The organism is Streptomyces sp. S07_1.15, from assembly GCF_020739505.1.
In the GTDB taxonomy this organism is placed as follows: Bacteria; Actinomycetota; Actinomycetes; order Streptomycetales; family Streptomycetaceae; genus Streptomyces; species Streptomyces xinghaiensis.
The window spans coordinates 4595070-4707065 of sequence record NZ_JAJBZK010000001.1; the positions used below are offsets into that span (position 1 = coordinate 4595070).

Annotated in this window: 100 protein-coding genes, 2 tRNA genes and 4 pseudogenes (2 of these 106 running past the window's edge); 60 read left to right on the forward strand and 46 right to left on the reverse strand. The window is 73.2% G+C overall.

Annotation, left to right across the window (positions count from 1 at the left end; genetic code table 11):
• Positions 1 to 1143: the final stretch of a xanthine dehydrogenase family protein molybdopterin-binding subunit gene (locus LIX60_RS19755; protein ID WP_227959655.1), read on the forward strand. The gene continues 1197 nt to the left of window position 1, outside the view; only the last 1143 of its 2340 coding nucleotides appear in the window; the start codon falls outside the window, past its left edge; the stop codon is at positions 1141 to 1143.
• Between the two features lie 99 nt (positions 1144 to 1242).
• On the opposite strand, the gene LIX60_RS19760 is transcribed toward LIX60_RS19755, so the two are convergent.
• The 3 genes from LIX60_RS19760 to LIX60_RS19770 all read right to left on the reverse strand — a co-directional run bounded on the left by LIX60_RS19760 (position 1243) and on the right by LIX60_RS19770 (position 4314).
• Entirely contained in the window at positions 1243 to 2124 is an 882-nt protein-coding gene (locus tag LIX60_RS19760) for an alpha/beta fold hydrolase (RefSeq protein ID WP_227959656.1), read from the reverse strand.
• Between the two features lie 241 nt (positions 2125 to 2365).
• Positions 2366 to 3493 carry an alkene reductase gene (locus tag LIX60_RS19765; RefSeq protein WP_227959657.1) on the reverse strand — a complete coding sequence of 376 codons (1128 nt, stop codon included), beginning with the start codon at positions 3491 to 3493 and terminating at the stop codon, positions 2366 to 2368.
• 65 nt (positions 3494 to 3558) lie between these two features.
• Positions 3559 to 4314 (reverse strand): NADPH-dependent F420 reductase, encoded by a 756-nt coding sequence (locus LIX60_RS19770; RefSeq protein WP_227959658.1) that lies wholly within the window; start codon positions 4312 to 4314, stop codon positions 3559 to 3561.
• Positions 4315 to 4460: 146 nt separating this feature from the next.
• Between LIX60_RS19770 and LIX60_RS19775 the strand changes: the two genes are divergently transcribed.
• The 7 genes from LIX60_RS19775 (at position 4461) to LIX60_RS19805 (ending at position 11691) form a co-directional block, all read left to right on the forward strand.
• Entirely contained in the window at positions 4461 to 5060 is a 600-nt protein-coding gene (locus tag LIX60_RS19775; protein WP_227959659.1) for a TetR/AcrR family transcriptional regulator, read from the forward strand.
• A 174-nt stretch (positions 5061 to 5234) separates the two neighbouring features.
• On the forward strand, positions 5235 to 6974 hold the full coding sequence (locus LIX60_RS19780) for an MFS transporter (protein ID WP_227959660.1): 1740 nt from the start codon (positions 5235 to 5237) through the stop codon (positions 6972 to 6974).
• A 36-nt stretch (positions 6975 to 7010) separates the two neighbouring features.
• Positions 7011 to 7211: a ribbon-helix-helix protein, CopG family gene (locus LIX60_RS19785; RefSeq protein ID WP_030547207.1), complete on the forward strand. Its 201-nt coding sequence runs from the start codon at positions 7011 to 7013 to the stop codon at positions 7209 to 7211.
• Entirely contained in the window at positions 7208 to 7609 is a 402-nt protein-coding gene (locus LIX60_RS19790) for a type II toxin-antitoxin system death-on-curing family toxin (protein ID WP_227959661.1), read from the forward strand. Before LIX60_RS19785 ends, LIX60_RS19790 begins: the two co-directional genes overlap by 4 nt.
• A 109-nt stretch (positions 7610 to 7718) precedes the next feature.
• Complete coding sequence (locus LIX60_RS19795; RefSeq protein ID WP_227959662.1) at positions 7719 to 9509, forward strand: DEAD/DEAH box helicase; 1791 nt, start codon at positions 7719 to 7721, stop codon at positions 9507 to 9509.
• Positions 9510 to 9981: 472 nt separating this feature from the next.
• Positions 9982 to 10623 carry an IclR family transcriptional regulator gene (locus LIX60_RS19800; RefSeq protein WP_030547190.1) on the forward strand — a complete coding sequence of 214 codons (642 nt, stop codon included), beginning with the start codon at positions 9982 to 9984 and terminating at the stop codon, positions 10621 to 10623.
• A 276-nt stretch (positions 10624 to 10899) separates the two neighbouring features.
• A complete protein-coding gene (locus LIX60_RS19805) occupies positions 10900 to 11691 on the forward strand; it encodes a S16 family serine protease (RefSeq protein WP_227959663.1) in 792 nt (263 codons plus the stop codon).
• A 64-nt stretch (positions 11692 to 11755) separates the two neighbouring features.
• Here LIX60_RS19805 and LIX60_RS19810 read toward each other — a convergent pair whose 3' ends face one another.
• Positions 11756 to 12229 carry an Lrp/AsnC family transcriptional regulator gene (locus tag LIX60_RS19810; RefSeq protein ID WP_227959664.1) on the reverse strand — a complete coding sequence of 158 codons (474 nt, stop codon included), beginning with the start codon at positions 12227 to 12229 and terminating at the stop codon, positions 11756 to 11758.
• A 145-nt stretch (positions 12230 to 12374) separates the two neighbouring features.
• Here LIX60_RS19810 and hppD point away from each other — a divergent pair, with 145 nt between their 5' ends.
• Complete coding sequence (gene hppD, locus LIX60_RS19815; protein ID WP_019711595.1) at positions 12375 to 13520, forward strand: 4-hydroxyphenylpyruvate dioxygenase; 1146 nt, start codon at positions 12375 to 12377, stop codon at positions 13518 to 13520.
• Between the two features lie 145 nt (positions 13521 to 13665).
• On the forward strand, positions 13666 to 15033 hold the full coding sequence (locus LIX60_RS19820) for an FAD-binding oxidoreductase (RefSeq protein WP_227959665.1): 1368 nt from the start codon (positions 13666 to 13668) through the stop codon (positions 15031 to 15033).
• 123 nt (positions 15034 to 15156) lie between these two features.
• Here the strand turns inward: LIX60_RS19820 and LIX60_RS19825 are convergent, their stop codons facing one another.
• A complete protein-coding gene (locus tag LIX60_RS19825; RefSeq protein WP_227959666.1) occupies positions 15157 to 15600 on the reverse strand; it encodes an SsgA family sporulation/cell division regulator in 444 nt (147 codons plus the stop codon).
• A 323-nt stretch (positions 15601 to 15923) separates the two neighbouring features.
• On the opposite strand from LIX60_RS19825, the gene LIX60_RS19830 reads away from it, so the two are divergent.
• Together LIX60_RS19830 and LIX60_RS19835 are read left to right on the forward strand one after the other, a co-directional pair.
• Complete coding sequence (locus tag LIX60_RS19830) at positions 15924 to 17834, forward strand: RDD family protein (RefSeq protein ID WP_227959667.1); 1911 nt, start codon at positions 15924 to 15926, stop codon at positions 17832 to 17834.
• Positions 17835 to 17905: 71 nt separating this feature from the next.
• A complete protein-coding gene (locus LIX60_RS19835) occupies positions 17906 to 18673 on the forward strand; it encodes an RDD family protein (protein WP_227959668.1) in 768 nt (255 codons plus the stop codon).
• Positions 18674 to 18740: 67 nt separating this feature from the next.
• Here the strand turns inward: LIX60_RS19835 and LIX60_RS19840 are convergent, their stop codons facing one another.
• Positions 18741 to 19049: a hypothetical protein gene (locus tag LIX60_RS19840; protein ID WP_227959669.1), complete on the reverse strand. Its 309-nt coding sequence runs from the start codon at positions 19047 to 19049 to the stop codon at positions 18741 to 18743.
• A 427-nt stretch (positions 19050 to 19476) separates the two neighbouring features.
• Here LIX60_RS19840 and LIX60_RS19845 point away from each other — a divergent pair, with 427 nt between their 5' ends.
• The gene (locus tag LIX60_RS19845) at positions 19477 to 21867 is read left to right on the forward strand and encodes an immune inhibitor A domain-containing protein (protein ID WP_227959670.1); all 2391 of its coding nucleotides are present in this window, start codon (positions 19477 to 19479) and stop codon (positions 21865 to 21867) included.
• A 124-nt stretch (positions 21868 to 21991) separates the two neighbouring features.
• Complete coding sequence (locus LIX60_RS19850) at positions 21992 to 22312, forward strand: hypothetical protein (protein WP_227959671.1); 321 nt, start codon at positions 21992 to 21994, stop codon at positions 22310 to 22312.
• Between the two features lie 58 nt (positions 22313 to 22370).
• Here LIX60_RS19850 and LIX60_RS19855 read toward each other — a convergent pair whose 3' ends face one another.
• Together LIX60_RS19855 and LIX60_RS19860 are read right to left on the reverse strand one after the other, a co-directional pair.
• Positions 22371 to 22958, reverse strand: coding sequence for an isochorismatase family protein (locus LIX60_RS19855; protein ID WP_043471157.1), 588 nt, complete (start codon positions 22956 to 22958; stop codon positions 22371 to 22373).
• Positions 22959 to 23274: 316 nt separating this feature from the next.
• Complete coding sequence (locus LIX60_RS19860) at positions 23275 to 24603, reverse strand: nicotinate phosphoribosyltransferase (protein ID WP_227959672.1); 1329 nt, start codon at positions 24601 to 24603, stop codon at positions 23275 to 23277.
• 83 nt (positions 24604 to 24686) lie between these two features.
• On the opposite strand from LIX60_RS19860, the gene clpS reads away from it, so the two are divergent.
• From clpS to LIX60_RS19885, 6 genes are all read left to right on the forward strand, one after another.
• Positions 24687 to 24998: an ATP-dependent Clp protease adapter ClpS gene (gene clpS / locus LIX60_RS19865; protein ID WP_019711589.1), complete on the forward strand. Its 312-nt coding sequence runs from the start codon at positions 24687 to 24689 to the stop codon at positions 24996 to 24998.
• On the forward strand, positions 24998 to 25591 hold the full coding sequence (locus LIX60_RS19870; RefSeq protein WP_227959673.1) for a DUF2017 domain-containing protein: 594 nt from the start codon (positions 24998 to 25000) through the stop codon (positions 25589 to 25591). Before clpS ends, LIX60_RS19870 begins: the two co-directional genes overlap by 1 nt.
• A gap of 250 nt (positions 25592 to 25841) precedes the next feature.
• Entirely contained in the window at positions 25842 to 26267 is a 426-nt protein-coding gene (locus tag LIX60_RS19875) for a Mov34/MPN/PAD-1 family protein (protein ID WP_227959674.1), read from the forward strand.
• A gap of 89 nt (positions 26268 to 26356) precedes the next feature.
• Positions 26357 to 26458: a putative leader peptide gene (locus LIX60_RS31960; RefSeq protein ID WP_019711586.1), complete on the forward strand. Its 102-nt coding sequence runs from the start codon at positions 26357 to 26359 to the stop codon at positions 26456 to 26458.
• Between the two features lie 121 nt (positions 26459 to 26579).
• Entirely contained in the window at positions 26580 to 26909 is a 330-nt protein-coding gene (locus LIX60_RS19880; RefSeq protein ID WP_125624424.1) for a MoaD/ThiS family protein, read from the forward strand.
• Positions 26909 to 27859 carry a PLP-dependent cysteine synthase family protein gene (locus LIX60_RS19885; RefSeq protein WP_227959675.1) on the forward strand — a complete coding sequence of 317 codons (951 nt, stop codon included), beginning with the start codon at positions 26909 to 26911 and terminating at the stop codon, positions 27857 to 27859. The genes LIX60_RS19880 and LIX60_RS19885 overlap by 1 nt, the downstream gene beginning before the upstream one ends.
• A 48-nt stretch (positions 27860 to 27907) precedes the next feature.
• Here LIX60_RS19885 and LIX60_RS19890 read toward each other — a convergent pair whose 3' ends face one another.
• The gene (locus LIX60_RS19890; protein ID WP_227959676.1) at positions 27908 to 28441 is read right to left on the reverse strand and encodes a type II toxin-antitoxin system PemK/MazF family toxin; all 534 of its coding nucleotides are present in this window, start codon (positions 28439 to 28441) and stop codon (positions 27908 to 27910) included.
• A 274-nt stretch (positions 28442 to 28715) separates the two neighbouring features.
• Between LIX60_RS19890 and LIX60_RS19895 the strand changes: the two genes are divergently transcribed.
• Positions 28716 to 29468 (forward strand): MBL fold metallo-hydrolase, encoded by a 753-nt coding sequence (locus LIX60_RS19895; RefSeq protein WP_227959677.1) that lies wholly within the window; start codon positions 28716 to 28718, stop codon positions 29466 to 29468.
• Positions 29469 to 29673: 205 nt separating this feature from the next.
• Here the strand turns inward: LIX60_RS19895 and LIX60_RS19900 are convergent, their stop codons facing one another.
• Both LIX60_RS19900 and LIX60_RS19905 read right to left on the reverse strand, forming a co-directional pair.
• On the reverse strand, positions 29674 to 30921 hold the full coding sequence (locus LIX60_RS19900) for a PTS transporter subunit EIIC (protein WP_227959678.1): 1248 nt from the start codon (positions 30919 to 30921) through the stop codon (positions 29674 to 29676).
• Between the two features lie 371 nt (positions 30922 to 31292).
• Positions 31293 to 32564: a PTS transporter subunit EIIC gene (locus LIX60_RS19905; RefSeq protein WP_227959679.1), complete on the reverse strand. Its 1272-nt coding sequence runs from the start codon at positions 32562 to 32564 to the stop codon at positions 31293 to 31295.
• Between the two features lie 233 nt (positions 32565 to 32797).
• Between LIX60_RS19905 and LIX60_RS19910 the strand changes: the two are divergent.
• The 4 genes and pseudogenes from LIX60_RS19910 to rdgB form a co-directional block, all read left to right on the forward strand.
• Positions 32798 to 33067: pseudogene (locus tag LIX60_RS19910) on the forward strand (glucose PTS transporter subunit EIIB); the annotation flags it as partial.
• Between the two features lie 315 nt (positions 33068 to 33382).
• Complete coding sequence (gene rph, locus LIX60_RS19915; protein ID WP_227959680.1) at positions 33383 to 34129, forward strand: ribonuclease PH; 747 nt, start codon at positions 33383 to 33385, stop codon at positions 34127 to 34129.
• Positions 34130 to 34554: 425 nt separating this feature from the next.
• Positions 34555 to 34947 (forward strand): hypothetical protein, encoded by a 393-nt coding sequence (locus LIX60_RS19920; RefSeq protein ID WP_227959681.1) that lies wholly within the window; start codon positions 34555 to 34557, stop codon positions 34945 to 34947.
• Between the two features lie 261 nt (positions 34948 to 35208).
• A complete protein-coding gene (gene rdgB, locus LIX60_RS19925; RefSeq protein WP_227959682.1) occupies positions 35209 to 35820 on the forward strand; it encodes an RdgB/HAM1 family non-canonical purine NTP pyrophosphatase in 612 nt (203 codons plus the stop codon).
• Between the two features lie 72 nt (positions 35821 to 35892).
• On the opposite strand, the gene LIX60_RS19930 is transcribed toward rdgB, so the two are convergent.
• The 4 genes from LIX60_RS19930 to bcp all read right to left on the reverse strand — a co-directional run bounded on the left by LIX60_RS19930 (position 35893) and on the right by bcp (position 38011).
• Positions 35893 to 35976 (reverse strand) — tRNA-Leu (locus LIX60_RS19930).
• A gap of 55 nt (positions 35977 to 36031) precedes the next feature.
• Positions 36032 to 36703, reverse strand: coding sequence for an HNH endonuclease (locus tag LIX60_RS19935; protein ID WP_227959683.1), 672 nt, complete (start codon positions 36701 to 36703; stop codon positions 36032 to 36034).
• Positions 36700 to 37377 carry an HNH endonuclease signature motif containing protein gene (locus tag LIX60_RS19940; RefSeq protein WP_227959684.1) on the reverse strand — a complete coding sequence of 226 codons (678 nt, stop codon included), beginning with the start codon at positions 37375 to 37377 and terminating at the stop codon, positions 36700 to 36702. The genes LIX60_RS19935 and LIX60_RS19940 overlap by 4 nt, the downstream gene beginning before the upstream one ends.
• Before the next feature lie 154 nt (positions 37378 to 37531).
• Positions 37532 to 38011, reverse strand: a complete 480-nt coding sequence (gene bcp, locus LIX60_RS19945) for a thioredoxin-dependent thiol peroxidase (protein ID WP_227959685.1) — start codon at positions 38009 to 38011, stop codon at positions 37532 to 37534.
• Positions 38012 to 38226: 215 nt separating this feature from the next.
• Here bcp and LIX60_RS19950 point away from each other — a divergent pair, with 215 nt between their 5' ends.
• Both LIX60_RS19950 and LIX60_RS19955 read left to right on the forward strand, forming a co-directional pair.
• Positions 38227 to 38595 (forward strand): DUF3618 domain-containing protein, encoded by a 369-nt coding sequence (locus LIX60_RS19950; RefSeq protein WP_227959686.1) that lies wholly within the window; start codon positions 38227 to 38229, stop codon positions 38593 to 38595.
• Between the two features lie 316 nt (positions 38596 to 38911).
• Complete coding sequence (locus LIX60_RS19955; protein WP_039824184.1) at positions 38912 to 39256, forward strand: co-chaperone GroES; 345 nt, start codon at positions 38912 to 38914, stop codon at positions 39254 to 39256.
• A gap of 115 nt (positions 39257 to 39371) precedes the next feature.
• Here the strand turns inward: LIX60_RS19955 and LIX60_RS19960 are convergent, their stop codons facing one another.
• Positions 39372 to 42017 carry a transglycosylase domain-containing protein gene (locus LIX60_RS19960; protein WP_227959687.1) on the reverse strand — a complete coding sequence of 882 codons (2646 nt, stop codon included), beginning with the start codon at positions 42015 to 42017 and terminating at the stop codon, positions 39372 to 39374.
• 452 nt (positions 42018 to 42469) lie between these two features.
• Here LIX60_RS19960 and LIX60_RS19965 point away from each other — a divergent pair, with 452 nt between their 5' ends.
• The 4 genes from LIX60_RS19965 (at position 42470) to LIX60_RS19980 (ending at position 46184) form a co-directional block, all read left to right on the forward strand.
• Positions 42470 to 43213 (forward strand): ABC-2 family transporter protein, encoded by a 744-nt coding sequence (locus LIX60_RS19965; RefSeq protein WP_227959688.1) that lies wholly within the window; start codon positions 42470 to 42472, stop codon positions 43211 to 43213.
• A gap of 199 nt (positions 43214 to 43412) precedes the next feature.
• Positions 43413 to 44177: an ABC transporter permease gene (locus tag LIX60_RS19970; protein WP_227962838.1), complete on the forward strand. Its 765-nt coding sequence runs from the start codon at positions 43413 to 43415 to the stop codon at positions 44175 to 44177.
• A 10-nt stretch (positions 44178 to 44187) separates the two neighbouring features.
• Positions 44188 to 45285, forward strand: a complete 1098-nt coding sequence (locus LIX60_RS19975) for an ATP-binding cassette domain-containing protein (protein WP_265584895.1) — start codon at positions 44188 to 44190, stop codon at positions 45283 to 45285.
• A 146-nt stretch (positions 45286 to 45431) separates the two neighbouring features.
• Positions 45432 to 46184 (forward strand): DUF1707 domain-containing protein, encoded by a 753-nt coding sequence (locus tag LIX60_RS19980; protein ID WP_227959690.1) that lies wholly within the window; start codon positions 45432 to 45434, stop codon positions 46182 to 46184.
• Between the two features lie 101 nt (positions 46185 to 46285).
• Here the strand turns inward: LIX60_RS19980 and LIX60_RS19985 are convergent, their stop codons facing one another.
• Both LIX60_RS19985 and LIX60_RS19990 read right to left on the reverse strand, forming a co-directional pair.
• Complete coding sequence (locus tag LIX60_RS19985; protein ID WP_227959691.1) at positions 46286 to 47821, reverse strand: oxidoreductase; 1536 nt, start codon at positions 47819 to 47821, stop codon at positions 46286 to 46288.
• A 66-nt stretch (positions 47822 to 47887) separates the two neighbouring features.
• The gene (locus tag LIX60_RS19990; RefSeq protein ID WP_227959692.1) at positions 47888 to 49204 is read right to left on the reverse strand and encodes an SGNH/GDSL hydrolase family protein; all 1317 of its coding nucleotides are present in this window, start codon (positions 49202 to 49204) and stop codon (positions 47888 to 47890) included.
• A 242-nt stretch (positions 49205 to 49446) separates the two neighbouring features.
• Here LIX60_RS19990 and LIX60_RS19995 point away from each other — a divergent pair, with 242 nt between their 5' ends.
• Entirely contained in the window at positions 49447 to 50976 is a 1530-nt protein-coding gene (locus LIX60_RS19995; protein WP_227959693.1) for a DUF445 domain-containing protein, read from the forward strand.
• A 454-nt stretch (positions 50977 to 51430) separates the two neighbouring features.
• The gene (locus LIX60_RS20000) at positions 51431 to 52408 is read left to right on the forward strand and encodes a pentapeptide repeat-containing protein (RefSeq protein WP_374117984.1); all 978 of its coding nucleotides are present in this window, start codon (positions 51431 to 51433) and stop codon (positions 52406 to 52408) included.
• 101 nt (positions 52409 to 52509) lie between these two features.
• Here LIX60_RS20000 and LIX60_RS20005 read toward each other — a convergent pair whose 3' ends face one another.
• The 3 genes from LIX60_RS20005 to LIX60_RS20015 form a co-directional block, all read right to left on the reverse strand.
• Positions 52510 to 52761: a hypothetical protein gene (locus LIX60_RS20005; protein WP_227959695.1), complete on the reverse strand. Its 252-nt coding sequence runs from the start codon at positions 52759 to 52761 to the stop codon at positions 52510 to 52512.
• 223 nt (positions 52762 to 52984) lie between these two features.
• Positions 52985 to 53758, reverse strand: a complete 774-nt coding sequence (locus tag LIX60_RS20010; RefSeq protein WP_227959696.1) for a helix-turn-helix domain-containing protein — start codon at positions 53756 to 53758, stop codon at positions 52985 to 52987.
• Between the two features lie 183 nt (positions 53759 to 53941).
• Complete coding sequence (locus LIX60_RS20015; RefSeq protein WP_227959697.1) at positions 53942 to 54925, reverse strand: helix-turn-helix domain-containing protein; 984 nt, start codon at positions 54923 to 54925, stop codon at positions 53942 to 53944.
• 76 nt (positions 54926 to 55001) lie between these two features.
• On the opposite strand from LIX60_RS20015, the gene LIX60_RS20020 reads away from it, so the two are divergent.
• From LIX60_RS20020 to LIX60_RS20035, 4 genes and pseudogenes are all read left to right on the forward strand, one after another.
• The gene (locus tag LIX60_RS20020; protein ID WP_227959698.1) at positions 55002 to 55589 is read left to right on the forward strand and encodes a TIGR03086 family metal-binding protein; all 588 of its coding nucleotides are present in this window, start codon (positions 55002 to 55004) and stop codon (positions 55587 to 55589) included.
• Positions 55590 to 55948: 359 nt separating this feature from the next.
• Entirely contained in the window at positions 55949 to 56521 is a 573-nt protein-coding gene (locus LIX60_RS20025; RefSeq protein ID WP_227959699.1) for a hypothetical protein, read from the forward strand.
• A gap of 678 nt (positions 56522 to 57199) precedes the next feature.
• A complete protein-coding gene (locus LIX60_RS20030) occupies positions 57200 to 58831 on the forward strand; it encodes a glycoside hydrolase 43 family protein (protein ID WP_227959700.1) in 1632 nt (543 codons plus the stop codon).
• Between the two features lie 132 nt (positions 58832 to 58963).
• Positions 58964 to 59974: pseudogene (locus LIX60_RS20035) on the forward strand (endo-1,4-beta-xylanase); the annotation flags it as partial.
• 198 nt (positions 59975 to 60172) lie between these two features.
• Here LIX60_RS20035 and LIX60_RS20040 read toward each other — a convergent pair.
• A complete protein-coding gene (locus tag LIX60_RS20040; RefSeq protein WP_227959702.1) occupies positions 60173 to 62482 on the reverse strand; it encodes a xyloglucanase in 2310 nt (769 codons plus the stop codon).
• A 338-nt stretch (positions 62483 to 62820) separates the two neighbouring features.
• Here LIX60_RS20040 and LIX60_RS20045 point away from each other — a divergent pair, with 338 nt between their 5' ends.
• Positions 62821 to 63567, forward strand: a complete 747-nt coding sequence (locus LIX60_RS20045; protein ID WP_227959703.1) for a hypothetical protein — start codon at positions 62821 to 62823, stop codon at positions 63565 to 63567.
• 22 nt (positions 63568 to 63589) lie between these two features.
• On the opposite strand, the gene LIX60_RS20050 is transcribed toward LIX60_RS20045, so the two are convergent.
• The 8 genes and pseudogenes from LIX60_RS20050 to LIX60_RS20085 all read right to left on the reverse strand — a co-directional run bounded on the left by LIX60_RS20050 (position 63590) and on the right by LIX60_RS20085 (position 67475).
• Positions 63590 to 64177, reverse strand: coding sequence for a hypothetical protein (locus tag LIX60_RS20050; protein ID WP_227959704.1), 588 nt, complete (start codon positions 64175 to 64177; stop codon positions 63590 to 63592).
• A gap of 170 nt (positions 64178 to 64347) precedes the next feature.
• Positions 64348 to 64605, reverse strand: coding sequence for a DUF397 domain-containing protein (locus LIX60_RS20055; protein ID WP_374117884.1), 258 nt, complete (start codon positions 64603 to 64605; stop codon positions 64348 to 64350).
• Positions 64602 to 65126, reverse strand: coding sequence for a DUF6879 family protein (locus LIX60_RS20060; protein WP_227959705.1), 525 nt, complete (start codon positions 65124 to 65126; stop codon positions 64602 to 64604). The genes LIX60_RS20055 and LIX60_RS20060 overlap by 4 nt, the downstream gene beginning before the upstream one ends.
• Positions 65107 to 65299, reverse strand: a pseudogene (locus LIX60_RS20065) (hypothetical protein). Before LIX60_RS20065 ends, LIX60_RS20060 begins: the two are co-directional and overlap by 20 nt.
• Before the next feature lie 243 nt (positions 65300 to 65542).
• The gene (locus tag LIX60_RS20070; RefSeq protein ID WP_227959706.1) at positions 65543 to 66052 is read right to left on the reverse strand and encodes a DUF6879 family protein; all 510 of its coding nucleotides are present in this window, start codon (positions 66050 to 66052) and stop codon (positions 65543 to 65545) included.
• A 37-nt stretch (positions 66053 to 66089) separates the two neighbouring features.
• A complete protein-coding gene (locus tag LIX60_RS20075) occupies positions 66090 to 66299 on the reverse strand; it encodes a DUF397 domain-containing protein (protein WP_227959707.1) in 210 nt (69 codons plus the stop codon).
• 154 nt (positions 66300 to 66453) lie between these two features.
• Positions 66454 to 66672 (reverse strand): DUF397 domain-containing protein, encoded by a 219-nt coding sequence (locus tag LIX60_RS20080; protein WP_227959708.1) that lies wholly within the window; start codon positions 66670 to 66672, stop codon positions 66454 to 66456.
• Positions 66672 to 67475 carry a helix-turn-helix domain-containing protein gene (locus tag LIX60_RS20085; protein ID WP_374117985.1) on the reverse strand — a complete coding sequence of 268 codons (804 nt, stop codon included), beginning with the start codon at positions 67473 to 67475 and terminating at the stop codon, positions 66672 to 66674. The genes LIX60_RS20080 and LIX60_RS20085 overlap by 1 nt, the downstream gene beginning before the upstream one ends.
• A gap of 261 nt (positions 67476 to 67736) precedes the next feature.
• Here LIX60_RS20085 and LIX60_RS20090 point away from each other — a divergent pair, with 261 nt between their 5' ends.
• Positions 67737 to 68486 (forward strand): ATP-binding protein, encoded by a 750-nt coding sequence (locus LIX60_RS20090; RefSeq protein ID WP_227959710.1) that lies wholly within the window; start codon positions 67737 to 67739, stop codon positions 68484 to 68486.
• A gap of 212 nt (positions 68487 to 68698) precedes the next feature.
• Here the strand turns inward: LIX60_RS20090 and LIX60_RS20095 are convergent, their stop codons facing one another.
• Both LIX60_RS20095 and LIX60_RS20100 read right to left on the reverse strand, forming a co-directional pair.
• Positions 68699 to 68938, reverse strand: a complete 240-nt coding sequence (locus tag LIX60_RS20095) for a hypothetical protein (protein WP_227959711.1) — start codon at positions 68936 to 68938, stop codon at positions 68699 to 68701.
• Between the two features lie 93 nt (positions 68939 to 69031).
• Positions 69032 to 72169: a DUF3427 domain-containing protein gene (locus LIX60_RS20100; protein ID WP_308102077.1), complete on the reverse strand. Its 3138-nt coding sequence runs from the start codon at positions 72167 to 72169 to the stop codon at positions 69032 to 69034.
• 403 nt (positions 72170 to 72572) lie between these two features.
• On the opposite strand from LIX60_RS20100, the gene LIX60_RS20105 reads away from it, so the two are divergent.
• Positions 72573 to 73331: a 5-formyltetrahydrofolate cyclo-ligase gene (locus tag LIX60_RS20105; protein ID WP_227959712.1), complete on the forward strand. Its 759-nt coding sequence runs from the start codon at positions 72573 to 72575 to the stop codon at positions 73329 to 73331.
• Between the two features lie 355 nt (positions 73332 to 73686).
• On the opposite strand, the gene LIX60_RS20110 is transcribed toward LIX60_RS20105, so the two are convergent.
• On the reverse strand, positions 73687 to 73980 hold the full coding sequence (locus LIX60_RS20110; RefSeq protein WP_227959713.1) for a hypothetical protein: 294 nt from the start codon (positions 73978 to 73980) through the stop codon (positions 73687 to 73689).
• A 298-nt stretch (positions 73981 to 74278) separates the two neighbouring features.
• Between LIX60_RS20110 and LIX60_RS20115 the strand changes: the two genes are divergently transcribed.
• The 5 genes from LIX60_RS20115 (at position 74279) to LIX60_RS20135 (ending at position 78951) form a co-directional block, all read left to right on the forward strand.
• Positions 74279 to 74662, forward strand: coding sequence for a hypothetical protein (locus LIX60_RS20115; protein ID WP_227959714.1), 384 nt, complete (start codon positions 74279 to 74281; stop codon positions 74660 to 74662).
• 314 nt (positions 74663 to 74976) lie between these two features.
• Positions 74977 to 75318 (forward strand): DUF6412 domain-containing protein, encoded by a 342-nt coding sequence (locus LIX60_RS20120; RefSeq protein WP_227959715.1) that lies wholly within the window; start codon positions 74977 to 74979, stop codon positions 75316 to 75318.
• A gap of 121 nt (positions 75319 to 75439) precedes the next feature.
• Positions 75440 to 76228 carry a membrane protein insertase YidC gene (locus tag LIX60_RS20125; RefSeq protein WP_227959716.1) on the forward strand — a complete coding sequence of 263 codons (789 nt, stop codon included), beginning with the start codon at positions 75440 to 75442 and terminating at the stop codon, positions 76226 to 76228.
• A gap of 230 nt (positions 76229 to 76458) precedes the next feature.
• Complete coding sequence (locus tag LIX60_RS20130; protein WP_227959717.1) at positions 76459 to 78237, forward strand: DUF2207 domain-containing protein; 1779 nt, start codon at positions 76459 to 76461, stop codon at positions 78235 to 78237.
• Between the two features lie 105 nt (positions 78238 to 78342).
• A complete protein-coding gene (locus LIX60_RS20135) occupies positions 78343 to 78951 on the forward strand; it encodes a GNAT family N-acetyltransferase (RefSeq protein ID WP_374117885.1) in 609 nt (202 codons plus the stop codon).
• A gap of 185 nt (positions 78952 to 79136) precedes the next feature.
• Here the strand turns inward: LIX60_RS20135 and LIX60_RS20140 are convergent, their stop codons facing one another.
• The gene (locus tag LIX60_RS20140; protein WP_227959719.1) at positions 79137 to 80399 is read right to left on the reverse strand and encodes a YncE family protein; all 1263 of its coding nucleotides are present in this window, start codon (positions 80397 to 80399) and stop codon (positions 79137 to 79139) included.
• 319 nt (positions 80400 to 80718) lie between these two features.
• Between LIX60_RS20140 and LIX60_RS20145 the strand changes: the two genes are divergently transcribed.
• A complete protein-coding gene (locus LIX60_RS20145) occupies positions 80719 to 81420 on the forward strand; it encodes a hypothetical protein (protein WP_227959720.1) in 702 nt (233 codons plus the stop codon).
• 352 nt (positions 81421 to 81772) lie between these two features.
• On the opposite strand, the pseudogene LIX60_RS20150 reads toward LIX60_RS20145, so the two are convergent.
• Positions 81773 to 82249 (reverse strand): annotated as a pseudogene (locus tag LIX60_RS20150) (heme-degrading domain-containing protein); the annotation flags it as partial.
• Between the two features lie 17 nt (positions 82250 to 82266).
• Positions 82267 to 83415 (reverse strand): Gfo/Idh/MocA family oxidoreductase, encoded by a 1149-nt coding sequence (locus LIX60_RS20155; protein WP_227959721.1) that lies wholly within the window; start codon positions 83413 to 83415, stop codon positions 82267 to 82269.
• Positions 83416 to 83821: 406 nt separating this feature from the next.
• Between LIX60_RS20155 and LIX60_RS20160 the strand changes: the two genes are divergently transcribed.
• The 3 genes from LIX60_RS20160 (at position 83822) to LIX60_RS20175 (ending at position 88475) form a co-directional block, all read left to right on the forward strand.
• Positions 83822 to 84901 (forward strand): hypothetical protein, encoded by a 1080-nt coding sequence (locus tag LIX60_RS20160; RefSeq protein ID WP_227959722.1) that lies wholly within the window; start codon positions 83822 to 83824, stop codon positions 84899 to 84901.
• A gap of 704 nt (positions 84902 to 85605) precedes the next feature.
• Positions 85606 to 86385, forward strand: coding sequence for an HAD-IIA family hydrolase (locus LIX60_RS20170; RefSeq protein WP_019711529.1), 780 nt, complete (start codon positions 85606 to 85608; stop codon positions 86383 to 86385).
• Between the two features lie 1049 nt (positions 86386 to 87434).
• Positions 87435 to 88475 carry a glycoside hydrolase family 6 protein gene (locus LIX60_RS20175; protein WP_227959723.1) on the forward strand — a complete coding sequence of 347 codons (1041 nt, stop codon included), beginning with the start codon at positions 87435 to 87437 and terminating at the stop codon, positions 88473 to 88475.
• A gap of 131 nt (positions 88476 to 88606) precedes the next feature.
• Here the strand turns inward: LIX60_RS20175 and LIX60_RS20180 are convergent.
• Positions 88607 to 88680, reverse strand: a tRNA-Lys gene (locus LIX60_RS20180).
• A 495-nt stretch (positions 88681 to 89175) separates the two neighbouring features.
• On the opposite strand from LIX60_RS20180, the gene LIX60_RS20185 reads away from it, so the two are divergent.
• Both LIX60_RS20185 and LIX60_RS20190 read left to right on the forward strand, forming a co-directional pair.
• A complete protein-coding gene (locus LIX60_RS20185) occupies positions 89176 to 90297 on the forward strand; it encodes a winged helix DNA-binding domain-containing protein (RefSeq protein WP_227959724.1) in 1122 nt (373 codons plus the stop codon).
• A gap of 237 nt (positions 90298 to 90534) precedes the next feature.
• On the forward strand, positions 90535 to 90993 hold the full coding sequence (locus LIX60_RS20190) for a nuclear transport factor 2 family protein (RefSeq protein WP_227959725.1): 459 nt from the start codon (positions 90535 to 90537) through the stop codon (positions 90991 to 90993).
• Positions 90994 to 91111: 118 nt separating this feature from the next.
• On the opposite strand, the gene LIX60_RS20195 is transcribed toward LIX60_RS20190, so the two are convergent.
• The 4 genes from LIX60_RS20195 to LIX60_RS20210 form a co-directional block, all read right to left on the reverse strand.
• Entirely contained in the window at positions 91112 to 91345 is a 234-nt protein-coding gene (locus tag LIX60_RS20195) for a hypothetical protein (RefSeq protein WP_227959726.1), read from the reverse strand.
• A 37-nt stretch (positions 91346 to 91382) separates the two neighbouring features.
• Positions 91383 to 92318 carry an MBL fold metallo-hydrolase gene (locus LIX60_RS20200; RefSeq protein WP_227959727.1) on the reverse strand — a complete coding sequence of 312 codons (936 nt, stop codon included), beginning with the start codon at positions 92316 to 92318 and terminating at the stop codon, positions 91383 to 91385.
• 32 nt (positions 92319 to 92350) lie between these two features.
• Complete coding sequence (locus LIX60_RS20205) at positions 92351 to 92947, reverse strand: flavin reductase family protein (protein ID WP_227959728.1); 597 nt, start codon at positions 92945 to 92947, stop codon at positions 92351 to 92353.
• Between the two features lie 134 nt (positions 92948 to 93081).
• Complete coding sequence (locus LIX60_RS20210; RefSeq protein ID WP_227959729.1) at positions 93082 to 93930, reverse strand: SDR family NAD(P)-dependent oxidoreductase; 849 nt, start codon at positions 93928 to 93930, stop codon at positions 93082 to 93084.
• A gap of 201 nt (positions 93931 to 94131) precedes the next feature.
• Here LIX60_RS20210 and LIX60_RS20215 point away from each other — a divergent pair, with 201 nt between their 5' ends.
• Complete coding sequence (locus LIX60_RS20215) at positions 94132 to 94599, forward strand: SRPBCC family protein (protein WP_227959730.1); 468 nt, start codon at positions 94132 to 94134, stop codon at positions 94597 to 94599.
• Between the two features lie 242 nt (positions 94600 to 94841).
• A complete protein-coding gene (locus tag LIX60_RS20220) occupies positions 94842 to 95990 on the forward strand; it encodes a hydrolase (protein ID WP_227959731.1) in 1149 nt (382 codons plus the stop codon).
• 121 nt (positions 95991 to 96111) lie between these two features.
• Here LIX60_RS20220 and LIX60_RS20225 read toward each other — a convergent pair whose 3' ends face one another.
• Entirely contained in the window at positions 96112 to 97449 is a 1338-nt protein-coding gene (locus LIX60_RS20225; protein WP_227959732.1) for an NAD(P)/FAD-dependent oxidoreductase, read from the reverse strand.
• Between the two features lie 10 nt (positions 97450 to 97459).
• The gene (locus LIX60_RS20230; RefSeq protein ID WP_227959733.1) at positions 97460 to 98332 is read right to left on the reverse strand and encodes an LLM class flavin-dependent oxidoreductase; all 873 of its coding nucleotides are present in this window, start codon (positions 98330 to 98332) and stop codon (positions 97460 to 97462) included.
• A 239-nt stretch (positions 98333 to 98571) separates the two neighbouring features.
• Here LIX60_RS20230 and LIX60_RS20235 point away from each other — a divergent pair, with 239 nt between their 5' ends.
• Positions 98572 to 100146 (forward strand): alpha/beta fold hydrolase, encoded by a 1575-nt coding sequence (locus LIX60_RS20235; RefSeq protein WP_227959734.1) that lies wholly within the window; start codon positions 98572 to 98574, stop codon positions 100144 to 100146.
• Between the two features lie 90 nt (positions 100147 to 100236).
• On the opposite strand, the gene LIX60_RS20240 is transcribed toward LIX60_RS20235, so the two are convergent.
• Together LIX60_RS20240 and LIX60_RS20245 are read right to left on the reverse strand one after the other, a co-directional pair.
• Complete coding sequence (locus LIX60_RS20240) at positions 100237 to 101769, reverse strand: MFS transporter (RefSeq protein ID WP_227959735.1); 1533 nt, start codon at positions 101767 to 101769, stop codon at positions 100237 to 100239.
• Positions 101766 to 102818, reverse strand: coding sequence for an NADP-dependent oxidoreductase (locus LIX60_RS20245; protein WP_227959736.1), 1053 nt, complete (start codon positions 102816 to 102818; stop codon positions 101766 to 101768). Before LIX60_RS20245 ends, LIX60_RS20240 begins: the two co-directional genes overlap by 4 nt.
• A 262-nt stretch (positions 102819 to 103080) precedes the next feature.
• Here LIX60_RS20245 and LIX60_RS20250 point away from each other — a divergent pair, with 262 nt between their 5' ends.
• The 4 genes from LIX60_RS20250 (at position 103081) to LIX60_RS20270 (ending at position 108605) form a co-directional block, all read left to right on the forward strand.
• Positions 103081 to 104103, forward strand: coding sequence for an LLM class F420-dependent oxidoreductase (locus tag LIX60_RS20250; RefSeq protein ID WP_227959737.1), 1023 nt, complete (start codon positions 103081 to 103083; stop codon positions 104101 to 104103).
• Complete coding sequence (locus LIX60_RS20255) at positions 104103 to 105656, forward strand: alpha/beta fold hydrolase (protein ID WP_227959738.1); 1554 nt, start codon at positions 104103 to 104105, stop codon at positions 105654 to 105656. The genes LIX60_RS20250 and LIX60_RS20255 overlap by 1 nt, the downstream gene beginning before the upstream one ends.
• Before the next feature lie 4 nt (positions 105657 to 105660).
• Positions 105661 to 106554 carry an SDR family NAD(P)-dependent oxidoreductase gene (locus LIX60_RS20260; RefSeq protein ID WP_227959739.1) on the forward strand — a complete coding sequence of 298 codons (894 nt, stop codon included), beginning with the start codon at positions 105661 to 105663 and terminating at the stop codon, positions 106552 to 106554.
• 281 nt (positions 106555 to 106835) lie between these two features.
• Positions 106836 to 108605, forward strand: a complete 1770-nt coding sequence (locus tag LIX60_RS20270) for an MFS transporter (protein ID WP_227959740.1) — start codon at positions 106836 to 106838, stop codon at positions 108603 to 108605.
• 130 nt (positions 108606 to 108735) lie between these two features.
• Here the strand turns inward: LIX60_RS20270 and LIX60_RS20275 are convergent, their stop codons facing one another.
• Positions 108736 to 110229: an MFS transporter gene (locus tag LIX60_RS20275; protein ID WP_227959741.1), complete on the reverse strand. Its 1494-nt coding sequence runs from the start codon at positions 110227 to 110229 to the stop codon at positions 108736 to 108738.
• Between the two features lie 148 nt (positions 110230 to 110377).
• Here LIX60_RS20275 and LIX60_RS20280 point away from each other — a divergent pair, with 148 nt between their 5' ends.
• Together LIX60_RS20280 and LIX60_RS20285 are read left to right on the forward strand one after the other, a co-directional pair.
• Positions 110378 to 110701 carry a 2Fe-2S iron-sulfur cluster-binding protein gene (locus LIX60_RS20280; protein WP_227959742.1) on the forward strand — a complete coding sequence of 108 codons (324 nt, stop codon included), beginning with the start codon at positions 110378 to 110380 and terminating at the stop codon, positions 110699 to 110701.
• A 145-nt stretch (positions 110702 to 110846) separates the two neighbouring features.
• Positions 110847 to 111996 carry the 5' portion of a vanadium-dependent haloperoxidase gene (locus LIX60_RS20285; protein WP_227959743.1) on the forward strand. The gene runs 374 nt beyond the window's last position, so the window shows 1150 of its 1524 coding nt (coding positions 1-1150); the start codon lies at positions 110847 to 110849; the stop codon falls past the right edge of the window.

Consider the following 111996-nt stretch of genomic DNA (forward strand, 5'->3'; position numbering starts at 1 on the left):
CTGCGGATGCGCAATGTGATGGCCACCGGCGACCTGCTGCCCACCGGCCAGACGGTGACCTGCCCGGCCCCGGTGGCCGAACTCCTCCAGGCCGTACGGGACGCGCCGCTGCCCGCACTCCCCAAGGACACCCCGGAGGAGGACTGGCTGCTGCCCGGCGGCCCGGAGGGAGCCGGCGAGCCGGGCGCGGTCCGCCGCGGCGTCGGCTACGCCCTGGGCATGGTGCACGTCCTGGGCGCGGAGGGGACGGACGAGGTCTCCACCGCCACGGTCAAGGTCAACGACGGGGTGGCCACGGTCATCTGCGCGGCGGTCGAGACCGGCCAGGGCTTCTCGACGCTGGCCCGCCAGATCGTGCAGGAGACGCTGGGCGTGGAGGACGTGCACGTCGCCTCCGTCGACACCGACCAGCCGCCGGCCGGCCCGGCCGCGCACGGACGCCACACCTGGGTCTCGGGCGGGGCGGTGGAGCGCGCGGCGAAGATGGTCCGCACCCAGCTGCTGCAGCCGCTCGCGCACAAGTTCGGGATGTCCACGGAGCTGCTGTCCATCGCGGACGGCAAGATCACCTCGTACGACGGGGTCCTGAGCACCACCGTCGCGGAGACCCTGGACGGCAAGGAACTGTGGGCGACCGCCCAGTGCCGCCCGCACCCGACCGAACCGCTGGACGAGACGGGCCAGGGCGACGCCTTCGTGGGGCTGGTCTTCTGCGCCGTCCGCGCGGTGGTCGACGTCGACATCGAGCTGGGCTCGGTACGGGTCGTGGAGATGGCCGTGGCGCAGGACGTCGGCCGCGTGCTCAACCCGCGCCAGCTGGCGGCCCGGATCGAGGCCGGGGTCACCCAGGGGGTCGGGGCGGCGCTGATGGAGAACCTGCGCACGTCGAAGGGCGTCGTCCGGCGCCCCAACTTCACCGGATACCCGCTGCCGACCGCGCTGGACGTCCCGGACATCCGCATCGTCAAGCTGGTCGAGGAGCGGGACGTGGTGGCGCCGTTCGGAGCCAAAGCGGCCAGCGCGGTGCCGGTGGTGACATCCCCGGCAGCGGTGGCCTCGGCGGTACGGGCGGCGACGGGCCGCCCCGTCAACCGCCTCCCGATCCGCCCGCAGGCGGCGGTCGCGGTGCCGGACCGGCACTGAGCCCAAAGGCGCAGGCGCGGACGGCCGCGTTCCGCTCCCTTCCCGGGCGGGCGCGGTGGACCGGCGTGCGTGCCGTGGGGCGGCTTCGCCGGGCGCCGGTCACGCGGTGCCGGGCGGGCTCCCGGTCAGGAAGTCCTCGACGAGGGCGCGGAGTTCGTCCGGTTCGTCGAGCCACGGGTAGTGGCCGGAGTCCTTGAGGACGTGGGACCGGGCCCGGGGGAAGGACTCGGCCACCAGTTCGCCGGACCGCAGGCCCGTCACCGCGTCCAGGGCGCCGGTGACCACCAGCACCGGGAAGCCGGTCTCTCCCAGGTGTTCCAGGATCGCCTTCCGGGCCGGTTCGCCCACGCCCTGCCAGAAGCCGGCGCGGGGCACCGGGTTGAGCTGCCCCGGCTCCGTGGCGGCGTGGGCGCGCTGCGGCTCGTCCCAGTGGGCGTACGCCATCGGTGCGGCCCGGAGCAGCAGGTCCCGTACCTCTTCGAAGTCCGCGACCCGCGCGAGCCGTTCGACGGCGGCCGCCGCGTCCGGCCACCACGGTTCGTCGCGCCGGGATTCGAAGATCTCCCGTGCGTCGTCCGGCAGTTCGCCCTGGAGCCGGGCGCCGGGGCAGAGCAGGACGAGCCGGCTCAGCCGGTCGGGGTGCGCGGCCGCGTAGGCCTGGGCGGTCGCCGTGCCCGCGTCGTGCGCGAGCAGCGCGAACCGTTCCAGGCCGAGATGTTCGCGCAGCGACTCCAGGTCCTGGGCGAGGGCCGGGAAGGCGTAGGCGGACGGGTCGGCCGCGGCGGGGGAGTCCCCGGTGCCGCGCGCGTCGGGGAGGACCAGCGGGCGGTGGGCGTCGAGACCGCCGAGGTTCCCCAGGTACGCGGCGTCGCGCGCGGGGCCGCCTGCGAGGCAGAGCAGGGGCGGGGTCGACGCGCCGTCGCGGCTGTCCAGGACGCGGTAGGCGAGCTCGGTGTCGTCGTACGAGCGGTAGCGGGGCATGTCCTGCGGGTGCCCCGCGACCGGTCGCACACCCCTCGGGGGGACGCGGGATCACCCGGGAGGACGACCGGGCACGGCCTGGAACCGACGCCCGGCGGGCTCGGGCATCGCATCGATCACCTCACGATGGTTCCGCCACCGGCCACCGGCCACCCCGTCTCGGCGTCCGGTCCGGGGCAACGGCTCGATCCGCGCCCACCGTGCGTCAGTCAACGGCACACCCGGACCGGCGACCGGCCGATCACAACGACAGGGCCTGGTACCCGGTCACGGTGGGGTAGTCCGTGTATCCCTCCACACCACCGGCGTAGTACGTGTCGCGGTCGCCGGCGGCAACAGGATGACCGTGGGTGAACCGATCGACGAGGTCCGGGTTGGCGATGAAGGGAGCACCGAAGGAAACCGCGTCAGCCAGCTCTCGTTCGAGGAGCTCGTTGCCGGTCGCCTGCGTGAAGCCGAGATTGGCGATGACGGCACCGCGGTAGTGGGTGCGGAAGCGGGTGAACGCGGTGAAGGTGTCGTCGGTGCCCGTGTGGGGTTCCGGCCCCACGAGGTGGAGATAGGCCAGGTCGGTGTCGCTGAGGCGGTTGAGGAGCAGGTCGTAGTCGGCCAGTATCTCGGCGTCCGCGGTGAAGGCCGGCTCGCTACGCCAGTAGGGGGACAGTCTGACGCCGATGCGGTCGCTGCCCCACACGCTGCTGACGGCGTCCACGACGTCGAACAGGAACCGGGCCCGCTTCTCACTGCTGCCGCCGTAGGCGTCGGTGCGCTGGTTCAGGCGGGGGTTGAGGAACTGGGCCACGAGGTGGGATGCCTGCGCGTGGATCTCCAGGCCGTCGAAGCCGGCGCGCAGAGCGTTGGCGGCGGCCTGCCGGTAGGTGCCGATCGTGGTGGCGATCTCCGCCGCGGTCAGGGCGCGGGGCGTGACCGTGTCCTTCGGGCCGTCGGGAGTGAAGGACATTTCCCGGGGGTTGATCGCCGAGGGACCGGCGGGGAGGCGGCCACCGAGGTGGTCGGGATGGGAGACGGCGCCGACGTGGCCGATCTGCGAGATGATCCTGCCTCCCGCGGCGTGCACGGATTCGGTGACCCCGGCCCAGCCGGCGGTCTGAGCGTCCGTGTAGATGCCGGGGACGTTGATGAAGCCGATCGCGTCCGGGCTGACCCAGGTTCCTTCGCTGATGATCAGGCCGGCGCCGGCACGCTGCGTGTAATAGGTGGCGTGCAGGGCGGTGGGGGCCAGTTCCGCGTTGGTGGCCCGGGAGCGTGTCATGGGAGCCATGACGACGCGGTTGGGCAGTTCGAGCGCGCCCAGTCGAACGGGCCGCAGGAGGGGCTGGGTGCCGGATGCCGGAGTCGGGTCGGACATGAGGGTCTCTTTCGTGAGGGAAGGCGCTCCTCGCGGACGCGGGGAGTACGAGCGGCTGGGTGGGATCAGTCCTGCTGGAGGGCGTGGAGGCCGGACAGGGGCCCGCCGAGCTGGATGAGGCGGCCTCCCTCGCGCAGCGTTCCGAGGTCGACGGGCGCGAAGCCGAACTGGGAGGCCAGGCCGCTTACGGTGTCCTTGGCGTCCGTGTCGTCGCCGGCCAGGAACAGCACCTGACGCCCGGCCGCGTGACGGGGATCGGGTGCGATGAACTGTGCGAAGAGGGCGTTGAAGGCCTTCACCACGCGTGCGCCGGGAAGCAGGGAGGCCACGTATTCGCTTCCGGTGAGATCGCCCAGGTCGGCGATCTTCGCGTTCGGGGGAGGGGAGTCGAACTGGTTGGTGGCGTCGATGACGACGGTCCCGTCCAGGGGAGGGAGTTGGGCGGCGAGGCCGGGGACTTGCGGCCAGCCGACCGCCAGCACGACGAGGTCTGCGACAGCAGCCTCGGCGGGGGGTGCGGCCGTCGCGCGTGCGCCGAGATCCTGCACCAGCGGAGCCAAGGAGGCGGGCCCCCGGCTGTTGCTGAGCACGACTTCGTGGCCGTGCCGGATCGCGTGCCGGGCGATGGCCTGGGCGATGGTCCCGGCTCCCAGCGTTCCGATCTTCATCGGGCCCGCCTGCCCGGGGTTGGCCGCCTGCGGTGTGGTGAGCAGGACGGTCCCGGTCCCGGCCGGGCGGCGGGCATGTCCGATGGCCGCCTCGAAGTCGGCGAGGTCGTAGCCGGCCGCGACTTCGAGCAGGTCCGGCGTGTTCCGTGCCAAGTCCGGGGCGAAGGCGACGTCCTGGGCCGGGTGTGCACCACGGTGCGCATGGCTCCTCCACTCATCTATTAATGATGGGCAACATTAAAATAATGATGAGGGGTAACCTTGAAAAGGTCAATCACAGTCGAGGCGGGAGGGCGGGCATGCCGCGGATCACCAGGGAAGAGAAGGCCAGGAATCGGCAGAACATCGTCGAGGCGGCCGGGCGCATGTTCCGCGCGCAGGGCATCGACACCGTCGGTATCGCGGACCTGATGAAGGAAGCGGGCCTGACCCACGGCGGCTTCTACAACCACTTCGCGTCCAAGGACGACCTGGCCGCCGAGGTGTGCAACGCCTCGTTCACGGCGTCTCTGGGCGTCCTGGAGCAGGCCGTCGAGGCAGGGGACGATCCCGCCGGCCCACCGCTGAGGCGAGTGGTGGACGACTATCTCTCGGTCGCCCATCGCGACGCTCCGGACGGCGGCTGCCCCTCCGCCTCCCTGGTCACCGACGCCGGGCGGCACAACGACACGATCCAGCGCTCGTACGCGGCCGGCGTGGAAGGGTATCTCGCGGGCTTCGCCGCAGAACTCGCCCGCGAGCAGGACGGGGAGATCGCCCCACGGCAGGCGCGGGACCGGGCGGTGCTGCTGCTCAGCAGGCTGGTCGGGGCGATGGTGCTCGCCCGGGCGGTCCGCCATGTCCGGCCCGGACTGTCCGACGAGATTCTGCGGACCTGCCGCGCCCACGCTCTCGACTGATCAGCTCGGGTGGCACCGCCGGCGGCGGCGTGCCGAAAGGACGCTTTCCCGACCACTGGGCGACTGGGCGCCGTCCTGCGACCTGATCCGTACGACAGGCCTAGGACGGACGGCCGAGTGCACGACCGACTTTTGACAGGAGCCAGTGTCGGTTGAGCCCCTTACGCTGACGCCATGACCGTTCCGGATCCCGGTGACGGCGTCGACACCGCCGGCGCCGTCGACGCCCCCCTCGAACCCGCCGCCCCCGCCACCCCCTCCGCCGCCCGGCACACCACCCCGTCCGCCCCCACGCGGGCGAGGACGGCCACGGCCGGCCGGGCCGGCACGACGGGAACCGGCGTGACCGGGCAGCCTCCCCCGTCCCCGCCCGCCGGCCGCGGCAGACGAGGCGCGGGCCCGGGCGAGGGCAAGGGGCCGGGGACGGCCGGGCCGGAGCGGGAGACGATCTGGCGGCGGCCCTTCCGGGGGCTCACCCTCGGCATCATCTCGGTGGTCTCCCTCATCGCCTTCGAGGCGAGCGCCGTGCACACCGCCATGCCCGCGGCGGCCCACGCGCTGGACGGCATCCCGCTCTACGCCTACGCCTTCTCCGGCTACTTCACCGCCAGCCTCTTCGCCATGGCCCTCTCCGGCGAGTGGTGCGACCGCAAGGGCCCGCTCGTGCCGCTGTTCACCGGGGTGGCCGCGTTCGGCGGCGGTCTGGTGATCTCCGGGGCGGCGCGGGACATGTGGACGTTCGTCGGCGGGCGGGCCGTGCAGGGCATCGGCGGCGGGCTGGTGATCGTCGCGCTGTACGTGGTCGTCGGCCGGGCGTACCCGGAGCGGCTGCGCCCGGCCGTGATGGCCTCGTTCTCCGCCGCCTGGGTGCTGCCCGTGATCGTCGGGCCGCTGGTGGCCGGCACGGTCACCGAGAGCCTGGGCTGGCGCTGGGTGTTCCTGGCGATCCCCGTGCTCGTCCTGCTGCCGCTCACGGTGATGCTGCCCGCTCTGCGGAGGCTGCCGGAGAACGGCGGCCGTACCGCGGCTGTGAACCGGCGCCGCGTGCTGCTCGCCCTCGCCGTCGCCGCCGGGGCGGGGCTGCTCCAGTACGCGGGCCAGGACCGGAGCGCCGCGGCCCTCCTCCCGGCCGCCGCAGGTCTGGCGCTGCTGGTCCCCTCGGTGCTGCGGCTGCTGCCGCGCGGGACGTTCCGCGCGGGCCGGGGGCTCCCGTCGGTGGTGCTGCTGCGCGGGCTCGCCGCCGGGTCCTTCCTCGGGGCGGAAACGTTCGTGCCGCTGATGCTGGTGACCGAACGGGGGCTGCCGGTGACCCTGGCCGGCTTCGCGCTCACCGGCGGCGGCCTGACCTGGGCCCTCGGCTCGTACACCCAGAGCCGGCCGCGGCTGGAGCCCCACCGGGAGCGGCTGATGCAGCTCGGTATGGCGCTGATGGCCGTCGCCATCGCCGGCCCGGCGCTGGCGCTGCTCGACGGACTGCCGGGCTGGGCGCCCTGGACGCTGGTCGCCGCCTCCTGGGCGGTCGGCGGCTTCGGTATGGGGCTGACCATCTCCAGCGCCAGCGTGCTCCTGCTCCGGCTCTCCAAACCGGAGGAGGCGGGCTCCAACTCGGCGTCCCTGCAGGTCTCCGACGCGCTGGGCAACATCGTGCTGGTCGGGCTGAGCGGCATGCTGTTCGTCGGCCTCGGCGGCGGTTCCGTCACGGCCGGGGCGCACACGGCCGGGGTGGCGCGGGGAACCGCGGCCGCGGGCTCCACCGGCCACGCCACGGCGTTCGCCGCCGTCTACCTGGCCATGGCGGCCGTCGCCCTGGCCGGCGCCTGGGTCGCCACCCGGCTGAGCCCCCGTACGGAGTCCGCGCCCCGGCGGGAAGGCTGTGAACGGGGCTCTGCGCGGAAGGTTGATGACCTCTGGTGACCCCAATATGACCCCACGCGCTGGTACCATTCCGGTATGGCTATGAATCTGCGACTCCGTGACGAGCAGGCCCATGCGCTGAGGCAGAGGGCCGAAGAAGAAGGCGTCAGCATGCACGCCATAGCGCTCAAGGCGATCGACGACTACCTCGCCCGGACCGCACAGCAGTCCATGGTGCGGAAGACCGCCCTGGAGCAGGCCGCCAAGTGGCGTGAGCTCATGGAGCGGCTCAAGTGACGCCCATCTATCTGACAGCGGAAGATGTCCTCGTCATCGCCGACTGCGCCTGCGATGACATGGAGGTGGTCGTCCGGGACGCAGGTCTGCTCGAATCTGCGGTACACCGTCCCTCGGCGGCCATGTACGGCGAGGAGGCCTATCCGGACATCTTCGACAAGGCTGCCGCTCTCCTGCAGTCTCTGGCGGTCAACCATCCTTTCTTCGACGGGAACAAGCGCACGGCCTGGCTGTCGTGCGCCACTTTTCTGGCGATCAACGGGATCCAACTCAGACCGGATATCGACGCTGCGGAACGGTTGGTGATCGCTGTTGCGACCGGCGAGGCGGACGACGTGAAGCACATCGCGCAAGGACTCGCCGACCTCGTTGACCGTAGTGCCGGCGGGCCAATGTGACCTGTCTCCCACCCGGAGGCGTGACCGGGTCGCAGTGCCGGAGAGCCCGCCGGGCCCCCGATAGGGTGGCCCGGTTGTCGTACGTACCCGAGGGCCCGAACCGGAGACCGTGACTACCACCGCCACCACCTCCCATCACCTCTCGCCCGCCTTCCCGGGCCGTGCCCCGTGGGGTACGGCCAACAAGCTGCGCGCCTGGCAGCACGGGGCGCTGGAGTCGTACATCCAGAAGCAGCCGCGGGACTTCCTCGCCGTCGCCACCCCCGGCGCCGGCAAGACGACCTTCGCGCTGACCCTCGCCTCCTGGCTGCTGCACCACCATGTCGTCCAGCAGGTGACGGTGGTCGCGCCGACCGAGCATCTGAAGAAGCAGTGGGCGGAGGCGGCGGCCCGGGTCGGCATCAGACTCGACCCCGAGTACTCGGCGGGCCCGCTGGGCCGGGGGTACCACGGCGTGGCCGTCACCTACGCGGGCGTCGGCGTCCGCCCGATGCTGCACCGCAACCGCGTCGAGCAGCGCAAGACCCTGGTGATCCTCGACGAGATCCACCACGCCGGCGACTCCAAGTCCTGGGGCGAGGCGTGCCAGGAGGCGTTCGAGCCGGCCACCCGGCGGCTGGCCCTCACCGGCACGCCCTTCCGCTCGGACACCAACCCGATCCCGTTCGTGGCCTACGAGGAGGGCCCCGACGGCATCCGCCGCTCCTCCGCCGACTACACCTACGGTTACGGCAACGCGCTCGCCGACGGCGTCGTCCGGCCCGTCATCTTCCTCTCCTACAGCGGCAGCATGCGCTGGCGCACCAAGGCGGGTGACGAGATCGAGGCGCGGCTCGGCGAGCCGATGACCAAGGACGCCGTCTCCCAGGCCTGGCGCACCGCGCTCGACCCGCGCGGCGACTGGATGCCCAATGTCCTGAAGGCCGCCGACCACCGCCTCAGTGAGGTCCGCAAGGCCATCCCGGACGCGGGCGGCCTGGTCATCGCCGCCGACCAGGACTCGGCGCGGGCCTACGCCAAGCTGATCCGCGAGATCACCGGGACGAGCCCGACCGTCGTCCTCTCCGACGACACCGGCGCCTCGCAGCGCATCGACGACTTCAGCCACTCCGAGGACCGCTGGATGGTCGCGGTCCGCATGGTCTCCGAGGGCGTGGACGTGCCGCGGCTGGCCGTCGGCGTCTACGCCACGACGATCTCCACCCCGCTGTTCTTCGCGCAGGCCGTCGGCCGGTTCGTCCGCTCCCGGCGGCGCGGCGAGACCGCCTCCGTCTTCCTGCCCACCATCCCGGACCTGCTCGGCTTCGCCAACGAGATGGAGGCCGAACGGGACCACGTCCTGGACCGGCCGAAGAAGGACGGCGAGGAGGACCCGTACGCCGAGGAGGAGAAGCTCCTCCGGGAGGCCGAGAAGGAGCAGGACGAGGACACCGGCGAGCAGGACACCCTGCCGTTCGAGGCCCTGGAGTCGGACGCGGTCTTCGACCGGGTGCTGTACGACGGCGCCGAGTTCGGCATGCAGGCCCACCCCGGCAGCGAGGAGGAGCAGGACTACCTCGGCATCCCCGGGCTGCTGGAGCCGGACCAGGTGCAGATGCTGCTGCAGAAGCGGCAGGCGCGGCAGATCGCGCACAGCCGGAAGAAGCCGGCCGAGGAGGCCGATCTGCTGGAACTCCCGGCGGAGCGGCGGCCGGTGGTCACGCACAAGGAGCTGATGGAGCTGCGGAAGCAGCTCAACGGCCTGGTCGGCGCCTACGTCCACCAGAGCGGCAAGCCGCACGGGGTGATCCACACCGAACTGCGCCGGGTGTGCGGGGGGCCGCCGAGCGCGGAGGCCACGGCGGGACAGCTCCGGGAGCGGATCAAGAAGGTCCAGGAGTGGGCCACGCGGATGCGCTGAACCGGCGGCGCGGCGGGCTCCGGAGCGCCCGGGCGGAGCCCGCTCCCGTCACGCCGGCCGCGGCTCACCGTGTGCCCGTTCCCGTTCCCGTTCCCGTCCGCGTCCGCGTCCGCATCCGCCGTCACCGTCCCCGTCCCCGGAGGCCGGTGATCCGTGTTCCCCGCCGGACGGCCGGCGCATGCCTTCCCACGGGCCGGCCGTGCTCCGGTCCGTGCTCCCATCCGTGCTCCCATCCGTGCTCCGGGCCGGCCCGGAAGCGGATAAATGGGTACGGGAGTGCCCGGATTCTGGACGGCCTCTTCCGCTGAGCGGGACAGGTCAGTAGCGTTCCGCTCACTCAGACGTACCGTGGCAACCCCGCCATGGTGCAAGCCGGTGCCAAGCGACCGGCGGCCTCTCCGCGCGCTGCCGCTGGGACCGGCATCGCACCTGCCGTGAGAAGCCGCCGCCACTCACCCGAGGAGGGGGCGTCGTGACCGCGGAGACGTCTCAAACGCTCGACCGAGGACTGAGAGTCCTCAAATTGCTCGCCGATACCGACCACGGACTCACCGTGACCGAGCTGTCCAACAAGCTCGGCGTCAACCGGACCGTGGTCTACCGGCTCCTCGCGACACTGGAGCAGCACGCGCTCGTCCGCCGGGACCTCGGCGGCCGTGCGCGGGTCGGGCTGGGCGTACTGCGCCTGGGCCGCCAGGTGCATCCACTCGTACGGGAGGCGGCGCTGCCCGCGCTGCGCTCCCTCGCCGAGGACATCGGGGCAACCGCCCATCTGACCCTGGTCGACGGCAATGACGCCCTGGCCGTGGCGGTGGTCGAACCGACCTGGACGGATTACCACGTGGCCTACCGGGCCGGGTTCCGTCATCCCCTGGAACAGGGCGCGGCGGGGAGGGCCATCCTCGCCGCCCGGCAGAACCCGGGCACCGACCCCGGTTTCTCGCTCACGCACGGAGAACTCCAGGCGGGCGCGAGCGGGGTCGCCGCCCCGCTGCTCGGGGTGACGGGGGTGGAGGGCAGCGTCGGCGTGGTGATGCTCGCCGACTCGGTGCCGGAGCGGGTCGGCCCGCGGGTCGCGGACGCGGCCCGGGAGGTCTCCGACGCCCTGCGCTGAGCACGGCGGGAGCGTGTGCGGCGGCGCGCGTGTGCGGTCGCGTCCGTGCGCGATGGCGTCCGTGCGCGACGGTGCGTACGGGCGGTGTGTGCGGGCGGTGTGTGCGGCGCGCACGGACGGTGTGACGTGGCGGGTCCGGGCCGGTGCCCGGACCCGTCGCACGTCTGTGCGCCTCCGTGCCGCGCGTCCGCGCACTGACGCGCCGCGCCCCCGGCCCGGTGCGGCCCTCGGCGGCCGGGCGGGCCCGGCCGCCCGCCGTCCACTAGATTCACCCCCATGCCCGTCGCTCTCGCCCGCCGCTCCCGCGTCCTCGCCGCCTGCGCGGTGCCCGTCGCCGCCCTGCTGGCGGTGGCGGTGTTCGCCCCGCTGCCGTTCAGCCTCGCGGAGCCGGGCCTGACCGCGGACGTGCTCGGCTCGAAGAAGGGCGAGCAGGTGATCACCATCTCCGGTGCCGAGCCCCGGAAGACCACCGGTGAGCTGCGGATGACGACGATCGCCGCGACGGGCCCGGACGCGGCGGTCGGCCTCGACGACGTCGTGGACGGCTGGTTCCGCGCGGACCGGGCGGTCATGCCGCGCGACTCCGTCTACCCGGTCGGCGAGAACACCGACGAGATCGAGGAGTACAACCGGGCCGAGATGCGGGAGTCCCAGGACACGGCCACGGCCGCCGCCCTGGACCACCTCGGCCGCTCCCCGAAGGACGTGAAGGTGACGCTGCGGCTGGCGGACGTCGGCGGCCCGAGCGCCGGCCTGATGTTCGCGCTGGGCATCGTCGACAAGCTCGACGGGGACGGCCGCGGCGGCGATCTGACCGGCGGCCGCACGATCGCCGGGACGGGCACGATCACCGCGGACGGCCGGGTCGGCCCGGTCGGCGGCGTACCGCTCAAGACCCGGGCCGCCGAGCGGGACGGGGCGACGGTCTTCCTGGTGCCGGCGGAGGAGTGCGGGGACGCCCGCGCGGAACTGCCCGAGGGCCTGCGGCTGATCCCGGTGACGAGCCTGGAGGGTGCCGTGAACGCGCTCACGGCCCTGGAACGCGGCGGCCGGGTCCCGCACTGCTGACCCGGCCGATCCAGCCGGTCCAGCCGGCCCGGCTGACCCGGCCCGGCCCGGCGGCCGCCCGGTCTCAGCCCCGGTCCGCGGCCGCCTGCCGTACCAGCGGGATGATCCGCAGCGGCACCGGGTTCTCCATGACGATCGCCGTGGAGGCCCGCACGATGCCCGCGTAGCCCACCACCAGGTCGATCACCCGCTGCAGGTCCGCGTTGGAGCGGGCCACCAGCCGGCAGAGCATGTCGCCCTCGCCGGTGGTCGTGTGCAGCTCCAGCACCTCCGGTACCCGTGCCAGATGCGCCCGCACCTCCGCTCCCTGGCCCTGCTTGATCTCCAGGGTCGCGAAGGCGGTCACGGGATAGCCGAGCGCCGCCGGGTCCACGTCCGGCCCGAAGCCGCGGATCACGCCGCCGGCCCGCAGCCGGTCGAGCCGCGCCTGCACCGTGCCCCGGGCGACGCCCAGCCGGCGCGAGGCCTCCAGGACGCCGATCCGCGGCTCCTCGGCGAGCAGTTCGAGCAGCCGTCCGTCCAGCGCGTCGATTCCCATGGCCCGCCCGCTCCGTTCTCGTCGCCGCCCGCTTCGATGGTCATCCTGTACAGATGGTCCGGCATTATCGCCATGATGCTGGTTGGGTTGTCCAGTGGAATCAGGAACTATTGCGCACCTTGTGGGTCGCGGAGACGCTGAGCGCATGACTGAGACGATGAACCAGACCCCTGACACGGCCCGGCAGGCCGACCCCTTCCCCGTGAAAGGGATGCACGCCGTCGTCTTCGCCGTCGGCAATGCCAAGCAGGCCGCCCACTACTACTCGACCGCCTTCGGCATGAAGCGCGTGGCCTACTCCGGACCGGAGAACGGCTGCCGCGAGACCGCGAGTTACGTCCTGGAATCCGGCGGCGCCCGCTTCGTCCTCACCAGCGTCATCAAGCCCGCCACCGAGCGCGGTCGCTTCCTGGCGGAGCACGTGGCCGCCCACGGGGACGGTGTGATCGACCTCGCCCTGGAGGTCCCGGACGTGCGCGCCGCCTACGCCTACGCCGTCGACCACGGCGCCACCGGCCTGGAGGAGCCGCACGAGGTCAGCGACGAGCACGGCACCGTCGTCCTCGCCGCCATCGCCACCTACGGCGAGACCCGGCACACCCTCGTGCAGCGCGTTGACTACACCGGCCCCTACCTCCCGGGGTTCGTGGCCGCCGGCCCGATCGTCGAACCCCCGGCCAAGCGCCTCTTCCAGGCCATCGACCACTGCGTCGGCAACGTCGAACTCGGGAAGATGAACGACTGGGTGGCGTTCTACAACACCGTCATGGGCTTCACGAACATGAAGGAGTTCGTGGGCGACGACATCGCCACCGAGTACTCCGCCCTGATGTCGAAGGTCGTCGCCGACGGCACCCTCAAGGTGAAGTTCCCGATCAACGAGCCGGCCGTCGCCAAGAAGAAGTCGCAGATCGACGAGTATCTGGAGTTCTACGGCGGCGCGGGCGTCCAGCACATCGCTCTGGCCACCAACGACATCGTCGCCACCGTGCGCGCCATGCGGGCCGCCGGGGTGGAGTTCCTCGACACCCCCGACTCGTACTACGACACCCTCGGCGAGTGGGCCGGCGAGACCCGTGTGCCCGTGGAGGTCCTGCGCGAGCTGAAGATCCTGGTGGACCGGGACGAGGACGGCTACCTGCTGCAGATCTTCACCAAGCCGGTCCAGGACCGCCCGACGGTCTTCTTCGAGATGATCGAGCGCCACGGCTCCATGGGCTTCGGCAAGGGCAACTTCAAGGCGCTCTTCGAGGCGATCGAGCGGGAGCAGGCCAAGCGCGGCAACCTCTGAGGCCGTCGGCGCGGCCGGGCCGGACCGGGGGCTGCGCCGTCTCCGGGCCGGGCGGCACCGCGCCGCCGCCCGGCCCCCGGTCCGGGCCCGCACCCGGCCGTCCGCGGATCTTCCCAGGCGGACGGCCGGGTGCCACCCTGAGCCCATGAGCCGCCTGATCGAACGCCTGCGCGGAGGACTGCCGGACGAGGCCCTCGTCACCGACCCGGACGTCACCGCCGGATACGCCCATGACCACGCGAGCTTCTGCCCCGCCGGCACCCCGGCCGTGGTCGTCCTGCCCCGGACCGTCGAACAGGTGCGGCACGTCATGCGCACCGCGACCGAACTGCGCGTCCCCGTCGTCCCCCAGGGCGGCCGCTCCGGGCTCTCCGGCGCCGCCAACGCCACGGACGGCTGCATCGTCCTCTCCCTCGTCAAGATGGACCGCATCCTGGAGATCGACCCCGTCGAGCGGACCGCCGTCGTCGAACCCGGCGTGATCAACGCCGTGCTCTCCCGCGCCGTCGCCGAACGGGGCCTGTACTACCCGCCGGACCCCTCCAGCTGGGAGATGTGCACCATCGGCGGCAACATCGGCACCGGCGCCGGGGGGCTGTGCTGCGTCAAGTACGGCGTCACCGCCGAGTACGTCCTCGGCCTGGACGTCGTCCTCGCCGACGGCCGCCTGCTCCGCACCGGGCGCTCCACCGCCAAGGGCGTCGCCGGCTACGACCTGACCCGGCTCTTCGTCGGCTCCGAGGGCAGCCTCGGCATCGTCGTCCGGGCCGTGCTCGCGCTCAAGCCGCACCCGCCGCGGCAGCTCGTCCTCGCCGCCGAGTTCCCCTCCGCGGCGGCCGCCGGTGACGCCGTCTGCCGGATCATGGCGGACGGGCACACCCCCGCGCTGCTGGAGCTCATGGACCGCACCACGCTCCGGGCCGTCAACAAACTGGCGAACATGGGCCTCCCGGAGTCCACCGAGGCCCTGCTGCTGGCCGGCTTCGACACCCCCGACCCGGCGGCCGACCTCGCCGCCGTGGCCCGGCTCTGCGCCGCGGCCGGGGCCACGGAGGTCGTCCCCGCCTCCGACGCGGCCGAGTCCGAACTGCTGCTCAAGGCCCGGCGCCTGGCCATCCACGCCCTGGAGTCCGTCCGCTCCGCGACGATGATCGACGACGTCTGCGTGCCCCGCGCCCGGCTCGCCGACATGCTGGAGGGCACCGCGGCCGTCGCCGCGAAGCACGATCTCGTCATCGGGGTGTGCGCGCACGCCGGGGACGGCAACACCCACCCCGTCGTCTGCTTCGACCCGCGGGACGCCGACGAGTCCCGCCGCGCCCTCGCCTCCTTCGACGAGATCATGGCCCTCGGACTGGAGCTGGGCGGCACGATCACCGGCGAACACGGGGTCGGCGTCCTCAAGAAGGAGTGGCTCGCCCGGGAGATCGGCCCCGTGGGGCTGGAACTCCAGCGCGGGATCAAGGAGTTGTTCGACCCGCTCGGTCTGCTCAACCCCGGCAAGCTGTTCTGACGGCGCCCGCACGGCTCCCGCGGAACCGGTCGCGCGGGAGCGCACGGGGGAGCGCGCAGAAGTGCGAGCCCGCGCGCCGGGGCGCGAGCGGGCGCGGACGGGACGGGTGGCCGCCGGGGCCGGTCACGCCGCCCCGTCGGAGCTCTCGTCGGACGGCGCCACCGCCAGCAGCTCGCTCAACGCCTCGTCGAACGCCACCTGTTCGAGCTCCTTCCCGGGCTCCACCAGCCGCAGGGTCCGCTCCAGCCAGGCGGACACCGGCGCCGCGGGGGCCTGCAGCAGCGCTTCCCCGTCGGGGGAGCGCAGGGCCAGGCGGATCACCGCGTGCCCGTCGGCCCTCCCCGGCCGGATCCGCACATCGCCCTCGCCGACCGGCCGGAAGACCCCCTCCACCAGCAGCTCCCGCGCGAACGTCCAGTGGACGGGCGCCTCGGAGCCGATGTGGAAGGTGATGTGGACCGCGTACGGATCGTCCGTGCGGTAGGCCAGCCGGGCGGGCACGGGGATGCTGCGCTCCGGTGTGAGCAGCAGGCCCAGTTCCAGTTCTCTCTCCACCACGGTGTGCATGAACTGCCGTCCTTTCCCTTCGGTGCGGCGGCCGGGCGCGGGCCGCACGGAGCGGAAGCCCGTTCTCACCGTTCAGTACGCGGCTTCCCGGAAAACTCTCGGAGATCCTCACCGGATGTGCCGGTCTCTCGCGCACACACATACGCGAAAGTGGTGCGTACCCCGGGACTCGCCCGGCAGGCCTCCCGTTCTGGTACATGTGGACACCGCACCGGGCCCGGGCCGTGAACGGGCGGTCCCGGGGCGACGTACACCACTCCGCGCCCGCCGCGGAGACGGAGAGCCACCGCACAGACGGCCGAGCAGATACGGGACCACGGACAATGAGCGCCCCAACCTCAGGATCCGCCGACGGCGGCCCCGCCCCGGGCTACTACCCCGACCCGTCCATCCCGGGCTACATCCGGTACTGGAACGGCGCCTCCTGGGTGCCCGGCACGAGCCGTCCGGCCCCGGGCGAGGGGGACGCGATGCCCGCCCCGCCGCCGGGAGCCGGCGCCCCCGGGCCGCCCGCGGCGGTCCCCGCGGCTCCCGCCGCGTCACCGTCCGCCTCCCCGCCGTCCTCCGCGTCCCCGTCCGGTGGCGGCTCCGTGCCCGCCCAGGACCGCACCGGCCCGATGTACTTCGACGAGATCGCCGGGGCCGCCGCCACGCGGAGCGCCGGAGAGGACGGACCGGGCGCTCCACCCCGCGAGGAGTCCGCCGCCGGTCCCGCGCCGGAGCCGGGGCCGGGAGACCGGCCCGCGCCCGGTGCCGGCCGGTGGCCCGGCGGACGGGAGGAGGCGGACGGGCCCCGGCGCGCCGGCGGCGATCCCCGCGCCGCCGCCCCGGACGCCGCCCCGGCCGCTTCCGCCCCCGGGGACCGGGCGCCGGCCGGCGGCCCCACCCTCGGCCTCGGCCCCGGCCGGGGGCCCGACGCACGCCGCCCCGGCACCGGAGGGCCCACCCTCGGTCTGGGGCCCGGCCGTTCCGGACCCGGCACGGCCCCCGCCGGGGGCGACGAGGAGGCCGGCGGCCCGCCCTCGGCCACCGCCGCCCGCGAGGGCACCATGACGCTCCGGGCGAGCGGCCCCGGCGGCCGCTCCCGCACCCCCGGCCCGGCGGACCCCCGCGCGGCGCACGGAGCCCCGGCCGCCGCCCCGGGCGAACGCGACGACCGCCCCGCGCCCGGCCGCGTCCCGGACCAGGGCGGCGGACAGGCCCCCGGCGCCCCGGCAGCGGGTGCCGATCCCCGGGCGGGCGCCGTGCCGCGCCCCGCCGGCGAGAGTGCCCCCGGTGAGAGCGTCCCCGGCACGCCCGGAGCCGCGGCCGCGCAGCCCTCCGCGCCCGCGCAGCCCCCCGCGGCCCGCCGGCCCCCGGCGGACGGCGGCGCCCCGCCGGTGCGCACACCCGGCGGCCCCGCGCCCGGCCCGGCCCCGCAGGGGCCGAAGCCCCACGGTCCGGACCCCCAGGGCCCGCAGCGCCGGACGCCCCGGCCCGAAGGCCCGGTACAGCGCCCCGCCCTCCCCGGGACCCGGCCCGGGCAGCCGTCCCCCAGCGCCTCGCCGCAGCCCGCGCCCGCCGCGGGTGCCGTGCCGCCGCAGTCCGCCGCCGGCGGGCCCGCCGGGCCGGCGGCCTCCTGGCCGCGGCAGGTGCAGCAGCTGGCACAGCCCGGCGGCCCCGCCGCAGCAGCGGACGGGGGCGCGGTCACCCCCTGGCGGCCCCCGGTCGAGGACCCCTTCCTGGCCGCCGTCCGCGCGCAGACGGCGGCCCGCCCGGCCGGGCTCGGGCGCCGCCTCCTCGCCCGGCTGATCGACACGGCCGTCCTCGGCGCGTTGCTGTCGGCCGCCGCGGTGCCGCTCGGCGTGCGCACGGCCGACCACATCGACGCCAAGATCGAGAACGCCGAGCTCACCGGTGAGACCGTCACCGTCTGGCTGCTCGACGGCACCACGGCCGGCTACCTCGGCATGTTCCTCGCGGCGCTGCTGCTCCTCGGCGCCGTCTACGAGGTGCTGCCCACCGCCCGCTGGGGCCGGACGCTCGGCAAACGGCTGTGCGGGGTGCGGGTGATGGGCATCGAGTCGCACGAGAACCCGTCGTTCGCGGAGTCGCTCCGCCGCTGGCTGGTCTACAGCCTGCTCGGGCTGCTGGTGGTCGGCGTCGTCAACGTGCTGTGGTGCTTCGTCGACCGGCCCTGGCGGCAGTGCTGGCACGACAAGGCGGCCCGCACCTTCGTGGCGTCCGGCGGCTGACCGGGCACCCGCTACCCCGGACAGCCCGCCCCGGGCTGCGCGCTCCACGCCGTCGCGGTCGACTGGCGGGTATGAACAGCGATCAGCCGGGGTCCCCGTCCGGTGAGCCGCCGGAGCACGACCCGTTCCGCAAGCGCCCGCCGGAGGGCGGAAACCCGCCGCCGGACCACGCCTCCGCGGGCGGCGGACCGGACAGCGCCGTACCGGGGGGCGGCCCGTACGGGTCTCCGCCGCCCGGCGGCCCGCCTCCCGGCCCGCCCCCGCCCGGCGGTTACGGCGCCCCGCCCCCCGGCGGCCCCGGCGCGCCCCCGCCCGGCGGACCGTACGGCGGCGCTCCCTACGGCAGCCCGTACGGCAGCCCGTACGGGGGGCAGGATCCGCTGGCCGGGATGCCCCCGCTGGCGAGCCTCGGCCGCCGTCTGCTGGCCCGCATCATCGACGGTCTGCTGATCGGCATCCCCGTGGGGCTGGTGGCGGGCGGGCTGATCGGCGGATTCGGCTACGGCTTCGGCGGCGACGACGACATGGGGGAGTCGACCGGCGTCCAACTGGCGATCCTGCTGGTCTACTTCGTCTACGAGGGGCTGATGCTGAGCCGGTCCGGCCAGACGGTCGGCAAGATGCTGATGAAGATCCGGGTGGCGATGGTCGCCAATGGGTCGGTGCCGGCCGGGAACCCGGGCTGGACGCGCGCGGCGGTCTACTCGCTGCCGCAGCTCGTGCCGTGCCTCGGCTTTGTCTTCTGGCTGGTCAACGTGCTCTTCTGCACCTGGGACAAGCCGTTCCGGCAGTGTCTCCACGACAAGGCGGCGAAGACGGTGGTGGTCTCCACGCGCTGAATCCGGCCGTCGCGGCCGGAATGCTCAGGAGCCCCCGGGCACGGTCCGGGGGCTCAGTGCTCTCCGGTCAGCGGTGGCCGGAGGACGGGGAGGCGCCGGCGCCGGCCCGGGGCCGCGCCGTGTGCTCGCGGGGTGCCGGGACGGAGACCGTCCGGCGGGGCGCGGGGGTCCGGTCGACGGCGCGCCGGGCGGCGGCGGGGACGGCGCGCGGCCCGGAGACCGTCACGGCGACGAAGAGGCCGAGTGCCAGCCCGGCGAGGGCGATCGAGGCGATGCCGGCCACGGACCGGGTCTGGGAGAGCACCAGCATGACCATCGTCGAGCAGACGACGGTGGCCGAACCGTAGGCGAGCTGTGCGGCAGTCGGACGCGGCATGGCGGATTCCGTCCTCGGAACAGGGTCTTGGGGGATGGTCGAGTCTTCGCGCACCCCGGGACGGCGGGACCGGCGGCGGGCCGGTATCGTCGTCAACTCCCCGGGAGAAACGCAGCGTTCGCGCCGTTTCATGACTCTACGGTGCTGTCTGCCCGAGCGGAACTTCCCGCAAGCGTGACCTGACCCTCACTCCAGGTGCACGGGGGGCGCACGGATTCATCGCCCGTTCCACGGGCTGAGATGGGTGCGCCTGTTCGGTTATCACCCATGGTCGGCGCCGGAAAAGTGTCCGATTATCGATCTTGAAAAGCCGGTGAACGTACACCTGTGGCGTGTTCAAGTCAAGATCTGTCTTTTCTGCGTCAAGTCGGATCCAATGCCCTGCGGAAGACGCAGCACTGGGTAACACCCGGGAGGACAGCGCCAAGTGAGAACCCATCGGAGAGTCGCCGGAGCCGCGGCTCTGGCCACCGTGGTCGCCGCCATGGGCGCGACCGCTCTGCCGGCCGTGGCGGCCGAGGCGGAGGACGGCCGGTCCGGCGCGATCGAGCGCCAGGACCCGGCGCCCGCCAAGACCCATGTCGAGCACGACCTGGAGGGCCCGTTCAGCGAGCGCCAGAAGGCGCAGCGGGAGAGCGCCCTCCAGCAGGTGCTGTCCGGCGAGGCCAGGACGACCAAGCGCGGCGCCTCGCGCGTCGTCAAGCTCGACCGCGGCAAGTACGTCGAGCTGGCCCGTGAGAAGACCGACAAGATCTTCACCATCCTGGTCGAGTTCGGCGACAAGGTCGACGAGACCACGATGTTCGACCCCGACGGCCCGGACGGGCCCGAGGAGCCGTTCCCCAAGTACGGCGGCACGCCCGGCCCGCTCCACAACGAGATAGCCGAGCCCGACCGCGCGGTGGACAACAGCACCGAGTGGCGCGAGGACTTCGACCGGGAGTACTTCCAGGACCTCTACTTCTCGGAGGAGAAGGGCGAGGAGTCCCTCAAGAAGTACTACGAGAAGCAGTCGTCCGGCCGCTACTCGGTCGACGGCACCGTCTCCGACTGGGTCAAGGTCGAGTGGAACGAGGCCCGTTACGGCTCGAACTACTGCGGCAGCAGCAACTGCGCCAACGTCTGGGACGCGGTGCGCGACGGTGTGACCGCCTGGGCCGCGGACCAGAAGGCGGCCGGCAAGACCACCGAGGAGATCAAGGCCCAGCTCGCCGAGTACGACACCTGGGACCGCTACGACTTCGACGCCGACGGCGACTTCAACGAGTCCGACGGCTACATCGACCACTTCCAGTTCGTGCACGCCGGTGAGGACGAGTCCGCGGGCGGCGGTGTCCAGGGCGGCGACGCGATCTGGGCGCACCGCTGGTACGCGTACGGCGTCAACGCGGGCAAGACCGGCCCGGAGAACAACAAGGCCGGCGGCACGGAGATCGGCGACACCGGCGTCTGGGTCGGCGACTACACCGTGCAGCCCGAGAACGGCGGCCTCGGCGTCTTCGCGCACGAGTACGCCCACGACCTCGGTCTGCCGGACCTGTACGACACCTCCGGCACCGGCGAGTCCTCGGTCGGCTACTGGTCCCTGATGTCCTCCGGCTCCTGGCTGGGCGACGGCGAGGAGTCCATCGGCAACCTGCCCGGCGACATGACCGCCTGGGACAAGCTGCAGCTCGGCTGGCTGGACTACGACACGGCCAAGGCGGGGAAGCGCTCGTACCACAAGCTGGGCGTGGCCGAGTACAACACCAAGGACGCGCAGGCCCTCGTGGTCGAGCTGCCGGACAAGTCGAAGACCACCACCGTGGTGAAGCCCGCCGAGGGCGCCACCCAGTGGTGGAGCGACATGGGTGACGACCTCAAGAACACCCTGTCCCGCCCGGTCGACCTGACCGGCAGGTCCGCGGCCTCCCTCCAGCTCAAGGGCTGGTGGGACATCGAGCAGGACTACGACTACCTCTACGCCGAGGTCTCCACGGACGGCGGCGCCAACTGGAAGCCGCTGGACGGCACCGCGAACGGCAAGGCCATCCCGCGCGACGGCGGCGACGAGCCGGCCCTGCACGGCGCTTCCGGCGAGTACCAGGACCTCGTCTACCCGCTGGACGCCTACGCCGGCCAGAAGATCGACCTCCGCTTCCGCTACCAGACGGACGGCGGCCTGGCGATGATGGGCTTCGCGGCCGACGCGATCTCCGTCACCGCCGACGGCGAGACGCTGTTCACGGACAACGCCGAGGACGGCGACAACGGCTGGACCGCCGACGGCTTCAAGCGCATCGGCGAGTCGTTCACCAACGAGTACCCGCAGTACTACATCGCCGAGAACCGGCAGTACGTCTCGTACGACAAGACCCTCGAGGTCGGCCCGTACAACTTCGGGTTCCCGGACCGGCCGAACTGGGTGGAGCACTTCCCCTACCAGAACGGCCTGATGGTCTGGCTGTGGGACACCTCGCAGCACGACAACAACGTGGGCGTCCACCCCGGTGAGGGCCTGATCCTCCCGGTCGACGCGCACGCCGTCCCGGAGAAGTGGAGCGACGGCACCCTGATGCGCAACCGCATCCAGGCGTACGACTCCCCGTTCAGCCTGTACCGGACGGACGGCTTCACCCTCCACAAGGACGGGGAGCCGGCCAAGGTGAAGGCCAAGAAGGGCGTCCGGGTCTTCGACGACCACAAGGGGACGTACTGGTACGAGTCCAACCCGACCGCCGGGGTGAAGGTTCCTGACACCAACACCCGCATCCAGATCCTCAAGGAGACCCGCAGCGGCTCCAAGATGATCCTGAAGGTCGGTCCCTCGACCAAGTAATCGGGTAAAATCGCAGGTCAAAGCGGCTTCGGCCGTCGCCCGTGACGGGCGGCGGCCGATTGCCGTCTAGGATGCGGGGACGAGCTTCTTATTGACACCCGCGCCACGCGGGGGAGGGAGGGACATGGCCGGCGGAGGATTCACCAGACTCCCGGGCGGCAGTGTCGTCGTCGCCCTCTCCCTGCCCCGGCCCGCGGCCCGCGGGACCGTGGAGACGTCCCGGGTGCGGGTCCTCGTCCACGCGGCGAACCGGCCCCGGGCCCTGACCCGGCTGAAGAACCACGGGCTGCGCGCCGTCCATCTGCGGGGCAACGCCGAGCCGCCCACTCCGGACGAGGTCACCGCCGTCCTGCACCATCCCGACGGCCTGCTGTGGCGCTCGGTGCCCGACGACGCCACGGAACTCTGGCACCCCATCGCGAGCCTCGTGCGCCCCGCGGCCTAGCCGCGGGCCCACCGGGCGCCCGGCCGGTCCCGGCACCTGCCGCGGGGGGAGCGGGCCGTCAGCCCACGACCGGCTTGCCCTGCAGCTCCACACCCGCCTCGCGCAGCTCCTCCAGGGCCCGCTCGGTGCTGTCCGGGGCGACGCCCGCCGTGAGGTCCAGCAGCACTCTGGTCCGGAAGCCCTCGCGCGCCGCGTCCAGGGCGGTGGCGCGGACGCAGTGGTCGGTGGCGATGCCCACCACGTCGACCTCCTCGATCTCCTTCTCGCGCAGCCAGTCGGCGAGCGGGACGCCGTTCTCGTCCCGGCCCTCGAAGCCGCTGTAGGCGGCCGCGTGTGCGCCCTTGTCGAAGACGGTGTCGATGGCGCCGGAGGCGATGGCGGGGGCGAAGTTGGGGTGGAAGCTGCTGCCCTCGGTGCCCGCGACGCAGTGGGCCGGCCAGGAGGTCTTGAAGTCCGGGTTGTCGGAGAAGTGGCCGCCCGGGTCGATGTGGTGGTCGCGGGTGGCGACGATGTGGCGGTAACCGGCCGTCGACTCCGCCACCAGATCGGTGATCTCGGCGGCGACGTCGGCGCCGCCGGCGACCGCGAGGCTTCCGCCCTCGCAGAAGTCGTTCTGTACATCGACGACTATCAGTGCACGGTGCATGGTGCGGGCCCTTCGGCTGGTCGAGCGGCGGGGACGGACCTCCGCGGGAGGCCGGACAACCGTCCCGTAACCCAGGGTAACGGACGGTGCCCGGACCCGTGGGGCAGGGGGCGGGGACCGCCCGGTGCCGCCCGGGCGGGTCAGGTCCCGGGGGTGCGCCCGCCGTGGGGGCGGGGTGGAGCGGGCGGCGTCGTTGCCGCCGGGGGTCGTACCGGGCGCGTGGGCGCCCCGCGGGCGCGGGGACGGTGGGATCCGCGGTGTGCCCGGAGCACTACCGCCGTACCCGCGCCGCACGGGCGCTACACGTCCCCGCCCGCTACACGTACTCGGTGGGGAGCACCGGCTCGCCGCTGCTCAGCTGCATCGCCGACAGCGGAAGGCGGGCGCGGACGGCGAGATGGCGGTCGCGCACGGTGTCCAGCGGCTCCCGGGCCAGCACCTCGCCGGCCCGTACCAGCTCCACCTGCAGCAGGCCGTCCTCGTGCTCCGGGGGCACCGGGCCGGTGCCGACGACCTCGGCCTCGGCGGTCCCCTCGGCGTCGTACCGGCGCGCCGCCCACTTCCGGCCGCCGACCGAGGTCTTGCCGCCCAGCGACTTCTTCGCCACCGGCACCAGGGGTGCCGCCGGGCCGGCCGACTCGGCGCGCGCCACGAGCTTGTAGACCATGGAGGCGGTCGGGTGGCCGGAGCCGGTCACCAGCCGGGTGCCCACCCCGTACGAGTCCACGGGGGCGGCGGCCAGCGAGGCGATGGCGTACTCGTCGAGGTCGCTGGTCACCACGATCTTCGTGTCCCGCGCGCCCAGGGCGTCGAGCTGCGCCCGCACCCGGTGGGCCACCAGGAGCAGATCGCCGGAGTCGATGCGGACCGCGCCCAGCTCCGGCCCGGCGATCTCGACGGCCAGCCGGACGGCCTCGGCCACGTCGTAGGTGTCGACCAGCAGGGTGGTGCCCCGGCCCAGGGAGTCGACCTGGGCGGTGAAGGCGTCCCGTTCGCTGTCGTGCAGCAGGGTGAACGCATGGGCGCTGGTGCCCACGGTCGGGATGCCGTACCGGAAGCCGGCCGCCAGTTCGGAGGTGGCGGAGAAGCCGCCGGCGTACGCGGCGCGGGACGCGGCCACGGCCGCCAGCTCGTGGGTGCGCCGGGCGCCCATCTCCAGCAGCGGACGGGAACCGGCCGCCACCGACATCCGGGACGCGGCGGCGGCCACCGCCGAGTCGTGGTTGAGGATCGACAGGATGACGGTCTCCAGCAGCACGGCCTCGGCGAAGCTGCCCTCGACGCGGAGGACGGGCGAGCCGGGGAAGTACACGTCGCCCTCGCGGTAGCCGCTGATGTCGCCGCGGAAGCGGTAGCCGGCCAGCCACTCCAGGGTCGGCTCGTCCACCACCCGCCGCTCCCGCAGGAAGCCGAGCATCTCGGGCTCGAAGCGGAAGTTCTCCACGGCGTCGAGCACCCGGCCGGTGCCGGCGACGACCCCGTAGCGGCGGCCCTCCGGGAGCCGGCGGGCGAAGACCTCGAAGACCGAGCGGCGGCCGGCGGTGCCCGCCCGCAGTGCGGCCTGCAGCATGGTCAGTTCGTAGTGGTCGGTGAAGAGCGCCGTCGACGGCACGGCCACCGGCAGCCCCAGGTCTGCTGAGTTCATGACAGCGATGCTAACCCCATCTCGTCACTTTGACGATTTCTGGGACCGGTCCGTTTGTGCGATGTACGCCACTGGATGGCAGCATGGACCCTGTGAGTGTCGCCCCCATCGAGATCGAGCAGACGGAGACCGGCGGAGCGCCCTCGGAGGTGCCCGAGCCCGATGTCCCCTGGGTGACGATCGTGCACAACGACCCGGTCAACCTCATGAGCTATGTGACCTACGTCTTCCAGGCGTACTTCGGCTACTCGAAGGACAAGGCGAGCAAACTGATGCTCGATGTACACCACAAGGGCCGCGCCATCGTCTCCAGCGGCAGCCGCGAGGAGATGGAGCGCGACGTGCAGGCCATGCACGGCTACGGCCTGTGGGCCACCCTGAGCCAGGACCGCTGATGCCGGGCATGTTCGAAGCCGTACCGGGCGGCGGGGCCGCCGTCGCGCTCGACCCGGTCGAGGTCTCCATCCTGCGCAGCCTCGCCGTGCAGCTGCTGGAGCTCGTCGGCCCGGGCGACGAGCCCGCCGACGGGGCCGACCCGCTGGACGCCCTCTTCGCCGACGGCCCCAGCGACCCCCCGTCCGACCCGGCCCTGGCCCGGCTCTTCCCCGACGCCTACGGGGACCCGGAGCGCGAGCCCGGCGGCGACGAGGAGAAGATCCGCGAGTACGCCGCCGAGTTCCGCCGCTACACCGAGAACGACCTGCGGGCCCGCAAACGCGAGGACGCCCTCGGTGTCGTCCGCGCCCTGGACCGGCTGCCCGCCGCAGAGGACGGCGAGGCCCTCCTCGAAATCGGCCCGGACGAGACCCGGCAGTGGCTCGGCACCCTCAACGACCTGCGGCTGGCCATCGGCGCCCGGCTGGAGGTCACCGAGGACGACCAGGAGCTGTACCGGCTGCCCGACAGCGACCCGCGCAAGCCGATGGTGATGGCCTACCTCTGGCTCGGCGGGCTCCAGGAATCCCTGATCGGGACGCTCACACCCTGACCGGCGCCGGCCGACCCCGGCCGCCCCCGTCCCCGCCCGTCCGCGCCCGGGCTCCGCCCCCGGTCCGGCACCGCCGGGTCCGCACCGTGAGCGGGATCACCCCGCCGGGCCCGCACACCCCCGCCCCCCGGCTCCTGCCCCTCCGTCCCGGGGCCCGCCCCGGACCCGTCCCACTCCGTGGTCCGGCACCGTCTCACCAGGAGGACACCTCCCTGCCGGTGCCCCCGGGTGCCGCCATACCCTAGGAGGCATGCTGACCATCACCCAGGATCTCCACGACCGGATCGTGGCCCACGCACGCGCCGACCACCCCGACGAAGCGTGCGGTGTGATCGCCGGCCCGGTCGGCTCCGGCCGCCCCGAGCGCTTCATCCCCATGCTGAACGCGGCCCGCTCTCCCACGTTCTACGAGTTCGACTCGACCGACCTGCTCAAGCTCTACCGGGAGATGGACGACCGCGACGAGGAGCCGGTGGTCATCTACCACTCCCACACCGCGACCGAGGCGTACCCCTCCCGCACGGACGTCAGCTACGCCAACGAGCCCGGCGCGCACTACGTCCTGGTCTCCACCGCCGAGTGCGGCAACGGCGAAGGCCCGGCGGAATTCCGGTCGTTCCGCATCACCGAGGGCGAGATCACCGAAGAGGACGTGAAGATCGTCCCCGCGTACTGAGCCCCGCCGGCGGCCCCGGCGTCCAGCGCACCGTCCACGCTGCGAGACGCGTATCCGGCACTCGGACGGGGAATCGATACGATGCCCTCATGGTTGTCCACGGCGTGAGCGACAAGACCCCGGGCCCGCTGCTCGTGGCGCGGCTGCACGTCGATCTGTGCCGCCTCGCCAGCGCGATCTGTCCCCGCTGAGCCTCCGGGGCCCCACCACCACGCCCCGGCACGGTCCCCGTCCGCGAACCGGCCCGGGACCCGCCCCGCCCTCGTCCCGCCGCGCGCACCCCGACCCCTCCCCGACAGGAGCACCCTGCCCATGTCCATCCAGGTCCGCATCCCGACCATCCTCCGCACCTACACCGACGGCCAGAAGTCGGTCGAGGGCAACGGCGCCACCATCGAGGAGCTCTTCACCGACCTCGAAGCACGGCACACCGGCATCCGCGAGCGCCTGGTCGACGACGGCAACCTGCGCCGGTTCGTCAATGTGTACCTGAACGACGAGGACGTCCGCTTCCTCGACGGCATCAACACCAAGCTCAGCGACGGCGACAGCGTCACCATCCTCCCCGCCGTCGCGGGCGGCTCGGCGCACGCCGGGCAGGACCGCGCCGGCCGGACGCACCGCCTGAAGCGGACCCGCTGATGCGGTACGACAGTCCGCTCGCCGCGGTCGGCCACACCCCCCTGGTGCGGCTGCCGCGGCTCTCGCCGTCCGACGACGTCCGCATCTGGGCCAAGCTGGAGGACCGCAACCCCACCGGCTCCATCAAGGACCGCCCCGCTCTGCACATGATCGAGCAGGCGGAGAAGGACGGCCTGCTCACCCCCGGCTGCACCATCCTGGAGCCGACCTCCGGCAACACCGGCATCTCGCTCGCCATGGCCGCCCGGCTCAAGGGCTACCGCATCGTCTGCGTGATGCCCGAGAACACCTCCGAGGAACGGCGCCAGCTGCTCGCCATGTGGGGCGCGGAGATCATCCCCTCCCCGGCCGCGGGCGGCTCCAACACCGCGGTCCGCATGGCCAAGGAGATCGCGGAGAAGAACCCGGACTGGGTCATGCTCTACCAGTACGGCAACCCCTCCAACACCGGTGCCCACTACGCCGGCACCGGCCCGGAGATCTACGAGGACCTGCCCTCCATCACGCACTTCGTCGCGGGCCTCGGCACCACCGGCACCCTCATGGGCGCCGGCCGCTACCTCCGCGAGCGGAAGCCCGACGTCAGGATCGTCGCCGCCGAACCGCGCTACGACGACCTGGTCTACGGGCTGCGCAACCTCGACGAGGGCTTCGTCCCCGAGCTCTACGACGAGTCGGTGCTCACCACCCGCTACTCGGTCGGCTCCGAGGACGCGGTCGTCCGCACCCGCCAACTCCTGCGCGAGGAAGGCATCTTCGCGGGCATCTCCACCGGCGCCGCGCTGCACGCCGCCATCGGCGTCGGCCGCAGGGCGGTCCGGGAGGGCGAGTCCGCCGACATCGTCTTCATCGTCGCCGACGGCGGCTGGAAGTACCTCTCGACCGGCATCTACACCGCCGCGACCACGGAAGAAGCCGTCGAGGCCCTCCAGGGCCAGCTCTGGGCCTGACCGGACCCGGCCGGCCTCCCGCGCACCGCGCGCGGGGGGCCGCCCCCGTCACCCCGCGAGATGCCGGACCCGGCTCCACACCGAACGGTCCACCTCGCCGACCCGGCGCCGGAACTCCGCCAGCGGCACGTCCCGCAGCTCGTCCGTCGTCAGATAGCTCCTCCGGCCCGCCCGGTCACCGACCGAGCCCGGCGGCAGCTCCACGACCCCCGGCCGCGCCCCCTGGTCCCGGCTGGTGATCTTCACGACCCGGGCCGAACCCCCGCGCACCGACAGCACCAGACAGGGCCGGTCCTTTGACCCCGGACCGTCCTCGTACGGCACGTCCGCCCACCAGATCTCCCGCGCCCGGGGCACCGGCGACGCCCCGGCGGGCCGCTTCCCCGGGCGGACGCCCGGACGGGTACGGGTACGGGGCCCGGGCCGCGGCCGCTCCCCGGGCCGCCCCGGCGGCCGGAGCCGCCCCCCGGGCCGGCGGCGGGCACGTCCCGGCGGCGCGCCCCGGCCCCAGCCGTCCACCACCGACGCCACCAGCGCCAGCACCACCACCACGGCCAGCGCCGCCCACACCCATGTGTCCATGACCACACCTTTCCCGAACCGGCCGCTTCCCGACCGTACGTCCCCACCGCGCCCGCACCGCGAACAGGACGTTCGGTCCGCGCCCCCGGAACCGAACCCTCCGCCGGTTTCACCCCCGTACCGGTGAAGCGCCGGGTGAGTTCCCCCACAACAGCCCGCCACAGAGGGGCGACCAGCCCTTTCGCGCCTTACGCTCGACAAACCGTACGGCCCCCGGATCCTCCCCCGCGCCGAGACCAGCCGGGGGACTGAAGCCCTCGGAGGTTCCCGCTTCATGAAGCTCACCGTCGTCGGCTGCTCCGGGTCGTTTCCCTCCGCGGACTCGGCCTGCTCGAGCTACCTCGTCGAAGCCGACGGCTTCCGGCTGCTCCTCGACATGGGCAACGGCGCCCTGGGCGAGCTGCAGCGCCACTGCGGTCTCTACGACCTCGACGCCGTGATACTGAGCCACCTCCACGCCGACCACTGCATCGACATGTGCGGCTATTTCGTGGCCCGCTACTACCGGTACGAGGGCGGCCGGCCCGCCGCCATCCCGGTCTACGGGCCCGAGGGCACGGAGCAGCGGCTCTCCGCCGCCTATGACGACGTGCCCTCCGAGAAGTCGATGAGTGAGGTCTTCGACTTCCGCACGCTCAAGCCCGGCACCTTCGAGATCGGCCCGTTCACCGTCCACACCGACGAGGTGAGCCACCCCGTGGAGGCCTACGGCTTCCGCATCGAGCACGGCGGCCGGGTGCTGACGTACTCCGGCGACACCGGCCCCTGCGAGGCGCTGACGGGCCTCTCCGAGGGCGCCGACCTCTTCCTCTGCGAGGCGTCCTTCACCCACGGCAAGGAGGATCTGCCGGAGCTGCACCTCAACGGCCGGGAGGCCGGGGAGCAGGCGCAGCGGTCCCGGGTGGGGCGGCTGGTGCTGACCCACATCCCGCCGTGGACGGACGCCTCCGTGAACCTCCGGGACGCACGCGAGGTCTTCGACGGCCCCGTCGAACTCGCCCGCCCGGGCGCCGTCTACGAGCTGTAGCCGGCGCGGGAACGCTCGGCGGGAGCGGTAACGGGATCCGGGTTCCATGGTCCCACCCGGGTCCCGTTTCCCCTCCTGCCGAGCCGTTCCCTCCGCCGCGGAAGCCGTTCCGCCCCGCCGCGGAAACGGCGGCGGCCGTGCCGGGGTGTCCGGCACGGCCGCGCTTCTCGTTCCCGTGAGGCCTTCCGTGAGGCCTTCCGTGAGGTCAGGCCTTGGTGAGGTCCTCGACCTCCTCCTCCGGTTCCCGGCCCGGGGTGGGCAGGTTGAACTTGGTGATGACGAAGCGGAAGACCACGTAGTAGACCACCGCGAACACCAGGCCGACCGGGATGATCAGCCACGGCTTCGTCGCCAGATGCCAGTTCAGCGTGTAGTCGATGAAGCCGGCGGAGAACGTGAACCCGTGGTGTACGCCGAGGGCCCAGGTGACCGCCATGGATATCGCCGTCAGCACCGCGTGCAGCGCGTAGAGCAGCGGCGCGATGAACATGAAGGAGAACTCGATCGGCTCGGTGATGCCGGTCACGAACGAGGTCAGGCCGACCGAGAGCATCATGCCCAGCACGGCCTTGCGGCGTTCGGGGCGGGCGCAGTGCGCGATGGCCAGCGCGGCGGCCGGCAGACCGAACATCATGATCGGGAAGAAGCCGGTCATGAAGAGCCCGGCGCTCGGGTCGCCGGCGAAGAACCGGTTGAGGTCACCGGTGACGGCGTCGGCCCCGTCCTTGAACGAGCCGATCTCGAACCAGGCCACCGTGTTCACGAACTGATGCATACCGACCGGGATCAGCGCCCGGTTGACCAGACCGAAGAGACCCGCGCCCAGCGCGCCCAGCCCGGTCAGCCACTCGCCGACCGCGTGGATGCCGTCCCCGATCGGACCCCACACCAGCCCGAACACCACACCCACCAGCGTGCCGACGAAGGCCATGATGATCGGCACCAGCCGGCGGCCGTTGAAGAAGCCGAGCCAGTCGACCAGCTTGGTGCGGTGGTAGCGCTGCCAGAACACCGCGGCCAGCAGACCCATCACGATGCCGCCCAGCACCCCCGGGTTGTGGTACTGCGCCGCGACGTCCGCGCCCTCCTTGACCTGCGCCTCCGCGACGGGGAACGCGGTCAGGACGTTCTTGTAGACGAGGAAGCCGACGAGCGCCGCGAGCGCGGTGGAGCCGTCCGCCTTCCTGGCGAAGCCGATGGCCACACCGATGCAGAACAGCAGCGGCAGATTGTCGAAGATGGCGCCACCGGCCGTGGCGAAGACGGCCGCGACCTTGCCCCACTCCAGGCCGTCCGCACCGAAGACGTCGGGCTGGCCGAGGCGGAGCAGGATGCCGGCGGCGGGCAGAACGGCGATGGGCAGCTGGAGGCTGCGCCCGACCTTCTGCAAGCCCTGCCACAAGCCGGAGCCCCGCTTTTTCGCGGGAGCCGCGTTGTCAGTCGTCGTACTCATCGGGTTCCTTCCGGAGCGGATGCGGACCCGGGACCCCGGCCCGTCGGGACACCACGCCGCGCGGTCTACACCAAGTGGTTTAGACCTCTTGTACCACGCTCCGAAACGCTGAGGAAGCCTCCGGCCAAAGCTTCGGCATCACAACTGTGCATACGTACGGAAGCCCCGGTTCCAGCGACGGGAACCGGGGCTCGGGCCTGCGGAAGGGCAAGTGGGGACGGCCGTCCGGGGGTTGGCGGCGCGGGGGGCCGCGGAGACGGGGCGCGGAACGGCCGGCGGGCGAGGCGGGGAACGCCCGTGGGCAAGGCGGGGAACGGCCCGTGGGCGAGGCGGGGAACGGCCCGTGGGTGAGGCGGGGAACGGCCGCCGGGCTACGGGGCCGTGGTCCCCTTGTCCATGGCCTCTCCCACCTCTTCCGGCTCCCGGCCCGGAGTGGCCAGGTCGAACTTGGTGATGGCGAAGCGGAAGACCACGTAGTAGACCACCGCGAAGCACAGCCCGATCGGGATGATCAGCCAGGGTTTGGTCGCCAGATGCCAGTTGACGATGTAGTCGATCAGGCCCGCGGAGAAGCTGAAGCCGGCGTGCACCCCCAGCGCCCAGGTGACCGCCATCGAGACCCCGGTCAGCAGTGCGTGGACGCCGTACAGCACCGGCGCGACGAAGAGGAAGGAGAACTCGATCGGCTCGGTCACCCCCGTGACGAAAGAGGTCAGACCGACCGAGAGCATCATGCCCGTGACCGCCTTGCGGTGCTCCGGGCGGGCGCAGTGCGCGATGGCCAGCGCGGCGGCCGGCAGACCGAACATCATGATCGGGAAGAAGCCGGACATGAACTGCCCCGCGTCCGGGTCCCCGGCGAAGTAGCGGGTCAGATCGCCCTGCACCGTCTCCCCCTCCGCGCCCTCGAACTCCCCGGCCTGGAACCAGAAGAAGGTGTTCAGGAACTGATGCATACCGATCGGGATCAGCAGCCGGTTGGCGACCCCGAAGATCCCCGCACCCCACTCGCCCATACCGATCAACTGCCGGGCCACCCACGTCAGCCCGTCGCCCACCGGCTCCCACAGCAGCCCGAACCCCACCCCCAGGATCGTGCAGAGGAACGCCATGATGATGGGCACCAGCCGGCGGCCGTTGAAGAAGCCCAGCCAGTCGACCAGTTTGGTGCGGTGGTAGCGCTGCCACATCACGGCGGTGAGCAGACCGATGAGGATGCCGCCGAGCACCCCCGGGTTCTGCGGCTCCCCCTCCGGCATCGCCTCGGTGACCGACCCCTCGACCGGGAAGGCCGCCAGGACGTTGTGGTAGACGAGGAAACCGACGACGGCGGCCAGCGCGGTCGAGCCGTCGGCCTTCCGCGCGAAGCCGATCGCCACCCCGATGCAGAACAGCAGCGGCAGCCCGAACGCCCCGTCCAGGATGGCGGTGCCGCCCCCCAGCAGCACCTGGGCGGTCTTCCCCCAGAAGTCGCCCCCGCCGTAGGCCTCGATCAGATTGCCGAGGCTGACCAGCAGGCCGGCCGCGGGCAGGACGGCGATGGGAAGTTGCAGACTCCGCCCGATCTTCTGCAGTCCCTGGAAGAGTACGGATGTCCAGGATTTCTGCGGCCGCCTGCCGGCGGTGGTGGCCTCCGAACTCATCCGGTCCTCCCGATCCACTCGCTTCGCACCGGTCCGCAACCCAGGGGTTGGCAAGCGCGGCATACTGGTGTAGACCAGTCGCCGGGTGCGTCTGACGCCACCGCACCCCCCGGGCGCGGCACCGGTGTCCGCCATCCTTCGCCAGATGGCGGACAGATGCCCGCGAAGGTGGGCCAAACGTGCGTTAGCGTGAGGAAACGGTCGGCGGGCCGCCGCAGTACCGAGAGAAGCGTGCTGAGACCAGCGTGCCGAGAACACCAGGAGTGGACATGGCCAGCAAGGCTGAGAAGATCGTCGCCGGGCTCGGCGGGCTCGACAACATTGAGGAGGTCGAGGGCTGCATCACCCGACTCCGCACCGAGGTGGCCGACCCCTCCCTCGTCGACGAGGCCGCGCTCAAGGCCGCCGGCGCCCACGGCGTCGTCAAGATGGGCAGCGCCGTCCAGGTCGTCATCGGCACCGACGCCGACCCCATCGCCGCCGAGATCGAAGACATGATGTAGCCGCTCCCGATCCCGGTCCCGGCCCAGGGCGCCACCCCGCTCCCCTGCGGCCCGGTCCGTCACCGGCCACCCGGCCCCGGACTCCCGAGGGTTCCGCTGCCCGCCGCCTCCCCGCGCCGGCCCGGAGCCCTCGGTGGCTCCCGGGGCCGGCCGGCCCGCCCCTGCCCGGAGGCCCGGACGGCCGGGCACCGGGGCCCGCCCCGGACCCGTCCCACGACCGCCCCGCCATCCCCGGGCCCACCGCGGACTCCCGCGGACTCCCGCGGACGAAACGAACCGGAACGGCGTCTCCCGCACAGCCGATAGGGTCGGGGCATGCTTCTCAACGATGGAGTCCGCATCGACGGCCGCGCCCCCGGCCAACTCCGCCCCGTCACGATCGAACGCGGCTGGAGCAAGCACGCCGAGGGCTCCGTCCTCATCGCCTTCGGCGACACCAAGGTGTTCTGCACCGCCAGCTTCACCGAAGGCGTGCCGCGCTGGCGCAAGGGCAGCGGCGAGGGCTGGGTCACCGCCGAGTACTCCATGCTGCCCCGCTCCACCAACACCCGCGGCGACCGCGAGGCCGTCCGCGGCCGGATCGGCGGCCGCACCCACGAGATCTCCCGCCTCATCGGCCGCTCGCTCCGCGCCGTCATCGACTACAAGGCACTCGGCGAGAACACCGTCGTCCTCGACTGCGACGTCCTCCAGGCCGACGGCGGCACCCGCACCGCCGCCATCACCGGCGCCTACGTCGCCCTCGCCGACGCCATCGGCTGGGCCCAGGGCAAGAAGCTGATCAAACCCGGCCGCAAGCCGCTCACCGGTTCCGTCGCGGCCGTCAGCGTCGGCATCGTCGGCGGCGTACCGCTCCTCGACCTCTGCTACGAGGAAGACGTCACCGCCGAGACGGACATGAACGTCGTCTGCACCGGCGACGGCCGCTTCGTCGAGGTCCAGGGCACCGCCGAGGGCCAGCCCTTCGCCCGCGAGGAACTCGACGGCCTCCTCGACCTCGCCGTCACCGGCTGCACCGAACTGGGCGCCGTCCAACGCGCAGCACTCGACTCCACGGCCTGACCCGCTGCGGCGGGGGCGCGCGGCGCGGGCGGGCGGCGCCGGGAGCGAGCGGTGCCGCGAGCGGGCGGTGCCGGGAGCGGGCGGTGCCGCGAGCGGGCGGTGCGTGCCGGGCACACGTCCGGCCCGGGCCCGACCGAAGCGTGCCCGCCGGGCTGAACCGCGCCCCGGGCTGAACCGTGCCGCGCCGTCCCGGCCCCGTGATGCGACGGGCCGGCCGCGCCCGTACCGAGGACGGCAGAGCCGGCCCGTACGCACCGGCCACGCCCACCGGCCGTTCCCCGGCCTTTCCCCGGCCTTTCCCCGGCCGGATCCGGGCGGGGAACGGCACCGGGGGCAACTCCGCCGCCCGGACATGCGTTAATACGGGTACGTACGGGCGTACGGGCCCCCGTCCGCCCACCCGCACCAGGGGAGGACCGCCGTCCATGGCACCGCGCCGCCGTACCACCACCGCCGTCACCGCTCTCGCCGCCGCGGCGCTCGCCGTACCGCTCCTGACCGGGTGCGGTGCCGTCGAGAAGGCCTTCGACTGCGCCCGGACCGCCGCCACGATCACCGAGGCCGTCTCCGACCTCCAGCGGGCCGCCACCGACGCCGCCGAGAACCCGGCCGAGTCCATCGACGCCCTCGACCGCATCGAGCGGAACGTCGACACCCTCGGCAAGGAGACCGACGACGCCGACCTCAGCAAGGCCGTTGACAAGCTCGACACGGCGGTCCAGGAAGCCCGCGACGCCATCAAGGACAACCGCACGCCGGACCTCACCCCCATCACGGACGCCGCGGGCGAGATCACCCAGGTCTGCTCCCCGGGCTGACGCGAAGCCGCACCGGCAGCCCGTCCTCCACCGACGGCGCCGACCCGGCCCGAACGGAAGCGGCGCGCCCCATCAGGCCCGGCGCGCCGCACCCGGCCCTGCCTCGCCCCGCCCCGGGCACGGCCCGGCCCCGGCCGCCCGCCGAGCCCGGCCGCCCGCCGGGGGCGGGACCCGCGGCGAAGCACCCCCGGCGGCGCCACGGCGGGCCGGTATCGCGCCCGGCCGGACCGGCGCGGGCGCGGGGCGGAATAATCGCTCCCCATGAAGCGCCTGATCCTCGCCACCCGCAACACCCACAAAGTGACCGAACTGCGCGCCATCCTGGCCGACGCGGGCCTCGGCGCCGAAGACGTCGAACTCGTCGGCGCCGACGCCTACCCCGAGATCCCGGACGTCAAGGAGACCGGCGTCACCTTCGCCGAGAACGCCCTCCTCAAGGCGCACGCCCTCGCCCGGGCCACCGGCCACCCCGCGGTCGCCGACGACTCCGGCCTCTGCGTCGACGTCCTCGGCGGAGCCCCGGGCATCTTCTCCGCCCGCTGGGCCGGCCGGCACGGCGACGACCAGGCCAACCTCGATCTCCTGCTGGCCCAACTCGCCGACATCACCGACGAACACCGCGGCGCCCACTTCGCCTGCGCGGCCGCGCTGGCCCTGCCCGACGGCACCGAACGCGTCGTCGAGGGCCGCCTCACGGGCACCCTCCGCCACACCCCGGCCGGCACCGGCGGCTTCGGCTACGACCCCGTCCTCCAGCCGGACGGGGAGACCCGTACCTGCGCCGAACTCACCCCGGAACAGAAGAACGCCATCAGCCACCGCGGCAAGGCCTTCCGCGCCCTGGCCCCGCTGGTACGCGAACTACTGGGCTGAGGCGGCTCCGAGCAGCGCGAATGCCGGGCACGGCCACTCGATGACTCGACGTGACCGGCCCGGCATCTCCGGTGCGGCCGGTGGGACTCGAACCCACACGGGATTTCTCCCACAGCGTCCTAAGCGCTGCGCTTCTACCTATTTAGCCACGGCCGCCGACTGTGACCATCGTAGCGGCCCGCAACCTGCTCGGTCATGGCGACAAGAACTGTCACAGCCGTACGACGTCAGCTCCGGCCCGGCCTCCACGGCACCATGTGCTCGTTACCGCATGACAGTTGGGGCAGAGCAGCCTCAGATTGCCCGGACGGTCATCGGTCCGGTCGCCGTTGATGTGGTCGATCTCCAGCGTCATCGGCTTCCCTTGCCACCGGGCCCCGGTTCCGCACTCCGCGCATCGCTCGGCCACGCCAATGGCCAGCAGGGCCCGCCTCAGCAGAGCCGTCCTGGTCCGGTGCCCTCCACTGCGCTTGACCAAAATCTCTTCCGGTTTCCTCTTCGGCACGGGACCGGGTCGGCCGCGCTGGTGGGCCTGTCCAAGGAAATGAGATGTGCTGATCCCGGCTTCCGCCGCCCACTGGTGAAGACGTCGGCGCGTCCGCTCGTGATCCGGGATGCCGAGCAACCGCAGCGCACCGGCGATGGAGACGGACTTCTCAATGGCCTGCCGCAGAACGTCCTTGCCGGGTGCCTGCTCGGCCGGCCCGGGACGGCGGCGCATATGGGATACATCGATCCCGAAGTGGGCGAAGCGGCGAAACAAGTGCCGTTCGAGGCCGTCATATGGCTTTGCGCCGACGAAAACCATCACTTCGCCGATGTCCGAGCAGGATTCCGCCGCAGCTGTCAGAAGGTCCTTCGTGTAGCGCCGGGAACCACTCACGACGCCGTCTCCGTGGAACGGTGCCGGTCGCGCGTGCCCCGAGGCCCCTTGTTACGGCCCCGGTAGGTATCCGTTGTCGCGTGACAGTTGGGACAGAGCAGCCGCAGATTCTGCAGCCGGTTGTTCCACCACCTGCCGTCGATGTGGTCCACTTCGAGCGGCAGACGCCGTCCTCGCCACATTGGCGCCATTCCGCAGAGGGCACAGAGGTGGGCAACACCGGCGTCGAGCATGCACTGTCTGAGCCGGTCACCGTGTACGCGCCGGGCACTTTCGGGATTCTGCTCGACCAGAACCTCCTCGGGCGTACGACGGCGGTGTTCCCGGTTGCCGGAGGTGCGTGCCGTGAAGTGGGACGTGTCGATGCCCAGTGCCCGGACCCGGTTGCTGATGTGGGTGTGGTGCCCGCCGACGATGCCCAGGCCGAGGCGGCGCAGGACTTCGTTCATGCTCGTAGAGGCCGCCACCGCCGGTTCGAGGATCTCTCTGGTCCAGCGTGCACCCTCACGCTCGAAGTGAGAGGTGTCGACTCCCAGGGCTCTCATCCGGGCGCTGAGGTAGCGCCGACTGCCGCTTTTCGGGTCCACACCGAGCTTCACAAGAGCCTGGCTGAGGGTGCGGGAGGACCTCACGGCTTCAAGCAGTCGGTCGCGTGTGTAGGGACTCGGCGGCATGGCAAACCCCCCCGGTTGAGAATCGAGTGCTCGCTGCGGTCTCGAACTCATCAACGAGAGGGGCGTGGCGGGGTTACGCCGTCCGGGGCCATCGATCGTGTCCGACGGCCCCGGACGTTGCCGAGACCGGTGCCGCCTACAGGGCGGGGAAGGATCAGACCCCCGGCTGGACGGACAGGTCCTTGAGGAGCTTGGCGACGTGGCCCGTGGCCTTGACGTTGTAGAGGGCGCGCTCCACCGTGCCGTTCTCGTCCACCACGACCGTGGAGCGGATGACGCCGGTCACCGTCTTCCCGTACAGCTTCTTCTCGCCGAAGGCGCCGTACGCCTCCAGGACCGACTTCTCCGGGTCGCCGACGAGGGTGACCCGCAGGTTCTCCTTGTCGCGGAACTTGGCGAGCTTCTCCGGCTTGTCCGGGGAGACGCCGATGACCTCGTAGCCGGCGCCGGCCAGCAGTTCCAGATTGTCGGTGAAGTCGCAGGCCTGCTTGGTGCAGCCGGGGGTGAGGGCCGCCGGGTAGAAGTAGACGATGACCTTGCGGCCGGCGTGGTCGGCGAGGGACACCGGCTTGCCGTCCGCGTCGGGCAGGGTGAAGGCGGGGGCGGTGTCGCCGGGCTGCAGTCGCTCGCTCATGGTTCTCCTCGGTGGTGACAGGCCGGACGGCCGGACGGCTCCGGGGCCCGGAGTGCCCCGGCGGCCGGAGGGCTCTCCCCGAGATTAACCGGGCGGTACGACGGATCGGCTGGGGTGCCGGGGGGCAACGCTGGGCAGGAGCTGACAGACTGTCCATCGCGGACGACCAGCACGGACGGAAACACCGATCAATTCAGGACGACGGAGGCAGCGCGGTGTCGGAAGCCAGGACCCCGGCGCAGATCGAGGCGGATATCGCCCGCAGGCGCCAGGAGCTCGCCGTGACGCTCGACGAGATCGCGGTGCGGGTGCACCCGAAGACGATCGTCGGGGACGCGAAGGTGAGGGCCGTGTCGGCCGTGGACCGTACGGCGGGGCGGGCCTATGTGGCGGTGAACCGTGCGCTCAACGACGTACGCGGCGCCTTCGTTTCGGAGAAGGGCGAGCCGCGGCTGGAGCGGATCGTTCCGGCGGCGGTGGCCGCGGTGGCGGTGGTGGGCCTGCTGGTGACGGTCTCGTCCCGGCGCGGTGGCGCCGGCGGGCGCTCCGGGGGACGGGGACGGGGGCGGGGACGGCGGAGCTGAGCCGGAGCTGAGCCGGGACGGGGCCCCGCCGTCCGGTCGTCCTCCCGGTGGCCCGGGCCGCCGCCCGCCGTGGCGGCCGTCTCTCGCTGCCGTGACGGACGGACCCGCCGCCGTGCCCCAGCCCCACCCCCCGCCGTGGACGGGACCGGGCAGGCCCGGGGCCGGTCGCCGTCGGAGCGCCCCGCCGGTCGCCGTCGGGCCGCCCGCCGGTCGCCGTCGGAGCGTGGCCGGCCCGCCTTCCCGGCCCGCCCTGCGCGGGTCCGGTGATGCCGGGCCCGTGGCGTTCCGGGGGCGCGGGGGCAGGTACCGTCATGGCGTGAGCCAGAACGTTACGCACGATGACAAGTTGCCCATCCGCATGCTGCACGACCGCGTGCTCGTCCGCACGGACATCGCGGAGGGCGAGCGGCGCTCCACGGGCGGCATCGTCATCCCCGCGACCGCCGCGGTCGGCCGCCGTCTGGCCTGGGCCGAGGTGGTGGCGGTGGGGCAGAACGTCCGGACGGTGGAGCCGGGTGACCGGGTGCTCTACGACCCGGAGGACCGGGCCGAGGTTGAGGTCCGCGGGGTGGCGTACGTCCTGATGCGGGAGCGGGATCTGCACGCGGTGGCGGCCGAGCGCCTGGAGGGCGCGGAGGATTCCACGGGGCTCTATCTCTGATCCGCGTCTCCGATCCGCGTCTCCGATCCGCCGGGCCCTCCCCGGGCCCGGGGACGGGGACGGCTCCCGGCCGTCCCCGGCCCGTCGTCGGACGGATCCCCGGCCCGGCGGCCCGTCAGGTGGTCGTGCTCGCCGTGTCCGCGCCCGCCGTGTCCGTGCCGCCCCCGCCGTCGGTGCCGCCGTCCGTTCCGCCGGTACTGTCCGTGCCGCCGGTGTCTCCGCCGGTTCCGCCGGTGTCACCGCCGGTGCTGCCTCCGCTGTCGGTGCCCCCGTCGGTACCTCCGTCCGTGCCGCCGGTGTCGCCGCCGCTGCCCTTGCCGTCGTCGGTGGGCGGGGGTTCGGAGGCGGTGGGCGGTGCGGAGGTCTCGGGGCCGTCCGTCCCGCCGGTCTCCCCGGTCTCCCCGGGGTTCTCGGCGGCGCCGGTCTCGTCGGTGTCCTCCCAGGGGCCCTCGGCCTCCCCGGCCTCTTCGAACGCGTCGCCCGGTGCGCCCGGGTCGGGGTCGTTCGCGCCCTCCATCGGCTTGAGGTCGAATTTCTTCGCCGGGCTGCCCTTGAGGGCGGCGGCGGTGTACTGGCCCCAGATCTGGGCGGGGTAGCCGCCGCCGTTGATCCGGGCCAGCCCGGTGGCTCCGTAGAGCTTTTTCTGCTCGCCGGTCTCGGAGTCCTGGCCCATCACCGCGACGACGGTGGCGAGGTCGGGGGTGTAGCCGGCGAACCAGGCCGCGCGGTCCTCCTCGGCGGTGCCGGTCTTGCCGGCGGCGGGGCGGCCGGCGGAGGAGGCGGCGGTGCCGGTTCCCTTCTCGACGACGCCCTTGAGGACGGAGGTGGTGGTGTCGGCGGCCTCGCGGCTGACGGCCCGCTCCGTCTCCTTCCGCGGCAGGTCGAGTTCCCGATCGCCCTTGGTGATCTTGGTGACGAGGACGGGTTCGCGGTGTTCGCCGTGGTTGGCGAGGGTGGCGTACGCCTCGGTCATGTCGAGGACGCTGGCGGTGGCGACGCCGAGGGCCACGGAGGGGTCGGGGGTGAGGTCCGGGGTGTCCTCGGGCAGCCCGAGGCCGACGGCGGTGCGGCGGACGGTCGCGGGGCCGACGTCCTGGGCCATCTGCGCGTAGACGGCGTTGACGGACTTGTCGGTGGCCTCGGCGACCGTCAGCCGCCCGTAGCTCCGCTCGTCCTCGTTCTCCGGCTTGTAGTCGGTCGCCCCGGACCGGGCCTGTACGGCGCGGCCGCTGGTGCCGTCGTAGCGGGCGTTCGGTGTGATGGGGCGGCCGTCGAGGGTTTTGGAGCCCTTGTCGACGGCGGCGGCGAGGACGAAGGGCTTGAAGGTGGAGCCGACCTGGTAGTCGCGCCGGGTGGCGTTGTTGACGTACTGCTCGGTGTAGTCGATGCCGCCGTACATCGCGACGACGTTGCCCGTCTTCGGGTCGATGGAGGCGCCGCCGGCCCGCACATAGCGGTCGACCTCGCGCTCCTTCTTGTCGAGCTTGGACATCAGCTGTTCGTCGACGGCTTCGACGAAGGCGTCCTGCCGCTTCCGGTCGATGGTGGTGGTGATGCGGTGGCCGCCCGCTTCGAGGGCGTCCTCGCCGATGATGCCGTGGGCGGAGAGGTACTGCTTGACGGCCTCGACGAGGTAGCCGCGCTGGCCGCTCATCCCGGAGGAGGGCCGCCCCTCGGCGGGGGTGGGGAACTCCATGCGGGAGCGCTCGGAGCGGCTGAGCCAGCCCTCGTCGACCATGCCGTCCAGGACGTAGTTCCAGCGGGCGAGGGCGCGGGCCTTGTTCTCCGGGTGGGTGGCGATGTCGTAGTAGCCGGGGGCGTTGAGCAGCGCGGCGAGGTAGGCGCCCTCGGCGGTGGTCAGGTCCTCGGCGTTCTTGCGGTAGTAGGCGTGCGCGGCGGCCTGGATGCCGTAGGCGCGGCGGCCGAAGTAGCTGGTGTTGAGGTAGCCCTCGAGGATCTCGTCCTTGCTCGTCTCGCGGTCGAGCTTGATGGCGATGATGAATTCCTTGGCCTTGCGGGTGAGGGTCTGGTCCTGGGCCAGGTAGTAGTTCTTCACGTACTGCTGGGTGATCGTCGAGCCGGACTGCTTGCCCTTGCCGGTGGCGGTGTTCCAGGCCCCGCGCAGCATGGCCTGCGGGTCGACGGCCGACTCGGTGTAGAAGTCGCGGTCCTCGGCGGAGAGGACGGCCTGCCGGACGTGTTCGGGCACCCGGTCCAGCTTGACGTTCTGGCGGTTGACGTCGCCGTCGGTGGCGAGCTGGGTGCCGTCGGAGTACAGGTAGACGTTGCCCTGCCGGACGGCGTGCTCGTTGGCGGCCGGGATGCCGACGAGCAGGTAGGCGGTGGCGAAGCCGCCGCTGAGGAGGAGGACGGTCAGCAGGACGCCGCCCAGCACCATCCGCCAGGTGGGCAGGTAGCGGCGGAAGCCGGTGCGCTGCGCGCGGCGGGCGGCGCCGGCTCCCGTACCGGCACCGGAGGCCCCGGCTCCGGCGGCAGCGGTACCGGCCTCGGCGGCAGCGGTACCGGCTCCCTGTCCCTCTCCGGTTCCGTGCGCGGCCCTGTCCGCGTCCTCGTGCCCGGCGTCCCCGGTGCTCCGCCCGTCGTCGCCGCCCGCTCCCGGTGCGGCCACCGGCTCGGTGGGCGCCGGTTCCGGTCGTGTCTCCGGCCCCGGCCCCGGCCCCGGCTCCGGCCCGTTCCCCGGTTCCCGCTCCGGCTCCGGTCCCGGGGAAGGCGGCTTCTGGTGCTGCGGCTCGTCGCTCATATGTCTGGGGACTCCTCGGCCGCCACCGAAGGTTGTACGGCGGCGATCACTGTCGGGCGGGCTGATCAGCGGGCCTGCGCCACGAGGCGGACTGTCGCGTCATCATTTCCGCGTGCTGGGGCCGGGGTGTCCGGCAGCACTGCCGGGACACACCGAAGGCCCTCCCGGGCCACCCTTACGGCTGACCGGATGGCGGAAAAACATGCACGCCCGTCGCACTCGCCGCGCTAGGCTCATCCATTTGGGGCGATTTCGGCGCCGTCCGGCGGCGGCCGACGGGGCCCGACGGGGCCCGGCTAGTGGTCGGTTGCGGCGGGGTGACGAGCGGGGGCGCGGTGCGCGGCGGCGGGGGAGTGCGGCGTGGCGGCGGGCACGGCGGCGGGCACGGCGGCGGGCCGCGGCTGTACGGGGCGGTGGCGGCGGGCGTCTTCCGGCGCCATACGACGTACCGGATGGCCACGGCGGCGGGTGTCTTCACCAACACGGTCTTCGGCTTCATCCTCACCTTCACCTACACGGCCCTGTGGGAGCAGCGGGACGGGCTCGGCGGCTACGGTCTGTCGCAGGCGCTGACCTATGTCTGGGTGGGCCAGGCGCTGCTGATGGCGATGGCCACGATGGGCGGCGGCTTCCAGGACGAGCTGATCGAGCGCATCCGCAGCGGCGACATCGCCGTCGATCTCTTCCGTCCCGCCGATCTCCAGCTGTGGTGGCTGGCGCACGATCTCGGCCGGGCGGCGTTCCATCTGCTGGGGAGGGGGGTGGCGCCGTTGCTGGTGGGCGGGGTGGTATTCGATCTGGCGTTCCCCGGCGGGCCGCTGCTGCGGGCGGCGTTCCTGCTGTCGGTGGTGCTGGGCGTGGTGGTGAGCTATGCGATCCGCTTCCTGGTGGTGCTGTCGGCGTTCTGGCTGCTCGACGGGCAGGGCGTCGTCCAGCTCTCGGCGCTGGTGGCGATGTTCTTCTCCGGGCAGCTGCTGCCGCTGACGGTCTTTCCCGGGGTGCTGGGGGAGGTGGCGCGGATGCTGCCGTGGGCGTCGATGCTCCAGGTCCCCGCGGATGTCTTCCTCGGGAAGTACGGGGGCTGGGAGCTGGCCGGGGCGTACGGGTTCCAGGCCGGGTGGGCGCTGGCGCTGCTCGCGGCTGGGCGGGTGCTGCAGTCGGTCGCGGTGCGGAGGGTGGTGGTCCAGGGTGGCTGACACGCGTCCGCGGACGGCCGGGCCGCCCGGCCCCGTGGCGGCCGGTCCGGCCGGTCCGGACCGGGGGGACCGGGGAGACCGGGGGGACCGGGAGAGCAGGAAGGCTCCGCGAGCGCGGAGGCGGACGCGGCGAGGGGCGGAGGCCGGTGTCCCGCACCGGGCGGCGGCGGGGCTGCGCGCCTATGTCCTGATCACCGCCATGTGGGTGCGCTCGACGATGGTGTACCGGACGTCGTTCCTGCTGACGGCGCTGGGCAACTTCGCCACGACCGCGCTCGACTTCGTCGCGATCCTGCTGATGTTCTCCCATGTGGAGGCCCTCGGGGGCTTCGGCTTCCGGGAGGTCGCCCTGCTGTACGGGACGTCGGCCACCGCCTTCGGCCTGGCGCATCTGCTGCTGGGCGGCATGGACGGACTCGGCGCCCGGGTCCGGCGCGGCAGTCTGGACGCGATGCTGGTGCGCCCGGTGCCGCTGCTGGCGCAGGTGGCGGCGGACGGCTTCAAGCTGCGCCGGATCGGCCGGCTCGCGCAGGGGCTGCTGGTGCTGGGCTGGTCGCTGGCCGTCCTGGAGGCGGAGTGGACGCCGCTGAAGGTGCTGATGGTGCCGGTGACGGTGGTGAGCGGCGCGGCGATCTTCGGCGCGCTGCTCGTCGCGGGCGGTTCCTTCCAGTTCTGGGCGCAGGACGCCGCGGAGGTGCAGAACTCCTTCACCTACGGCGGTACGACGCTGCTCAAGTACCCGCCGACGGTGTTCGCGCGGGAGCTGGTGGCCGGGACGGTTTTCGTGGTGCCGCTGGCCTTCGTGAACTGGCTGCCGGTGCTGTTCGTCCTGGGCCGCGACGATCCGCTGGGCCTGCCGGGCTGGGTCGATTTCCTGTCGCCGCTGGTGGCGGTGGTGTGCTGGGTGCCCGCCGGGCTGGTGTGGCGGGCGGGGCTGGGTTCGTACCGGAGTGCGGGGAGCTGAGAGGCGGAGGATGGACGGCGGGAGCGGCGGGAGCGGCGGGAGCGGGAGGCACGGCGGCAGCGGGAGGCACGGTGGCAGCGGCGGGGACGGCGTGAACGGCGGGGCCGGTCCGGGCGGCGCGGCCGGCGGCGGACCTCCGCTCATCGAACTGGACGGTGCGGAGAAGGTGTTCCGGGTCCGGCGCCGGGTGGGGCGGCTGCGCCGTGAGCGGCGCGAGGTGCGGGCGGTGGACGGCATCTCGTTCCGGGTGCGGCGGGGCGAGATGGTCGGCTACATCGGTCCCAACGGCGCGGGGAAGTCCACCACCGTCAAGATGCTCACCGGCATCCTGGTGCCCAGCGCCGGCCGGGTGCGGGTCGCGGGCGTCGATCCGTCGCGGGAGCGGATGCGGCTGGCGCACCGGATCGGGGTGGTGTTCGGGCAGCGCACCACGCTCTGGTGGGATCTGCCGCTGCGCGACTCGTACGCGCTGGCCCGCCGGCTGTACCGGATCCCGGACGGCCGCTTCCGGGAGAACCTCGACCGCTGTGTCGAACTGCTCGATCTGGGAGCGTTGTTGGACGTCCCGGTGCGGCAGCTCTCGCTGGGCCAGCGAATGCGCGGGGACATCGCGGCGGCCCTGCTGCACGATCCCGAGGTGCTGTATCTGGACGAGCCGACCATCGGCCTCGACGTCCTGAGCAAGGCGAAGGTCCGGCGGTTTCTCGCCGACGTCAACGCCGAGCGCGGCACCACCGTGCTCCTCACGACCCACGACCTCACCGATATCGAGCAGTTGTGCCGCCGGGTGGTGGTGATCGACCACGGCCGGGTGGTGTTCGACGGCGATCTGGACGGGCTGCACGCGGCGGGCGGCAGTGAGCGCGTCCTCGTCGTGGACCTGGAGCGGGAGCTGCCGCCGATCGACCTGTCCGGCGCGGGGCTGCCGGGGGTGCGGGTGGTGCGGACGGAGGGCCCGCGGCAGTGGCTGGCGTTCCCGGCGGGCGGGAGTGCCGCGCCGGTGGTGGCGGCGGTGGCCGCGGAGCATCCGCTGGTGGACCTGTCGGTGCGGGAGCCCGCGATCGAGGACGTCATCGCCCGGATGTACGCGGAGCGGGCGGCCTTCTGAGCCGCCGCCCGCGCGGGGAGGCCCGTCCCGCACGGTGCGCGGACGCGCTGCACGCATGGACGGTCTTCCGGGCCTTCCGGTGCGTTCCGGGCTTTCCCGGCCGGGAACGGTCCGTGCGGGGACGGGAATTGCCTAGGCTGAGGCCCATGATGAGTGAACCTCCTGAACTGCGGGCCTCCGACGCCGACCGTGAACGCGTCGCCGAGGTGCTCCGCGAGGCCGTCGCCGAAGGGCGCCTGACGATGGAGGAGTTCGACGAGCGGCTCGACGCGGCCTACCGGGCGCGCACCTACGCCGAGTTGGAGCCGCTGACCCGTGATCTCCCGGTGGGCGGTGCGGCGGGCCTGCCGGTGGTGCGCGCACCGGGGGAGCCGGCCGCCGCCGGAGCCGCCGGCGAGGTCTCCTGGCCGTCCCGGATCGGCGGCACGCCCAGCTCGAAGTGGGCGGTCGGCATCCTGGGCGGCTTCCAGCGCCGGGGCCGCTGGGTGGCGCCGCGCCGGTTCACGGCCGTGACGGTGATGGGCGGCGGGGAGATCGATCTGCGCGAGGCGCGGTTCGAGGACCGCGAGATCGTGATCCGCTGCTTCGCCGTCATGGGCGGGGTGAACGTGGTGGTGCCGCCCGGGATGGGCCTGGACGTCCGCGGCTTCGGTCTGATGGGCGGCTTCGACCAGAGCAAGGTGGACGAGGGCGATCCGGGTGCGCCGAAGGTCGTGGTCACCGGCTTCGCCTTCTGGGGCGGGGTCGGCACGGAGCGGAAGCTGCCCAGGGAGGAGCGCCGCCGGCTCAAGGCCGAGCGGAAGCAGCGCGAGCTGGAGGAGAAGCGGGAGAAGGGGAAGAAGGGGGACCGGGACCGGGACCGCCTGGAGAAGCGGGAACACCGGGAACTGGAGGACTGAGAGTCAAGACGGCCCGGCCGCCCCGGGGAGGACCACCGGAGCCCTGCGGCCAACCCCCGCCGACGGCCGTCGGGAGACGCGCGTCCGGACGGGGGCGCGGGTCAGGTCTTGTTCAGCGTGCGCGTCACGCCCGCGACGACGGCCGTCGTAAGGACCCACCCTGCCGCGATCAGGGCGTAGGCCAGCCACGCGGGGGCCCCTCCGGTCCAGTACCAGGCGTTGCGCTGGCCGAGACCGCCGATGGGGATGAGCAGGTCCAGGGTGTAGACGAGAGCACTGAACGGGGCGCCCTCGCCGGGCTGCGCCGCCACCGGGGTGTGGGCACCGAAGACGCCCGTGCCGAGGAGGGCCAGGGCCGCGAGCCACACTCCGGCGAGCCAGGGCCGGTAGCCGTAGCCGACGGTGCCGTCGAGCAGGTATCCCCAGGCGCGTCCGGCCGGGCGCAGGGTGCGGCGGCGATGGCGCTGCTTGGCCAGCAGGACCCGGCGGGTGTCGTCGTCGTGGCCGATCTGCCGGTACCAGCCGGCGAGTTGCTCATACGGCTGCGGGGCGTAGGCGGGTTCCCGCCGGATCCACGCCAGGCGGTGGCCGACGGCTTCCCGCCCGGCGTCGTCGTCGCCGTGCAGGTCGCCGTAGACGAAGCCCTGCAGGCGCACGGTGTCCGGCCAGGCGTCCCGGTGGTCGTGCAGCGCCGTGACGCGCGCGCCCCGGAGGTCCACCGCGCCCGACGGGGGGACGGCGGGGGTGAGGACGAGATCGTCCGCGTGCATCCGTGCGCAGTCCAGTGCGGTGTCCCCGCCGCCGAGGACGGCGCCGTCGAGGGTCAGCTGGCCGGATATGGTGGCGCCGCGCAGGCGCACCGCTCCCCGCGCGGTGAAGCCCTGTGAGCAGACCAGGGTCGCGATCGTCGCGTTGTCCGCGAGGAGGGCCGCGTCTCCGGGGTTGCGGCACTGCGCCTTCTCCATGAACAACCCGCCGGAAAGCTGCGCTCCCAGCAGCCGCAGACCGCCGTCGGCGGTGAATCCGCCGCGGCAGAACACGGCTCCGCCCATGACGAGGCCGCCGGCGAACAGCGCCCAGTCGCCGGGGGCGGACAGACGCGCGCCGCTGAGGATCAGCTCGCCGGTCACCTGCGCGTTCATGAGGGAGAGCCGGCCCCGGAGGGTTGATCCCCGCAGATCGAACCGGCCTTCGACGCGGGCCATCGCGGCGTCGATGCCGCGCAGTCGGCTGTGGGCGATCGTGATGGTCCGGGTGGAGGCTCCGTGGAAGCTGATGTCCTCCTCGAAGCGGCACTCCTCGAACCGGATCCTGTGCGCGATCTCCGCACCGCCGAGATCGAGACGGCCGCTGATCCGGGCGCCGGCCAGCCTCAGGGCCGGGACCGATCCCGGCTGCCCCGGGTGTCCGCCGAGCAGCAGGGCCGCCAGCACCGAGGCGCGGACCGTGCGCCCGGGTCCCCAGGGCTCATCTCCGTCTCCCGCTTCGGCCCCGTCCCCTTCGTCGGCTCTGGCCCCGGCGACGGCTCCGTCCGGGCCGTCGCCGTGCCGTCGCGGACGCAGGTCCACCGTACGGCCTTCGGGGAAGGCGTCCCACAAGTAGCGCTCGGGCGCGGTCAGTTCCTCGTAGGGCAGCACTCGGCCAGGGTATCGATCAACGCCCGGGGCGCCGGGCGCCCCCGGCAGCCCCCGGACCCGGGCGGCTCAGAGCCGGGCCGGGGCCGAGCCGCGCAGGTCGCTCAGCTTGATCGTGCGGGCCATCTCCCGGTAGCCGTCGTCGCTGGGGTGGAGGTGGTCGCCGGAGTCGTAGGCGGGCAGCAGCCGGTGCGGCTGGGACGGGTCGCGCAGGGCCAGGTCGAAGTCGGCGACGGCGTCGAACACCCCGCCCGCGCGGATCGCCTGGTTGACCTGCTGCCGTACGGCCTCGGTCCGCGGCCCGTACCCGCGGTGGCCGCCGAACGGCAGGAGCGTGCCGCCGACGACGGGCACCCCGCGCCCGTGGGCCTGCCGCACCATCTGCCGCAGCCCTTCGACGATCCGACGGGCGTCCAGCTGGCGCGGTGTCTTGAGGATGTCGTTGATGCCGAGTTGGACGACGGCCACCCGCACCCCGCTCCGGGCCATGACGTCGCGTTCGAAGCGGCTGAGCCCGCTGGGGCCGTTGTTGGGGGAGAAGCGGCTGCCGTCGATGAGGACGCGGTTGCCGCTGATGCCCTGGTTGAGCACGCCGTAGCGGGGCGCGCCCGATTCCTCGCGGAGCCGCTCGGCGAGGAAGTCGGGCCAGCGGTGGTTGGCGCCGGCGGTGGAGGTGATGCCGTCGGTGATGGAGTCGCCGAGGGCGACGAGGGTGCCCTGGGCCTCGGTGCTGTAGACGTCGACGCCGGTGAGGTAGCGCCAGTAGGGGCTCTGCTCGGTGTACGCGGTGCCGCGCGGGTCGCCCGTCCGGTCGCCCTCGGCGAGGTAGGAGGTCTGCCGCGCGTACGGGTGGTAGGTGACGGGGCCGGAGGGGGTCGGCGAGTAGGTGGAGACGAGCAGGTCGGCGGCGGCAGGAACGTTCAGCCGCACGGGGTCGCTGACCACGGCCTGCCCGGCCGGTATGGAGACCGACGGGCGGCCGGAGAACGTCAGCCGGCGCATGCTGCCGGAGGCCGCCGTCGGATTGCTGGGCGCCGCGGCCAGGGCGATGGTGGCCCCGGTGATGGAGAGCGGCCGGGTGCCGTAGAGGTTGGAGAGCTGGATGCGGGCGGCGCTGCCGCCGATGCTGGTGTGCACGACGTTGCGGATGGACTTGCCCGCGTGGCCGTGGAAGGAGTTGGGCTCGGCCGCGGCGGGTGCCGTGGCCCAGCTGCCGACCCAGCGGCCCGAGACGGCCGGGGCGGCCGAGTTGCGCTGCTGCCGGGTGGCGGCGCTCGGGTCGCCCACCGACCGGTCGCCGCCCACTCCGACGAATATGGTGACGGAGATGAGCACCACCACCGCCGCGAGGGCGGCGAGCAGGGCATAACCGTTCCGCTTGGTCACGCGCGGTTTGTCTCCTCGTACGAGGGAGCTGCCTGCTCCCGTTGGTGCGTTCCCCGGTCGGGGGCGGCGAGTTGGCGGCTCTCCGCCGGGTTGCTCCATGATCCCACGACGGGATCACGTTTCTGATAAGGGGCCGCTTCGATCAGCTCCGCCCGGGAAGACGCGGGGAACCCGTGGTGCGTTCCACTCGTGAGCGGTGCAGGGACAATGCGACGGAGGACAGGCGCGAACGGGTGGAGTGGATGGAACGGAAAGAGCCGGACGAATCCGGTGAAGCGGACGGCGCGGGCCGCACGGGCGGTACGGGCGGTACAGGCGGTGCGCGAGGTGCCCGAGGTGCGCGGGAAGGGCGCGGTACGGGACGCGGGGACGGCGCGGCCGGCCCGGCGGCCGGTGTGCCGGGTCCGCCCGGCGGCACCGGCGCGGCCGGGCGGACGGAACCCCCGGGGCCGTCCGGGTCCTCCGCGCTGCCCGGCCCGCCCGCGTCCTCCCGGGGCCGGGGAGGCGGCGGCCTCACCTACAGCGCCGCCGACGAGGAGAAGCGCCGCGGCGTCCGCCGGATGAAGACGACCGCGACCGGCCTGCTGGTGCTCGTCGCCGTGGTCTACGCCCTCGCCGAGTGGGCGCACTCCGCCGGGGCCGGGGCCTGGGCGGGCTATGTGGCGGCGGCCGCGGAGGCCGGCATGGTGGGCGCGCTCGCCGACTGGTTCGCGGTGACGGCCCTCTTCCGCCATCCGCTGGGCCTGCCCATCCCGCACACCGCGATCATCCCCACCAAGAAGGACGTCCTGGGCCGCAGCCTCGGCGACTTCGTGGGCGAGAACTTCCTCTCCTCCGAGGTCGTACGGACCCGGCTGCGCGCCGTCGGCATCAGCAGCCGCCTCGGCGGCTGGCTCACCGAGCCGGCCAACGCCGAACGCGTCACCGCCGAACTCGCCACCGCCCTGCGCGGCGCGCTGACCGTGCTCCGCGACTCCGACGTCCAGGCCGTGGTCGGCGAGGCGATCACCCGGCGCGCCGAGGCCCGGGAGATCGCGCCGAGCCTGGGCGTCATGCTGGACAAGGTCGTCGCGGACGGCGGCCACCACCGCGTCGTCGACCTGGTGTGCGTACGCGCCCACGACTGGTTGGTGCTGCACAACGAGTCGGTGATGACGGCCGTCGCGGGCGGCGCCCCCAACTGGACCCCGCGCTTCGTGGACCGCAGGGTCGGGGAGCGCGTCTACAAGGAACTGCTGCGCTTCTTCCGCGAGATGCGCGACATGCCCGACCACCCGGCGCGTGGCGCGGTGGACCGCTTCCTCACCGACTTCGCGGCCGACCTGCGCGACGAGCCGGACACCCGCGCCCGCGTCGAGCGGTTCAAGAACGAGTTCCTCAACCGTGACGAGGTGCAGGACCTGATCGCCTCCACCTGGAACGCCGTCCGCCGCATGGTCGTCGCGGCGGCCGAGGACGAGAGCAGCGAACTGCGGGTACGGGCCCGCACCGGGCTGCTGTCCCTCGGAACGCGGATCTCCACGGACGCGCGGATGCGGGAGAAGGTCGACGGCTGGCTGGAGGACGCGGCGGTGCACGTTGTCACGACGTACCGCGACGAGATCACCTCGCTGATCACGGAGACCATCGCGAGCTGGGACGCCAAACACACGACGAAGAAGATCGAGGCCCACATCGGGCGCGACCTCCAGTTCATCCGCATCAACGGCACGGTGGTCGGCGCCCTCGCCGGTCTGGTGATCTACACGGTGAGCCGGGGCTTCGGGGCGTAGCGGGGCCGGAAGCGGCCGGCTGCCGGGCACAGGGCGCGGGACGGGGGCGGGCCGGCGGGCCGGGCGGCCGCGGCCCGGCCGCCCGGGTCGCGGGCGCGGGCCCAGGACCGCAGGCCCAGGACCGCAGGCCGCGGGCGTGAGCCCGGGCGGTGCGGCGCACTGGCAGCCGCGCCCGTCCCGCGCCCGGTGGGGCGCAGGCGGCCCCCGGTCCGGGGCGTTGTCCCCGGGTCCGGCCGGGAGGCCGCGGAAAAACTTCCGCAGCTCACGGGCGTTCCGGGGGACACTGGGGAGCCCGGGCCACCCCCGGCAGCGTCCACCCTCCCGCAGGAGAACAACCACCGTGCCCCGCAAGCCCCGCAGCAAGCCCCGTAGCAAGCCCGGAGCCGTGAACCCGGGGGACTCCCCGAGCCCGGGGAACCCGGGAAACCTGCCGGGGATCGTCGGATCCGCCGATATCGCTGAGAACGCCGGGGCCGCTGAGAACGCCGGGGCCGCCGGGGCCGCCGAGTCCTCCGGGACCGCCAAGGCCGCCGGGACCCGGACGGCCGGGACCACCGGCAACGCCGGCAGCCCCGCGGACCAACCGGGCACGGCAGCACGGGGAGCCGCTCTCCCCGGACCGGACGACCCCGCCCTCCGCGCGGACTGCGCCAACTGCTTCGCCCTCTGCTGCGTGGCCCTCCCCTTCGCCGCCTCCGCCGACTTCGCCGCCGACAAACCGGCCGGCCGGCCCTGCGCCAACCTCCGCCGGGACGACTTCCGCTGCGGCATCCACACCACCCTGCGCGAGCGCGGCTGGTCCGGCTGCACCGTCTTCGACTGCCACGGCGCCGGACAGAAGGTGTCCCAGATCACCTTCGGCGGCCGCGACTGGCGCGGGCACCCGGGCGGCGCACGCCGGATGTTCGAGGTCTTCCCCGTGATGCGGCAGCTCCACGAACTGCTCCGGTATCTCGCCGAGGCGCTCGCCCTGCCGGTCACCCGCACCCTCCACGGCGACCTCCGCCGCGCCCTGAGCGAACTCGACGGCCTCACCCGCCGGGACGCCGAGACGCTCCTCGCCACCGACGTGGCGGCCGTACGGCACGAGGTCAATACCCTGCTGCTGCGCGCCGGCGACCTGGTGCGCTCCGAGGCCCCGGGCCGCGGCGGCCGTCCGCGCAACCACCGCGGAGCGGATCTCGCCGGCGCCCGGCTCCGCCACGCGGACCTGCGTGGGGCGAGCCTGCGCGGTGCCCTGCTCATCGCGGCCGACCTGCGCGGTGCCGATCTGCGCTCGGCGGACGTCATCGGCGCGGACTTCCGGGACGCCGACCTGCGCGGCGCCGACCTGACCGGCGCCGTCTTCCTCACCCAGCCGCAGCTCGACGCGGCCCGCGGAGACGCCGCCACCCGGATTCCCCCGGCCCTGCGGAGGCCGTCCCACTGGTGACGGCGGCAAGCGCGGAGCCCTGTGACCGGGCCCGTCCGTCCGTTGGCCGGTCACCGGCGGTGCGTCACGGCGCCGCCGTCACCGGCCTTTCCGCCACCGGCTCATCCGCGCAGCGCCTGGAGGGTCCGCAGCCGCTTCCCCGGCTGCTGTACGAGGCGGAGCCCCACCTCCACCAGCGTCCATCCGACGCGGTGGCGCAGCCGCAGCCGCAGTGGAGTCCGGCCCCGGTTCCGGTCCCCCGTACCGGAACCGGGGCCGGGTGGGGACTCGCGGAGCAGTAAGACGGTGCCGGCTTCGCGGCGCAGCTCGGCGGCCCGCAACTCGTGGAGCCGTAGGTGGACGTCGCAGTGCATGGGCGGGCCTCCGAAGGGCGGGAAAGTGAGAACGGTGGGCGAGGACGGGCTACCGGTACGGGCGCGGGCTAGCGGACGGGGTTACGGCCGGCCGCTGACCGCTGACGCGGACCACAGACCACGGACGGGAACAGGACATGACTCGGGGACGCCGACCGGGCGGAGGGCGGGCGGAGAAGGCCCGCCCCGGTGCATCAGCGTGCCGTCCCGGGCGCCCCGTTGGCTAAGGGTTTTTCCCGGCTTCCGGCTCTGCGGGCCCGTCCGGCTTCTCCTCCGCGCGCGGGAAGGCGTGCACATGGACGCGGACCGGAGCCGAGCCCTCCACCCCGGGCTCGACGGCCCGCTCGCGGTAGCCCTCAATGACCTGCTGGAGCTCCTGGTTCATCTCCTTGGCCAGCTCGGGCGTGAGCCGCAGGCTGTAGTCGCTCACCTCCCCGGCGTCGCGCCACTCGTCGGACCACTCGTGCAGGGTGCCGAGCCAGGTGCTCAGCTCCTGGGCGTGGATGGTCGCCACCTCGTGGAGGAGGAGGGCGAACGCGCCCCGCACGGCCGGGTCCGGGTGGCCGGCGAAGTCCCTGGTCCGTGACTGGATGCCCCGCTGCCCCGCCCGCCACCACCGCTCCCGCGCCGTGCCGAGCTCGGGTACGTCCACGACGAAGCCGTGTTCGGCGAGCTGCCGCAGGTGGTAGCTGGTGGCACCGCTGGACTCGCCCAGCCGGGCGCCGAGTTGGGAGGCGGTGGCGGGGCCGTACTCGCGCAGCGCGCCGAGCAGGCGGATGCGCAGCGGGTGCGCGAGCCCGCGCAGGGAGCGCGGATCGAGCGACCGGACGTGCTCCGGGATGCCGTCGCCCGGGTCCGGGTGGCCGGTCCCGGGGGCCCCGGGGGCCCCGGGAGCTTCGGCGTCCTCCCGGTGGCCGGTGTCCCCGGCACTCCCGAGATGGCCGGTGTCTCCGGTGCCGGCGGGGTCTTCCGGGTCCACGGCTTCGTTCTGGGTCATGGGTATCAGGCTAGGCTTGCAAAGAGTCCCTTGCAAGTGGTTCTTTGCAATCATTTCTTTGTATCGAGGAGGCAGGGCGCCGGCGTCGACGCCGAACCGGAACGGAGAGCCGGAACCGGACGGAACCGGACGGGACGGGACCGGACGGGACGCGGCGGGACGCCGGGACGGCGCTGCCACCGCTCAGCGCGCGTAAGCGGTCGGCGGCACGCCCACCGTCGCCGTGAACTCCCGTACGAGATGGGCCTGATCGCTGTAGCCGAGTTCGGCCGCGAGCCGGGCCCAGTCCACGGCCGTGTCCCTGGTCGCCCGCTCCAGGGCCTCGTGCACGCGGTAGCGCAGCAGCACCCACTTCGGGCTGACGCCCACGTACGCGGCGAACAGCCGCTGCAGCGAACGCACGGAAACCCCCTCCTCCGCGGCGAAGCCGGCGACCCGCCGGATGGTGCGGTCCGTACGGATGCGGTGGACGAGGCTCATCGCCAGATCCGCCTGCGGGTCCGGCTCCGGGCCGGCGGCGAGGAGGAAGGCGTCGAGGGCGGTGACGCGTTCGTCCTCGTCCGCCGGTCCGAGGACGGCGGCCGGGGCGTCCGCCGAGCCGGGGACGGCGAGCAGCCCGGAGCCCTCGGCGGCGCGGGCACCGCCGGCGGCGCGCGACGTGCCGGGGGTTCCGGGAGCCCCGGGACCGCCCCGGCCGCCGGGCGCGCCCCCGGACGCGTCGGGAAAGACCTCCGTGTGCGGCAGCCGCCGCCCGGTCCAGTGCGAGACCGGCCGGCCGGGCGCGAACGGCCGGAAGCCGCCCGGCCGGAACTGCACCCCGCACACCCGCCCCGTCCCCGCCAGCTTCCGGGTGGACAACTCCAGCCCGATGCCGGCGAGTTCACCGAACCCGGAGCCGGAGCCGGAGCCGAACCCGGAGCCGGAGCCGAACCCGGAGCCGGATCTGGAGCCGGGCTCCGCCCCGTACCGCTGGAAGACGAGATTGACGCTCGGATGCGGCACCACATGGGTGGCGTACGGCTCGGCCAGGTCCCAGTCGATCAGCCAGTAGTGCTCCACATACCGGCGCAGCGGCTCCGCGTACGGCTCGCGGCGCCGGAACCGTACGCGCGCGAAGAGTTCCGGGGCGTCCACGATGCCCCGGGTGTCACGCCGCGGACCTGCCATGACGACCTGCCATGCGCCGATCCTATGTCGCGTTTCTTCAAGCCGGCCCCGGCCGGGCGCCCGTAGCGTCGGACGCATGACGACGAAGATCAGCGAACTGCTCGAAGCGGCGGCCCGGCAGGCCGTCCCGGTCGTCCGGGGCATCCGCGACGACCAGCTCGGCGCGCCCACGCCGTGCCCGGACTACACCGTGCGCGACCTGCTCAACCACCTCCTCCATGTGGTCATCGGCTTCCAGGCGCTGGCCGCGCGGAAGGAGGCCGACTTCGCCACCACCCCCGACCACCTCGCCCGGACCGGCGACGGCTGGCGTGACGCCTTCGCCGAGGAGACGGCGCGTCTGGCCGCGGCCTGGGCGGTGCCGGGCGCGGAGGAGGGCCGCACCGGGGCCATGGACCTGCCGGCGCGCACCGTGGGCCACATGATCCTGCTCGACCTCACCGCGCACCCCTGGGACCTGGCCCGGGCCACCGGCCAGGACTTCGCCCCGGACCCGGACTGCGTCCGCGAACTCGCCGCGCCGGTGGCCGAGATGGCGCCGATGGGGCGGCGGTACGGGGCGTTCGGCGAGCCCGTACCGGTGCCGGACGGCGCCTCGGAGTTCGAGCGGCTGCTCGCCCTGACCGGCCGGGACCCCCGCTGGACCCCGCCCGGCCGGGGCTGAGCGGCGGCGTATACGTCCGGAAGTGCGGCGTGGCCCCGCTGGGTGCGGCCGGGCCGTACGCGGTCGCGGCGGGCCGGGGGCCGGATGAACGGCTCGGGGGCGGTCCGGGCCGGGCGGTGGGGGGCCGGGAGAAGCCGGGGGGAGCCAGAAAGAGCCGGGGAAGCCGGGGGGAGCCGGCCGGCCGCCCACTGCCGCTCACCACCGCCGAAATAGCCCGGAATGCTCCGTTCGGGTGTCCCGGTGCAACCGCATTCGTCGGCTATGTGTCTCTCTGCCCAGAGGGGTGAAAGAGGCGTTTTCCGGCGGTACGGCAGTTCCGTCCGGCCGCCGCGCCCGCTCCTCCGGACAGAAGGAGACACATGAGGTATCGACACCACCCGGACCGGCCGGAACGACCCGGGCCGTGCACGGCCGCCGAGGAGCCGGCCCGCAGCCGCCGCGGCGACCGCAGGCGCCTGGCCACCCTGCTCGCCGTGACGGCCCTGTGCGGCGCGGCGCTGCTGCCCGGGGCGAGCGGCGCCACGGCGACCGAGTCCAGGGGAGCGGTGGAGACGGGCGGGGCCACCGGGGCCGCCGACATCGGCCCCTACCGGCACTACGGGACGGAGCGGATCGCGTCGGCCGCGCTGGGCGACGACCGCCTGATCACGCTGACGGCGGTGCGTTCCCGCGTCGACCGCCTGGCCGCCACGGTCCGGCTGGCCATCCACACCAAGGTGCGCGGCCGCTGGATCGAGGAGGACCGGGCGGTCGTCGGGGAGCGGAACGGCTGGTTCTGGTACCCGCTGACGGGCAGGTCGTCGGTCTGCGAGTTCTCCACGTCCAACGCCCAGTTGGAGCCGATCGGGGTCAGCCTGCTGATCACCCCGTCCATCGGCTGCTCCGCGGTGCACCGCTTTCATGTGGAGGACGGCCAGCTGATCCCGGACTGAGCGCGTGGCGCACGGGGAGGGCGGGGAACGGCGAGGTGACCTCGGGGGATGGTGGCAAACGGTGAGGTGCCACGGCTGAACGACGGGGGGCGCGGCGGAGCCGGCCGGCTGACGGCGGCTCCGCCGCGACCTGTCTCCGCCGCCCCGTCCCGCCGGGACCGAGGCGGCCTCCCCGGGGTCCCGGGTCCCGGGTCCCGGGGTCCGCTGTCACCGCCGGCCGCCACCGCCAACCGGCCGCCCGTGGCGGAGGCGGTCAACGACGGCCGATGCGCCACGTATTGACGAACTCTCTGAAGCTTCTATCATCCTGACTGTCCGAAGTCACGACCAATGTTCGGTATGCCGAACATCAGGCTTCGGGGTCCGTGCTGCGCGTACCGCCCGGGCCGAGTACGACCGCACAGCATCATCCGTTCCCGGTAAGGCCCCCCACGCGCGCCACCGTGCCGGAGTCGCGAGGTCGCACCCGGTGTCCGTGTGCGGCGGGCCCTACCCGCCTCCTTGGAGTCCGGTATGCCCGTAACCGCCGTCCACGCAGGCCGCCGCCCCGCCGGCGCGCCCCGCGGCTCCACCGTCCGTCCGGCGCGCGGCGCCTGACGGACGCACCCCCGCGGCGCGGGCCCGACCACGCTCTCCCGGGCCCGCGCTCCCCCCTCCGCCATGTAAGGAGACGCACCCATGTCCTGGCTCCAGCATCCGTTGAGCCGAAGAGGGCTGCTCACCACCGCCACGGGTCTGGCGGTGGTGTCGGCCACCCCCGGCGCGCACGCCGCGTCCCCGGCCGCCGCCCCCACCGCGCAGGGGCCGGCGGGACCCCTCGCCGCCTTCACCAACCCCGTTCTCTGGCAGGACTTCGCGGACATCGACATCATCCGCGTCGGGGACACCTACTACTACTCGGCCTCCTCGATGCACTATTCGCCGGGCGCCCCGATCCTCCGCTCGTACGACCTGGCCAACTGGGAGTTCGCCGGGCACTCACTGCCCTCGCTGGACTTCGGGGCCAAGTACGACCTGAACGGCGGCCGGGGCTACGTCCGCGGGGTCTGGGCCTCCTCCCTGGCCTACCGCCGCAGCGACAGCACCTTCTACTGGCTCGGGCAGATCGACTTCGCGCGGACGTACCTCTACACCGCCCGCTCCGTGGAGGGCCCCTGGAGCCGGCACGCGGAACTCCCGCAGGTCTACTACGACGCGGGCCTGCTCGTCGACGACGACGACAGCCTGTACGTGGCCTACGGCAACACCACCATCAGCGTCGCGCAGTTGTCCGCCGACGGGCGCAGCCAGATACGCAACCAGCAGGTCTTCTCCACACCGTCGAGCATCGGGACACTGGAGGGCGCCCGCTTCTACAAGATCAACGGCCGGTACTACATCTTCCTGACCCGCCCGGCCAACGGCCAGTACATCCTGCAGTCGACGAGCGGGCCCTTCGGCCCCTACACCCTGCGCGAGGTCCTCCTCGACCTGCGCGGGCCGGTGTCCGGGGGCGGAGTGCCCCACCAGGGCGGGCTGGTGCAGACACAGAACGGCGCCTGGTTCTACATGGCCTTCGTGGACGCCTATCCGGGCGGCCGCATCCCCGTTCTGGCGCCGGTCTCCTGGACCGGGGACGGCTGGCCGCGGATCCAGCTGGCGGGCGGCGCCTGGGGCACCTCCTACGACAGCTCGCTGCCCGCCCGCCCGGTCGCCCCCATGACCGGTGCCGACACCTTCGACGGCGCCGGCCTCCAGCCGAAGTGGGAGTGGAACCACAACCCGGACAACAGCAGATGGTCCGCCGGCGGCGGCCTCACCCTGCGCACCGCCACGGTCACGAACGACCTGTACTGGGCCCGCAACACCCTCACCCACCGTATCCAGGGCCCCACCTCCACCGCGACGATCGAACTCGACTTCGCGGAGATGCGGGACGGCGACCGAGCCGGGCTCGCGCTGCTGCGCGACTCCTCGGCGTGGATCGGCGTCCGGCGGGACGGCGGCGCGGCGCGCGTGGTGATGGTGAACGGGCTGACCATGGACACCAACTGGAACACCACCGGTACCGGCAGCGAAGCGGCGAGCACCACGATCTCCGGCACCCGGGTCTGGCTGCGGGCCCAGGCCGACATCCGGCCCGGCGCGCCCCGCCCGGGCACCTTCTCCTACAGCACCGACGGCACCACCTTCACCCGTCTGGGACCCGCGTTCACCATGGGCAACGACTGGCGGTTCTTCATGGGATACCGCTACGCGATCTTCAACTACGCCACCCAGGCGCTCGGCGGCTCGGTGCGCGTGCCCCGGTTCGACCTCTCCACACCCTGACCGGCAGGCACGCCAACGACGCCCACGCCGGTGCCCGCACCGGGCACCGGCTCACCCCCACAGCGGCGAGCCGGCGGCGGGTTCCTCCCGTCCCGTCGTCCCGGCGGCGCCACACTCCCGAAGGAGCGACAGATGACGTTACGACTCGGCCGGCGCCGGTTCCCGGCCCTGGCCCTGCTGGCGGCCGCGGTCCTCACGCTGCCCCAGGCCGCGACCGCCGCTCCGGCGACGGCACAGGCCGACACACTCGGCGCGCAGGCGGCCCTGTCCGGGCGGTACTTCGGTACCGCCGTGGCCGCGGGCCGGCTGGGCGACTCCACGTACGCGGGGATCGTGGACCGTGAATTCTCCAGCGTCACCGCGGAGAACGAGATGAAGTGGGACACCGTTGAACCGTCCCGCGGTTCGTTCAACTTCGGCCCCGGCGACCAGATCGCGAACCGCGCCCAGGGCCGAGGGCAGCAGGTCCGCGGCCACACCCTGGTCTGGCACTCCCAGCTGCCCGGCTGGGTCGGCTCCATCCGCGACGCGAACACCCTGCGCAGCGTGATGAACAACCACATCACCACGGTGATGAACCACTACCGGGGCAAGATCCACTCCTGGGACGTGGTGAACGAGGCGTTCGCCGACGGAGGCAGCGGCCAGCTCCGCGGCTCCGTCTTCCGGGACGTGCTGGGCGACGGCTTCCTGGAAGAGGCGTTCCGCACCGCCCGGCAGGCCGACCCGAACGCCAAGCTCTGCTACAACGACTACAACATCGAGAACTGGAACGACGCCAAGACCCAGGGCGTCTACCGCATGGTGCGCGACTTCAAGGCACGGGGCGTGCCCATCGACTGCGTCGGCCTCCAGGCGCACTTCGGCGCGGGCGGCCCGCCGGCCAACTTCCAGACCACCATCTCCAGCTTCGCCGCGCTCGGCGTGGACGTGCAGATCACGGAGCTCGACATCGCGCAGGCCTCCCAGAGCGCGTACGCGAACGCCGTGCGCGCGTGCATGAACGTCGCCCGCTGCACCGGCATCACCGTCTGGGGTGTCCGGGACAGCGACTCCTGGCGCACCGGCCAGAACCCGCTGCTCTTCGACAACGCGGGCAACAAGAAGCCCGCTTACCACTCGGTGATGTCCGTACTGGGCGGGGCGTAGCCCCCGCGGCCGGGCCGTCACGCCCTTCCGGGGGCGGGGCGTGACGGCCCGGTGCCGGACCGTCCGCCACGGACCGGGCGGTCCCGCGCCGGTGGCGGGGAACCCGCGGTCCGCCGGGCGCCGGCCGAGCGGGTGATCACGGCCGCATGGTGGCTCCGGCCGCGGGCGCCGACGCCACCCGGGAGGCCCCGCTCACCGCTCCGCCGTCCCGTAACCGGACGGGTCGCCGTAGAAGATGCCGCGGCCGTAGCCGCTCAGGTACACCCGGCCGTAGCGGTCCGGATCCCCGGTGAGCGATTCGGGCGGGCCACCGAACCGGTGCAGGTCGTCGTTGATGCGCGTCCAGCTCCGGCCGGTGTCCTCGGAGCGGAAGACGCCCCGGACCCCGCCGGCCTTCACGGCCGCGTACAGCGTCGGGTAGTCCCGGCCGGGCGCCGCCTTGCCGAAGCCGATGTTGTCGGCCTGTTCCACGGTGGTCACGCGGGTGAAGGTGGTCCCGGCGTCCGTCGACCGCCACAGCCCGTGGGTCGTCCAGGTGGCGCTGCCGACGAGCCAGATGTCCCCCTGGTGGCCGGGCACCGCCTTGAAGCGCACGCCCCAGTCGGTCGCCGGCAGGCCGTCGGTGACGGTGGCGGTGAAGGTGGCGCCGCCGTCGGTGCTGACGTGGAACGTCCCCCCGGAGAACGCGTAGAACGTCATCGGATCGACCCGGTCGGAAGCGAGGATCGCGTTGGCCGGTACCCCGGTGGACGGGGACCAGGAGGTGCCGTGGCCGGCCGAGTGGACCACGGGTTGGCCCGAGTCACCCGGCGCCCAGACGAACCGGCTTCCGTCGCTCGCGGCCGCGACGGAGCCGCCGAGGTTCACGCCGCCCGGTTCGGTGCCCTGGAACCAGGTGGCCCCGCCGTCCGTGGAGAAGGCCACATGGCTGTCGCCGGGGCGGTCGGAGTCGTGGAAGTCGCCCGCGCGCACGATGACCTCGGGCTTGCGCTCGGCGTAGTCGATGCTCCGTGTCGTCGTGAAGACCGGCGAGGTGAAGATCGTCTCCGGTGGGGCGTCCAGGTTCTCGTGGCGGAAGCCGCCCACGTCGCCCAGGGCGCTGATCAGCGCGCCCCCCGGAGGTTTGATCAGGCCCAGCACCGCTGTCTCCTCCAGGCCCTCGACGACCGGTACGAGATCGACGGTGCCGCCGGTGTCCCAGGCGGTGAGGTTCCTCGTACCGGCGATCCCCGGGCCGCCGTTGAACAGCATGCGGTCGGAGTCGAACGGGTCGATCTCCATCGCCGAGATGGCCTGGCCGATCCTGGGGACCAGGACCGGTGGCTCGGACTCCATGCCCATGGTGACCCACGGGGTGGCGCTGATGTCGAAGTCGTAGCGCAGGGTGCGGTCGGGATAGCCGTCCCAGTCCCAGATGCGGGTCCAGGTGGCCCCCGAGTCGGTGCTGCGGAAGATGATCCCGTCCGGCCACCAGGAGACCTGGGTGCCGACCATGACGGTGCCGGGGCGCCGCCGGTCCACGGTCAGCCCGGAGTAGCCAAAGTTGTTGTCGTCGCTGGTCGAGGGGACGGGGCTGATCCGGGTCCAGGCGCCCGTGGCCGCGTGGTGCTTCCATACGTCGCCCTTGCCCCCGTCGAACGGGCCGTAGGTGTCACTGGTGGCGATGTACAGCAGGTGGTTGACGGGGTCCAGGACGCCCTTGTGCGGCAGATACCCGGTCGGCGCACCGGCCAACGGGGCCCAGGTCGTACCGCCGTCGGTGCTGCGGTACACCGGCCGGTCCCGGTCGGCCACGCCGGCGTAGAGCGACTGGGTGGCGCTCCCCGCGCGTCCGGTGCCCGGATCGAACACCACCCACACCACGCCGGGGTCCTCGGTGCTGCCGGGCGTCTGCGGGTCGTCGCCGGAGGTGGGGAAGCCGTCCACCCGGCTCCAGTTCGCACCGCCGTCGGCGCTCCGCCACAAGCCGTTCCCCGCGGGCGCACCCAGGAACAGGATGTCGTCGTTGTGCGGGTCGACGGCCAGCCGCTCGCCCATGCCCCGGCCGGACATGTTGCCGCCCAGGGTGAACGGAAGCTCGGTGACCTCCCAGGTGTCGCCCTGATCGTGCGAGCGCAGGACGGCACCGTTGTTCGGGTCGACGCCGTTGGTGTACATGCCGACGGCGGCCCACACCTTGTTCGCGTCGGACGGACTGGCGGTGACGCCCGCCACCCCCATGTATCCCCAGTGGTCCCAGTCCACCCAGTCCAGCAGCGGCTTCCATGTACCGGTCGCGGCGTTCCAGCGGTACATGCCACCGACGTCGGTACGGGCGTAGGCCAGATCCTTCCGGGCCTCGCTGAAGACGATGCCGGTGACGAACCCGCCGCCGCCTATCCGGACGTTCCGGAAGGCATACGGATCGGACGCCGCCGCGGTCACCGCCGCGGCCGACGGCGCCGGCAGCAGGCCGATCGCGGGGATGCTCAGCGCCGCCGCCATCACCTGTCTGCGTGTCATTCCGTCGCCTGTCATGGTCGTCCTCCCGGAAGCCGGCCCACGGATGTCGTGGGGGATGTCCTCTTCGGAATACCGGTGCGCCAAGCGGTGGCAGGGGCTGCGTGGGCCGCACGAAAGAGTCTTGTGGGAGCGCTCCCACTCCTGCTTCTCGGGACCGTACTGGTTCGAACAGGCAGGAACAAGGCGTGTGTCGGCGCCGCGTACGACCACCGTGCTGCCGGCGCCGGCGGACGGGACGGTCAACGGATCGACCCGGCCGGAAGCGAGGATCGCGTTGGCCGGTCACCCGACCGGGACGGCCTCCCCGGCCCCCCGGGGCGTGCGGAAGGATGGGAGCCATGACCTTCCGCCAACGCCCCACCAGGACACCGCTCTTACCGCCGTCCCTCACCGCTCTCACCGCTGCCGCCGTCCTCCTCACCGGCTGCGGGACGGAACGCCCGGCGGGCGAGGAGGGCGATTCCCCCACGGCGGCCGGCGCCCCCGCCACCGCCGGATCACCGGGCAGCCCCGTGCCGCCCAGAGCCGAACTGGAGAAGCGGGCACGGTGGATGGGCTCGGCGATCGAGCTGATCTACGTGGCCGAGGTCCCGGGCTTCGAACGCGCGCAGCAGTCCGTCGGCGTCTACGGCGGCGACGGCTTCTCGGCGATGTATGTCGACGCGTCGGGCGGCGGCATGGTCCAGCTGTCCGTGGACCGGGGGACGCTCGACGAGGAGAACTGCGAGCGGACTCCGCTCGCCTCCGGTGGCGGCGGCGGAGACGGCGGGAAGGTGACGTGCGAGCGGGACGGCGACGCCTGGTACCGCACCTCGGGCGACGCGCACGAGTACGCCCGCCCGGAGGGCGGTCACGTGGTGCGGCTCACCGCCGACCGGGAGAGCGCCGGCCGCGACATCCTGCGCCGAGCGGCCGAGGACGCGCACCCGGCGGACGACGTGGAACTGGACGCCCTCCTGCCGCAACTCCCGGAGACCGGCGATGCGGTCAGCGGCGCGGACGGCGGCGGGCAGCAGCCCGAACGAGGAGACCTCCCGCCGGAGGGCGACGGCGCCCCGAACAACGACGTGGACGCGGGCGGCTGACACCGCACGGGCACGGGCCCGCCTACGAGGCCGGAGACGTCCCCGGAGCAGGGGACGCACCGGAAGGCGGAGCGGCAGCCGGCGCCGCCGCCGGACCGGAGCCCGGGCCGTGGCCCCGCAACGGGGCCCGCCCGCCCGCCCGTTCCGGACACGGGAGCTTGGGGGCGGCGCGATTCGGCGAGCAGGCCACGACGGCCAGGGACAGAAAGGCGGGCGGCCCGAGGTAGTAGCCGAGGGACACGTCACCGCCCCGCAGCAGCGTCCCGGTCAGCCGGCCGGCCAGCCCGCGCAGAGGGGCGGTCCCCCCGTCGACCGGGGGTTCGCAGCGCGGCGCGTACTCCTCCAGCCGCGCCCCGAGCCAGGCCGCCGCGCTCTCCGCCCCGTCCCAGGACCCGGCCACCAGGTGGGCCGGCTTCAGCAGCCAGAGCGCCACTTCGATGGGCGGCAGAGGGGAACACAGGAACTCGTCCGTCAGCGTGCGGTGCAGGGCGGCCCGCTGAGCGCTCGCGTCGGGATCGGCGCCGGGCCACGGCTCGACGGGCAGCCGCCGCCGGGACTCCTTGTCGAACTCGGCTTTCTCGCCGACCCACAGATATCCGTGAAAGTGCACGGCAGTTCGCTTTCCGGAGGGGTCTCCCACCGACCTCGGCCGCGCCCGCCCCGCCGCACCGACGCCGCCGTATGAACGGAACCCGTGGGGGGCTCTCCAACGAACGACGGGCGGAACGAGCGTGACGGGCGCAGGCGGTGGAGAACGGCGAGGAGACCGTGCGGGACCTGCTACGCGGAGAGCCCGAAGCGCCCCGGCTCGATACCGGCCGCCAGAAGCTCGTCCGTGGTGAACCGCAGCGGCTCGGCCTCCGGCCGCTTGCTGTCACCGAGGGCCCACACGTTCTCACCGACCTTGGCGAGCGTCACACAGGACTCGCCGTCCGGATGGGTATTGCCGCCACACGCCTTCGAGAAGACGGCACCCCGCAAGGGGGAGGAGGCTTTCCACAAGGCATCCAGCGCTGTGCCCAGTTGTGCCTTGTTCACGATCGGTGTCTGGACCACCAGTCCGAGAAGGGTTCGGCATGGGCGAGGGCCGTGTCCCGGTACCGGAGGAATTCCGGCGCACGGTCTTCCGGGACGACCTCCGGACCGAGGAACGTACCCGTCTCGTCGTAGTGCATGACGGCGGCCGCGCGGGAGTCGAAGAACCAGAAATCCGGGACACCCTCCAGAGGATTCGCCCGTTCCGTGGTGTCGAGGATGAAGAACTCCTCGCCGGCCGTCATGTTCTTGGTGTAGCCCCAGGCCAGTTCGTAACGGAGGTAATCCGTCAGCGGGCGGCTGAGGATGTGGACGCGGTAGACACGCCTACCGGCGCCGGTGTGACGCCGTACCTCGGACAGCCATTCCTCGTTGTAGTCCGGCGGCTGTGCTTCACCGGCGAGGAACGCCCTGAGGTTCCTCTCGCTGCGAGGGATGTTGTACGTGGCCAGGGTTTCGAGGCGGAACGCCTCTTCCCGGAAGGTGTCGAAGAGCTCCCCGAAATCACTGGATGAGCTTGTCACGGACAGCCTTCCGGATGAGGTCCATGGAAATCTCCACCAGCGTCTCATGCGCTGGAATCCAAACCGTGGCCGATCGGGGTCTCCCCTTGGACGAGAAGCGTGTCGCGATCCGTGGCGTAGAGCGTTGGGCAGTCCTTCAATTCGCACGTACTGACGAGCTTGGTGACCCGCATGGCCACGAGCGATCCCCTCATCCCGGGACGACTCCGCGCCCCGGTTGATATTCCCGAGGCCGATGCTCCGCGGTTAAGCCGAAGAGCTTGCGGGAACGGGAAATCGCGCTCCGGCTTCGTGGGCCTCCAGTTCCGGCACAGCGAGAACAGACGGATAGGGGGCCGTCCGGCTGCGGGTGCCCGCCCGACTGTGCGAGAGCTCGACGGCTTGGAGGCGGCCGGGTGGTTCGGCTCCGGGCACGATCACGCGGACAGGCCCCGGTAATCGGCGAACGCCACCGCGTGCGCACGGGCGATGTCGCGATAGCGCCGGTACTCCGGAAGGCGGTGAGCGGGCAGCAACTCGGCGCCCACGAAGCGGCCTGCCGGGGTGTAGTGCATGCGATAGACCCGGGCGTCGTCGAACAGCCAGAAGTCGTGCTCCGGGAGTCCGTCCACCGTCCGCTGCGCCAGGTCGATGATTCCGATCTCCTCCCCGGCGGCGATGTTCCCGGGGTACGCCGAGAGCTCGTACCGCAGGTAGTCGGTGAGCGGTGAGCGCAGCACGTGCACACGGGACACGGACTTACCGACATCCGTCATGGAGCGGACCCACGGGTTGTCGCTCCACTCGGGCGGCATGGGCTCTCCTGCGAGAAACGCGGCGAACTCGTCGCGCTCCTCCTCGATGTCGTAGACACTCAGGGTCTCCAGCCGGAACGCGGTTCGCTGAAACTCCTGGAAGAGCCGGCCGAACTCGTCGCCGGTCAGCATGATGCGGGGTCCTTGCTGTTCTCGTGATCCGATCGGTTCACATCGTTCCGTGGCGCACCGCGGAGACGAAGGCGGCCCACTCTCCGCGGGGCACGGCGAGCACGGGCCCGGTCGTGTTCTTCGAGTCGCGCACCAGCATGGACGTACGCGCGGTGGCGACCTCCACGCACTCGCCCCCGGAACCGTTGCTGTAGCTGCTCTTGTGCCACTGGACGCCCGTCGGTACGGGGTGAGACATGCCGCTCATCGGGAGTGCTCCTCCACTATCGCCTTGATCAGCTGGACCGACCGCGGCGGGCTCGACGCGATCGCCCGCAGGTTGTCGTACGCCCTCGTGTACTGGCTCATCTGTCGTCCGGTGACTCCGCATAGACGGCTCCCGTCATCAGGAACCACCGGCTTCAGAAGGGCTCCAGTGCGCCCTCACGCAACTCCCGCGTGAACGCGCTCCACGCTGACTGTCCGAACCATAGCCCTGGCCGACCGGGCGACTTGGAGTCCCGCACCGCTGTGCCGCGCTCGAGCAGGGCGGCTTCAACGCATTCTGTGGGGCCTGCGCTGCTGTATGACGATTTGAACCAGGCGTCGTCAGGTATGGCGGGCTGGCGTCCTGAGCGCATCACATCTCCCTGCGGGCTTCTTCGATCAAGGCCGATGACGCGGCCATGTCCAATGCTTGTGCGCGCAGGTAGTCGAAGGCAAGCCGGTAGTGGTCCAGCTCTTCGTCCTTCTCCATGAAGAGGGACCCCACATGGGTCTCCACGTAGATGACATCCAGGGACGGTTCCGGTCCGCCCAGGATGACGAAGCTGCCTTTGGCGGCGGAGTGCGCACCCCCGGCAAACGGCAGGACTTGCAGTGTGACGCCCGGGGCTTCGTTGGCTTCGAGCAGCCTTGTGAGCTGCGCGCGCATGGTTTCCCGTGAGCCGACGACACGGCGCAGGACGGATTCGTCCAGCACGACCCACAGGTGCGGTGGATGCGGTCTGCTCAGGATGGCCTGCCGCTTGATACGGAGGTTGACAAGCTGCTCGATCTCTTCCGGAGGCCGCCGCATCTCTGAGGCGTGTTGTACGGCCTCGGCATAACTCCGGGTCTGGAGCAGCCCGGGGACGTAGACACTGGCGAAGTGGTCTTCGCGTACCGCCTCGTCTTCGAGTGTCAGGAGAAGACTGGCGCTCTCTGGAAGGTAGTCGGCGAAGGAGTGCCACCAGTTCTGCTGCTTTGCTTCCTTGGCCAGTGCGACGACCGCTTGCCGCTCCGCGTCACTGGCGCCGTACTCCCGGCAGAGCGCTTCCACCACAAGCCACTTGACCGGACCCTGCTGAGTCTCGTAGCGGCTGATGGTCGCCTTGGACACCCCGACCAGCCGGCCTGCCTCCTCCAGCGTCATGCCGTTGCGTGCCCGCAGCTTTCGCATCATGGCGCCGAGCTGACGGCGGCGTGTGGTGGCTTTGGCTGCCAACGGTTGTCTCCCGGGGAGCTTGGCTGCTTCATCGCTCGTGGACGCTGAGCAGGCTATGGGACCCGGCGACCGGCATCCACCGCGTTCACTCGTGCGGGTGGGAAGTTCGTGAGAAGTTACATGAAGAGAGTTCTCACTGTCATTCTCTCTGCGTCAGCACGGGGACGTGACCCAGGGCGATGTGTCTGTTGACAGCCGCAGCGCCCGGGAGGGAGAAGCATGCTGGAACTCGGGGCCGCGGAGACCCGCACTCGGTCTGTCATCGTGTTTGCGGCTGAGGCGACTCAGCTGCAAAAACTGCGATCGCTGGTCAGAGAACAGCTTGCGCAGTGGGATCTGCCGGCGCTGGCTGAGGAAATTCAGCTGACTGTCACCGAGCTGGTCACCAACGTCATCAAACACGTCGGAGCAGGATCGGCGGCGACGCTCATCCTTGAGCAGCTCCCCGACCGGGTACGCGTCGAAGTGCACGACGAGAGTCGCGAACTGCCAGTGCTGAGGGACGCGGACTGCGACAGCGAGTGCGGCCGCGGACTGCATCTGATCGCCGCGATGGCGTCCGACTGTGCCGCGGTGCTCACTTCTGCCGGCAAGGTGGTCTGGTGCGAATTCGTACTCGTGCCCGCGTACGACCGCAGCCGGGTTGACCGCGCCACGGCCGCGTTGCAGAGCTACTGCGACGCGGCCGGCGTCCGTGTCTCCTTCTCCTCCCCGCCGCGCAGTCTGCCGCTGATGGAGGAACTCGCCTTCGCCCTCATGTCAGACCTCCTGCACTGCTGTGCAGCACGAGGCGGCGATGGAATGAGCATTGTCGAACGTCTGGCGGCCTCCTGGACCGAAACGGACGAGGCCGACTGGCCGTCGGGGGAATGCGGGCACGCTGAAGTCCGAGACGAGCGTCGAGACGGGCCGGCGGCTCATGAAGCCGGTGTGGCGTATCTCGTCACCACACGAGAAACTGATACGTAATCAGCGCGCCTCGGTGCCCGGCGCGTGCCGATGTGTCCGCAGATCTGCAGCCGCAGATGGGCAGCGGCGTCCTCTTGCCCGGGCCGTCCTACGCTGCGGTGCACCGTTCCACTTGAGGTGAGAGACCCACAGCTCAGGGTGCAGTCCGGACGAGCCCGGATGCCGACTTGGCTATGGCGACTGTTCACCGCGCCTGTCCTCCAACAGGACCGTCAGCTGTCGAGGTTGGGAAACGATTCCTTGAGAATGTTGATCAAGTCTTGGGCTGATTTGGCATCCAGCTGAATGCTCTGGCTGGTCTTGCCCTGGATCTTCCGCTCGGGAGATCCATAGGTGTCCAACTGCAGGATGCGCTGCCCCTCTATGGTGAACACCCGGTAGCCGCAGCTCACAGGCCCGTGCACGCTCTGGGCGTCAGAGGGTCGTGACTCAAATTCGTTGATCAAAGCCATGGGCACATGCTTCCACGATGAGCGGGGCAAGGCACTGCCCTGGTGCATCCTGCTCAACTTGGACCCTGCCTCCGTAGTCATAGGTGCCCGGCCTCATGAGACGGCCACCGCGGAGTACGACCAGACGTCGGCGGGCAGTGGGTGGCGGAGTTTCCAGATGACGCCCATGGGCTTGCTTCCCCGGTGTTCCACGTACTCGGCGGGTCCCAGCAGCATCCAGGGCTGAGGCCCGTTGATGTCCGTCTTCTTGTAGCGGCGGACGAATAGCAGCACCTGAGAACCTTGCCGTTGGTGGTTCTGGTAGCGGAGGCCCGTAGGCGAGGTCTCGGAGGTCGTGTTCTGCGACTCCCAGTGGAACAAGAACTCGCTTCTGGCGTAGTCCTTGTATCGGGTCTGCGGAGAGAAGTCCTTCTCGTCCTTCTCCAGGGTGATCAGGAGGGCGTCGGTCCGGATGTTCTCGCACCACCGCACGCCCTCCCGGAAGTGTCCCGGCATGGTACCTCCGATGAAGGACTGACCCAGTGCGGGCAGAATCTCCTCCCGGCTGTACGAGGAGTGGACGCTCAGCGGCAGTCCTGCCTGCTCGCTCAGAAGCGGAATCGGCACATGGTCCGCCTGGTCGAGAGCGTGGGCCAGGACCTGCCGCACTTCGCTGCGGAAGGCGTGCTGGTTCCTCAGGATGTCGAAACCCGCCTGGTAGTCGTCGTGCCCACCGAGGGGCCAGATCGAGAAGTAGAGCATGCGGGCATACGCCTGGGTCTGCTCGTCCAACTGGTCATACGGGAGTGGGTCGTCCTCCAGCAGTGCCGAGTAGGCCCGGGAGCGAATCGGGTCATCGACGTGCAGGAAGGCTGGGACGCGCTTCAGCAGGGCGGCTTCGCCGTCGGGTGGTGTGTCGGTGAGCAGGTGTGCTCGGCGGAGGAGGCCGGTCCATGAGTTGCCGTTTCCCTTGTAGAGCTGCTGGATGTCCCGGCCGCTCTCTGCCAGGTAGTCACGGAGTTGTGGCCTGGCGTAGTCCGCGACCTCGCGTGCGAGTTGGGTGACGTTGATCCCCAATTGGCTGCTGATGTTCTTGATGATCTCTTCCTTGGCCTTGCGCTCAAGGATGATCTGGCAGCCGGAGGGGAGTTGGGGGAAATCGTGCTCGATGTGGTCGAGGAGCCGGTTCCGGGTGAGGTTCGTCAGCGCGTGGAACTGGTTCTCGAAGCGGAACTCCTTGCGGTGCTGGCCGATGAAGTCGAGAACCGTCAGCACGGCCTTGCCCTCACTGCGGCGCAGCCCTCGGCCCAGTTGCTGGAGGAAGACCGTGGCGCTGGACGTCGGGCGCAGCAGAAGCAGAGTGTCCACATCCGGGATGTCGAGCCCTTCGTTGAAGAGATCGACGGAGAAGATGACCTGGAGCTCCCCCGACCTGAGCGCGTCCAGAGCCGTCTTCCGCTCCTCTGCGGGCGTCTCCCCGGAGAGTGCGGCTGCCCGTAGGCCAGCCCCGCGGAAGGCTTCCGCCATGAAGTGGGCATGGGCCACGGAGACGCAAAAACCGAGGGCCCGCATGGTCCGAGGCTCGGCAATCTTGTCTCTGACCGCCTTGAGGACCAGCAGGGCGCGTGCGGTGTTGCCCGTGAGGACACGGTCCAGGGCTGCTGTGTCGTAGGAGCCGCGCTTCCACGCCACGGCACTCAGGTCCGTGCTGTCCGTGATCCCGAAGTAGTGGAAGGGACTGAGGAGATCGTTTTCCAGAGCCTCCCACAAACGCATCTCGGCGGCGATGCGGCCGTCGAAGAACTCGTCCTGGATATTACGGCCGTCCATGCGCTCGGGGGTCGCCGTGAGGCCGAGTAGTTCCATGGGATGGAAGTGGTCGAGGATCTTGCGGTAGGTCGGTGAGGTGCCGTGGTGGAATTCGTCGATGACCACTACATCGAAATGGCCGGGTGGCAGCCGGTCGAGGGAGCGGGCGTTGAGCGATTGTACGCTGGCGAAGACGTGGTCCCATTTCTGTGGAATCTCTCCACTGTGCAAGGACTCGCCGAAGTTGGCGTCGACGAGCACGTCCTGATAGGCGCGGAGCGATTGCTGCAGGATTTCCTTGCGATGCGCTACGAAGAGCAGTCGAAGGTCTCTGCCGTGCTGGTATCGCAGGTGCTTGTAGTCCAAAGCGGCCATCACCGTCTTACCGGTTCCAGTGGCTGCCACCAGGAGATTGCGGTGCCGGTCGTGGACCTCGCGCTCGACTTCCAAGCGCTCCAGCATGTCCCGTTGGTGCGGGTACGGGCGCACTTCGAGGCCGGAGAGCGTGATCCGGCCACGTGGAGTGGCGGTCGTGCTGCCGCCGGCCTGCTGCAGGGCGGCATCCAGCCGATCGCTGTCCTCCGCCGGGTCGTAGGACTCGAAGGAGCTCTCGTTCCAGTACGAGTCGAAGGTCGCCTCGAACTTGTGGAGCACGGCGGGGGTGGCGACGGACGAGAGTCGTACATTCCACTCCAGGCCGTCGAGGAGAGCGGCCCGGGACAAGTTGGAGCTGCCGACGTAGGCGGTGTCGTAGCCGCTGTTGCGGCGGAACAGCCAAGCCTTGGCGTGCAGGCGTGTGGAGCGCAGCTCGTAGTTGACCTTCACTTGCGCGCCGAAATCCTGCACCAGCCGGTCGAGGGCGCGGCGCTCGGTCGCGCCGAGATACGTCGTCGTGATCACGCGTATCGGGACGCCCCGGTGCCGTGCGGCCTGGAGCGACTCTTCAAGGACGCGGAGGCCGTGCCACTTCACGAAGGCGCACAGCAAGTCCACGCGGTCGGCGGTGGCCAGCTCGGCCCGCAGCTCGAAACCGACACTCGGGTCCTCTGGAGCGTTGGTGAGCAAAGCCGTTTCGGAGAGGGGCGTGGCCGGACGGAGCGAGTAGGCGTCGGGCGTCTCCTGCTCGGACAACGCCAGGAGTTGGCGAGGTCCGTCGGCTACGAGCTGCACCCATTCCTGTGCGCCTTCGATGGTGCTGAGGGATTCCAGGACGTGATTGGCTGCCGCCACCTGCTCGGCCGGGGTGAGCCCTTGCAGGATCCGCCTGACCGTCTCCCCGATGTGCCGGGAGAGGACGTGAGGGGTGGATGCCTCACCGACCGCGCCCGCCAATGGTTTCCAGCCCTGCGCGGCCAACTCACCGATGCGCCGTTCCAGCCGCGTGGTGATGAGCTTCTCGTAGAGCCCGGCAATGGGCGGAATGTCATGGGCCGCCTGGTGGATCACGTTTCTCCCCGCGTCGTGAAGTCCGGCCACCGTTCTAGCAGTACCCGCCGACAGCGTGCAGGGTGGTGATCAGCCTGAGCGCAGGAGGTGCCGGGGAAGCTGATCGTTCTCGTGAGTGAGCACAACGATCCGGGGGTTTGGCCTCCGCGGTTCCCCTGCCCGCGGTTGTGCCAGGGACACTGTGGCGCGGACCAAGGTAGAGAGCCGTTCAAGGCCGGTCGTGCATCCTTCCGGTTCGACTTCGAACCAGACGACCTTGTCCGCGGGCACGTGCTGCACCCGGGGCGGGGAAGGGCTCAGCATCGTGTTTGGAGCCGTCCGTGAACTGCGACCCACCGGAAGCCGGAGGTTCGGGAAATACAGGCTGATGCAGTGAAGTGACGCGGGACGGAGTGATCAAGTGCCCGGTGAACAGGACCACGCGAAGCAGCGGGTTCGGCGGCAGGTGTGGGACGACCTCACCTCGGCGGGCGCCGTGCACGATGCCTCCGTGCACGGCCGCATCCCGGACTTCAAGGGGGCGGAGCAGGCCGCCGTCCGGCTGGCCTCGCTGCCGCAGTGGCGTGCCGCCCGCGTCGTCAAAGCCGTACCGGACAAAGCCCAGTTGCCGGTACGGGCCAGGGCGCTCGCCGAGGGCAGAACGGTGTACATGGCCGTGCCGAAGCTGGCCACGCCCCGGCCCTTCTATCTGCTCGACCCGACTCGGCTGTCCGTCCCGCCGGTCGAGGCGGCGGCCAGTCGTACAGCCGCGGCCGTGGCGCCTACGGTCGAGGTGGACGAGATGCGGCCGGTCGATCTCGTAGTTCTCGGCAGCGTCGCGGTGAACCGGGAGGGTGTGCGGATCGGGAAGGGCGCGGGCTACTCCGATCTTGAGTTCGCCCTGCTGACCGAGGCCGGGCTCATCACCGGCGAGACGGTCGTCGTGACCACGGTGCATGCCCTCCAGGTCGTGGACGGGCCAATTCCTGCCGGTGATCACGACGCCGGTGTGGATCTCATCGTCACGCCCGATGACGTCATCTCCTGTTCCGCACCGCACCGGCCTGCTGGTCTGCTGTGGGACCGGCTTCCGCCGGAGAAGATCGCGGCCATCCCGGCACTGGCCGCGAGGCGGGCGACCCTGGGCGGTGCGCGGGAGATGCCGGGGCTGCCGGATTGAGCGACGTCCGGCCGTGAGTGGTGTGGGTGCGGTGTGCTCGCCCCTCGTCCCTCGCCCCTCGTCCCTCGCCCCTCGTCCCTCGCCCCTCGTCCCTCGCCCCTCGGCTCACGGCGGGGCCCGCGGCGGGGCCCTGGTGGCGGTGGGCGCCCGGCCGCGGGCCGGTCTCGGGAGAGGCGTCGTCAGGGCCGGGTCGCCCCGACCGTCTGTGGGCCTGGGCCCGTCCCGGTTCCCGTGGGTGGTGCGGTGGTTGGTCCGGCTGATCGCGGGGTTCCCTTCATGCGGCCCCCCGCGCTGCGTGACGGGTCCGCGATCAGCCGGACGGTGCTGCGGCGGTTGGCCGGGCCCGCCGCAGGGTTCAGCGGTTGGTCCAGAGGACCCACTGGAGGGTGCCGCTGGCGCACTGGAACTGGTCCCAGTGGCCGCGCTGGACGCCCTCGTTGCCCGCCAGCACGCAGTTGCCGTACTGCCAGTACTTGCCGCGAAGCACCCAGCCGGGCACCTGGGCCGTGTCCGCCTCCTGGGAGGCGCCGGCCCGCGACTCCGACGCCGGGGCCGCCGTGGCCTGGACGGCGCCGAGGGTCAGGGCCGCGATCGCGGTCGTGGTGGCGGCGATGCCGGCCAGGGCGGATCGTGTGCTGGTGAGGTTCATGTCCCGACTCCTGCTGTTTGTTGACGCTTGTGCTGTTTGGTCCTGCGTCAGGGATACGCGGGAGCTGGGTCATCCATACGACGGGCAGTTGTGTGATCTGAGTCACAGCGCGGGGTCGGGTGGTGGTGTTGCCCGTTGCCGAGCGGGTCACGCGGTTCGGCGGCGATGTCCTCTCGCGCACCGCCGGTACGCTGGCATTCTTTTCCGATGAGCAACGGACGGCCGCCGGTTGCTGACCCGGGCCGTGCGGGACCGGCTCACCGGGCCGGTCCCCGGCCCCGGCACAGAAGGGCACCCCATGCTCGCGTCCGTACCCATGGGATGGCTGTGGCTGCTGGCCGCGGCGTCCACCGTCCTGTCCAGTTGCCTCCTGGGTAGCTGGATCCCCCTGCGGCAGTTCCGCATCGCCTACCCGGTGACCATGGTCGTCGGCGGCGCGGGCCTGATCGTCGTCTGCCGGGCGCAGGGCATCGACCTGACCGGGGCACTCGTCATGTACTCGTGCGCCCATATCGGCCTGACGCTCGGCCTGCTCCCCCAACGGAAACTGTTCAAAGAGGTGTACGAGCGGTGGCGCAGGGGTGAGGCCACGGACCATCTCAAGGCCCCGCGCGCGCACCTCGCCTTCCTCGCGGTCAGCGTGGTCGGCGTCTTGCTCGCCGGGTTCGCGCTGACCCGCTGACCCGTTGATCGGCTGGCCCGCCGGCCCGCTGACCCGCTGGCCCGCTGACGGGCGCGGCCCTCACGCCGTACCGCCGTGGTTCCGGGTGGCCGAGGCGACAGTGGCGGTGTCGCGGCGGCGACGGTGCGACGGTGATGCAGGGCCTTGCCGTTGCGGTGCTTCCGTCCGGTTCCGGGTGGCGCCCGTCTGTTGGCACTCGCCATCCACCCGCTTCTTCGCGCCGGTTGCGGGTTAGCATCACAGTGCCGGGGCGGTCACCCCGGCGGTCGGCGGTCGGCAGTCGCCGATCGGGCAGCGGGAGGAGGAGCGGCGCTATGGGCCTCAGGGCTGCCACGCGCACGCACCTCAGCGTGCTGCTCGTCCTCCTCTCCGGGCTCTCCGGGCTGCTGCTCGCGCCCGGCGGCCTCGCCGAAGGCGCCCTCGCCGGTGCCGTCTCCTTCGCCGCGACCGCCACCGCCACCGCGGCGGCCGGTGCGGCCCTGCTCGTCTGCGCCGTCCTCGCCGCCCGCTGTGCCCGTCCCGTACCGCCCACCCGGGTACGGACCGCGCTCCGCGACCGCGAGCGCCGTACCGCCTTCCTGCCCCAGCGCGATCCCGACGCCTCCGGCCGCCCGCGGCCCAGGGCGCCCGGCCGTCTCCTCCCGACGGCCGGCTAGGCAGCCGCCGCCACACCCGCCACGCCCCCCAACAGGGCCATGCGGGGCGGTGGTCCGCTTGCACGGCTCGTCACGCCGACACCCATTCCCTCGGCACGACGAGACCCGGGAGGGCTCACCCATGTCCGTCTTCGCAGCACTCGTCTCGCAGCTCGCGAGCGTCCTCGAACCCCTCTTCGCTTCATCGGCCACCGCCGCCGCGATCATCCTCTTCACCCTGGGCGTACGGCTCGCCCTGCACCCGCTGACCCGCGCCGCCGTCCGCGGCGAGAAGGCGCGGGCCCGGCTCGCGCCGCACGTCGCCGAACTGCGCCGGAAGCACGGCCGCGACCCGGAGCGGCTGCAGCGGGCGACGGCCGAGCTCTACGCCCGCGAGGGCACCTCACCGCTGGCCGGCTGCCTGCCGATGCTGCTCCAGCTCCCCGTCTTCTTCGTGATGTACCGGCTCTTCTCCGCCTCCGAGATCGGCGGGCGCGCCAACGAACTGCTGGGCGACCGGCTGTTCGCCGCACCGCTCGGCGGCCACTGGGCCGACGCCCTCCGCGACGGCGGCCCCCTCGGCGCGCAAGGCATCGTCTACGCCGGGCTGTTCACGCTGATCGCCGCCGTGGCCACCTGGACGTACCTCCGCGCCCGCCGGGCCATGGCGGCGGGCGCGCCGGACGCCGCCGCGGCGGAGGCCGGAGCCGGCGCCGGGATGCCGGGCATGTCTGCGATGGCCGGGATGGCGAAGGTGCTGCCGCTGCTCTCCTTCGGCACGCTGATCACGGCGGCCGTGGTGCCCTTGGCCGCCGGGCTGTACCTCGTCACGACGACCACGTGGTCGGCCGCCGAACGCGCCTGGCTGCTCCGCTCACGGGACCGAGGGCGGGGCCGCGGGCGGGAGAGGGAGGGTGTGCCGGGAAGGTGACCCGACGGGCGGGCGGGCGCCGGGGGCGGGGCGCATTCCCGGAGGTGTTCGGCAAGCGGCTCCGTGCCCCGAGGGGCCTGAGCCGGGGCGGCCGGACCGGGGATCGCGACAAGACGCCGTGGTGCGCGGCGGAGTGCGGCGGGAGGGCGGAGCCGGGCGTTGGCGCGTGCCGATAGCCTCTGCCCTGCCGGCAGTTGCTGGTGGGGGCGGGGATTCGGAGGGGGGCCCTGATGATGGTGGGACCAGTGGCACGGCGCAGACGGATGGACGGCGTTCTGCTTGTCGTCGGCGTGGTGCTGATCGGGTGCGTGGGTCTGCTGGGTGCGGTGCTCGGCGGCACCGGGGAGCGGATCGGGCGCATGTGGGTCGGGGCGGTGATGGGCCCGGACGGATCGGCCCGGATCACGGAAGTCATCGACTACGACTTCGCGGACGAGGAGCGGCACGGCATCTATCGGACGGTGCCGCAGGACGAACCCGGCGACATGACCGACGTCGCCGTCACCATGGACGGCGAGACGGTGCCGTTCCGGGTCAAGGAGGGGCGCCGCGCGGACATCGTGATCGGCGACCCCGAGGCGATGCTCACCGGAACGCACCGCTTCCGGATCGAGTACACCCTGCCTCATCTCGGAACCGAAGAGACCCTCGCGTGGGACGCCGTCGGCGCCGAGTGGAACGTGCCGGTCGGGCGGGCCGAGGTCCATCTGGCCGCCCCGCGCACCGTGAACAGCACGGTCTGCGTGGCGGGGCGGTTCCGGTCGGACGACGACTGCGAGAGGCTGGAGCAGCCCGCCCCCGGCCGGCTGGACGCGGCGCACAGCGGCCTCGACGCGGGCCAGGGCCTGACCCTGTACGGGCAGCTGTTCACGGACACCGGCGCGTCCGGCAGCGGCGCACTTCCCCCGGCGCCCGCGGGTGCGGCACCCGCCGCGGAGCGCGGAGACGGCGTGGCGGCCGGGTGGCTGTGGGCCACCGGCGCCGCTCTCGCGGCGGCCCTCGCGGTCGCGGAGCTGCTGCGGCTGGCCGGCCGCGAGGGCGTTCGGGGGGCCGACGGCCGCGTGCGGCGGGTGGACATCGGCCGTCTGGCCCGGACCGTCCAGCCCTCTTCCGTGCCGCCGGACGGTCTCGGCCCCGCTCAGGGAGGCATCCTGCTGACGGACCGCGTGCGCAAGCGGCATCGTGTCGCCTGGCTGCTGGGCGCGGGGCTGGACGGGCAGCTGCGGATCACGGGACTCCAGCGTCCCGTCCTCCGCAGGGTGGAGCAACAGCCGCGCGGGGCAGACGAGTTGACGCGACAGGTGCTGGCCGCCCTGTTCGCCAGGAACCCGAACGTGAAGCTGGGCAAGTACAGCAAGCAGTTCTCCGAAGCCTGGACGATGCTGAGCCGCGGCCTGCGTGCCTGGCGCCGCTCGGGCGGAGACGGCCTGTGGGTGAAGGGCGGGGAGCAACTGCGCCTGGCCGCCCTGGTGGGCGGGGCCTCGGCCCTGGCCGCAGGAACGATCGTCCTCGCTGTCGCGTCGGGTGACGTCACGGCCGAGGGCGCCGCGTGGCGTAGGCCGGTGACGGTCGGCGCGGCACTCGCCGGCGCGGGGCTGGCGGCCGTGCTGCGCGCCTGGGAGCTGCGGGCGCGCACCGCACGCGGCAGCGAGCTGTGGTGCCGGACCGAGGCCTACCGCCGCCATCTGGCCGGGCTCGACCACTGGGACGGACGTGACGCGGACGTGCTCACCGCGTGGGCGGTCGCCCTCGGCGAGACCGAGTCCTGGCTCGCGGCGGCCGAGCGGGCGGCGGCCGGCGCCCATTCGGCCTCGTCCCGCCCGCCCTTCCCCGACGACCACCACCGCTGGCAGCTCGCGATGTACCTGCCGGCCGCGGTGGGCGCCGCCGGCTCTCCCGGCTCCACCGGCGGCTCCGGTGGCTCCGGTCCGTCCGACGGCTACAGCGGCGGTGGCGACTCCGGCGGCGTGGGCGGCGGCGACGGCGGCGGGGGCGGCGGGTCGTGGTGACGACGGACCTGCGGTCGCACCCGCTCGTTGCCCCCTTTTCCGGGGATCTCCGGCCGTGATGGGTTCCGGCGTCTGGGCGACGGGAGGCGGGCAGAGGTGACAGAGATGCCAGAGGTGCCAGAGGTGACAGAGGTGCCAGAGGTGACGTTCCTGGAGACCGAGCGGCTCGTGCTGCGGCGGTTCGGCGCGGGCGACGAGGGGCATCTCGTCGCCCTCGACGCCGATCCCGAGGTCATGCGCTTCCTCACCGGCGGTGTCCCCACGCCCCCGCACGTCATCCGGGACGAGACGCTGCCGCGCATGCTCCGCCTCGACGCGGAGTACGGCGGCCGGCTCGGCTACTGGGCCGCCGAGGAGAAGGCGGCCGGGCGGCGGTTCGTGGGCTGGTTCGAACTGCGGCCCGTGGACGGCGGCGGGCGCGAGTGCGAGCTCGGCTACCGGCTGCGCCAGGACGTCTGGGGGCGCGGGTACGCCACCGAGGGCGCCCGCGCCCTGGTGCGCAAGGCGTTCACCGAGCTCGGCGTCGAGCGGCTCTTCGCGGAGACCATGGCCGTCAACCAGGGCTCGCGGCGGGCGATGGAGAAAGCCGGGCTCGTGTACGTCCGCACCTTCCACCAGGAGTGGCCGGAGTACATCGAGGGCGCCGAGTACGGGGAGGTGCGGTACGAGCTCGGCCGTGCGGAGTGGGCGGCCCGGCAGGGGGAGCCGGGGTAGCCCGCCCGTTCTGTCCCACACAAGCCGTCGGCTGTGGGCCGTCGTTGGAGCGGGGGCGCCGTCACGGCGCGGCGTGCCGGTGCCGCGCGGTGAGGACGCCACCGCGCGGCACCGGCGCCCGTCGAGTCGGTGCGGGCGAGCGGGTCAACCGCCGCCCGTCATGGATCGGTTGTGCGTGCGTCGCGTCAGCCGCCCGACGGGTCCAGTGCCTCCAGCGCCTCCGCTGTCAGCTTGCCCGGGCGCTCCCGCTGCGGGAAGTGGCCGGTGGGGATGCGGGCCACCTCCTTGGCGGTGGCGTAGTCGACGACCGACACCTCGTTCTTGTTGGAGAGCGAGACGAAGCAGTGCTTGCCGTCCGGGCTGGTGGCCGTCCAGTACGGCAGGGCGTCGGTGTCGTAGTGGACATAGCCGTCGGTCTCCAGGCCGGGGCGGGAGACGATCGCCACGTAGTCGTCGATGGTGCCGGCCATGCAGAGCTTGCTCTCGGCCGCGTTCATGGCCATGCCGTGGTGGGCGGAGTTCTGCGGGTAGTCGTCGGCGCGCATCTTCGCGGCCTTGTCGCTGAAGGGCATCTCGACGGTGCGCTTGATCTCGCCCCGGTCGAGGTCGTACTCGACGAAGCCGTTGAGGTACGAGAGCTGGGCGTACATGGTCTTGTTGTCGGCGGTGAAGACGGCCGGGCGGATGCCGTACTCGAAGTCGTAGGTCCGCAGCGGCTTGAAGGTGTCGGCGTCCACGGCCACGACCTGGCGCTTGCCCTTGAGGCCGTTGAGGCCCTTGGGCATGGAGGTGATGCCGATGCTGGAGTTGTAGAGGATCGAGCCGTCCGGCGAGTAGTCGTTGGCGTGCGGGTACGTGCCGGTGGCGAACTCGGTGTGCAGCTTGCCGGTGGCGGTGTTGATGACCTCCGCCTTGTCGGCCGTGGTGGCCGAGACGATGAACTTGCTGCCGTCCTCCGAGAGGGCCGCGTGGTCGGCCTTGAAGCCCTCGGTCTCGTACCGCCAGAGCATGGTGCCGCTGGCGATGTCGAAGGCGACGGCGTCGCTGAGGACTCCCCGCGAGACGTAGAGCGTGCGGCCGTCGGGAGACATGGCCATGTCATCGACGAGCTTGCGGTAGCCCTGGATGCTGTTGACGGTCTCGTAGCCGATCCGCTCGATCGGGTCCATCTCGCGGATGCGCTGGTCGAGATCGGGGACGGTGTTGAACGACCCGAGGTTCTCGAACGTCCTGGGGTCGATGAAGCTGACCGTTCCGCCCTGGCCGTTGCCGACGAGCATGACGTCGCGCGGGGCGGCGGAGCGCGCCGACTGCCCTGTGGAATCGGCCTGTTCGGCCGCGCCCGCGGCCGTGGCGCCGCCGGTCAGGGCGAGGACGGTCATGGCGGCGGCGCTCAGGGACAGCAGGCGGCGGGAGCGCGGGCGGCGCCGGGGCGTGGCTGGGGGCATGGTCGTCCTCCGAAGGTCGGCCGGGGGTGCGGGGGGTGCGGGTGTGTGAGGGCAGGGGGTGCGAGGGCGGTGATCGCCGTGAGGGTTACCAGGGGTAAGTCGGTGTGTTACGCGACGGTAATGAACGGACCGCCGTACGGCAAGAGCCCTGCGGTGTTCCGGCCCGGCACCCGGCCCCCGGTCCGACTCGGCGCCCGGCCCGGCGCCTGTTCTGGCGCCCCGTCGGCGCCCGCCCCGGCGGTCCGCCGGCCGGGCGCCGCTGGTAGCGTCGCTCTCTTCTCCGGCGACCCCGGATGAAGTACCGCCCGGCAGGCACCCCATGACCGACCCGCAGGCACATCAGCGAAAACAGCGACTCGCGGCCGCCCTCGATGCGCTGGACGCCGCCTTCACACCGCTCACGTCGCAGCCGTTCACCGTGGAAGGCTGCACCTACTGCTATCCGCCCGCCTGGCTCGAAGCGCTCGGCCGGCCCGCGCATCTGGTGCCGGAGGAGATGATCTCGTCCGTCGCGTCCGAGGTTCCGTCCCACTGGAGTGACTTCGTCACCGTCTACCGCCGCATGACGCCCCGGATCGTGCGCCTGCTCGTCACCGGCCGACTGCACGTCGACCACGGGCTGATCGCCTCCCGGCTGCTCACAGCCGGCTGGCGCGACTGGACCGCGGCCGAGCGCGACGCGCTGGAAGAGGTCTGGCACGCCTGGTGGCGGTCGGCCCTGAGCACGTACCCCGGCGTCGAGCCGGTCACCGGACCGCTGGAAACGATCGCGGTCTGCACCGGTACGACGGCGCCGTGGCTGGACGTCTGGGCCCGGACGCGCACCGAGGCGGCCGACCGGCACCTCCACGACACCCTCGACGACTGGCTGTTCGAGTGGCAGCTCGCCGATCTGCGGCTCGGCTTCTACAACGAACTGCACGCCACACCCGAACTGCTGCCCTGGCTGCTCTCCCTGGAGGACGGCCGCATCGGCGCCGCACAGTTCGAGGAGGTGGAGCGCATCATCGCGTACGCCTAGGCAGCCGTGACCACGGCCGCCGCGAGATCGCGCACGACGGGCTGGACAGTCCGTGCGACGTTGTGAACGAAGACGCGTGAGGTGCCGTGACCGATGCCCGCGTGCCGGTGCCGGACAAGTGCCCGCGCCGGGGGATCCCTGCCGTGCCCTGGGCACGGGCCGTTGCGGGGCCCGGCCGTTACGGGGCCGGGGACGGCGGCGGGACGGCCGGGGGGCCGGCCGGCGGTGGCGGCGTGCCCTGCTGGGACGGGGCGGACGGTGCCGGCTCGGGCGGGGCCGCGGGCTCGGGCGGGGCCGTGGGCCGGGCCGGCGGCTCGGGCGGGGCCGTGGCCGGGGTCGCCGGTACGTCCGGGGCGAGGAAGCTCTCCAGCGCCTCGACCACCATCGCGTGGTCCTCCGCCTGCGCCAGCCCCGAGACGGTGACGGCGCCGATGACCCCCGCGCCCTCCACCCTGATCGGGAACGAGCCGCCGTGCGCCGCGTACAGGCACTGGTCGAGCGGGGACGACGCCTCGAACGTCGTCCCCTTGGCGCGGAAGCGGGTGCCCACCAGGTACGAGCTCTCCGAGAAGCGCTCGACCACCCGGCGCTTGCGGTCGATCCAGTCGTCGTTGTCCGGTGACGTGCCGGGCAGCGCGCAGTGGAACACCTGCTGGTGGCCGCGGCGTATGTCGATGGTCACCGGGGCCCGGCGCTGCCGGGCCGTGTCGGCCAGCAGGCAGCCCAGGCGCCAGGCGTCCTCGTGCGTGAAGCGGCGGAGCACCAGGCGGTCCTCCTGGGCGCGCAGCACGGAGACGAGGGCGGTGGGATCGAAGGCGGGGTCCGTCATCAGCTCTGCTCCCGGGGTTACGGGGTGATCGCCCGGCCCTCCTGGGCCGAACGCCGTGCGGCTTCCAGGACGTCGAGCGCCGCCGCGGCCTCCAGGGCGGTGACGGGCGGCGGGGTGCCCTCGCGGAGGGCCGCCGCCACGGCCGCGTAGTACGCCGGGTAGTCGCCGGGCAGGGTCGGGACCGCGCGGCCGCCGCCGGTCACCGGGGACTCACCGGCGCCGAGCCGGCCCCACAGGGACTCGGGTTCGGCTCCCCACGCGCCGGCGCCGGACGTGCCGGTGTCCGTGCCGGGGGTTCCGTCGGTGCCGGGCGGCCGGAGCCCGTCGCGCAGCGCCTGCTCCTGCGGGTCGAGTCCGTACTTCACATACCCGGCGGAGCTGCCCAGGACACGGAAACGCGGCCCGAGTTGGGCCGTGGTGGCGCTCATCCACAGATGGGAGTTGACGCCGTTCGCGTGCGTGAGGGCGATGAAGGTGTCGTCGTCCGCCTCGGCGCCGGGGCGGCGGACCACGGACTCGGCGTAGACGCGGACGGCCGGGCCGAAGAGCACCAGCGCCTGGTCGACGAGGTGGCTGCCCAGGTCGTAGAGAAGCCCGCCGATCTCCTGCGGGTCGCCGGACTCGCGCCAGCCGCCCTTGGGCTTGGGCCGCCACCGCTCGAAGCGGGATTCGAACCGCTGGACCTCGCCCAGCTCCCCGTCCGCGATGAGCTGCCGGACGGTGCGGAAGTCGTTGTCCCAGCGGCGGTTCTGGAAGACGGAGAGCAGCAGGCCGCGCTCCTCGGCCAGGGCGGCGAGAGCGCGGGCCTCGGCGGCGGTCGCGGACAGCGGCTTGTCGACGACGACGGGCAGACCGGCGCGGAGGGCGTCGGTGGCGATGGGCACATGCGTCCGGTTGGGGGAGGCGACGACGACCAGGTCGAGCGCGTCCCCGCCCTCCGTACGGGACAGCAGCTCGCGGTGGTCGCCGGCGAACCGCACCCCGGGGTGCTCGGCACGGGCCTGCTCGCGGCGCTCGGGGCTCGTCGTGACGATCGTGTCGAGGACGAGGCCGGCGGTGGCGGCGATCAGCGGGGCGTGGAAGACGGAGCCCGCCAGGCCGTAGCCGACCAGGCCGACACGGAGCGGGGGACGGGAGCCGGTACCGGCGGACATGCGCGTGGACATGCCCCTCACTCAACCACGCGCGCCCACGAGCACCCCGGCGGGGGCCGGTGGGGCCGGTACGGCCCGGAGGCGGGGCGGGGTACGGGCCCGGAGGCGGGCGGCCCGGGGTACGGGCCCGGGCCGGCGGCGGCCCGGCCTCGCTCCCCGGGCCCCGGCCCCGGCGGGCGGCGGTGAGCATGGACGCCGGTCGCCGCGCCGGCAACCGCTCCGGGCCGTTCGGACGCGAACCCCGGCCGCTTCGGACGAACCGGCCGGGCCGCGGGCCGCGCAGGCCCTCCCGGCGGGAAGGGACCAGGGGTACGGGCGGGCCCGGACGGCACCCACCGCGCGGACGGCAAGCCCGGCGCGGACGGCAAGCCCGGGGCGCCGGCCCCGGGCCCGCGGCGGACTCCACCGAAGGTGTGCCATGCGCCAGCGCAGATATCTCTCCGCCGGGGCCGCGGCCGGAGCGGCCGCGCTGGTGATGGTGGCCGCCCCGGTGCTGGCGTTCCTGCCGCAGGCCCAGGCGGCCCCGGCGGCGGTGGTGGCGCCGGACGCGGTCCCCCGGCCCCTGCCCCGCCCGCTGCCCCTGGCCGTGGAGCCGTACTGCGGCGACCGCGACAGCCCCGACTTCCCCCTGCGCGCCCGCATCCGCGGCGGCCCCCGGGAGTACGCGGCCGGGGGCGGCTGGCGGCGCTGGTCCATCGGCCTGCGCAACACGACGGACCGGGCCTGCCGGGGCGTGCACCCCGTCGCCGTGCTCGTCGACAGCACCCGGGAACTGGCCGCCGAGCGGATCCACTTCCAGTTCTACGACGCGTACAGCCGCTCCTGGCGTCCGGTGACGCTGGAGACCACCGACCGGCACGAGCACATCGCCGTCTTCGACGGCTTCCCGGGCTTCGCCGTCCCGGCGGGCGGCACCGTCACCGTCGGCGTGCGGCTGCGCTTCGCGGAGGGCACGCCCCGCAACGCGGTACGGCTCACCGTGGCGGCCGTGCAGCGGCGCGACGACGACGGCGACTGGGTCGGTTCCTCCAACGACTACGCGTTCACGATCCGGGGCGGGGGCAGGGGCGGGGCGGGTACCGGTACGGCCGAGGACACCCGGCCCCGCGGGGACGGGGAACGGGACCGGGACCGGGGACAGGAACCCGGCCGGGACCGCCCGGGCGGCGGCGCCGAGCCGCCGGGAACCGGTGGCGACGGGCGCCACCGGCCCGGCCGCCCGGAAGAGGCGGACGGGCCCGGCGGGCCGGGGGAGCGCGGCGGGACGCGGCAGGGGGAGCGCGACGGCCACGGCCGGCCCGGCCGGCCCGGCCGCCCCGGGATCTCCGGCGGCCCGGGCGGCCCCGTCCCGCCCGGCGAACTGGCCCGCACCGGCACCGGCGGCGACGCCCGGACCGGAACCCGGGGGGCCACGGCCGCCCGGCTCGGCGGGGCCGCCGGGGCGGCCATCGCGCTCGGCGCGGTCCTGGTCGCGGCCTCCCGGCGCGTGCGCTGCTGAGCGGCCGCGCGCATCCCGGCCGCCCGCGTGCGGGCGGTGGCCCGATCCGGTCCCCGTCCGGCTGTTCGCCGGGCCCGGACGCTGTGAGCCCTGCCGCCGGTCGCCCCGGCGACCGCGTCCGGCCGTCGCCCGTCCCCGTCCGCCGTCCCCCGTGTGGGTCACCGCACCCGGCCGCCTGCGTTGTCCCGAAGGCCGAGCCGCCACCGGCCGCCGGGAAGAGCCCTCGCCGGGGGCCACCGTCCGGCGGTCCGCCGCCGGACACCGGGGTGGTGAGGCGGGGGCTGGCTCTGGGTGATCGCCGCCCGCCGCCTGGTGGATGCCCGGCGCGCGCAGGCCCGTACCGCCGAGGTGCAGGAGGCGCACGCGCGGCGGGAGCACGGCGCCGCCCGCGCCGTCGCGCCGTCGGCGGAGGAACCCGGGCGGAATCGCAGGTACGGGAGCGGGGACAGAGGGGACGGAGAGGAATGGAAGGGCCGTGGGCGGAGAGACGGAAACCGTTCCGTACCGCGCGGAACCCGCCGGCGTGCGCGCCGATCGACGCCCTCCGGCCACCGGGGCGACCGGAACCGCTCACCGAAGGGACGGAAACCGGTCACCGGCGGGCAGGGGACGCCGGGTCCCGCGCCGTTAGGCTGGACCGAGCGGCGGGCCGGAGCCCGAGCGGCCGGCCGCCGCCCATCCGCACCGAGGACAGGAGCCGTTCCGTGGCAGAGCGCAAGCCGATCGAGTCGTGGCTCACCGACATGGACGGGGTGCTGATCCACGAGGGCACCCCCATCCCCGGCGCCGACTCCTTCATCAAGCGGTTGCGCGAGTTGGAGCGGCCCTTCCTCGTGCTCACCAACAACTCCATGTTCACGCCGCGCGACCTGCACGCCCGGCTGAACCGGATGGGCCTGGACGTCCCCGTCGAGAACATCTGGACGTCCGCGCTCGCCACCGCCCAGTTCCTGGAGGACCAGCGGCCCGGCGGCACGGCCTACGTCATCGGCGAGGCCGGGCTGACCACGGCCCTGCACGACGTCGGCTACATCCTCACCGACGCCGAGCCGGACTACGTCGTGCTCGGCGAGACCCGGACGTACAGCTTCGAGTCCCTCACCAAGGCCATCCGCCTGATCAACGACGGGGCCCGGTTCATCGCCACCAACCCCGACGCCACCGGCCCCTCCACGGAGGGCGCGCTGCCCGCCACGGGAGCCGTCTCCGCACTGATCACCAAGGCCACCGGCCGGGAGCCGTACTTCGTCGGCAAGCCCAACCCGCTCATGATGCGCGCCGGGCTCAACGCCATCGGGGCGCACTCCGAGAGCAGCGCCATGATCGGCGACCGCATGGACACCGACGTCCTGGCCGGACTGGAGGCCGGGATGGAGACGTTCCTCGTGCTGTCCGGGGTGACGCGGCCGGACGAGATCGGGCGCTTCCCGTACGGGCCGTCGCGGGTGGCCGAATCGATCGCCGACCTCGTCGACCTGGTCTGAGCCGGCCGGTTGGTCCGAGTCGGCCGGGGCCCGGAGACCCGGGGCCCCGGGCCGAACGGAGCAGTGCCCGGCCCGCCGGGCTGCGGTGAGCCGCCGTTCGCGCGAACCTTCTGGGGCGAGAGGAGGTCGCACGATGAACTCTGTCCGACTGGCCGGCACGATCGCGGCGTCCGGCCTGCTCTGCGCCACCGTGGTGCTCCCCGCCGCGAGTTCCGCCGCGGCGGCTTCCGCGCTCCCGGCTTCCGCGGACTCCGTTTCCGTGAGGGCTGCTTCCGCGTTCCCCGCTTCTGCCCCGGCTGCTCCCGGGGCGCCCGTCTCCGTCCCGGCCGTCTCCGCGCCGGCCGTCTCCGCGCCGGGGGTGTCCGCCCCGGCCGGTCCCGTGACGGCCCCCGCCGCCGAGGGACCGGCGGCCGCGGCCGTCCCCGGTGCGGTCCGCGGGGTCCGCGGGGTCCGTGGGGAATGGCTCCCGGAACCGGCCGCCGCCCCCGGCCCGGGTTCCGTAGCCGTGGCGGCGGAAGAGCGCCCGTCCGCCACGGACACGGGGGGCAGTCCCAACACCCGGCAGATCGTCGTCGGTGTGTGCCTGGCGGGCGGCGCGGTCCTGGGCATGGCGGGTCTCGCCGTGCACCGCCGCCGCGCCGCGAGACCGCCCGCGCCGCCGCGGGAATGGGAGGACCCGCTCCGGGTTCCCGAACCCTCCCGGAGCCGGGGCGGTCCCCCCGGCGTGGAGGGCTGACGGCGGGCCCGCGGCGGCAGTGCCCTCGCGGTGGTGTGACCCGCGGCAGCGTCCCCGCAGTGGTGTGACCCGCCCGTATCGGTGCGCCGCCGTCACCGGCGGGTGCCCGCGGCGCGGCTTCCGTCTCCCGGCCCTCGCCCGCCCCCGGTCCCGCCCCCGGTCCCGTCCCCCGCTACGTCAAACGCCGTAACGGGGCTTCCCCGCCCCCGGTCACTGCCGGGCCCCGCGCGGACCGCGTGCCAGGATGCGTCCGACCCGAATTGTCCCGAACGCGGTCCGGGCCCACCCCGGACGGAGGCCCCAGGGGGAGCGGATGTACGGCCACATGGGCCGGCTGGCGGCGAGCGTGGCGGCCGGAGCGGTACTGCTGATCGCGGGCTGTTTCCGCCCGCCCGGGCCCGCGCCCGGACCGTCGCCCGGGGACGACCGCGCACAGCCGCCGCGCCGGGCTCCCCAGTCGTCCGCGACCCCGTTCTGGGTGAATCCGCACGGCACCGCGGCCCGGCAGGCCGCCGCCCTGCGGGCCCGGGGCCGCGCGGACGAGGCCGGACTGATCGAGGAGAAGATCGCGGCCCAGCCGGTCGCCGAGTGGATCGGCACGAAGGCCCCCCGGGCGGAGACCGCCCGCCTCACCCGGGCCGCGGCGCGGGAGAACCGGGACGCCCTGCTGGTGCTCTACAACATCCCGCACCGCGACTGCGGCCAGTTCTCCAAGGGCGGCGCCCCGGACGGTGCCGCGTACCTGCGCTGGCTCGCCGAGGTCGTGGCGGGCATCGGCGACCGCCCGGCCACGGTGATCCTGGAGCCGGACGCGGTGCCGCACATCGTGGACGGCTGCACCCCGCCCGTGTACCACCAGGAGCGCTACCGGCTGCTGGCGGAGGCCGTGGAGAGGCTGAAGGCCCTCCCGCGCACCCGGGTCTACCTGGACGCGGGCAACCCCCGCTGGATCACCGACCCGGGCCGGCTCACCGGCCCGCTGCGGCGCGCGGGCATCGACCGGGCCGACGGCTTCGCCCTCAACACCGCCAACTACCGGACGACCGCCGAGAACCGCGGCTACGGCAGGGCCCTGTCCCGGCTCCTCGGCGGCGGCAAGACCTTCGTGATCGACACCAGCCGCAACGGCAACGGCCCGCTGCCCGCCTCCGGCGGCCAGGGCATGAACTGGTGCAACCCGCCGGGCCGCGCCCTCGGGGAGCCGCCCACCACCCGCACCGGGGACGAGCTGGTCGACGCCTATCTGTGGATCAAGCGCCCGGGGGAGTCCGACGGCACCTGCCGGGGCGGGCCCCCGGCCGGCCGGTGGTGGACGGAGTACGCCCTGGGCCTGGCCCGCAACGCGGACTGGTAGCCGCCGCCCGGCCGAGGCCCCCGGGACCCCCGGCATGCCGTACGGCCCTCGCGTCCCCTGCCTCCCGGACCCCGGACCCCGGACGCGACTCAGGGCCTTCCCGCCGTGGCGGAAAGGCCCTGAGTGTCATGTGCGCCGCCAGGGACTCGAACCCCGGACCCGCTGATTAAGAGTCAGCTGCTCTAACCAACTGAGCTAGCGGCGCCTGCTGACCTGGTCAATCGTACCGGACCGGATCGGGTGGTCCGTACGCCCCGGGGCCGCTGCGGGCCCTCCGGCGGGAAATGTGACCAGGGTCATGGTTTCCCGGCGCCCACCGGAAGCGGAGGGAGCGCGGGTCCCGGTCCTCCGGTGCGGTGGGCCGGAGCGCGCCCGGGCCCCCGAGCGGCCGCGCGGGGTGCGCGTGCCGCCGGAGCCGGACCGGGCCGGGGCAGGGCAGGGGGCGTGTCCGGCGGCACCCCGGGGTGCCGCCGCCCGAGGGGCGCGTCCCTGCCGGTCACCCGCCGACCGGGCCGCGGAGCCGTGCCGAGCCCCAAGCGGCGGCGCCCGCAAGTGCGTTGGGGCCGAATCGGCGCGCGGTGCGCGGGCCCGCACGGCAGACTCGGGACGGGCGCCCGGCCCGGCGGGGCCGAGCGCCTGCGTCCGCAGCCGAGCGGCGGCGCCGCCGTCGCAGCAGCTCTCCGAGGGAGTTTTCCGTCCGATGACCACGACCGCCCCCGCCGTGCTGGACCACAGGGCCCTCAACCGGGCCTATCTGGCGCGGCAGATGCTGCTGAGCCGGCACCGGATGTCCGCACGGGCCGCGATCGAGAGCCTGGTCGGGCTCCAGTCGCAGCAGCCCGTACCGCCCTACTACGGACTCTGGACCCGGCTGGCGGACTTCCGCCCGGAGGAACTCTCCCGGCTGATCAGCGAGCGCGCGGTCACCCGCATTGTCGTGATGCGCGGCACCGTCCATCTCGTCACCGCGGACGACGCCCTCGCGCTCCGGCCCTGGGTGCAGCCCTGCCTCGACCGGGGCATGAGGAGCGCCTGGGGCAAGGACCTGGCGGGGATCGAACTGTCCGCGCTGGCCGGGGCGGCCCGGGAACTCCTCGGCGCGCGGCACCTGTCCACCACCGAACTCGGCGGGCTCCTCGGGGAGCGGTGGCCGGACCACAGCCCCTCCACGCTCGTCAACGCGGCCCGGGTGCTGCTGCCGCTCGTGCAGGTGCCGCCGCGCGGCCTGTGGGGGCGGAGCGCCCGGACCACCTACGCCACCGCGGAGTCCTGGCTCGGCCGGCCGCTGGTCCCCGAGCCGCCCGCCGAGGAGCTGGTCGTCCGCTATCTGGCGGCCTTCGGACCGGCGACGGTGCAGGACATCCAGGCCTGGTCGGGGCTGACCCGGCTGCGGGAGACCGTGGCCCGGCTGCGGCCCCGGCTCGCCGTCTTCCGCGACACCGCGGGCCGGGAGCTGTTCGACCTCCCGGATGCCCCGCGGCCCGGGCCGGACACCGCCGCCCCGGTGCGGTACCTGGCCCCGTACGACAACGCGATCCTGTCCCACGCCGACCGCACCCGGATCATCGACGACGCGGGGCGCCGGGCCATAGCCACCAAGAACGCCGTGATCCCCGGGACCGTCCTCGTCGACGGCTTCGTCCGGGGAGCCTGGCGGATCGACGAGCGGCGCGGCACCGCGACCCTGACCGTCCAGCCCTTCACCCCGCTCACCGCGCGGCAGCGCGACGAACTGGCGGAGGAGGGGGAGCGGCTGCTGGCCTTCGGCGCGGAGACGGCCGGCGAGCGGCTGATCCGCTTCGCCGAGCCGCTCGGTGGCTAGCTCCTCCCGCCCGGATCGAGCGGGGCTCGCGGATTCGGGCCCCTCACGCGGACGACGGGCCCCGGATCGCCGGGCGGTCCGGGGGGAGGGGGATGAGGGCCGGGGGCGTCCCGCCGAACTCCCGAACCGGCGGGCGCGGCGTGTACCGGCTCTCCAGCGCGGCTGGAGCGCGGCGGAGCAGCCTGGCGGCATTCGTGCCGCCGGAGCCGGCGGCCCGCTCCAGGGAAGGGAGTTGCCGTGCCCCAGCCGGTCGCGACTACGGAGAAGCAGGTCACCGGGGACCTCTACGCGGAGGTGCGGACGTTCTACGCGCGGCAGATGCGGCGGGTGGACGCCCTCGACATCGAGGGGTTCGCGGACACCTTCACCGAGGACGGCGAGGTCGTCCACTCCGGTGGCGAACGCCAGCGCGGGCGTGCCGAGATGATCGCCGGGATGCGCGCCAGTCTGCCGCGCTACCGGGACATCTGCGTGCGCCACTGGTTCGAGCATCTGCTGATCGAGGCGGATCCGGAGAACACGGGGGACGAGGACACCGTGCGGACCTCCTACTACACGCTCGTCGCGCTGACCGACCGCGAGGGGAAGGTCTCGTTCCAGCCGACCTTCACCGTCGAGGACGAACTGGTCCGCCGGGACGGGCGGCTGCTGACCCGGTCCCGGGTCATCCACCGGGACCGGCCCGCCGGGCCGTGAGCCCCGCCCCCGCTGCCTGTCAGAGGCGGTGGGGCATGGGGAGGGCCCCCTCCGCGGAGGGGGCCCTCCCCATACCCCACCGTGCCCGGTTCCGGCTCCCGCGGGTGGGGAGCCGCAGTCAGTCGATGCCCCGGCAGATGTGCCAGTCGCAGTCCGCGGCCGACTCCCGCTCGGAGCCGTCGTAACCGTCGTACTCGTCGTATCCCGCGAGCCTCAGCACCGGGGGGCGGCCCTCGGTCCGTGGTGGGCGGGAGGCGTTCGGGGCCGGGGCGGACGGCGGAGTACCCGCCGTACGGTCCCGCTGCCGCCGCTGGTCCGGTGCGGTGTCCGGTGTCACTGTCGCTGTCGCCATTGTCAGCTTCTCCTTCCGGCCGCCTCCCTGTCCCGCCTCACGCGTGGCAGGGAGGCAGACCTCCGTGGAACCCGGCCATCTCCCGGAAGGAGGCGGCCACGTCGATGCGGGCCCCGGGCGGCAGCCCCTGCCGCTCGGCGAAGGCCCGGTGCAGATTGCCGACCAGCCGTTCGGCGTCCAGCAGCGCGGAGAACTCCCCGAGGTCCGCCCGCTCCGCCACCTCCAGGGGGGTCGAGCCGTCGCGTACACCCTGCTCGGCGAGTGCCCCGATCCACCGGAGATAGGCCCCGGTCCGGTCGAGCAGCTCCGGCCCGCCGACGGGACCGTGGCCCGGCACCACCGTGCGGGGCGCCAGGGCACGCAGCCGGTCCAGGGCGCGCAGCGAGCCCTCGATGGAGCCCATCAGCACATACGGGGTCACCCCGGACCAGACGACGTCCCCGGCGAAGAGCACGCGCCGGTCCGGGACCCAGGCCACCACGTCGTTCGCCGTGTGCGCGGGACCGACATGCAGCAGCTCGGTCCGCAGGCCGCCGGCGTGCAGGGTGAGCTCGTCGCGGAAGGTGAGGGTGGGGAGGACGAGCGGGGTCTCGCCCCACTCGACGTCCGGCCAGAGGCCGCGCAGGGCGAGCCCGGCCTCGGCGGTGTCGGCGCGGGTCCCCTCGTGGGCGACGATCGCCGCGCGGGGGGCGAACTGGCCGTTGCCGAAGACGTGGTCGCCGTGGAAGTGGGTGTTGACGACGTAGTCCGGGCCGCCGGGGACGATCCGGGCGACCTCCTCGCGCAGCCGCCGGGTCCGGGACTCCGTCGCGGCGGTGTCGACGAGCACGGCGCCGCCGCCGTCCGCGACCAGCCCGGCGTTGTTCAGGCACCAGCCGCCGGGGGGCTGGACGAAGGCGTACACCCCGTCGGCGATCCGGTCGAGCCGGCCCGGGGGCGCGGTGGTGCGCGGGGCGGCGGACTGCGGTGCCATGCCCTCTCCTACGGTTCCGGCGCGGGGCGCGTTCACGCGAGGGCCGTGTAGCGGCCGCGGTGGAAGACCAGCGGGCGGGTGCCCGGGGCACTGCCCGCGAGCGCCACCACCCGGCCGATCAGCAGGACGTGGTCACCCGCCTCGTGCTCGGCCTCCAGACGGCACTCGAAGGAGGCGGCGGCGGAGGGCAGCACGGCGTTGCCGGTGACGCCCTCGACGGCGTCGAGCAGGCGCATCGCGGCCAGGCCCGCCGGCCGGTCCGGGCGGGAGAAGTCCGTGGAGATCTCGCGCTGCCCCTCGGCCAGGACGTTCACCGCGAAGCTGCCGGCCTCGGCGATCCGCGGCCGCATCCGGCCCTCGCGCTTGACGGACACCAGGAGCAGCAGGGGGTCGAGTGACACGGAGGTCAGGCTGTTGAGGGTCATCACGGCCGTGTCGTCGCCGCTGCCCCGGGTCAGCAGGGTGACGCCGGTGGGGAAGGAGCCCATCGCCGTGCGGAAGGCCGCGATGCCGGGGGCCGCGACGCCGGGGGCCCCGGCCGTCTCCGGGGCGATGGCGGTGGTGGCAGTGGCGGTGGTGGCGGGTCCGGGGCCGGGTTCGGCGAGCAGGGTGGTGCCGGGATTCGTCATGGTGCCGCTCCGTCTCTGGTCGCGCTGCGCGCGGGGCGCGCCGTGCGGTGGGCGATACGTGGCGCCGGGCGCCGGGCCGGCGGCCGGGCCCGGGGGCCGCGGTCCGGGCCCGGCCGGGCCGGGCCGGGGCCGGGTCAGTAGTTGCCGAGGCCGCCGCAGACGTTGAGCGCCTGCGCGGTGATCGAGGCGGCGGTGTCCGAGGTCAGATAGCCGACGAGACCGGCGACCTCCTCGGCGGTGGAGTAGCGGCCCAGCGGGATCTTCGCCTCGAACCGCTCCAGCACGTCCGCCTCGGTGACGCCCCAGTGGTTCGCGTAGCCCTGCCGGACCCGCTGGGCCATGGGGGTCTCGACGTAGCCGGGGCAGACGGCGTTGACGGTGATGCCGGTCTTCGCCAGCTCCTTGCCGACGGCCTTGGTGAAGCCGATGACGCCGTGCTTGGAGGCGGAGTAGGGGGCGGCGAGCTCCACGCCCTGCTTGCCGCCGGTGGAGGCGATGTTGACGATCCGGCCCCAGCCGCCGTCCCGCATCCGTCCGGTGCTCAGCACCTCCCGGGTGACCCGGAAGGTCCCGTTGAGATTGGTGTCGATCACGTCGAGCCAGAGGGCGTCGGGCAGTTCGGCGGTGACACCGCCGCCGCCCCGTCCGGCGTTGTTGACGAGGACGGTGATGCGGCCGTACCGCGCGACCGCGGCCTCGACCGCCGCCCGCACCTGCTCGGCCGAGGTGACGTCGCAGGCCGCGCCGTCCACCTCCAGCCCCTCCGCGCGCAGCCGCTTGACCAGGGCGCGCACATCCTCCGCGCCGCGTGCGCAGCCGAAGACCGCGACGCCCTGCCGGGCCAGCAGCTCGGTCACGGCGAGGCCGATCCCGCTGGTGGCGCCGGTGACGAAGGCGACCCGGCGTTCTTCCGTGCCCGCCGCGGTCTCCGCGTCCGTCCCGGTCTCCGTCCCGGTGCCCGTGTCCGTCCCGGTGTCCGTCATGGGTGCTCTCCCCTTCTCGGCGGCCTGAGTGCGACGACCGTGACCCGCGGGCCTTGCGCGGTTCTCGACTCCGCCTCGATCCCGCCCGGAACGGCACCCGTTCGAGCCGTGCTCGACACCCGGTCGACCACGGGCCGCGACGGTGGGCCGGTCCGATGCGCGCACAGCGCCGTGCGCGGCCGCAGCAGCGAGGAGGGGCCCATGCCCGAGCAGACGATCCCGGACGTACGGAAGTCGGTGACCGTGGCGGCCACGCCCGGCCGCTGCTTCGAGGTCTTCACCGAGCGGCCGGCGGACTGGTGGCCGCCGAGCCACGTCCTGCTGAAGAAGGAGCGTGCCGGTCTGGCCTTCGAGCCGGGCGAGGGCGGCCGCTACTACGAGTGGGACGTGGAGGGCAACCAGATCGACTGGGGCCGGATCCTGGAGTGGGAGCCGGGCCGGCGGCTGGTGATGACCTGGCGCATCTCGCCGTCCTGGCAGTCCGTCCCGGACGACGAGTTCGCCAGCGAGATCGAGGTGGACTTCGTGCCCGAGGGCCCGGGCCGCACCCGGGTGGAGCTGGCCCACGTCAAGCTGCACCGGCACGGCGAGGGCGCCGAGAACATCTGGCGGGCCCTGGACGGGCCGTCGCCCGGCGAGACGCTGGAACGCTTCGCCGCCCTGTTCTGAGCCACGGCGCACCGGGCCCCACCGCGGGGCCGGTCCCCTGACCTGCCGGGCCGCTGAGGTACCGGGCCACCGGGCCCTCCGCCCCGGACCCCCCGCCCCTTCGAACCCCCGCCCCCACCCCGGAAGCCCCGGGCCCGCGGTCCGTGATCCGGGCCGCGGGCCCCGGCCGGGCCGGCGGGCCCCACCGCACAACCGTCAGCACAGCCCGTCAGCACAGTCCGTGAGCACAGGAGGTCGTGAGGATGTCTGCCGACGCACAACGGGATACCGCCCTGGTCCCGGCCGCCGAGAAGCTGGGTGTCCTGGCGGCCCAGTACGCGGCCGAGGCCGACCGCACCCGCGCGCTCGCCCCCGAGGTCACCGACGTGATCCGGGAGGCCGGCTTCGCCCGGCACTTCGTGGGCGCCCGGTGGGGCGGCACCGAGGGCTCCTTCGGGGAGCTGACCCGGGCCGTCATGACGGTGGGGGAGCACTGCGCCTCCACCGCTTGGTGCGCCTCCCTGTCCGCCTACTCCGCCCGGTTCGCCTCCCACCTCCCCGCGGAGGGGCACCAGGCCCTGTGGGGCGAGGGGCCGGACGTGTTCATCGCCACCGGCCTGATGCCCGCCGGGCGGGCCGCGCCCGCCGACGGGGGATGGCGGGTCAGCGGCGCGTGGGGATACGTGAGCGGCGTCGAGTCCGCCGACTGGGTGCTCGTCTGCGCCGCGGTGACGGAGGGCGCGGCACCGGGCGTCGCGGCGGCCGGCGGGGGGCGCCCGCCGGCCTTCCGCTTCTTCGCCCTGCCCCGGGGCTCCTACGGGGTGCGCCAGGACTGGGACAGCGTGGGGATGCGGGCCACGGCCAGCCACACCGTCCTCGTCGACGACGTGTTCGTCCCCGGGCACCTCTCCTTCGACCGCGCCGACATCATGACGGGGCGGAACGCCGCCTCCGAAGCGGCCTGCCACAACGTGCCGTTCGCCGCGGTGGGCAGCCTGACCTTCGTCGCGCCCATCGCCGGTGCGGCCACCGGAGCCCTGCGCGCCTGCGCCGGGACCGTCACGGGGCGGCGGCGTACGGCGCCGAACGAGCTGGTGCTGGTGCGGGCCTCCGGCCGGATCGACTCCGCGCGGCTGCTGGTCGAGCAGAACGCCGGCGTCATCGACGGGCGGCGGTTCGCGCCGGAGTTCCTGGCCCGCAACGAACGGAACGCCACCTACGCCACGGAGATCCTCACCGAGGCCGTCGGCCTGCTGGTCCGCGGGGCGGGCACGGGCGGCCTGAGCGAGGGCGCGCCGCTCCAGCGGTTCTGGCGGGACGTCACCTCGGCGGCGAGCCATGTCGCCCTCCAGTACGACACCGCGGCGAGGAAGAACTACGCGGCGGTGCTGCTCGGCCCGGCCACCGGGTGACACGGCCGCGTTCACGGGACGCACCGCGCGCACGGGAGGGGCGGGGAACCGGCAGCCGGTTCCCCGCCCCTCCCGTGCGTTCCGCGCCGGATGCCGGATGCCGGATGCCGGAAGTCCGGTGTCAGACGGGCTGGGCGCTGCGGGTGAACGCCTTGAGGTCGAAGCCGGGCCGCTCCGCGTCCGCCGGGGCGGGGCCGGGGGCGCCGGACTCCAGCAGCCGCCGGGTGGCCATGTGGTCGGCCGGGCGGTTCACCGACTCGGTGCCGACGAGCCGTTCACCGCGGAAGCAGAGCACGGAGAAGCGGCCCGCCGCCGGATCGCCGGCCACCGCCGTACGGTCGTGGCCCTGGGTGATCCCGGCGATCTGCAGCCGCAGCGCGTACTGCTCGCTCCAGAACCAGGGCACGGCCGCGGGGGGCGGGGCGTCGCCGCAGAGGACGGCGGCGACGCGGCGGGCGTGCTCGACGGCGTTCCGCACCGACTCCAGGCGCAGCCGCCCGGGCGCGTACGGGCTGGGGAACCGCGCGCAGTCCCCGACCGCGTACACGGCCCGGTCGCTGGTGCGCAGCCGGTCGTCCACCAGGACGCCGTCGCCGACCGCCAGTCCCGCCGCGGCGGCGAGGGAGCAGTTGGGCAGTACCCCGATCCCGGCCACGACCAGGTCCGCCGGGACGCGCTCCCCGCCGTCCAGCTCCGCGACGCGGCACCGGCCCGCCGCGTCACCGCGCAGGGCGGTCACCTCGCGTCCGAGCAGCACCCGCACGCCCTGCTCCCGGTGGTGGCCGGCGAGGAACGCGGACATCGGGCCGCTCACCGCCCGGGCCATCAGCCGCGGGCCGGCCTCGACGACGGTGACGCGGGCCCCGGACCGGCGCGCGGTCGCCGCGACCTCCAGCCCGATGAACCCGCCGCCGATGACGAGGACGTCGCGGGCGTCCGCCAGCCGGTCCCGGATCGCCGTGGCGTCCTCCAGGGACCGCAGGGCCAGCACGCCGGAGAGGCCGGCTCCCGGCACGGGCAGCGGCCGGGGCCGCGCGCCGGTGGCCAGCACCAGGGCGGCGTACGGCAGTTCGCGGCCGGAGGCCAGGGTGAGCCGCTGCCCGTCGCGGTCGATCTCGACGGCCGGGTCCCGGCCGGTGAGGGCGATGCCGTGGTCCCGGTAGTAGGAGGTCGGGCGCAGCGCGAGTCCGCCGGGGTCCACGCTTCCGGTGAGGTAGCCCTTGGAGAGCGGCGGCCGTCCGTAGGGCGGGCCGGGCTCGTCGCCGACGAGGGTGACGGGCCCGGTGAATCCGCGGTCGCGGAGGGCGGCGGCGGTCTCCGCGCCGGCCTGCCCCGCGCCGACGATCACGACCGGCCCGCCCGCGGCGGCGCCGGGTGAGCCGGGTGAGCCGGGGGTGTCGGGGGTTCCGGGCGTGCCCGCGGCTCCGGGATGCGTTGCGTCGGTGCCTTCCGTGTCCATCGCCGCCACCTCAGCCCAACGCCTCGGCGATGACGTCCAGTTGGCCCGGATCCGGTGACCAGCACAGGAAGACCATCTCGTCGGCGCCGGCCGCCCCGCAGGTGTCCAGCACGTGCCGGACGCGTTCCGGGGTGCTCAGCGTGTAGTCGGCCACCATGGCGCCGGTGAACGGGGCCTCGGAGTCGTCGAGGAAGGAGTAGTAGCGGGCGATCCGCTCCTTCGCCCCCTCGACCAGCTCCTCCGGGCCGACGGCGGTGTTGGCCTGGGCGACCAGCGCGGGGCGGCCCTCCCGGCCCGCGGCCTTCCAGGCGCTCTCCACCTCGCGGAACATGCCCTCGGAGAGCTCCGGCACCATCGCGCTCAGATACCCGTCGCCCCACCGCGCGACGCGCTGCACCGCCGCGTCGCTGAACCCGCCGAACAGCAGCGGGGGGCCGCCCGGCGCGGACGGGCGCGGCCCGACCCGCCCCGGTACCTCCTCGGCCAGGTCGGTGTGGGCCGCCCAGACGGCCCGCATCCGCTCGACGTTGGCGTCCAGCCGCCGGCCGCGCTCCGCCATCCGCGCCCCCGCGGCCTCGTAGTCGTCCTCCCGGTCGCCGAGCCCGATGCCCACCGAGAGCCGCCCGTCGGACAGCCGGTCCAGGGTGGCGATCTGCTTGGCCGCCAGCACCGGATCGCGCAGTCCCGCCAGCAGCACCTGGCTCCGCAGCTCCACGCGGGAGGTGGCGCCGGCCACCGCGGCGAGGGTGATCAGCGGCTCGGGGGTGTCGTAGGCGAGCCGGTCGCTGACGGTGACGGTGTCGAACGGGCCCTCGTCGATGCGCCGTGCCCAGTCGAGCGCGGCGTGGGGCGAGAGCACCGGCAGGCCGATGCCAATCTTCATTGCTTCTCCCGCTGGGATCGAGACGGACGGGGATGGGCCCCCAGGCTGCTGGGCCGCGGCCGAGCCGCTCTGGAAACCCGGTGGAGCGGACCGCTGTACCCGACCTCGAGCGTGGCTGGACCCCGCCGCCGCACGGTTCCGGTGGCCGGCCGGCGGCAGCGCAGCCGCGACAGCCGGCATGACAGCGACCACCGGACGACAGCGACCACCCGGATGACAGCGACGAAGGAGACGGCCCGATGGGGATCAGACGAGAACGGCGGGGCACCAGGGGAGCCGCGGTGGCGGGCGCGAGTGTGCTCGCCGTGTTCGGCACCGCGCTCACCCCCGTGCACGCCCAGCCGCAACAGACGGCACCGCAGCAGGCGGCACGGCAGCAGGCGGCAGCGCAGCAGTCCGCGCTCCGCTCGGTCCACCGGCAGCGCGTCCGCTGGGAGCGGTGCGACTTCGACGCCCGCATGGAGTGCGCCACCGTGCGGGTCCCGCTGGACTACCGCGAGCCGGGCGGCGAGCGGATCGGCCTGGCCGTGAGCCGGCTGCGCACCGCGAGCCCGCTGCGGCGCGGGGTGCTGCTGTCGTTCAACGGCGGCCCCGGCGGCGACGGCGGGCTGGGCGTCAAGAGCCCGCAGCGGCTGGCGGACACCCCGCTGCGCGCCGCGTACGACCTGGTCGGCTTCGACCCGCGCGGCACCGGCGGATCCGCGCCGGTGATGTGCGGGGTGACCGTGCCGACGGCCGAGTTCGACTCCCGGCCGGACGACAGCGCCTTCCCCGCTCTGGTGGCCGACACCCGGGCCAAGGAGGCGGCCTGCGCCCGGACCGGCGGCGCGGTGCGGCGCACCCTCAACTCGGCGACGGTGGCCCGCGACATGGACGTCATCCGGGCCGTGCTGCGGGAGCGGAAACTCAACTTCCTCGGCTACGGCGACGCCACCTACACCGGCGCGGTGTACGGCACGCTCTTCCCCCGGCGCATGGACCGCAGCGTGCTGGACTCCTCGCGCAACCCCGAGGTCGACTGGCGCGGCCAGTACAAGAGCCAGGCCTACGCGATCCGCGACAACGTGGACGCCTGGGCGGCCTGGACGGGCCGGCGCGACGGGCACTTCGGGCTCGGCACCTCCGGCCGCCGGGTCATCGCCTCCGTGGAACGGGCCGCGGACAGCCTCGCGGAGACCTCCGTCGGCTACATGGACCGCACGGGCTTCGACGCGGCCGTCGGCGCCCTCGCCGCCGACCGGACCCGGTGGGACGACCTCGGCGACCTGGTCTCGGCGCTGGTCCACCGGCCGTCCGACCCGGACACCGAGCGGCGGGCGAACGCCGCCCTCCAGCCCTGGGAGGAGCCGGAGGGCGAGCTGCGCCCCGGCGCGGTGGAGGCGGCCACCTGCGAGGACGACTGGCCCACCGACATGGCCGTCTACCGCGAGGACATGCGCCGCTTCAAGGAGAAGTACCCGTACGGCCTCGGGGTGCTCCGGGCGCAGCCCTGGGTCTGCGCCTTCCGCAGCTTCACCCCCTCCGAGCGCCCGCCGTACATCCGCAACAACGGCTATCCCAAGGGCCTGGTGGTGCACGCGGAGGGCAACCCGGTGCTCCGGCACGCGGGCGGCCGGGCGATGGCGGAGCGGCTCGGCCACCGGCTGGTGACGGTCGCCGACGACGGCAGCAACGACGTGTACGCGGTCCGGGGCAACCGCTGCGTCGACGCCCGGGTCACCGCGTATCTGCTGACCGGTGTGCTGCCGCGCCGCGCGGAGACCGTCTGCGCCGGCGCGCCCCGGCCGGACGTCCCCGCCGACCGGGGCAGGTGAACCGGCGCCCGCGCACGACGGCCGGGCCCGTCCCCCACCGCGGGGGACGGGCCCGGCCGTCGCCGTCGCCGGCGGACCGGCGGGGCCCGGTCAGACCCGGGGCCGCGCCTCGGCGGGCACCGGTGGAGCGGGCTCCCGCGCCGGTGCGGGACGCCCGGACGCCACCGGGACGCTCCGGCCGCTCTCCCGGCCCGGGACCGCGAGCGCGACGAGCAGGCCCACGGTGAGGAAGGCGGCCGAGAAGAGGAACGCCGGGGAGAACCCGGCCATCAGGGCCTCCGGGAACTCCTCGCCCCGGGCGGCGGCCTCGTTCGTCAGCCCGGTGGCGATGCTTACCAGCGTCACCAGCCCGACCGCGCCGCCCAGTTGCCGGGTGGTGTTGAGCAGGCCCGAGCCCAGCCCGGCCAGATGGCCGGGGAGCCCCGCGGTGGCGGCCGTCGTCGTGGCCGTGAGCACCATGCCCTCGCCGAGGCCGAGCAGCAGCAGCGGGCCGAACAGCCCCGAGGCGTACGCGGTGCCGGGGCCGGCCTGGGAGAGCCACGCCATGCCGAGAGCCGCCAGGGTCAGACCGGTCATCAGCACCGGGCGGGCGCCGAGGCGGAGCACGGCGCCGGCGACACCGCGGGCCGCCGTGAAGATGCCCAGGGCCAGCGGCAGATAGGCGGCGCCGGTCTCCAGCGGGCTGTACCCCAGCACCGCCTGGAACAGCATGGAGATGAAGTAGAACATGGTGCCCAGCGCGCCCCAGGCGCAGACCGCCACCAGGTTCGCGGCGGACACCGACCGGTTGCGGAAGACGGTCAGCGGCACCAGCGGCTGCCGGGCGATCCGCGCCTGGTCGTACAGGAACAGGGCCAGCAGGGCCGCGGCGGCCGTCAGTCCGGTGACCACCCGGGCGGAGGCCCAGCCGTGGTCCTCGATCTCGTTGATGCCGAACACCAGGGCCACGATGCCGCCGGTCAGGGAGAGCACACCCAGCAGGTCGAGCTGGCGCACGGCGTCCGTGTTGCGCTGCTCCGGCACGGCCCGCGCGACGAGGACGAGCAGGACGACGCCCAGCGCGGCGGTGCCGAGCATGGTGCCCCGCCACGAGAACCACTCGGTGATCATGCCGCCGAGCAGCACGCCGACGGCGGCACCGCCGCCCGCCACCCCGCTCCACAGGCCGAACGCCCGGGTCCGGCGCGGGCCGCCGGTGAAGGTCGTGCCCAGGACGGTCAGGGTGACCGGGACCAGGATGGCGGCGCCGAGCCCCTGGAGGCCGCGGGCGGCGACCATGGACGCCGGGCCCTGCGCCAGCCCGCCGGCGAGGGCGGCCACGGTGAAGATCACCCCGCCGGCGAGGAAGACCCGCCGCTGCCCGTAGAGGTCGGCCAGCCGCCCGCCGAGCATCATGAAGCCGCAGAGGGCGATGGCGTAGCTGTTGTAGAGCCAGTGCAGGCCCGCCATGTCGAACCCGAGCGCCTCGGCGATCACCGGTACGGCGACGTTCACCGAGGCGACGTCCAGGACGAACATGAACTGGCCGAGGCAGCAGACGGCGAGGATCAGGCCGGTTCTCACGGCGGCCGCGGACGGGCCGCCGGGGCTTGTGGAACTGGTCGGGCTGGTCGGGCTGGTCATCGGGAACCACCTTCGTCGATCCGGTCCGTGCCGCCGGTGAGCCGGAGGAGGACGTTGCCGTAGAACTTCCGGTCGAGCAGGTCGGACAGGGCCTGCGGAGCCCCGGCGACCCCGCCCTCGACCACCGTGCGCGGGTACACGAACCGGCCCTCGTCCAGCCACTGCGCGAACTGCCGGTTCCAGCCGTCGATCTGATCCGGGGTGTGGAAGCAGGCGAACGGCCGGAGGACGAGCTGCCGGCTGATCGCCGTCAGCAGGTCCAGCCGGGGCCGCCCGGCCGAGGTGTCGTCACCGTTCTGGCCGGCCAGCGCACCGCAGAGCGCGAACCGGGCGCCGGGACGGGCCAGTTGCACCGCGGCCTCGAACTGCTCGCCGCCGGTGTTGTCGAAGAACACGTCGATCCCGTCCGGGGCGAGCTCGCGGAGCAGGTCGAGCGCCGGGCCGTCGTGCCGGTCGAACGCGGCGTCGAAGCCCAGCTCCTCCACCAGATACTCGGCCTTCTCCTTGCTGCCCGCCGAGCCGATCACCCGCCGCGCCCCGCGGGCCTTGGCGATCTGGCCCGCGACGGAGCCCACCCCGCTCGTCGCGCCCGAGACGAAGACCACGTCACCCGGGCCGGCCTCGGCCATCTCGGCCATGCCGAGCCAAGCCGTCGGGCCGTTGGACAGGAAGTACTCGGGACCGGGCAGCAGGTCCCGGTCGCGGACGGCGAACGCGCCGCCGGGCCCGGCGGCGTACTCCCGCCAGCCCTGGAAGTGCTCCACCAGGGCACCGACGGGCACCGCCGGGTCCTGGGAGCGCACCACCGTGCCGACGGTGCGCCCGGTCGGCGCCTCGCCGACCGGGAACGGCGGGAGCGGCAGCCCCGGCCGCTCCTTCATCAACTCGCGGTAGGCGGACGCCATCAGCATCCACTCGTTGCGGACGAGCACCTCGCCCTCCGGCAACGGGGCCTCCACGACCTCCAGATCACCGGGGGCGGGCGCACCGGACGGCCGCCGGGCGAGCCGCACCTCCCGGTGCGTGGCGGGAACGGGCTCATAGGTCACTGGCTTCTCCTTCGCTGCGGCGGGCGACTCCGCTCGGACCGTGGTCCGCGCGGCCCGAGAACGGCTGGAGAGCCGGTCGAACGGAGGGACGGCCGCGGAGCGGCGCACCGGGCCGCCGGCGGGCCCCACCGGGCGCCACCGGATGATTCCGCGCGAGGGCGCCGGGCCGGTCCAGCGGTGCTCGACCGGCACTTCACCGGGGTGGGCGACGGTACGGAACCGGTATCGGCCAACGTCACCGTCGGGAAGAAGGAGCCGGTTCATGCAGACGACTGAGCGGACCACTGATGAGTCCGGCACGGGCCGGCGGCCCGTGCTGCGCTTCGGGCTGCAGATAGCGCGGTTCGACTATCCGGGAGTGGAGCCGCACCAGCTCTTCGACCGCGTCACCGGCATCGCGCGCACCGCGGAGGAGGCCGGGTTCGACTCGATCTGGGCGCAGGACCACTTCTACCAGGCGCCCGTGCCGGGCATCGGCTGGCAGGCCGACGAGCCGGTCCTGGAGCCCTACACAATGCTGGCCGCCCTCGCCGCCCGGACCAGCCGGGTGCGGCTGGGCACCACGGTCACCGGCGTCACCTACCGCAACCCGGCCCTGCTGGCGAAGACGGTCTCCACCCTCGACGTGATCTCCGGCGGCCGGGCGGTGCTCGGCATCGGCGCGGCCTGGCACGAGGAGGAACACACCGGCTACGGCTACGACTACCCGCCGGACGCCGAGCGCCTCAGCCGGCTGGAGGAGGCCCTGCGGATCTGCCGGCCGATGTTCCGGGACGAGCGGCCCGTCTTCACCGGCGAGTACTACCGGGTCGACGGCGCGGTCAACTCGCCGCCCCCGCTGGCCCCCGGCGGCCCGCCCATCCTCGTCGGCGGCAGCGGGGAGAAGCGCACCCTGCGCCTGGTGGCCCGCTACGCGGACGCCTGCAACCTCTTCGGCGACCTGGACACCGTGCGCCACAAACTGAAGGTGCTCGACGGCCACTGCGAGACGGAGAACCGCGACCCGGCCGAGATCACCCGGACGAAGATGTCGTGCCTGCTGATCAACGAGTCCGACGCGGAGGCGCGGCGCCGCTACGACGAGATGGGCGCGGCGATGGGCGACTGGGCGCCGATGCTCGGCGGCATGGCCATGGCGGGCAGCCCCGACCGGATCGCCGAGCAGGTGGCCGAGTACTTCGAGGCGGGGCTGGACGGGCTGGTCTTCTACCTGCCCGACACCCACGACCTGGACACCGTCCGGATGGCGGGGGAGACCCTCGTCAAGCACTTCGGCGGTCTGTGATGCGGACCGCGACCCGGACCGCGACCCGAACCCGGACCCGAACCCGGACCCGAACCCGGACCCGGACCCGGGCCTGGCTCGCCGCCGCCCTCACCGGCCTGCTCGGCCTGGGCGCGACGGGCTTCACCCCGGCCTCCGCCCCGGCCGGAGCGGCCCACCGGCCGCCGCAACCGGCCTGGGAGCGCTGCGACTTCGACGCGCGCCTGGAGTGCGCCACGGTGCGGGTGCCGCTCGACCACGCCCGGCCGCGCGGCCGCACCCTCGACCTGGCCGTGAGCCGGCTGGCGGCGGAGGGCAGACCGCGCGGCGTGCTGCTCGCCGTCAACGGCGGCCCGGGCGGCAACGAGGGCATGGGCCGCCGGGCGCCGCTGCGCTTCGCGGACTCGCCGCTCCGCGCCGCCTACGACCTCATCGGCGTCGATCTGCGCGGCACCGGCGCCTCGTCCCCCGTGCACTGCGAAGTGACCACCCCCACCGTGCCGTTCGACTCCCGCACCCCCGACTCCTCCTTCGCCGGCCTGTGGGCCGACGCCCGCGCCTCCGAGCAGGGCTGCGCGCGGGCGGGCGGAGCGGAGCGCCGCCACATCGGCACCGTCAGCGTGGCCCGCGACCTGGACCGGGTGCGCGCCGCCCTCGGCGAGCGGAAGCTCAACCTCATCGGCTACGCCTACGGCAGCTATGTGGCCGCCGTGTACGGCACCCTGTTCCCGCACCGCCTGGACCGCAGCGTCCTCGACTCGGTCCGGCACCCGGACTGGACCTGGCGGCAGCAGTTCATGGCGCAGGCCGTCGCCATCCGCGAGAACGTCGGCGACTGGGCCCGCTGGGCCGGCCGCCGCGACGGCACCCTCGGACTCGGCGGCTCGCAGCGCCGGGTGATGGCCACCGTGGAGCGGACCGCCGCCGCGCTGGCCGAGCGGCCCGTGAACGGCATGAACCGCACCGCCTTCGACGCCACCGTCGGCTCGCTCGCCAACGACCGCACCCGCTGGGACGATCTGGCGGCCCTGGTCGCCTCCCTGGCGGCGGGCGACGCCCCGCCGGCCCACACCGCGGCGGCCGCTGCGGAACCGGCGGCGGCCGGAGCGGAAACCGGCACCGGGGCCGAACTCCGCCCCGGCGTCCTGGAGGCCGCCACCTGCGAGTCCCCCTGGCCGCGCGAACCGGGCGTCTACGAACGCGACATGCGGCGGTTCCGCGAGCGGTACCCCTACGGCCTCGGCATGACCCGGGCCCAGCCGTGGGTCTGCGCCTTCCGCACCGACTCCCCGCAGCCGCCGCCCCGCATCCGCGGCGCCGGCCGGCCCGCCGGCCTCGTCGTCCAGGCCGAGAACGACCCGCAGACCCACCGGGCGGGCGGTGCCGCGATGGCCGCCCGGCTCGGCCACCCGCTGATCACGGTCGCGGACGACGGCAGCAACGAGATCTACGGCAAGCGCGGCTACCGCTGCGTCGACGACCGGGTGGACCGCTACCTGCTCACCGGCCGGCTGCCGGACCGGCGCCACACCGTCTGCGCCGGAGCACCGCGGCCCGCGATCGCCGAGGACTGATCCCATGACTCCCCCGACCAGAGAGGCGAAGACCATGTCCGAGACCGCAGCTTCCCCGGGTACCGCCCCCGCGCCGGACGGCGCCGCCGAGTTCGCCGGCCGGAACGTCGTCGTCACCGGCGGCGGCACCGGCATCGGACGGGCCGCGGCCCTGGAGTTCGCCCGGCGCGGAGCGGCCGCGGTGATCATCACCGGGCGCCGCAAGGAACGGCTGGCCGAGGTCGCCGCCGAGCACGCCGCGATCGTCGCCGTACCCGCCGACGTCACCACGGAGGACGGGGCGCAGGCCGTCATCGAGGAACTGCGGTCGCACGGCGAGCGGCTCGACGTCCTCGTGCACAACGCGGGCATCTACCGGCAGACCCCGGTGGCCGATCCCGACATGGCGTACGCGCGGGAGATGCTGGAGACCAACGTGCTGGGCCCGGTGCTCCTCACCGCCCGGCTGCTGCCGCTGATGACCTCGCCGGGCGGCAGCATCGTCTTCGTCTCCAGCGTCGCCGGCCACAACCCCGAGCCGTACGCCTCGATGTACGCCGTCACCAAGGCCGGCGCCCACAGCCTCACCCTGACCATGGCGAAGGAGCTGGCGAACCGCGGCATCCGGGTCAACGCGGTGGCGCCCTCGGCGGTGCGCACCGAGGTCTACGACGCCAACGGGCTCACCACCGAGCAGATCGACGGGCTGTTCCGGGGCTTCGCCGCGGCCAACCCGCTCGGCCGCACCGGCGTGGTCGAGGACGTGGCGCCCTGGATCGCCCGGTTCGCCTCGCCGGAGAGCTCCTGGATCACCGGCCAGATCCTCGTCATCGACGGCGGTGCCGACCTCACCGCCGCCGCCGACAGCCCCTACTCGCCGTACCGGGGCGACAGCCGGGGGTCCGACTGGGGCTCCTGAGAACCACCGTCCGGGCCGGCCTCCGGGCCGGCCCGCACACCCGCCCCCGGCCCGTGCCGGGCAGCGCAGGGGACGGCCGGCGCCCGGGGGAAACGGGGGAGCGCCGGTAGGGGCCCGGCCTCGGATGTCTCGAGCCGGACTCGACCGGCGGTCCAGCGCCGCTCCCTAGCCTGATGGCGCCGGGGAGCGGCCGAACCATGTCCGGGGGCCCGCAGACCAGCCCCGTGACCAAGCGGGCATGTGCGGCATGCCGCTCACCACATGAAGCAGAAAGGTTCACCATGGCCGTTGAAAACGGGATCGACGATCCCCGGCAGCTGCCGGAAGACGCGCCGCAGGACTCCGCCGCCCCGGAGTCTCCCCCCGACCCGCGCCGCTGGATCGCACTCACCGTGCTGCTCGTGGCGTCCTTCATGGATCTGCTGGACGTCACGATCGTGAACGTGGCGCTGCCCAGCATCCAGTCGACGCTGGGCGCCGGTTACGCGGCCATTCAGTGGGTCACCGCCGGCTACGCGCTGGCCTTCGCGCTGCTGCTGATCACCGGGGGGCGGCTGGGCGACATCTACGGCCGCAAACGGATCTTCATGATCGGCATCACCGGGTTCACCCTGGCCTCGCTGCTCTGCGGCATCGCCCAGGAACCCTGGCAGCTCGCCGTGTTCCGGCTGGTGCAGGGGGCCGCGGCGGCCGTCATGATCCCGCAGGTGCTGGCCATCATCCACGTCACCTTCCCCGCCGGCGAACGCGGCAAGGCGTTCGGGCTGGCGGGTGCCATCGGCGGTCTCGCCGCCATCATGGGCATGGTCATGGGCGGTGTGCTCACGCACTGGGACCTCTTCGGGCTCGCCTGGCGGCCCATCTTCCTGATCAACGTCCCCGTCGGCATTGCCGGCATCATCATCGGGGCCCGGGTGATCCGGGAGTCCCGGGACCCCCGCCGGGTCCGGCTCGACCTCACCGGTGTGCTGCTGGCCACCGGCGCGCTGTTACTGCTCTTCTTCCCGCTCATGCAGGGCCGGGAACTCGGCTGGCCCGCCTGGGGGTTCGTCTCCATGGCGGCGGCCGTGCCGGTCGCCGCGCTGTTCGTCGCCCACCAGCGGCGCAAGACCGGGCGGGGCGGCTACCCGCTGGTGCCGATGAGCCTCTTCGGGCAGCGGGGGTTCAGCGCGGGCGTCAGCGTCTACCTGCTGTTCAACATCGGCATGGGCATCTTCTTCCTGTCGTGGACGCTCTACATGCAGCTCGGCCTCGGCTGGTCCCCGCTGCGCGCGGGGCTGAGCGGGGTCCCGTTCTGCCTGGGGGCCGCGCCGGGCGCCGGCATCTCCGTGGCGGTGCTGATGCCCCGCTTCGGGCGCAAGGTGCTGCACGCCGGTGTGGGGCTGATGCTGGCGGGCATCGCCGCCTACGTCTGGGTGACCGCGCAGTTCGGTGCCGACGTGTCGTTCTGGCACCAGGTGCTGCCGCTGCTCGTCTTCGGTGTCGGCTTCGGCTTCGTCGCCGCCCCGCTGCCCGAGATCGCGCTGTCCGATGTGCGGTCCGAGGACGCCGGGTCCGCGTCCGGCCTGTTCAACGCCAACCAGCAGCTCGGTGCCGCCTTCGGCGTCGCCCTGGCCAGCGTCGTCTTCTTCGGGATGCTCGGCGGCCAGGCGGCTTCGAGCGTCGACGAGGTGGGGCCGCGGCTGCGGTCCGACCTGGTGGCCGCGGGCGTCACGGAGGCGCGGGCCGACGAGACGGTCGCCGCGTTCTCCCGCTGCGCCGAGGCGAGCGCCAAGTCCGACGGCCACGGCGACGCGCCCGCCGCCTGCACCCAGGAGCCGCTGCTGGCCTCGCAGCCCGCCGTGGAGCGGGCGCTGGTCGAGGCCGACCGGGAGGGCACCGCGCTCACCTTCGCGGGGGCCTTCCGGATCGCCTTGGCCTCCATCGCCGGGCTGCTGGTGCTCGCGGCGCTGGTCGTGCCGCTGCTGCCCCGGCGGAAGGAGCCGGAGGGCTCCGTGGAGGAGCCCGCCGCCGGACCCGCGCCGGCCGCGGGCCCGGCGCCCGCCGTCTGACGGCACCGCCGGCCCGCACCACCGCACCACGCCGGCCCGCACCACACCGGCGACGCACCAACGCGGCGGCCGCCCCGACCGGATCTCCTTCCGGCCGGGGCGGCCGTTTCCGTGCCGTCGGGGGCTCCGGTCAGGTGTCCGTGCCGGACGGGGCCTTGCGGCGCGGTACCGCGAGGGCGCCGAGCACGCCCAGTGCGAGAAAGCCGGCCGCGGTGGCGAAGGCCAGACCGTAGCCGGAGGCGAGCGCCTCGCGGGACACCTCGCCGGCACCGCCGCCCGCGCCCGGGCCTCCCGTGCCGGAGGAGTGGTCCGCCGCCCGGCCGTTGGCCACGGTCACCAGCAGCGCCAGGCCGACGGCCCCGCCGAGCTGGCGCGTGGTGTTGAGCAGGCCGGAGGCCAGCCCCGACTGGTGGTACGGCAGATCGGCGGTCGCGGCGATCGTCAGGGAGGTCATGACCATGCCCTGCCCCACGCCCAGCAGCAGCCCCGGCCCGAGCAGCCCGCCGGTGAACGTCGCGTCCGTACCGGCCAGGGAGAGCCAGCCCAGCCCCGCCGCGGACAGCAGATGGCCGGCGAGCAGGACCGGCCGGGGCCCCAGCCGCTGCACCACCGGCGCGATGCCCCGGGCCCCCGCGAACAGCCCCGCCGTCATGGGCAGATAGGCCAGGCCGGTCTGGAGCGGGCTGTAGCCGAGGACGTTCTGCAGCAGCAGCGTGAAGAAGTAGAAGGTGCTGAAGAGCGCCGCGCTGCACGCGAACGCCGTGATGTTGGCCGCGGTCACCTGCCGGATGCGGAAGATGCCGAGGGGGACCAGCGGATGCCGGGCGATCCTCGCCTGGTCCAGGACGAAGAACCCGAGGAGTCCCAGCCCGGCGGCGAGCAGCCCGGCGGTGCGCGGCGCGGTCCAGCCGTGCGTCTCGGTGCCCGCGACGGCGTACACCAGCAGCATCAGGCCGAGCGTCACGGAGACCGCGCCGGGCACGTCCACCCCGTCGCGGTCCCGCCCGGAGCGTTCCCGCGGGGGTACGGCGACGGCCGCCAGCGCGAACAGCAGGATGCCGACGGGCACGTTGACGAGCAGGGTCCAGCGCCAGGACAGCCACTCGGCGATCAGGCCGCCCGCCAGCACCCCGATCGCGCCGCCCGCGCCGGCGACCGCGCTCCACATTCCGAAGGCGCGGGCCCGGGCGCGGGGATCGGTGAAGACCGTGCCGAGGACGCTCAGCGTCGTCGGCGCCATGATCGCGGCGCCGAGGCCCTGCACCCCCCGGGCGACGACCAGCGTGGCCGGATCACCGGCCGTGCCGCCCGCGAGGGCGGCGAGGGAGAAGAGGGTGATCCCGGCCAGATACATCCGGCGCCGGCCGAACAGGTCGGCGAGCCGGCCGCCGAGCAGCAGCGCACCGGCGAAGACGATCGTGTAGGCGTTGACCACCCAGGGCAGGGTGTCCGCGCGCAGTCCCAGACTGTGGTCGATCAGCGGCAGGGCCACATTGACCACCGAACCGTCCAGCACCACCAGGAACTGGCCCGCGCAGCAGACGAAGAGGATCAGCCCGGGCCGGCGGGCGGACGCGGGCCCGTCCGTCCTCGCGGCTTTCGGGTCTCTGGTTTCGAGTGTCATGGCGGAACGCTGCGGTGGCGCGGTGGAGCCGGGCTGGGAGGCGGCTCGATCCCCGGCCCCCGTTCGAGGCGCTCTCCGTCCCCGCACCAGCCCGCGTTGGCACGGTCGGCCGACGCGCCCGCGACCGACTGTGCGAGGAGATTCCGCCATGCCCAAGATCACTTACCGGAGCGCCGACGGCCGGAGCCGGATCGTGGAGGTCCCCGAAGGCATCAGCGTGATGCGGGGCGCGGTCACTCAGGGGGTGGAGGGGATCGTGGCCGAATGCGGGGGCGCGGGCATGTGCGGCACCTGCCACGTCTACATCCCCCGGGAGGCGCAGACCGCGCTGCCCCCCGTGCACGAGCTGGAGGACGAGGTGCTGGACTGCACCGCCGTCCTGCGCACCGCGGCCAGCCGGCTGAGCTGCCAGCTCCCGGTGACCCCGGACACCGACGGCTTGCAGGTCGAGCTGCCGGAACGCCAGGTCTGAGCCGGGCCCGGCGTCCCGCCGCCGGCGGACGCCGCCGGCCGCGGCGCCGATGGGGCGCCGGCCGGACGAGGGCTTTTCCACCGGAGGTTGAGCAGCCCGTGACACCTTCCGGCCGTTGCCCGACACGAGAGGGGTTGTCCGAACCATGACTCACCCACACCGTCCCGTACGCGGCCGTTCCCCGCGGACCCTGGTCCTCGCCTGCGTCACGGCGCTCGCCGTGGCCACCACCGGCTTCGCGGTGGCCGAGACCCGCGACGGCGAACGCGCCGCGGCCGCCGACGGCCGGCAGGCGTTCGACTTCGCCGAGGGGAACTCGGCTCTGGAGGTCATCTATCCCAGAGTCGGCCCGGCGGTGCGCAAGCACATCAACCAGGTCGCCATGGACGGCACCCTCGTCCTGCGGATCTCCGCGCTGATGGAGAGCTCCTGGTTCGACGCCACCGCGCCCTACCACCCCACCGCCGTCGGCATCCACTCCGACCTCGGCCGCCGTCCCGCCTCGGAGGCCACGCAGAAGAACCTCAACACGGCGATGCTGTACTCCACCTACCGGGTCATGCAGAGCCTCATGCCGACCTACGACGCGCAGTGGCGCGAGATGCTCACCTCCGTGGGCCTCGACCCGGACGACGACTCCACCGACCGCACCACACCGGTCGGCCTCGGCAACGCCGCGGGGAACGCCGTGGTGGAGAAGCGCGAGAACGACGGCATGAACCAGCTCGGCAACGAGGGCGGGCAGAAGTACCACCAGCGCCCCTACTCCGACTACACCGGCTACAAGCCGGTGAACACCCCCTACAAGATCCGCAACCCCTCGCGCTGGCAGCCGGCGATCGTCTCCACGGGGAACGGCATCTTCTTCGCCCAGTCGTTCGTCACCGCCCAGCTCGGGCGCGCCGAGCCGTACTCGTTCGCGGACCCGAAGGACCTGCTGGTCCCCAAGCCCCGGTCGAGCAACCACCGCAACCGCGCGGCCTACAAGCGGCAGGCGGACGAGGTACTGCGGGCCTCCGCCAACCTCACCGACGAGCAGAAGCTGAAGGCCGAGTTCTTCAACGACAAACTCATCTTCGCCTCCGGCTTCATGGGCGAGGTCAGCGACGACCTGATGGAGTTCATCCACAGCGCCACGGCCTCGCACATCGCGGGCTTCGACGTGATGCTGGCCTCCTGGTACAACAAGCGGAAGTACGACGCGCCCCGGCCGTTCACCGCCATCCGGTACCTGTACGCGGGCGAGAAGCTGCGGGCCTGGGGCGGCCCCGGCAAGGGGACGGTCGACGACATGC

Bases quoted from the DNA above. Each gene is read 5' to 3' on its own strand.
- LIX60_RS19760 (WP_227959656.1), bottom strand. From the start codon at position 2,124: ATGCCCCGCTACCGCTCGTACGACGACACCGAGCTCGCCTACCGCGTC.
- LIX60_RS19765 (WP_227959657.1), bottom strand. From the start codon at position 3,493: ATGTCCGACCCGACTCCGGCATCCGGCACCCAGCCCCTCCTGCGGCCC.
- LIX60_RS19775 (WP_227959659.1), top strand. From the start codon at position 4,461: ATGCCGCGGATCACCAGGGAAGAGAAGGCCAGGAATCGGCAGAACATC.
- LIX60_RS19780 (WP_227959660.1), top strand. From the start codon at position 5,235: ATGACCGTTCCGGATCCCGGTGACGGCGTCGACACCGCCGGCGCCGTC.
- LIX60_RS19785 (WP_030547207.1), top strand. From the start codon at position 7,011: ATGGCTATGAATCTGCGACTCCGTGACGAGCAGGCCCATGCGCTGAGG.
- LIX60_RS19805 (WP_227959663.1), top strand. From the start codon at position 10,900: ATGCCCGTCGCTCTCGCCCGCCGCTCCCGCGTCCTCGCCGCCTGCGCG.
- LIX60_RS19810 (WP_227959664.1), bottom strand. From the start codon at position 12,229: ATGGGAATCGACGCGCTGGACGGACGGCTGCTCGAACTGCTCGCCGAG.
- hppD (WP_019711595.1), top strand. From the start codon at position 12,375: ATGACTGAGACGATGAACCAGACCCCTGACACGGCCCGGCAGGCCGAC.
- LIX60_RS19820 (WP_227959665.1), top strand. From the start codon at position 13,666: ATGAGCCGCCTGATCGAACGCCTGCGCGGAGGACTGCCGGACGAGGCC.
- LIX60_RS19825 (WP_227959666.1), bottom strand. From the start codon at position 15,600: ATGCACACCGTGGTGGAGAGAGAACTGGAACTGGGCCTGCTGCTCACA.
- LIX60_RS19830 (WP_227959667.1), top strand. From the start codon at position 15,924: ATGAGCGCCCCAACCTCAGGATCCGCCGACGGCGGCCCCGCCCCGGGC.
- LIX60_RS19835 (WP_227959668.1), top strand. From the start codon at position 17,906: ATGAACAGCGATCAGCCGGGGTCCCCGTCCGGTGAGCCGCCGGAGCAC.
- LIX60_RS19840 (WP_227959669.1), bottom strand. From the start codon at position 19,049: ATGCCGCGTCCGACTGCCGCACAGCTCGCCTACGGTTCGGCCACCGTC.
- LIX60_RS19850 (WP_227959671.1), top strand. From the start codon at position 21,992: ATGGCCGGCGGAGGATTCACCAGACTCCCGGGCGGCAGTGTCGTCGTC.
- LIX60_RS19855 (WP_043471157.1), bottom strand. From the start codon at position 22,958: ATGCACCGTGCACTGATAGTCGTCGATGTACAGAACGACTTCTGCGAG.
- LIX60_RS19860 (WP_227959672.1), bottom strand. From the start codon at position 24,603: ATGAACTCAGCAGACCTGGGGCTGCCGGTGGCCGTGCCGTCGACGGCG.
- clpS (WP_019711589.1), top strand. From the start codon at position 24,687: ATGGACCCTGTGAGTGTCGCCCCCATCGAGATCGAGCAGACGGAGACC.
- LIX60_RS19870 (WP_227959673.1), top strand. From the start codon at position 24,998: ATGCCGGGCATGTTCGAAGCCGTACCGGGCGGCGGGGCCGCCGTCGCG.
- LIX60_RS19875 (WP_227959674.1), top strand. From the start codon at position 25,842: ATGCTGACCATCACCCAGGATCTCCACGACCGGATCGTGGCCCACGCA.
- LIX60_RS31960 (WP_019711586.1), top strand. From the start codon at position 26,357: ATGGTTGTCCACGGCGTGAGCGACAAGACCCCGGGCCCGCTGCTCGTG.
- LIX60_RS19880 (WP_125624424.1), top strand. From the start codon at position 26,580: ATGTCCATCCAGGTCCGCATCCCGACCATCCTCCGCACCTACACCGAC.
- LIX60_RS19885 (WP_227959675.1), top strand. From the start codon at position 26,909: ATGCGGTACGACAGTCCGCTCGCCGCGGTCGGCCACACCCCCCTGGTG.
- LIX60_RS19890 (WP_227959676.1), bottom strand. From the start codon at position 28,441: ATGGACACATGGGTGTGGGCGGCGCTGGCCGTGGTGGTGGTGCTGGCG.
- LIX60_RS19895 (WP_227959677.1), top strand. From the start codon at position 28,716: ATGAAGCTCACCGTCGTCGGCTGCTCCGGGTCGTTTCCCTCCGCGGAC.
- LIX60_RS19900 (WP_227959678.1), bottom strand. From the start codon at position 30,921: ATGAGTACGACGACTGACAACGCGGCTCCCGCGAAAAAGCGGGGCTCC.
- LIX60_RS19905 (WP_227959679.1), bottom strand. From the start codon at position 32,564: ATGAGTTCGGAGGCCACCACCGCCGGCAGGCGGCCGCAGAAATCCTGG.
- rph (WP_227959680.1), top strand. From the start codon at position 33,383: ATGCTTCTCAACGATGGAGTCCGCATCGACGGCCGCGCCCCCGGCCAA.
- LIX60_RS19920 (WP_227959681.1), top strand. From the start codon at position 34,555: ATGGCACCGCGCCGCCGTACCACCACCGCCGTCACCGCTCTCGCCGCC.
- rdgB (WP_227959682.1), top strand. From the start codon at position 35,209: ATGAAGCGCCTGATCCTCGCCACCCGCAACACCCACAAAGTGACCGAA.
- LIX60_RS19940 (WP_227959684.1), bottom strand. From the start codon at position 37,377: ATGCCGCCGAGTCCCTACACACGCGACCGACTGCTTGAAGCCGTGAGG.
- bcp (WP_227959685.1), bottom strand. From the start codon at position 38,011: ATGAGCGAGCGACTGCAGCCCGGCGACACCGCCCCCGCCTTCACCCTG.
- LIX60_RS19960 (WP_227959687.1), bottom strand. From the start codon at position 42,017: ATGAGCGACGAGCCGCAGCACCAGAAGCCGCCTTCCCCGGGACCGGAG.
- LIX60_RS19965 (WP_227959688.1), top strand. From the start codon at position 42,470: ATGGCCACGGCGGCGGGTGTCTTCACCAACACGGTCTTCGGCTTCATC.
- LIX60_RS19970 (WP_227962838.1), top strand. From the start codon at position 43,413: ATGTGGGTGCGCTCGACGATGGTGTACCGGACGTCGTTCCTGCTGACG.
- LIX60_RS19975 (WP_265584895.1), top strand. From the start codon at position 44,188: ATGGACGGCGGGAGCGGCGGGAGCGGCGGGAGCGGGAGGCACGGCGGC.
- LIX60_RS19980 (WP_227959690.1), top strand. From the start codon at position 45,432: ATGATGAGTGAACCTCCTGAACTGCGGGCCTCCGACGCCGACCGTGAA.
- LIX60_RS19995 (WP_227959693.1), top strand. From the start codon at position 49,447: ATGGAACGGAAAGAGCCGGACGAATCCGGTGAAGCGGACGGCGCGGGC.
- LIX60_RS20005 (WP_227959695.1), bottom strand. From the start codon at position 52,761: ATGCACTGCGACGTCCACCTACGGCTCCACGAGTTGCGGGCCGCCGAG.
- LIX60_RS20010 (WP_227959696.1), bottom strand. From the start codon at position 53,758: ATGACCCAGAACGAAGCCGTGGACCCGGAAGACCCCGCCGGCACCGGA.
- LIX60_RS20015 (WP_227959697.1), bottom strand. From the start codon at position 54,925: ATGGCAGGTCCGCGGCGTGACACCCGGGGCATCGTGGACGCCCCGGAA.
- LIX60_RS20020 (WP_227959698.1), top strand. From the start codon at position 55,002: ATGACGACGAAGATCAGCGAACTGCTCGAAGCGGCGGCCCGGCAGGCC.
- LIX60_RS20025 (WP_227959699.1), top strand. From the start codon at position 55,949: ATGAGGTATCGACACCACCCGGACCGGCCGGAACGACCCGGGCCGTGC.
- LIX60_RS20030 (WP_227959700.1), top strand. From the start codon at position 57,200: ATGTCCTGGCTCCAGCATCCGTTGAGCCGAAGAGGGCTGCTCACCACC.
- LIX60_RS20040 (WP_227959702.1), bottom strand. From the start codon at position 62,482: ATGACACGCAGACAGGTGATGGCGGCGGCGCTGAGCATCCCCGCGATC.
- LIX60_RS20045 (WP_227959703.1), top strand. From the start codon at position 62,821: ATGACCTTCCGCCAACGCCCCACCAGGACACCGCTCTTACCGCCGTCC.
- LIX60_RS20070 (WP_227959706.1), bottom strand. From the start codon at position 66,052: ATGCTGACCGGCGACGAGTTCGGCCGGCTCTTCCAGGAGTTTCAGCGA.
- LIX60_RS20075 (WP_227959707.1), bottom strand. From the start codon at position 66,299: ATGAGCGGCATGTCTCACCCCGTACCGACGGGCGTCCAGTGGCACAAG.
- LIX60_RS20080 (WP_227959708.1), bottom strand. From the start codon at position 66,672: ATGCGCTCAGGACGCCAGCCCGCCATACCTGACGACGCCTGGTTCAAA.
- LIX60_RS20085 (WP_374117985.1), bottom strand. From the start codon at position 67,475: ATGATGCGAAAGCTGCGGGCACGCAACGGCATGACGCTGGAGGAGGCA.
- LIX60_RS20090 (WP_227959710.1), top strand. From the start codon at position 67,737: ATGCTGGAACTCGGGGCCGCGGAGACCCGCACTCGGTCTGTCATCGTG.
- LIX60_RS20095 (WP_227959711.1), bottom strand. From the start codon at position 68,938: ATGGCTTTGATCAACGAATTTGAGTCACGACCCTCTGACGCCCAGAGC.
- LIX60_RS20110 (WP_227959713.1), bottom strand. From the start codon at position 73,980: ATGAACCTCACCAGCACACGATCCGCCCTGGCCGGCATCGCCGCCACC.
- LIX60_RS20115 (WP_227959714.1), top strand. From the start codon at position 74,279: ATGCTCGCGTCCGTACCCATGGGATGGCTGTGGCTGCTGGCCGCGGCG.
- LIX60_RS20120 (WP_227959715.1), top strand. From the start codon at position 74,977: ATGGGCCTCAGGGCTGCCACGCGCACGCACCTCAGCGTGCTGCTCGTC.
- LIX60_RS20125 (WP_227959716.1), top strand. From the start codon at position 75,440: ATGTCCGTCTTCGCAGCACTCGTCTCGCAGCTCGCGAGCGTCCTCGAA.
- LIX60_RS20130 (WP_227959717.1), top strand. From the start codon at position 76,459: ATGATGGTGGGACCAGTGGCACGGCGCAGACGGATGGACGGCGTTCTG.
- LIX60_RS20135 (WP_374117885.1), top strand. From the start codon at position 78,343: ATGCCAGAGGTGCCAGAGGTGACAGAGGTGCCAGAGGTGACGTTCCTG.
- LIX60_RS20140 (WP_227959719.1), bottom strand. From the start codon at position 80,399: ATGCCCCCAGCCACGCCCCGGCGCCGCCCGCGCTCCCGCCGCCTGCTG.
- LIX60_RS20145 (WP_227959720.1), top strand. From the start codon at position 80,719: ATGACCGACCCGCAGGCACATCAGCGAAAACAGCGACTCGCGGCCGCC.
- LIX60_RS20155 (WP_227959721.1), bottom strand. From the start codon at position 83,415: ATGTCCACGCGCATGTCCGCCGGTACCGGCTCCCGTCCCCCGCTCCGT.
- LIX60_RS20160 (WP_227959722.1), top strand. From the start codon at position 83,822: ATGCGCCAGCGCAGATATCTCTCCGCCGGGGCCGCGGCCGGAGCGGCC.
- LIX60_RS20175 (WP_227959723.1), top strand. From the start codon at position 87,435: ATGTACGGCCACATGGGCCGGCTGGCGGCGAGCGTGGCGGCCGGAGCG.
- LIX60_RS20185 (WP_227959724.1), top strand. From the start codon at position 89,176: ATGACCACGACCGCCCCCGCCGTGCTGGACCACAGGGCCCTCAACCGG.
- LIX60_RS20195 (WP_227959726.1), bottom strand. From the start codon at position 91,345: ATGGCGACAGCGACAGTGACACCGGACACCGCACCGGACCAGCGGCGG.
- LIX60_RS20200 (WP_227959727.1), bottom strand. From the start codon at position 92,318: ATGGCACCGCAGTCCGCCGCCCCGCGCACCACCGCGCCCCCGGGCCGG.
- LIX60_RS20205 (WP_227959728.1), bottom strand. From the start codon at position 92,947: ATGACGAATCCCGGCACCACCCTGCTCGCCGAACCCGGCCCCGGACCC.
- LIX60_RS20210 (WP_227959729.1), bottom strand. From the start codon at position 93,930: ATGACGGACACCGGGACGGACACGGGCACCGGGACGGAGACCGGGACG.
- LIX60_RS20215 (WP_227959730.1), top strand. From the start codon at position 94,132: ATGCCCGAGCAGACGATCCCGGACGTACGGAAGTCGGTGACCGTGGCG.
- LIX60_RS20220 (WP_227959731.1), top strand. From the start codon at position 94,842: ATGTCTGCCGACGCACAACGGGATACCGCCCTGGTCCCGGCCGCCGAG.
- LIX60_RS20225 (WP_227959732.1), bottom strand. From the start codon at position 97,449: ATGGACACGGAAGGCACCGACGCAACGCATCCCGGAGCCGCGGGCACG.
- LIX60_RS20230 (WP_227959733.1), bottom strand. From the start codon at position 98,332: ATGAAGATTGGCATCGGCCTGCCGGTGCTCTCGCCCCACGCCGCGCTC.
- LIX60_RS20235 (WP_227959734.1), top strand. From the start codon at position 98,572: ATGGGGATCAGACGAGAACGGCGGGGCACCAGGGGAGCCGCGGTGGCG.
- LIX60_RS20240 (WP_227959735.1), bottom strand. From the start codon at position 101,769: ATGACCAGCCCGACCAGCCCGACCAGTTCCACAAGCCCCGGCGGCCCG.
- LIX60_RS20250 (WP_227959737.1), top strand. From the start codon at position 103,081: ATGCAGACGACTGAGCGGACCACTGATGAGTCCGGCACGGGCCGGCGG.
- LIX60_RS20255 (WP_227959738.1), top strand. From the start codon at position 104,103: ATGCGGACCGCGACCCGGACCGCGACCCGAACCCGGACCCGAACCCGG.
- LIX60_RS20260 (WP_227959739.1), top strand. From the start codon at position 105,661: ATGACTCCCCCGACCAGAGAGGCGAAGACCATGTCCGAGACCGCAGCT.
- LIX60_RS20270 (WP_227959740.1), top strand. From the start codon at position 106,836: ATGGCCGTTGAAAACGGGATCGACGATCCCCGGCAGCTGCCGGAAGAC.
- LIX60_RS20275 (WP_227959741.1), bottom strand. From the start codon at position 110,229: ATGACACTCGAAACCAGAGACCCGAAAGCCGCGAGGACGGACGGGCCC.
- LIX60_RS20280 (WP_227959742.1), top strand. From the start codon at position 110,378: ATGCCCAAGATCACTTACCGGAGCGCCGACGGCCGGAGCCGGATCGTG.